Below are 115343 nucleotides of genomic sequence, written 5' to 3' on the forward strand. Positions count from 1 at the left end.
ATATGTATAGGAATCACTTTTCTCGCGAGTTCTTTTTCCTCCAATTCATTGATTCGCTCGTTCATGCCCGCAATGATGCGAATGAGTTGCCCGACTTGCAGTTCCATGCGGATGAGTTGGTGTTCGAGTTTTTCCATTCATTAGCCCCCTTTCGTATTGGATTATGCGGCGGGAGATGGTCCCCGCCGCATGTTGTCGGCCTCGATCATCGGCCTATCGCAGCAAATGCTTACCCCGTTGGATATGGGAGGGCCCCCACCCTTCCATACCCGGCTTGCTTTTTTCTCCTTTATTTCTCACATAGATATTTTTTCATTTCACTATTCAATTTTTGTGTAGCCGAGCTTTCAGCGGTCCCCCTTTCCCCCTCTATTTCCTGTCCTATGTATCGTCCTTAAAGGTCAATAGATAGGCAGTCCCTCTTTTTCGTCCTGCGGCAGATGGAAGTTCGTGCTGACTTTTTCCTTTTCTGTCTCACTTTCATTGCCGCCGTTTTGTTGCACATTGTCCTCAGGCTCTCCGTACAAATTGTCGTTCGATCTGCGTTTTGTCGATAAGAACCGGATTTCTTCGCCAATCACTTCGGTGACGAAGACGCGACTTTTGTCTTCGCGTTCGTATGTCCGTGATTGGATTCGCCCGCCGACACCGATCAAAGATCCTTTTCCACAATGCTTCGCCGTGTTTTCCGCAACTTTTCCCCACGCAGTGCAAAGGATGAAGTCGGCGTCCACTTCGCCTTGCTGGTTTTTGAATTTGCGGTTCACGGCTAGGATGAAGCTCGTTTGCAGCCTTCCTTCAGATAGCCTTCGTAAAATCGGATCTTTTGTCATGCGTCCTACGAGTGCAACTTGGTTCACTTTTCCCCCTCCTTTCTTCCTGTGATGCCTTCATCATATGACGAATTGAAAATTGGCGCAAATCTTGAAAATCAGGTTTTGCTAGGGTTTCCAAGCTTGTTTTCCGTGTTTTGGATGAAGGAAGTCGATGTTATCGGGGGCTAGCAATTTTTCTTTTATTCACGATAATTTGAGCTTGGCTGTTTCTGAAGTTTTTTTCCGGTGTATGGTATACTTGATGCAAAAGTGAGCGGGGTGGCGCATGGTGAAGACATTTAAGATGATTTCGGTCGGTATATTGATAGATGATAAAATCCAGGACTTTCCGCTGGTCGACGGCATTATTATCAATCAGGAGAATAGCCACCGGATGTGGATTCTCGAGCTTTTCATCGATCAGGAGCATCAGGGGCTGTTTGAAGGCTGGAAGGAATCGGGCGAGTTATTGGAGGCGCGGGTCGTCATTTCCTATCCGGAAAATGAGCCGGCTGGATTCCGCGTGGCGGTCGATGCCGTGCAGCAGATCGGGGATCATATTTCGGTCTTGTTGAAGGGACGGCTGAAGCGTGCCCGCACGCAGTATGCAGAGCATTTGTTGGAGGAATTAATTACCGAAGGGCTGAGCGGCGAGGAGCTGCTAAAGCGTTTCGAGTCGGATATGCGCGAGCGTCCTCGTTTGAAGAAGGATCGCGAGGAATCGTGAGAAAAGCTGCCAGTAATGGGCGGCTTTTTTTGTTTGCTGGTGGGAAGAATGGACCCTTGAGCGGAAAGAATGACCTTGAGCTCGAAAGAACGGCCCCTTAGACACACGCTCTATAAAACAAGAAAAACCGCCGGGGGAGGCGGTTTTCTTATGGCTTGCGGTTAGCGGTTGATGCTCCGGTTACGATTGGTAGTGGTGCCGTTTGGAGTTGTTACGTTTTCATCAATAATGATTTCTTTGTTCGGTGCCGTTGTGTTGTCACCGTTCATGTCGCCGTTGATACGGTTGTTGTTGAGTCCGTTACGGCCATTATTGAGAACTCCGTTGTTTACACCGTTAGTCCGATCGATTCCGTGGTCGACGCCATCCATGTTCGGTCCTGCGCCGTTATTGACACGTGGAGTCACGTCTCGTTCAAGGTTTTGCATCGGCGTTTCGTTGTTTCTCGGTACGCCGTTGTTGTGGGTGGTACACGCCGTTAATGCAAGTCCGGAAACGAGTACGAACGGTATCGCTTTTTTGAACATGAAAATTCCCTCCTTTCCACAAGCCTCTATCATACAAATCGTATGATACTTGTAGGTTGGCTAAAAAGGAGGGAACTATCCATACTTTTTATTGTTCTTTTTCGAGTCGATCCTTGAGCAGGGTTTCGACGTAAACGGCTTCTGCTTTGCAGTCGTAAGTCAAGTGTGTGTCGAGTTTTTCCTGCATGATCTGGATATTGGCGATCTGCTCTTCGGACGGCGGCTCGGTAAGGATGCGCTGGATGACTTCATTGATTCGCTGGGCGAGGTCTTCGTGGAATTTCGGCTCCCTTTTCAAGTCTTCCGGAATTCGTGTATACCAAAGCGCTTTTGTCGTGATGTATTCGCGCCATGTATCGATGAAGTCTTCGATATCGTAGAGCTCTTCGTCCCATCCAATGTCCGCCATGTATTGTTCGAACGTTTGAGTGATGGAGCGAGTGATGCTGCTTTTTATATTTGGAGAAAGATCATTGTACATAATTGGTTGGAACCTCCCACTGTAAACACGCATGTGCTAAAAGTATCAATAAACACACTGCATTTTCCATTGTAGCTGACATTTTGCACGTTCGCAAATTAATTTGAAGCTTCTGCTACTGGTCCAAGTGCGAATGTGATTTCCGTTTCGCATGCAATTTCGCCGTCGACGGTCGCAACCGCTTTCCCTTTTCCGATGGAGCCCCGCATCCGTGTAATTTCCACTTCAAGTCTGAGTTGATCGCCGGGGACGACTTGGCGTTTGAACCTGCAGTTGTCGATGCCTGCAAAGAAGGCAAGGCGGCCGCGGTTTTCCTCTTTTTGAAGGATGGCAACGGCGCCGACCTGGGCAAGTGCTTCAACGATCAATACGCCCGGCATGACCGGATAGCCCGGAAAATGGCCGTTGAAGAAGTCTTCGTTGATGGTGACATTTTTCAGGCCGACGACCCGTTTCCCTTCTTCGATTTCTAGGATCCTATCGACCAATAGGAATGGATAGCGATGGGGAATAATTTCTTGAATCTGTTCTGCGTTTAGCATTTCCTTAATCCTCCCGACAATTTATGTATTCGAAAATAAATGAAAAGAGCCGTTACGACTCTTTCCCGTTTATGATATCGAGTATGTGTGTCCATGTCTCTTTTTTAAGCACATCGGCGGGCTGGCCATCTCCCATGATGCCGTAGCCGACAATGGCTCCAAGAATCGCGGCGCCCGCGATCAACAGTAGGACAAGCACGACCCGCAACCAGATGGGGAACATTCTGATTTGAACCCATATACGCCGCTTGCCGCTCGTTCCCTCTTCTTCGGACTTCTGCTTCTTCTGTTGGTTGCGTTCGACGCGCGAGGCGACGATTTGCCGTTCGGTTGCGTCTTTTTGTTTCATATGGTCCCATTGAGGGTGTTTCTGTTTTTCATCTGTCATATCGGATTCTCCCTAGCGCGGCTTATCGAATGTTATTGATCAAGCCTAACATCTGATCGGCAAGCGTGACCGTCCGCGCGTTGAATTGGTAAGAACGCTGGACATTGATCAGGTCTGTCATCTCTTTTTCGTAATTGACGTTGGATGCTTCGAGTTTCTGGTTTTCCATGCTGATGCGGTTCCGGTTGGCGCCGTTCATTTCCGTCAGGATGTCTCCGGCAGCGACTCCAAGGTCCGCCATATTGTTAGGCAGCGCCAATAAAGTCGAGGAAAGCCGGCTCATCAAGTTGGGACGCTCCAAAGTCGTGACGCCCATTTCGATTCGCTGAATGTTTCCGTTGTTATGCGTCAATTCGAGGACTCCGCCTGGAAGCATATTGTAATTTTTAACCGTATCGGCAAATGTGATCGGCTGTCCTGCGCTGTTCGCGACCGGATAGCCTTCCCCATTGACGAGCATCAGATTGCCGCCGTCAACAGGTGACACGTAAAAATTCCCAGCACGTGTATAAACCGTTTGCTCTCCGTCTTCCCCGGGCATGATAAGGTTGAAATATTGCTTCGGTTCGGTCAGAGCGAAATCGAGTTCGCGGCCGGTCATCTGCAAAGAGCCGACCGTCCAGTTCATTTTCGCCGGACCGAGCGCCGCACCTACGCCATATCGGATGCCCGTTGGGGATTGCCGCTGCGCCGTATCGGCTTTATCGTTGTTGAATTGTTGGTAAAGCAGTTCATGAAAATTGGCTTCACTCGATTTATACCCGTTTGTCGCCGAATTTGCAAGGTTATTCCCGATGATATCGAATTGGCTTTGCAATTGGTTCATTGTGTTTACTGCTGTCGTCATGGATCGTATCATTCGTTTCTGCCCCTTTCAAAACGCATCATCCGTTGACACGTCCAATTTCGTTCACTGCTTTTTCCATGCTCCGGTCATAGGCTTGAAGGATTTTTTGATTTGCTTCGAATGCACGGTATGCGGCTAGCATGTCCGTCATCGACTTCGCCGCGTCGACGTTGGAGCTTTCCAAATAGCCTTGTTGGAATGAATAACCGACTCCTGCAATCGTTTGCGCTTCAGGCAAGTTGCCGTTGCTGGCAAACAGGCCGTTCCCTTGCTTTAGGAGGGCGCCAGGCTGTTCCGCGAATGAAACACCTAGCGTCGCAACCGTCGCTCCGTCCTGCATAATATCTCCAGCATCCGTAATGCTGAAATCGTCATTTTGCAGTTGGATGCGCCGTCCGTTCGTATCGAGGATGTAATACCCCATCGGATTCGTCAAGAAGCCGGCCGCGTCGATTGTGAAATTCCCGTTTTTCGTATAAAGCTCATTTCCGTTTTCATTTTCAAGACGGAAGAAGACGGCTCCTTGTTCACCGGTTTCCGGGTTGATCGGCAAGTTACCGTCAAGCAGCGCGATATCCGTCGTCATGCCGGTTTCACGAAGTGATCCTTGCGTGAAAAGCGGCATCGTCTCTTGCATGTAGACACCCGTCGACAGCTCCCCGACTGGTTTGAGACCGTTCAGCTGGATGCCTTTCTGCGTCGGGATGCGTTGAGCATGCACGCTCGACATGAACATTTCCGGGAATGAACGGATGCTCGACTGTTCGGCTTTGAAGCCCGGTGTATTGGCGTTCGCGATATTGTTTGCCAGCATTTCCGTCCTGCGCTGCTGCGCGATCATGCCGGAGCCGACTGTGTAAAACCCACGGAACATAAGGCGACCTGCCTCCTTTCGTTACTTCGTTCTTCTATTTATTTCGGTTGTATTTGTGATTTATTTATTAATATCGTGCCGCTTTGCTAATATTTTCGAGAAGGATCCCCGTCCCGATCGCCACACAGCTGAGCGGATTGTCTGAAATGAAAACAGGGACTCTCAATTCCTCGGCGAGCAGCTGGTCGATTCCGTGCAATAAAGCGCCGCCACCTGTGAGGAAAACTCCTCTATCGATAATGTCCGCTGATAGCTCGGGCGGCGTTTTCTCCAATACGTTCTTTGCGGATTGGATAATCATGCTGACTGATTCGCTGAGCGCTTCCCGAATTTCTTCGGAGCCGATCGTGATGGTGCGCGGAAGTCCACTGACCATGTCGCGGCCGCGGATGTCCATCTGTTCTTTTCGGCCGCCAGGAAAGACGGTCGCGATCTCTTTCTTGATCGTTTCCGCCGTCCGCTCCCCGATGAGCAATTTATATTTTTTCTTGATGAATTGAATAATGTCATTGTCTAACATGTCGCCAGCCGCTTTGATCGATTCGGATGTGACGATATCGCCCATTGATAATACTGCGACATCAGTTGTGCCGCCGCCGATATCGATGACCATATTGCCGCTCGGCTGGAAGATGTCCATGCCGGCGCCGATCGCCGCGACTTTCGGTTCTTCTTCAAGATACACTTTTTTGCCGCCGGATTTCTCCGCCGCGTCCTGGATCGCTTTCTGCTCGACGTTTGTAATATTCGTCGGGCAGCAGACGAGGATCCGCGGTTTCGACAGGAATCCTTTGACATTCAATTTATTGATAAAGTGACGCAGCATCATTTCCGTTACGTCGAAATCGGCAATGACGCCGTCTTTCATCGGACGGATGGCAATGATATTGCCCGGCGTCCTTCCTACCATTTTACTCGCTTCTTCCCCAACCGCCAACACTTTGTTTGAATGTTTGTCGATTGCGACGACTGCAGGCTCGTTTAGAACGATGCCTTTCCCTTTTACGTGAATCAACACATTCGCAGTCCCTAGGTCGATTCCGATATCCTTTGCAAACATCAATCCCGTTTCCCCTTCCAGCTTCAGTTCGGACATAATCTCCTAACTATAGATTGTACCATAATGGCTCTTTGATGAACACAAATATTGACAGGTATTTTGCATTTTTTCATACAGGAATCCGGCGCATGGTGAATGGTGTCGAATGGAGGTTTTTTACAGGGGGTTTTGGGGAGTCTTTATTTTGCCAACTGTTTTTGTGTAGTTCTTTTTCATCGCAATCTAAAAGACAGGGGTAGATTCATTAAACATTTCCACCTCGGTTATTCGGTTTTTTCCGGCTGTCCGACTGGATTTTTTTGCATGCGAAAAGACAGGGTGTCCGCCTTCCTGCAAGGATGGTCGATGGGCCCCGTCTATTCCCGTCACGTGTTGCGGGCTTTCTTATTTTCATTCATCCATTTCATCCGTGTTGCTTCACCGCCTCTTAAATGTCTGACAGACTTATGATAGGCAAGTACTTTGGCGACCTCTTCAGACAGCTCCATGTCTACATTCGGAAGCCGCTCCGTTAAATCTTTATGGACCGTGCTTTTCGAATAGCCCGTCGATTTCGCCAGCGCCCGTACGGTAAGTCCAGTGTCCAGCAACATTTTGCCGAGGCGCACGCATCGCCTCCGAATTTGCTCGTGCACGCCCTCTTCCTTTCCTGTCAGCTCCGTTTCTTCCTTTATCCTATGCGGCGGACGGGACGGTTATGTCAAAGGGGGATTGGCGTGGTGGGGTTATTCTTTTTTATCCCGTGATTTCTGCTATGTCAATGTTATGATCTCAGGAAAAATCCCCTTCTATTCATGAAGACAGACTCGCGCAAAATGCCTTTGATAATTAAAAAAACCACTCTCGCAACGGAGAGTGGCTTGGTTCATTAGAATCCTAGCATTGATCGCGGGTTGATTGGGTTGCCGTCTTTGTGCACTTCGAAATGCAGGTGGGTGCCGGCTTTGGCGTTCCATTCGTTGCTTGTAGCTGTGCCGATGGATTGGCCTTGGACGACTTCATCGCCTTGTTTGACGAGGAGGCCGGTCAAGGAGCCGTAGAGTGTTGTCAGTCCGTTGGCGTGTTCGATTTTGACTTCAGCGCCTTTGAATTGATCGACAATGACTTCTGTGACTGTTCCGCTCATGGCAGCAAGTACTTCGAATGGTTGGCCTTCCATCGAGATCGAGACGCCTTTGTTTGTAACATACGTTTGATTGAAGACGAGTAGTGCGTTTTCACGGTCTTCTTCGCTAGCCTCTACATCATAGTAGTCTTGTATAATGGCCATGCTGTCAAGTTGGTCTTCGTTGAATGGGAATTTGAGTACTTCATTTGAAGCGTTTGTTTCAACTAGCGGCGGGGCGTTCGGATCTGTTGAACCGTCGGCAGCTTCGTTCGGACCCTTTTGGATCACGGCATTGTAGCCCCAAATCATGCCGACGAAGACAATCGCGATTCCCGCGTAGATGGCCGGCCAGAACCATCTATTCTTCTGACTCTTATTCTTCTGAGAAGGGGATTTCGGTTTTTCTTCTCGCATTATCATCACCTCACTTGCTATTGTTTGCAAGTGTTGGCGTTTTTAAACATTCAGATTCATCTACTTCAAACTTTTTTATTGTTGTCCCGGAATAATAGTAGGTCAGTATGTTTTCAGCGGTCCATCCTTTCTGGGCAAAGGCTTCGGCGCCGTATTGGCTCATGCCGACTCCATGCCCGTATCCCTTCGTTGTGATGAGGACGATCCCGTTTGTAACGTCGTAGGCGATGTTGAAGTCCGTAGAAGCTAGTCCGAGCGCTTCACGCATGTCCCGGCCGCTCATTTCGAAGCCCGTGGAGATGGCTTTTTGCACGCGCCCTGTTTGATTGCGGACGAGCTGAAGGCTTTTGAATCGGTCGGCTTTCCAGGTGGAACCAAGGGCTTCATTCCACTTCCTGATCGGCATTTCGATGCGCCTTTCCACTTCTGCGGCGACGACCTCTTCCCCCGGGCTTTCTACGCTTTGCAAATACGGAACCGGGCTGCCGCTATAGTTTTGCGCGGTTTCCGTCTTCCCATTCGATGTCGAAAAAAACATCGCGGTGATCATTTCATCATTGTAAACGATTGTGTCCCCCGTAGTCGTCGCAACAATTTCACGAAGCTTCTTCTCATTTTCTTTGAATTTCTTTCCCCAGCGTTCTTTCCGCTCCGCTGCGGTTTTGTACACTTGGGCGGAGACAGTCGCCTCAATCGGCCTCTTGCCGCCATCCGTCGTCCGCAGTACATATGTCCGAGCCGCAATCGCTTGCGCCCTTAAGGCTTCGTCGTGGAAGTCGATCGGCATTTCGCCGGCGACGACTCCCAGGACATACTCCTCAAGCGGCAAAGGCTTGTCCACTCCTTCCACAGTGATTGTGATTGCGCAAGGTTCTTCAATTGCCACGTTCTTTTCGGGTTCGACTGTTTTTTTCATGAGGATGGGAATGAAAAATAGTAGTACGATGAATAAAACGGCTAGTAGTTTGTCCATATTCGATTGTATGATGAAGGACTGGTTTTCATTCAAAAAAACTGCCCCTCGCCGATGGGGCAAGGAGCAGTTATAGAAGCTTCGAATACAGTGTAGGATGAGTACGGATTATACGAGTTGCTTCTCTGTTTTCTTTTCTACTGTTGAAACACGTTCGATGTCTGCGCCGAGCGCTTTCAATTTCTTATGGAAATCGACATAGCCGCGGTCCAGATGATCCAGTTCCGTGACGCGTGTGACACCTTCCGCTACAAGGCCAGCCAAGATGAGGGCAGCTGCAGCGCGAAGATCCGTCGCCGCGACTTCTGCACCTTGCAGATTGGATGGTCCTGAGATGATGACCGAGCGCCCTTCGATTTTAACGCTCGCGTTCATGCGTCGGAATTCCTCGACGTGCATGAAGCGGTTTTCAAATACCGTTTCTGTGAGTACGCCAGTTCCGGATGCCGTCAACATGAGTGCCATCATTTGAGATTGCATATCTGTCGGGAATCCTGGGTGCGGCATCGTCTTCAGATCGACCGCCTTCAACGGATGTTTCGCCCGAATGCGCAGTCCTTCATCGAGTTCCGTTATGATGACACCCATTTCGCCAAGCTTGGAAATCAACGCTGCGTTATGCTCAGGCACGGCGTTTTCGATTGTCACGTCGCCGCCTGTGATGGCAGCAGCGACCATGAATGTGCCCGTTTCGATACGGTCAGGAATGATATGGTGGATGGTTCCGTGAAGTTTCTCAACACCTTCGATACGGATCGCATCCGTACCGGCGCCAATCACTCTTCCGCCCATTTCATTGATAAAGTTCGCTAAATCGACAATTTCCGGCTCTTTCGCCGCGTTTTCGATAATCGTCGTCCCTTTTGCAAGAGCCGCCGCAGTCATGATGTTTTCGGTAGCACCGACACTCGGGAAGTCCAAATAGATTTTTGCGCCTGTCAGGCCGTTTTCCGCTTTCGCTTCGACATGCCCATGTCCAAATGTAATTTCCGCGCCCATCGCTTCGAATCCTTTAAGATGCTGATCGATTGGCCTTGACCCGATTGCGCATCCGCCTGGTAAAGCTACACGTGCGAAACCGTTGCGAGCGAGCAATGGTCCCATTACCAAAATTGACGCGCGCATTTTACGTACATAATCGAAATGTGCTTCGCTTGCAAGCTGTTCGGTCGAATCGATGATCACTTGCCCTCTCGCTGGATCGTATTCCACTTTCGCATTCAGGCTCTTGACCACTTCGTTGATTGTGGAGACGTCCGAAAGATTCGGCACATCGCGTATGATATTGGGACTGTCCGACGCAAGTAACGCAGCTGCCAAAATAGGCAATACCGCATTTTTAGCGCCTTCCACACGCACGTGTCCATTTAGGACGCGTCCACCGTTAATAATTATTTTGTCCACAAAAAGCCCCTCCGACTCAAAAATTTATACTGTTTGCCAAAATATCTTTTGATTTTTTTCGTCATAAATTAAACATAAAAACACATACTATTCTACAATGCTCTACATTATTAAACAAGTAACTACAGAGCTATTTTCCCGTCTATCTACAAGATAGTCTATAATATGTACCAAATTGTCGATTTGTGTACTTCCTAGGTAGGCATTTGTCAAATGTCTTCTATGTAATTCCCAATAATTGTCGGAAATTAAACATTTATTTTTTTTCATGCCATCGCCCCGTACACATCCTGATGTAGACGCGGCGATGACATGGATCCAGTGGCGTATGAGCAATTATTACTGAGACGTTAGCCTACTGACTATCTACCCGATTTTCATGCGGCCAAACTATGTCAATTGAATAAAGTTGGAATCCTTCCTGACCAATAGGATATGTCCAAAAAGAAATTTGATACGGCTGAACCAATGGCAAAACTCAATAAAATAAAGAGCAATTGCGCTTGAAATACGTGGTTCTTTTTAATGATTTTTTCCGGCATGATCGATTGCAGTGCATAAAATGACAGACCGATGAAAAAAATATGCGAGACGATGGCAAGCATCGGATTGTGTGCAAATACGTCGTTCATGTCCTGCCTCCTTTGGAAAACTGAATTTATGAGCGTGTGCCGCGATTTATGAGCGCGAAAACAGGATTTATGAGCGCGTTCCCATGGTTTATGAGCGCAAAAACGGATTTATGAGCGCAAACCCATGGTTTATGAGTTCAAAAACGGATTTATGAGCGCAATCCCATGGTTTATGAGCACGTACTTCAATCATCCTGAAAACTGCCCCATTAACACAATTTTCCGCATAAGAAAAAATGCGGGCAGAAGAAAGACTCCCTCTGCCCGCCGACTTGTCACATCTATTATTTCTGTTCGTAAACGTTGATTCGGTTGATGGCCCGTCTGAGGTCGAGTTCCGCCAACTGCGCTTCAAGTTTGTCTGTTTTGGCTTGAAGTTTTTCTTCCGCACGTTTCGCTGCGCGTTTGGCGCGGGCGATGTCGATATCGGAAGCCAATTCAGCATTTTGTGCTAAAACGGTAACAACATCCGGACGAACTTCGATGAACCCGCCATGGACGGCGACATTAACAGTCGAGTTGTCTTTTTTCAGGCGAAGGGCACCGATCTGGAGTGGTGCAACCATTGCGATATGGCCGGGAAGGATCCCGATTTCACCAGTTTCCGTAGTCGCGATCACCATATCCGCTTCAGTTTCACTAACAGGTCCGTCGGGAGTGACGATATTGACTTTGATGGTCTTCATTTGTTTCCCTCCTGATCCTGTAGATTAGACTTCTACACCCATGCCTTTTGCTTTTTCGATGACTTCTTCGATGCGTCCGACGAGGCGGAATGCATCTTCCGGAAGGTGGTCGTAGCGGCCTTCCAAGATTTCTTTGAAGCCTTGAACAGTTTCAGCAACCGGTACGTAAGAACCTTTTTGGCCTGTGAACTGCTCAGCAACGTGGAAGTTTTGCGATAGGAAGAATTGGATGCGGCGGGCGCGTCCTACGACTAATTTGTCTTCTTCGCTAAGCTCATCCATACCGAGGATCGCGATAATATCTTGAAGCTCACGGTAACGTTGCAATGTTGTTTGTACTTGACGTGCCACTTCGTAATGCTCTTCGCCTACGATTTCAGGGCTTAGTGCGCGTGAAGTGGAAGCAAGTGGGTCAACCGCAGGGTAGATACCCATTTCGGATAATTTACGCTCAAGGTTCGTTGTCGCGTCCAAGTGAGCGAATGTCGTAGCCGGAGCCGGGTCCGTATAGTCATCGGCCGGTACGTAGATCGCTTGGATCGATGTAACAGAACCTGTGTTAGTTGAAGTGATACGCTCTTGAAGCTGCCCCATCTCAGTTGCAAGTGTCGGTTGGTAACCAACGGCAGATGGCATACGGCCAAGTAGTGCGGATACTTCAGAACCTGCTTGAGTGAAGCGGAAAATGTTGTCAATGAACAATAGAACGTCCGCGCCTTGTTCGTCACGGAAATATTCAGCCATCGTCAAACCAGTCAACGCAACACGCATACGTGCGCCAGGCGGCTCGTTCATTTGTCCGAATACCATCGCCGTTTTGTTGATAACGCCGGAATCGGTCATTTCGTAGAACAAGTCGTTCCCTTCACGCGTACGCTCACCAACACCAGCGAATACGGAGATACCGCCGTGTTCTTGAGCGATGTTGTTGATCAATTCCTGGATAAGAACTGTCTTCCCTACACCCGCACCACCGAAGAGGCCGATTTTACCACCTTTGATGTATGGTGCAAGCAAGTCGACAACTTTAATACCTGTTTCAAGGATTTCAACTTTCGTTGAAAGGTTTTCGAATTGTGGAGCGAGACGGTGGATCGGGTCGCGGCGTTCGGATGCCGGAACTTCCTCTCCAAGGTCGATGATTTCTCCAAGTACGTTGAATACACGTCCAAGTGTCACATCGCCGACTGGAACCGAGATCGCTGCGCCAGTGTCTGTAACTACAGCGCCACGTTGAAGGCCATCTGTGGATGACATTGCAATCGTGCGCACCGAGTCGTCCCCGAGGTGGAGTGCGACTTCAAGCGTCAACGTTTCAGGTTGTTCGTTCGGACGTTGGATTTGGACCTTCAAAGCGTTATAGATTTCTGGAAGCTGACCGTTTTCGAATTTAACGTCAACGACCGGACCCATAACTTGAAGTATTAGTCCGTTACTCATGCTTTTCCCTCCTGTCTTACTTTTCCCGTTCAAAATGCTTATTCGAGAGCGGCAACTCCGCCGACGATTTCAGTGATTTCTTGTGTAATTGCTGCTTGGCGTGCACGGTTGAATTGAAGGCTCAATGAATCGATCAATTCGCCTGCATTATCTGTAGCAGTCTTCATCGCTGTCATACTGGAAGCATGTTCGCTCGCTTTTCCATCAAGCACTGCCCCGTAGATAAGGCTTTCCGCGTATTGCGGAAGAAGCGTTTCAAGAATCGCTTCCGCGGAAGGCTCAAACTCGTACGAAGTCATTGCTGACGCTGATGAAAGTTCCGTGAGCGGAAGCAGTTTCTTTTCCGTCACTTCACTGGAGATGGCGGAGATGTAGTGACTGTAGTACAAGTACACTTCATCGTATTCGCCTTCTGTGAACATGCCAACAGCTCGGTTCGCGATTCCTTTTATTTCATCGAAAGAAGGGTGGTCCGATACGCCGACGAGGCTTTCAACGACGTTATAGCCAAGGCGCCTGAAGAACTCAAGCCCTTTGCGTCCGATGGCGACGATTTTCACGTCGTCCTTCGATGCGTGGCGTTGCTCGATTGCACGTCTTGCCGCACGGAAGATGTTGGCATTGTATCCCCCTACGAGACCGCGGTCGGAAGACACGATAATATAACCGGTTTTCTTCACTGGACGGTTCACTAGCATTGGGTGGCCTTCGCTCGTAGCGCTTGCGATGGCGCCGACGACTTCCTCAATTTTCTCCATATAAGGGACGAACGCTCTCGCATTCATCTCTGCACGGTTCAATTTGGAAGCCGACACCATTTGCATCGCTTTCGTAATCTGACTCGTCTTCTTTGTCGATTTAATACGGTTTTCAATATCGCGTAATGATACCACTGGCAATTCACCACCTTATTGTTTAGTTAGATCAAAATCCTAATATTCGTTTGAATTAAGATTCAGACGGCACGAAGTTCTTCTTGAATGCGTTGATCGCATCTTTCATCACTTCATCAGACGGAAGGTCTTTTGTCGTACGGATATGATCATACACTTCAGTGTGGTTGGACTCGAGCCAGCTCGTGATTTCGCTTTCGAAGCGAAGGACCTCTTGTACGGCAACGTCGTCGAGAAGTCCGCGTGTCAATGCATAAAGGATGACAACTTGGTATTCGACTTTAAGCGGCTTGTTCAAGTCTTGTTTCAATACTTCAACTGTGCGCGCTCCGCGGTCAAGTTTCGCTTTTGTCGCTGCGTCAAGGTCGGAACCGAATGCTGCGAACGCTTCAAGCTCACGGTATGCTGCAAGGTCAAGACGGAGTGTACCCGCAACCTTTTTCATCGCTTTGATTTGCGCGGAACCACCTACACGGGATACGGAAAGACCGGCGTTGATCGCTGGACGTACACCCGAGAAGAAGAGATCCGACTGCAAGAAGATCTGTCCATCCGTGATGGAGATAACGTTCGTTGGAATGTAAGCGGAGATGTCCCCAGCTTGTGTTTCAACGAATGGAAGTGCAGTGATTGAACCTGCGCCCAATGTATCGTTCAACTTCGCTGCACGCTCGAGTAGACGGCTGTGCAAGTAGAATACGTCACCAGGGTAAGCTTCACGGCCTGGAGGACGGCGAAGTAGCAAGGAAAGTTCACGGTAAGCAGCCGCTTGTTTAGAAAGGTCATCGTAAACAACGAGGACGTGCTTGCCTTGGAACATGAATTCTTCAGCCATCGTTACACCTGTGTATGGTGCTAGGAATAGCAATGGAGCCGGTTGTGAAGCGGATGCTGTAACGACGATCGTGTAGTCAAGCGCGCCGTTTTTACGGAGTGTTTCAACAACCCCACGAACTGTGGATTCCTTTTGTCCGATCGCGACATAGATACAAATCATATCTTGGTCAGCTTGGTTAAGAATCGTATCGATTGCAACAGTCGTTTTACCTGTTTGACGGTCACCGATAATCAATTCACGCTGTCCGCGGCCGATCGGTACAAGTGCATCGATCGCCTTGATGCCTGTTTGTAGTGGCTCATGAACGGATTTACGTGCCATGACGCCTTGTGCAGGGCTTTCGATTGGGCGTGTTTTCGTTGTTGCGATCGGGCCCAATCCATCTACCGGCAAGCCGATTGGATTTACTACGCGTCCAATCAATTCTTCACCGACAGGAACTTCCATAATACGGCCAGTACGACGTACTTCATCGCCTTCTTTGATATCTGTGTATGGTCCTAGGATAACGATACCTACGTTGTTCGCTTCCAAGTTTTGCGCCATACCCATGACACCTGTAGAGAACTCAAGAAGTTCTCCGGCCATGACGTTGTCGAGGCCATGAGCAAGAGCGATACCGTCACCGATTTTGATAACCGTACCGACTTCGCTTACTTCCATCTCAGACTGATAGTTTTCAATCTGCTGCTTTATCAGCGTGCTGATTTCTTCAGCTTTGATGCTCATGTATGTCACCCCTCAATTTCAAATTAGGATCCGATCAGTTTACGTTGCAGTTTGTCGAGCTTCGTGCTCAAGCTGCTGTCGTAAATCTGGTTGCCGATTTGAAGGCGGACGCCTCCGATCAGGCTTGGATCGATGATATTTTCAATGCGTAAAGAATGTTTGCCGATCTTTTTTGCGAAAGTGGCTGAAATGCCATTTGTCTCTTGCTCCGTCAATGGGCGCGTCGAGTACACTTTCGCTTCTGCGATTCCCGCAGCATCATCCGCAAGTGCAAGGAATTCTTCGAAAACATTTTGCGCTTCATCCATGCGCTTCGCATCAAGCAATACGTACAATGCATTCAATACGAGCGGATTGGCGCCTTTGAAAATGTTTGCGATCATTTCTTTCTTTTTTGCTGATGATAACTTCGGAGAACCGAATAGTTCACCAAGGTCTTTATTGTCACGGAACACCTTTTTCAATTCATTCATTTCTTCCTGAATCGAGCCGGTTTGTCCATGTTGTTGGGCTAGTTCGAACAATGCGGATGCATAGCGTTTTGCTACGACCGAATTACTCATCGGCTTTCGCCTGCCTTCACAATCGTTTCTTCAATCAAAGCACGGTTGTCTTCCTCGGAAATTTCCTTGCCAAGTACTTTGGACGCCGCCAAGATTGAAAGTGAAACGAATTCTTCGCGGACAGCTGCAACTGCCTTTTCCTTCTCTGTCGCGATTTCAAGTGTAGCGGATTCTTTCATCCGGTTCACTTCCGCACGCGCTGCTGTCATCAGCTCTTCGCGTTGTGTTTCACCTTGCTTACGAGCATTTTCAACAATCGATTGTGCGTTTTCACGCGCTTCCTTTAACAGGGCACGTTGTTCTTCCAAAAGCTTTTGAGATTCCAAGCGGCTTTTTTCAGCTGCTTCGATTTCATTTGCGATCAATTCTGCACGTTGATCCATCACGCCCATAAGCGGGCCCCATGCGAACTTCTTGAGTAGTACCATGAGGATCGTGAAGAATAATACTGTGACGATGATGTCGCCTAGATTCAAGCCATTCGGGTCATTCAATGATGACAGAAATCCTCCGCCGTTTGCGGACAATAGGATGAAGGTGTTTCCTAACACGATTGTTTCACTCCCTTCAAGAGCACATGTCAATTTTCAATATAATATAGAAAGAACGTCATTCTTAATTTTCAACTTCAAAGTACTATTTCAAACGTCAGTTGTTACATAAATGAATGGCGAAGGGCAGTTACGCCGCAGTCTTCGCCATTTTGTAAGATTGTCTTTCGATTATTGGTTCATTACGATGAACGCGATAACTGTCGCGATGATCGGAAGGGCCTCAACTAACGCTACCCCGATGAACATTGTTGTTTGAAGCATACCGCGCGCTTCTGGTTGACGAGCGATACCTTCTACTGTTTTAGAAACGATCAAACCGTTACCGATACCTGCTCCAAGTGCACCAAGACCAACTGCAAGTGCTGCTGCTAATAGACCAACTGAACCTACCATGTGTAATATCCTCCTAAAATTTCATGTTTTTTGTTGTTGTTTACTAACCCTGAAAAGGGGCAATATATGCTTAATGGTCTGTTGAGACTTTGTGTGCCATGTAGACCATCGTTAACATAACAAAGATGAATGCCTGGATCGCTCCGATGAAGACCGAGAATCCTAGCCAAGCAAGTGACGGGATCAATGCTCCGGCAAGACCGAATACACTGGATGCCCCAAGTGTCGCAAGAAGTCCGATCAGGATCTCCCCTGCGAAAATATTACCGTAAAGACGTAGACCGAGTGTCAACGTGTTTGCAAATTCTTCGATGATTTTAAGCGGTGCCAAGAATGGCATCGGTTGAAGGTACGTTTTGAAGTACCCTTTCGTCCCGAGTTGTTTAACGCCATAGTAATGGGATAAGATGACAACCATCGCAGCAAGCGACAATGTAACGACTGGATCGGCTGTCGGTGATTTCCACCAAAGCTCGCCTTTCCAGACAATCCCGAACGGCAATCCGAGCATATTTGCAACGAAAACGAACATGATCAAGGTGATGCCGAGTACGTGGAATCGTCCACCTGTTTTCCAGTCCATATTGTTCTTGATGATCCCTTTGACGAAATCCATGACCCATTCCATGAAGTTCTGCATGCCTGTCGGTTTGATTTGCAAGTTGCGCGTCGCGAGGACTGCAATGATGAAGACGACTAGACATGTGACAAAGAGCATGAGTATGTTTGCCGGGTTAAAGTTTAATCCGAGAATATTAATAAAATCCGGATTTTCATGGTTCACGTTTCGTTCACCTCCCTTTTGCGTGTCAGTTAGAAATGCTTGACGTGGACTACGATTCTGTCGACGAGCAATAGAACGTATGGAATCATCAGTCCGACCACTGTACCGATCAGATCGAATTTCTCCGGCATCGACAACGCAATGGCTGCGGCCGCCACACCGGATCCGAATCGCAATGCGGTTCCTCCGATTGACTTTGTTTCTTTCCCTTTCGAAACGTTCTGATCAAATCTTTCCATTCTACGGACAAGAATAAAGAAATTATACAGTCCGAATAAGGAGCCTAAGATCATCCCTGCGAAAAACGGTTTGAATGCACTAAAAGCCCATCCGATGACAAACAATGCGAGCAAAAAAAAGAGTGCCTTCTTCTGCCTATTAAAAATCTGTCGCAGTGTATGCATGATGGGTGATTCTCCTGATTCGTATTTTCCGGGACTGGCGATTTCGAAAAGCGGGGTGTCGTACAAACGGTTTTGGCCGTTTCCCTATTAGGGCTTGTACTGATAGAGACTCCGAAAAAGGTCGGAACCTATAAGTGTAAGTGAATCGCCGTAAGCAACTGACCACCAGGAGGCGTTGCCATTGGGCACGCTCATGGGGCATATGTGGAACGACGTCCAGTGAAGGATGATAGAATCGCCCTGAAGCTTGTCATCGTGGCGTTTATCATATGTATGAATCCCTATCATTCTTACCCTTTGTTAGCATACAATAGGGGCATTTTGATGTCAATTGATTCCCGTGAAATTCTTCACAAAGTCTTCACGTTGTCAAATAATAGACATATTTGCACAGTCAATTATTTCAACATGAAGAAATGAGGGATTTCCCTCAGTTTGACCCGATGAAAAAATCCCTCACTGGCTTGGTTATACGTGCATTTTCAATAAATGTGCATGCGTTGTTCAAGATGCACAAAAATGTCGACTCGTGTCAGTCTGCCTTGGAAAGATATTCCTTCAAAGCACTGACAATCCGTTCAGATGCATGGCCGTCTCCGTATGGATTGGACGCTTTGGCCATTGCGTTGTATTCCGCTTCGTCGGATAGAAGAGTGTCCGTCAAGTTGAAGATCGTTTCTTCGTCAGTTCCGGCAAGTTTCAGTGTGCCTGCTTCGATGCCTTCCGGACGCTCTGTCGTGTCGCGGAGGACGATGACCGGTTTGCCGAGCGACGGCGCTTCTTCCTGGATCCCGCCCGAGTCGGTCAGGATGATGTGCGAGCGCGCAGCGAAGTTGTGGAAATCGACGACTTCAAGCGGTTCGATCAGATGGACCCGCGTGTTGCCGCCAAGGATTTCGTCCGCCACTTCACGCACGGCCGGATTCATGTGTACCGGATAGATGACTTGGGTGTCCGGATGCTTTTCAAGGATCCGGTTGATGGCGCGGAACATGTTGCGCATCGGTTCGCCCAGGTTTTCGCGTCGGTGCGCGGTAAGAAGGATAAGACGGTCGTCCCCGATTTTGTCGAGAATCGGATGGTGATAGTCTTCCCGTACCGTCGTTTGCAGCGCGTCAATCGCCGTGTTTCCTGTAATATAGATCCGGTCTTCCTGCTTTCCTTCATTTAATAGGTTCTGCGCGGACTTTTCGGTCGGCGAGAAATGAAGGTCGGCAAGGATGCCTGTCAGCTGGCGATTCATTTCCTCCGGGTATGGAGAGAATTTATCCCATGTGCGCAAGCCCGCTTCTACGTGGCCGACTGCGATTTTATTATAAAATGCGGCTAGGCCGCCGATGAATGTCGTCGATGTGTCGCCATGGACGAGCACGATGTCCGGCTGCGCTTCCTTCATGATCGCGTCGAGCCCTTCCAATCCGCGGGTCGCGACGTCGATAAGCGTCTGCCGGTCTTTCATGATGTTCAAATCATATGTTGGTGTGATGTTGAATGCATGCAAAACTTGGTCGAGCATTTGACGATGCTGCGCAGTCACCGTTACGATCGATTCGATCTCCTCGGGGTGCTTTTGCAGTTCGAGTACGAGCGGCGCCATTTTAATCGCTTCCGGCCGCGTACCGAATATCGTCATCACTTTCCATTTCCGTTTCAATCCATTCACTCCTAGTCCATTATTTTGTTCCAAATAGGCGGTCCCCTGCGTCTCCGAGTCCTGGAACGATATATCCTTTTTCGTTCAATTTTTCGTCCAATGCAGCAATATACACATCGATATCAGGATGTGCTTCCGTAAACACTTTCACGCCTTCAGGAGCTGCAATCAAGCACATGAAGCGGATGTTTTTCGCACCGCGTTTTTTCAATGAATTCACTGCCTCCACAGCCGTGCCGCCTGTTGCAAGCATCGGGTCGACAAGAATGAATTCACGCTCCGATACGTCGGAAGGAAGTTTTACGAAATACTCATGCGGCTGGAGTGTGTCCGGATCACGGAACAAGCCGATATGTCCGACTTTCGCTGCCGGAATCAAGTTCAAGATGCCATCGACCATGCCGATGCCTGCACGCAGAATCGGTACGATCCCGATTTTCTTGCCTGCCAATACATTTGATTTTGCCGTCTGGACCGGCGTTTCCACTTCCACTTCCGTCAACGGAAGGTCTCGGGTGATTTCATACGCCATCAGCGTCGCCACTTCGTCAACGAGCTCGCGGAACTCCTTCGTTCCCGTGTTCACGTCGCGGATATGTGTCAATTTATGCTGGATGAGCGGATGATCGAATACATGTACTTTTGCCATTGCTAATCGCTCCTTTTCGGAATGTCCTGTACATTATAACAGAAACATGTCGATTTACACATTGGGAATGAAGATTGTGTCAGATATTGATGAATGTTGAATTGTTTGAGGATTATATTAGTTAACACCGTTGAAAATAGAAGAGAAATCCACATCCAAGTATCGCGGTGTCTTCTATTAACGGACTTTTCCGGATCGCGCCAAGTGCCTTTGACAAACCAAGAACTGAACATGAGTCAAAGGTCCCGAAATGAGCATAACTTGCTCAAATATGCGCATAACTCATCCGAAAATGCTCATATCTCATGGAAACTCGCGCATTACTGATTCGAAATTGCGCATAACCAGCCCAAAGTCGAGCAAAACGAAAAATCCCCGCTCTCGCGCAGAGAGCGGGGACACAATTCAACAATTAAGCATAGAGCGGGAAACGGTCTGTCAACGCTTTGACGCGCTCGGCCGCTTCTTTTTTCGTCGCTTCGTCTTCGTGGTTTTTCAAGAGAGTCGCGATGATGGAGCCGATTTCCTTCATCTCTTCCTCTTTGAAACCGCGTGTTGTGACGGCTGGTGTTCCGATACGGATGCCGGATGTGACGAATGGGCTTTCCGTGTCGAATGGAATCGTGTTTTTGTTTACAGTGATGCCGACTTCGTCGAGGACGTGTTCAGCGATTTTGCCTGTGATGCCGAGTGATTTCAAGTTGACGAGCAGCAAGTGGTTGTCCGTTCCGCCTGAAACGATGTCGACACCTTCAGCCATCAAGGATTCCGCAAGGGCAGCAGCGTTTTTCTTCACTTGCTGGATATGCGATTTAAACTCAGGCTTTTGGGCTTCGCCGAATGCAACCGCTTTTGCAGCGATGACGTGCATCAACGGACCGCCTTGGATGCCAGGGAAGATCGTTTTGTCGATTTTGCGGCCGAATTCTTCAGCGAATTCCTCGTTCACGAGGATCAAACCGCCACGTGGGCCGCGCAATGTTTTATGCGTCGTCGATGTGACGAAGTGTGCGTGCGGCACCGGGCTCGGATGCTCGCCTACTGCGACGAGGCCCGCGATATGCGCCATGTCGACCATCAAGTACGCACCGACTTCATCCGCGATTTCACGGAATTTCGCGAAGTCGATTTCACGCGGATACGCGCTTGCGCCCGCAACGATCAATTTCGGCTTGTGCTCAAGCGCTTTTTGGCGGACATCTTCGTAGTCGATACGCTCGTCGTCTTTGCTGACGCCGTATTCGACGAAATTGTACAGCTTGCCCGAGAAGTTCACCGGGCTGCCGTGCGTCAAGTGTCCGCCGTGGGAAAGGTTCATGCCGAGGACGGTGTCACCCGGCTCAAGAATTGTGAAATAGACAGCCATGTTCGCTTGCGCACCGGAGTGGGCTTGAACGTTTGCATAGCCTGCGCCGAAGATTTCTTTTAGACGGTCACGTGCGATGTTTTCAACGACGTCGACGTGTTCGCAGCCGCCGTAGTAGCGCTTGCCTGGATAGCCTTCAGCGTATTTGTTCGTCAAGTAGGAGCCTTGCGCTTCCATCACCGCTTCCGTCACGAAGTTTTCGGATGCGATCAATTCGATATTCGCGTTCTGGCGGTTCTTTTCCGCCATGATCGCTTCGTACACAGCTGTATCTTCACGTTTCACATTGCTTAAATCCATGATTCCATTTCCCCTTTTCTAATTTAATCTTGGAATGAACTTGAGTCTTCCACCGGGCGTGTGTAGATCGCCCGCTCGCCGCCGATCAATTTCGGACGAGTTGTCGCCGTGGTTACGACCGCATCGCCGATCTTGTCGATGGACGTGCGGAGCGGGACGGCGACCGGCTTCAGATGCATGCCGATCAGCGTCTGGCCGATATCGATCCCTGCATTTGCACGAATGGATTCGACGACAACCGCGTCTTCCAAATGCTCGAACGCATATGTGGACATCGATCCGCCCGCATGCACGGCCGGAATGACGGATACGGTGTCAAGATTCGCTTTGTCCGCGGCTTTGCGTTCGATCGTCAATGCGCGGTTGATATGCTCGCAGCCTTGGAATGCCAAATTCAAGTTGTGCTTCTTCGCGAATGCCTGCAGCGGACCGAATAAGGCTTCTGCAACTTCAAGCGCACCGCCTGTCCCGATCCGTTTGCCGGCGACTTCGGATGTCGAGCAGCCGACGACGAAAAATGTGCCTGGCGTGAAGGTTGTCTGTTCCGCCATTTCCGATAGCAGCTGTTCAAGCTGAAGCTTCCATAATTTCAATACATCATCCATTGTCTTGCCCACCTCGCTTAATTTTCGAGCTCTGACAATTTGGCGACGCGGCGCTCGTGGCGGCCCCCTTCAAATGAAGTGTCGAGCCAAGCTGTCGCTACTTCCCTTGCCAGGCCCGGTCCGATGACGCGCTCGCCCATGGCAAGGATATTCGAGTCGTTATGCCCTCTTGTCGCCTTCGCGCTGAAGACGTCGTGGACGAGTGCACAACGGATTCCTTTGACTTTATTCGCAGCGATCGACATGCCGATCCCTGTTCCGCAAATTAGGATGCCCCGGTCGAACTTCCCGCTTGCGACGCCGTCCGCTACAGGTTTGGCGTAATCCGGATAATCGACCGATTCATCGGAGTCCGGACCGAAGTCCTCATAGTCCAAACCAAGTTCCGATAATAAGTCCATGATTTCATGGCGCAGACGATTGCCGCCATGATCCGAAGAGATTGCGATTTTCATTGCTTCGCCTCTTTTCTTAATTTACTCACAAGTCATTTTACCATTGTTCTATAAAAAAACACAGCCCCGGTGTTAGTATTTCGGGCTGTGAATGATTTAATTGGTGAAAAGCATTTGGCGCGATTGAGTATGGCCAATTTATGGATTTTCGCCGCGTTTTAGCGCAGTTCCTTGGTAGGTCAAAGGTCTCGAAATGACGATAACTCTTGGGAAGTGACCGATAACTCGGCGCAAGTGACCGATAACTCATCCGAATTGACCGATAATCTGCCGCAAATGACCGATAACTGCCGGGAAATGACCGATATCCTTACGAACGATCAAACTGGCTGATGACTTTATACAGATCTTCGGATTGCTTCTTCAATCGGCTCGCCATCAGGTCGGTCTGCTCGATCGATTTCACTTGCTCGTCCGTGGCTGCGCGGACTTCTTCGGCGCCTGCGGACGTTTCTTCCGCGATGGCCGCGACTTCCTGCGATTGCATGGCGGTCGTTTCGATATTTGATAGCTGGTGTTCGACGAGCTCTGAAATTTTGACGACTGAATCGGCCATGCCGTTCACTTTTTCAGCCATCGCTTCGACATTGCCGCTCGTTGCATCGGCGCGGTTCGCTTCGTTCGCTGCCGTGCTCACTTGTTTTTCCATTTCCTTCACGACTTTCGAGACATCGGATTGGATCATTTTAACGAGTTCGTCGATGCTGTGGACCGCTTTCGCACTTTCATCCGCAAGCACACGGACTTCCTCTGCTACGACGGCGAAGCCTTTTCCATGCTCCCCGGCACGCGCCGCTTCGATGGAGGCATTCAGCGCAAGCAGATTCGTCTGGCCGGCGATGCTGCCGACGAGTTGGACGATTTCGCCGATCTTCTGTGCATTTTGGTCGAGTTCACGGATTGTCCCGAGCGACTGCTCGCTCTGATCCGACATGTCGCGAATCCCCTTGACGAGCGTCCGGAACATATCTGTCGTGCGTTCAAGTTCCGCAAGCATCTCTTTCGACTGAACGGAAGAATCCTCCGCGCGGCTGCTCACTTCCGCCGCAAGCGTCCGCACATCCTCGATTGCTTCCGCCGTTTCCTGGATTGCGACAGCCGAAGCTTCCGCACCCGAGGAGATTTCCATGATCGTCGAAGCGACAGCGTCAGCTTGAAGCGCCGCACTGCTTGTCTCACCTGATAATTGGTCGACCGTCTGCGCCGTCTTCTCGAAATTCGTCTCGATTTCCGCGACGATCGTCCGCAAATTGACGACAAGCTGCTGGAACGCTTCCGCGACGGAGCGGATTTCGTCGGATGACTTCGGCAGCTCGATATCCGTACCGATCTTGCCATCCGCCACTTCGATCGCAGCCTTCTCCAAGTTTTGCAGCGGCTTCGTCAAAATCGTACTGAACAAGGCCGCCAAGATGCCCGACCAGATAATCCCTAACGCATATGTAATGATTTCAAATACAAAAGGCTGGACGTCCGGCAAGAACTCCGGCCGTATGTAATTGATGAACAAGGCGCTCGTCGAATACGTGACAACCGCAAGCACCGTAACGAATAAAACCAATTTTTTCCGCAAACCGAACTTCTTCCTCTTCATGCCCCATCCTCCGTCAGCTTCATCTTCAACTGCTCAATCAACCTGTCCAATTCATCGAATGTCTTCCGGTACGTGGCCAGGCTGCCGCCGTACGGATCGTGCACATCCCCGAATCCGCCGGGTGCAGCGAACTCCTTCAATGTAAATGTCTTCGCTTTCATTTCCGGGAATGAATGCAGCAGCATCGCCTTATGCGACGACGTCATCGTCAACACAAGATCCGCCCACTCCAGCCCCTCTTCCGTGACCGTGTTCGAAACCGGCGTGTACGGCATGTCCGCCCCTTCGATGAGCGTCTTCGCGTTCGAAGAAATCGGCAACCCATCGACCGCACTCACCCCAGCCGACCGGACCGTAACGCCTTCAATCGCCTTTGAACGGAGAATCGCCTCCGCCATCGGGCTCCTGCATGTATTCCCTGTGCAAATAAAATAAATATTCATTCATGATCACCTACCTTTAGAATACCTGATAGCCGTGAATAAAGGAATACATAATTTCATCTAAAACATGACAATATCCCCATGGCGAGCAACGCCAACCCGGCAAGCACGCTGAGGACCTTGCCATTCTTTATGCTCAAAAACCGTCCGAAATAAAGGGCGAGACAAGAAAATATGAATGAAAGGAATCCCGAAGCGAAGATGAACAGTATTTTATTCAAGTGAAGCATGCCGAAAGAAACACTGATCGAAAAGGTGTCCAAGCTGACGGCAAGGGCTATGACAGTCGGATGAAGGCGCCGTTTCAGAAGATCGTTACTATCGTCTTGCAGAAGCATGTGGATGCCGATCAATGCCAGCAGGACACCTGACAGCAAATGGCTCCATACCGAAAACAGGTGAGCGGACCAATCCCCCATGACAAATCCCGCGAAGGGCAGCACCATATTCAGGAATGTTATCCACAGTGCGAGAACAAGCCTTCCTTTCCGCAATTGCAGCAACGATAACACAACGATGACATCAATTGTCGTGACACTTGCAGCGAATATTTCCAACAATGAATTGACCTCCCAACTTCCGCATCCATCCATCTTATGCGCACGTTTAGGAGGTCATTCATATCCTATTAACTGTTGGTCATATACGAAAAATCCTATTATCCGTTGAACCGTTTTCCGTCGGCTGCCTTCAGGAGCCGATTCATCACAGCGGCACCGACGCCTTTGTGATCCGTCGCTGCGGCGAGGATGAGGTCAGCATCCGTCAAATCGCATTTCCGGATCGCCCCGTATAAATTCCCCGCCATTGCCACATTGTCATGGAGCGGACCGACCGGGAAATACCAATCCGCCTCTGCTATCTCGAATTCGTCGGGGCCGATGACGGCGACCCGCTTCCCTTCGGAATGAAGTTGCCTGACCGCTTCCCGGATTTCCGCTTCGTCCGGCTGAATGACGAAAAGCGGCGATTCCGGCGCGTAATGCATGTATTTCATGCCGGGTGCACGCGGCGCCTCTTCATCGGAGGCACTTGGCGACTTGCTTTCTGCGTGAACAGGTCCGATCACTTCCTCGATCATCTCGCGCGTCACGCCGCCTGGACGGAGGATTTCTGGCGGATTCGCCGTCATGTCGAGAACGGTTGATTCGACGCCGACGCCTGTCTTGCCGCCGTCGACGATGAGCGGAATTCTACCCTTGAGATCCGTCAACACATGCGCTGCTTCCGTCGGGCTCGGCTTTCCGCTTCGATTCGCACTCGGTGCGGCAAGTGGTCCGTCAAGTGTGCGCAGAAGCGTCAGCGCCACGGGATGGTCAGGCATACGAAGGCCGACCGTGTCGAAGCCCGGCGAGACATTTTCCGCAATGACGCCGGGTCTTTTATGGAAAACGAGCGTCAATGGACCCGGCCAAAATGCATCCATCAGCTTGCGTGCATTTTCCGGGACATCTACCGCAAATTTATCCACAGCTTCTTTATTGCCAATATGTACGATGAGCGGATTGTCGGACGGGCGCCCCTTCGCTTCAAAAATCCGCTGCACGGCATCTGCATCCGTCGCAAGTGCGCCGAGCCCGTACACCGTTTCGGTCGGAAACGCGACTACGCCACCATTTTTCAATATATCCACAGCCCGTTGATAACTTAGCAAGTTATCCATATCGTTATCCACTGAAACAATTTCAGTTTCCACGTCGTAAACCCCCATTTATACACAGTTTCATCCACTTATCCACAATTCATCGTGGATAACTTCAATCAAACAACGACTTTATCCACTCCCAAATGAAGAAAGTGACCTTTTCATCTTCCTTTTTATCCACATCTTTGTCCGGAAAACAGACTCTCGGGAATAAAGAGCACCACCAATTGTCGCCCCGTCCGCTGCCGATCGTCAAAATATACGCGTCATATGGCGCTTGCGGCGTGATGACCAAGCCGGACCGTTTCGGCGGGAACAATGCCGCCGTCCGTTCGAAGCTTACATCCTGTCCATCCGCCATCGATTTCGCAGTCGCCAAAACAGTCGCTTCAATCGCCTTCAAATTATCCACAATCTCGGCTTTTGATTCGGCCCGCGAAATCGCCTGATTAATCATCGGCTCGATGGCATGCCGGATTTCCTCCTTCAACTTCTGGTCCGCAGGCGCATTCGAATGCGACAGGATCCGGAATCTGATCTCGTCTTCCTGGCCTGCTTGTCCTGTAAATAACATCAACGCGGACTGGATGAGGAACAGCACGAGAATGAACTCGATTACCACCATCAAACGATCCATCCACTTATTTGGTTTAAGGTTTGTTAGATTCGTAATTTCATAGTCTTGCAACATATTGATCCCCTCCTGACCACATTGTCACCAGGATCAGAGGGTTTTATTCATCAATCTCGCAAAATATCATTCGATCTTTGCCGTTCACATCTTTCTCGACGGAAACCCGTGCATGCGGGAATGCCCTTTGGAACAGTTCACTCACTCGCGGTCCCTGAAGATAGCCGATTTCGACGCCGATGAGCGATTGTTTATTCATGAGCTTCGGCAATTTCTTCGCAAGCTGCTTATAGAAGAATAGACCGTCATCATCCGCGAAAAGCGCATTATGCGGTTCGAAATCGAGCACTGTCCGCGACATCTGCTCCGATTCTTCCATCGCGATATACGGCGGGTTCGACAGGACGACATCCCACTTCTCCCCTTCGATCGGCTCCGTCATATTGCCGAGCCTGAAGTCGATATCTGTTCCGTTATGCATTGCATTCCGCTTCGCGACTTTGAGCGCCGCTTCACTGATATCGGTCGCTGTGACAAGTGCGTCAGTTCTCTCTTTTTTGAAGGCAATCGCGATCGCGCCGCTCCCTGTACCGATATCCGCCACGCGGCATTCCTTAGGGAATTTGCGGCTCCGTTCGAGTGCGCCGTAGACAAGCTCCTCCGTTTCAGGGCGCGGGATGAGCACATGTTCATTCACTTCGAACGACAGTCCGTAAAACTGTTCCGTGCCGATAATATGCTGGACGGGCTTGCCTGTCAGCAGCTCATCGGTTTTATTCCAGAAAGCGGTGTGCTGTTCGGGTGTGAGCGGTTCTCGTAAATCCGCAAGCAATGCGGCGTTCGATTTTTGTGTGACGTGCTCCATAAGCAGCTGTGCTGCGTGTTCGTCCAAGTTTTTTGATTCGAGAAGGGATTTCGCTTTATTGAGCGCCTCATGGATTTTTTCAGTCATTTTGATCCAAGCTTTCCAACCGTCTCGCCTGGTCCTCAACGATGAGGGCGTCGATCACTTCGTCCAGCTTCCCTTCGATGATCTGGTCGAGTTTTTGGATGGTGAGCCCGATCCGGTGGTCCGTCACGCGATTTTGCGGGAAGTTGTACGTGCGGATCCGTTCGGAGCGGTCGCCCGTCCCGACGGCGGATTTCCGTTTTTCGTCGTATTCCGCCTGCGCTTCCTGCATGAATTTATCGTAGATGCGGGCACGGAGGACTTTCATCGCCTTTTCTTTGTTTTTGATCTGCGATTTTTCATCCTGGCACGATACGGTGATGCCCGTCGGCAAGTGCGTCAGGCGAACCGCGGACATCGTCGTGTTGACGGATTGCCCGCCCGGTCCGGAAGACGCGAACGTATCTGTGCGGATATCCTTTTCGTGGATGTCGATTTCGACTTCCTCCGCTTCCGGCAGCACGGCGACAGTTGCGGTCGATGTATGGATCCGTCCGCCCGATTCCGTTTCCGGCACACGCTGTACGCGATGCGCGCCGTTTTCATATTTCAGTTTGGAATACGCGCCGTTCCCGTTGATCATGAAAATGATTTCCTTGAAGCCGCCAAGCTCAGTCGGCGAGGAGTCCATCACTTCGACTTTCCAATGGTTTGTCTCCGCGAACCGGCTGTACATCCTATATAGATTGCCAGCGAACAGCGCCGCCTCGTCACCGCCCGCCGCCCCGCGGATTTCCATGATGACGTTCTTGTCATCATTCGGATCTTTCGGGACAAGCAATAATTTCAGCCTTTGTTCAAGCGACTCGATCTGATCATCGAGCTCAGCGATTTCCATTTTGACGAGCTCTTTCATTTCATCGTCAAGCGGCTCCTCCAGCATTCCCTTCGCATTATCGTACTGCGTCGTCGCACTCTTATATTCACGGTACGCATCGACCGTATCCTGCAAGTCGGACTGCTCCTTCGAATACGTCCGCAGCTTGGTCATATCACTCACAATATCCGGATCGCTCAGCAATTCATTCAATCGCTCATACCGATCCTCAACGGCTTGAAGCCTTTCAAACATAGTCATTGCACCTCTTCGTCCTCAGTCTGTTTTGTATGTTTATTGTACGGGAATAAGGCGCTGAAATACAGTGATTTCTTTGGGTGGGAGTGTTGGATGGGCTTTGGACGGACGGAAGCTGGCTTTGGACGTGCGGAGACTCACTTTGGACGCATGGAAGCTGGCTTTGGACGCGCGGAGACTCACTTTGGACGCATGGAAGCTGGCTTTGGACGCGTGGAGACTCGCTTTGGACACGTGGAAGCTGGCTTTGGACGCGCGGAGACTCACTTTGGACGTGCGGAAGCGCGGAGACTCGCTTTGGACGCGTGGAAGCTGGCTTTGGACGCGGAACAGCTTGATTTGGTCGCGCAACGAGGGATCAAGTATAACGCGATTAAAAAACACCTTTTGACAAGCGTTTGAAGAATCATCTTATATAAAATGCACTCCTGCGATTTCCTTTCAAGACGAGGCCTGAATTTTTCAATAGTCTTTTAGCAATAGGCTGATAATCAATGCCCGAAAATGAACGGAATTGGCGATTGGTTATACTGCTGTCCATTAAATAGAACCAATCGTTGAGAAGAGGCAGATGACAATCTACATCACTATGGAAACAGCCTGAACAATGCCATTTCTTCAAGTGCCACTTCATTCCTTTGCGATTGCACTTTGGACAGATAACTCCTGGTATTATATCTTCCTTCGCTATGTTCAGCGTCTTTGTCAAAGGGAATGGATTGTATTCTTGGTGTGAATCCACCATAATATTGGCCATTTCACGGATTCTATTTCTACTTAAGATTTCTTGGTCGATGATCAGGTTATACAATCGGATTGGAATTTCATGTGTGAATAGAATTTCAGCATTCGCCTCTGCTTCGATGAATAATTCGTTGGTGTAGGCAAGTCCGATCATCCCCTTAACTTGAATATCGATTCCTCTCCCTCTTAACCATCTCTCCATGAATATTATTTTTCGCTCCAGCTCCGTTATTGGACTTTGAATGATTTTTCTCTCTCCCTTGATTTCTTGAATGAATTGCGTTGGATTTGCTTTGACGGTGAGTTTTCCACCAAGGTTTTTTATCTCAAAAATGATAACTTTGTCTGGTAGGATTAGCACGGAATCCATTTGAAAGTAAACTCCATTGTATTGTAAACAAATATCATGGAGTAATCCGAATGGATAGGATGGCCGGAATTCGTTAATATGCTTGTCGAAATTTAATTCGCCTCCGAATCCGGCCTTTCTTCTTCTGAGGTCTTCCTCGATTATCGTATACTTCTGGTGGTTGTCAGGCAGCCGGTTAATTAATGACTGCAATCCTAGCAAAGATAATGGTTCGCTTCGTTTTTTGATTAGTATTTTTATCACCTCAGAAGCATTGTATCAGTCCGTAAATAATCTCCAATTAGGGGAAATTTAAATCTGCCTCAATATCCGGAGTTGTATTTGATTTTTGGTGCCTAAAGCGGGTTTAAAATATTTTTTTCAAGTTGGCTTTAGACGCAGAGCCACATTCTTTGACCGTCGAAAGGTCCGCCATGGATAAGAAACGAATTGCTTTGGACGTGCGACGGCATAATTTGGACGCGTGGCAGCCCGCTTTGGACGCGCGACCACCTGCTTTGGACGTGTAGCGTTCCACTTTGGACGCTTAGCAGCCCGCTTTGGCGTGTAGCGGCTTGGCGCAGCATGCCGATTCACTTGAAAATCTCCACATATTTCTCCGCCGTCCTGATTTCAATCGTCAGATAGCCATCCCCATAGATGGTTTTGATCAAGAACGGGGCGTCTGCGGTGTTCTGAAATCTGAAATCGAGCCCGCCGTAGGAGACGGTTGCGTCCCTTCCTTTCGGGACGTAGCCGATGTCAATTGAATGATGATGCCATTCGATGTATTTCACTGGAAGCTGATCGACAGCGTTGAATACAGTGGAGGATGTTTGGCAAACCCCTCCGCCTATTCCCATGACAAGTTTTTTGTTGATGATTTCCGGTGCCGGCTGGTAGCCGCTCGCTTCATCACGTGGTCCGACGACGGTGTTGAAGGAGAATTGGTCTCCGCTGCCGACGATCGTATTGTTGATCGCTTTCGCGGAAAGTTCGATGTTTTTATTCCGGTTCGTGTCTGATGGCTTGAAGTAAGTCGTATACGTTGCGATTGTAACTTCTCCCAGATGAGGGGCATCTTCAGGATTGTAGCCGCTTTCGAATACTTCAATTGGGAGTTCGATCGTGCCTCCTTCAGCGGATGCTTCCAAAATCCGCTCGACTAATATACTTTCGCGCAACAGAATCAAAGGGCTTCCTTTGATGACTTGGCCATGTTCATCCAATTTGTCGAGTATCATACGTTGATCATAACCGGGTTTTCCGGCGGTCCCGCGTGCCAACTCTTTCGCAAACTGTTCTATTTTCGCAACGTATGCCACGATGTCCGTGTCATAACCGAAATCATTCGGGGATAATGTATGGATGATTTTGTCGGACGTCGGGTCGATGATGGTAATCACTGCAGGCTCAGGTTCGGGTTCGGGCTCCTTTTCCGGTTCCGGTTCAGTCTCAACTTGAGCTTCAGCATTGGCGGCCGGTTGTTCCAGCGGCTCCGTTAGTTGCGTCGTGTCGATGTCGATGGACGACTGTTTTCCGCAGCCAAGCAGTCCGATTGAACAGAAAAGAATGAGGGCAAAAATCCATTTTTTCAACACTTTCCACCTCCCGTCTTATTTTAGGGTTTACCATAGCCATAGTATTCAACGCATTTGAATTTTGTGTTGGTGTTTCTCGAGCCAAAAAAAGACAGCACGGGAACTTGTCCATGCTGTCATATCGATTTTATTTAACCGCCAAGTGAGCGGTTACGCCGTTTGGGACTTCGTGGTGCATGCGGCATCTGGCTTCGTATGCTTCGGATGCGCCGACGAGGATGATTGGATCGTCGTAGCCGGCGGGCTTTCCGTTGATGAGCCGTTGCGTGCGGCTCGCAGGTGATCCGCAGACGGTGCAGACGGCTTGTAGCTTCGTGACGTTTTCAGCGACAGCCATGAGCTGTGGCATCGGCCCGAATGGTTCGCCGCGGAAATCCTGGTCGAGTCCTGCGACGATGACACGGAATCCGCGATCAGCCAATTCCATGACGACGTCGACGATGCCTTCATCAAAAAATTGGGCTTCGTCGATGGCGATGACATCGTAATCATCTTTGATGAATTGTTCGATTTGCGTCGATTCGGCAACAGGCGTCGCGATGACGGTCGTTCCGTTATGGCTGACGACCGCTTCCTCGCTGTAGCGATCATCGATTTCGGGTTTGAACACCGCGATTTTCTGTTTGGCAAATTGCGCACGGCGCACTCGTCGGATCAATTCCTCGGATTTTCCTGAAAACATGCTGCCGCAGATCACTTCTACCCAGCCGCCTTGCATTGTTACGTACATGTTGGTTCCCCTTTCAATCGTTGCTCTATGTAAAGTTGTTTTGTTAATTGTCGGAATGTCTATCATACATCAAAAACCTGTGGAAAGGACGTCTTTTATTTCATGTTAGAATATGTTATAGAGGGGCCGCGAGAGGCGTCATTGAAGGAAAAATTCTTCTTGCGCCAAATGGGTTTTGACAAATCAAGAGGGTAATTCAAAAGGAAGTCTATTCGTGTTATTCCCAAATTGAAAACCCGCCAAACAAGTTGGCGGGTTGGAAGGTTCTTATTCTTGTCCTTCTTCTTTGAAGCCGTATTTCTTGTTGAAGCGGTCGATACGTCCGTCCGCTGCAGCAAATTTTTGGCGTCCAGTGTAGAATGGGTGGCATTCTGAACAAACTTCAATACGAATGTCCTCTTTTACAGAACCTGTTTCGAATGTGTTTCCACATGAACAAGTAACAGTCGCAACTTTGTAGTTTGGATGAATTCCTGCTCTCATCGGTCTCTCTCCTCTCGCCCTGAACCATCTGGAACAGAGTATTATTGTAGGTATTACATAAGACTGATGCCTTACACGGTCCGAATATGTCAACCGCATATGCAGCAGATGGTCATAAACCATACTCAAGAATTATAACAAATCGGACGGGCATTGACAAGTATTTTATTCCGTATCAAAGCAGCCCTTTGCCATTGCGATGAGCTTTCATTTCCTCATTGAGCTTGTCGAAGAATTCCTCGTTCGATTTCGACTGACGCAGTTTTTTCAGGAAGCGTTCTGCGAAATCGGGTGCGTCGGAGAATGTCTTCCGGATCGCCCAAAGTTTTTCGAGCTGTTCGGACGGGATGAGCAATTCCTCTTTCCGCGTGCCGGAGCGGCGGATGTCGAGTGCCGGGAAAATGCGGCGTTCTGCGAGGCTGCGGTCGAGATGCAGCTCCATATTGCCTGTCCCTTTGAATTCCTCGTAAATGACTTCATCCATACGCGAGCCCGTGTCGATCAAAGCAGTTGCGAGAATCGTCAAGCTGCCGCCTTCCTCGAGGTTACGCGCCGCACCGAAGAAGCGCTTCGGACGGTGGAATGCAGCCGGGTCGATACCGCCTGAAAGCGTACGGCCGCTTGGCGGAATGACAAGGTTATATGCACGCGCGAGCCTCGTGATGGAGTCCATAAGAATGACGACGTCGCGTTTATGTTCGACGAGACGCATGGCACGCTCAAGGACAAGTTCAGCGACTTTCACATGGTTTTCAGGCACTTCGTCGAATGTCGAGCTGACGACGTCGGCATTGACGGAACGTTCGATGTCCGTCACTTCCTCAGGACGTTCGTCGATGAGGAGGACGATCAGTTCCGCTTGGGGATGATTCGTCGTAATGGCGTTGGCGATTTCCTTCAACAGCATCGTCTTCCCTGCTTTCGGAGGGGCGACGATAAGTCCACGCTGACCGAATCCGACCGGCGACACGAGGTCCATGATGCGGGTCGACAGTTTTTGTGGCGTCGTTTCGAGTTTGATATGACGGTCCGGATACAGCGGCGTCAGTGCCGGGAAGTGGACGCGTTCCCTTGCGACTTCCGGGTCTTCCCCGTTGACAGCCTCCACTTGCAGCAAGCCGTAATAGCGTTCGTTCTCTTTCGGCGGACGCACTTTTCCTGTCACCTTGTCCCCGTTCCGCAGATCGAATCGTCTGATTTGGGAAGCGGAAATGTAGATGTCTTCAGAGCTTGGCGAGTAGTTGATCGGACGGAGGAACCCGTATCCTTCTGATTGGATGATTTCGAGCACGCCTTCCATGAAGAAGAACCCTTCCTGTTCGGCTCTCGTTTTCAGGATGGCGAAGATCAGTTCTTTTTTCGTTAGTTTGCTGTAATAGGAGATTTTGTATTCCCTTGCAAGCTCATATAACTCTTTCAGGGTCATATTTTCCAAGCTGGCGATTGTTAGAATTGACATAGTATCGTTTGCTCCACTCTTTATTTGTTTTTCGTATGTTAGGGTTTGTTGTCATTCGGGTAGGTGAATCGGACAATAGAAGGATGCCCGGCGGTTTGCCGGGCGTTGAGGCTTGCTATGTTTCAATTCATTTACATGTTAGTCTTGCATGACTAAATTAGGTTTTTTCTTCATGCTGTGGCGTCCTTCTACGAAACGGATTGTTCCGGATTTGGAGCGCATGACGAGTGAGTGGGTTTCGCTGTAGCCGCCTTTAAATTGGACGCCGCGCAGCAATTCGCCGTCTGTCACTCCGGTTGCAGCGAAGATGGCGTCGTCGCCTTTGACAAGGTCATCCATGTAGAGGACTTTGTTGACGTCAATGCCCATTTTCTCGCAGCGAAGGCGCTCTTCTTCATTTGAAGGGACGAGTCTGCCTTGGATTTCCCCGCCGAGGCATTTAAGTCCGACTGCGGCGATGACGCCTTCAGGAGCTCCGCCGAGGCCGAACAGGATGTCTACGCCCGTGTCGTCGAATGCCGTATTGATGGCTGCCGCCACGTCTCCGTCATTGATGAGCTTGATGCGCGCGCCGGCTGCTCTGATTTCTTCGACGATTTTCGAATGGCGTTCACGGTTGAGGACAATTGCCACAACTTCATCGATCGATTTGTTTTTCGCTTTGGCGACGGCATGTAGATTATCCGTGACGGAAGCGTCGATGTCGATTTTGCCGACCGCTTCTGGTCCGACTGCGATTTTGTTCATGTACATGTCAGGCGCGTTGAGGAGGTTCCCTTTATCCGCGATCGCGATGACCGCAAGCGCGTTCCAGCCTCCTGATGCGACGATGTTCGTTCCTTCGAGCGGGTCTACTGCGACGTCCACTTCCGGACCTTGGCCTGTTCCGAGCTCTTCGCCGATATAGAGCATCGGTGCTTCGTCCATTTCGCCTTCGCCGATGACGACGACGCCTTGCATCGGAATCGTGTCGAACACAGTACGCATCGCTTCCGTCGCGGCGTCATCCGCTTCGTTTTTCAAACCGCGCCCCATCCAGCGGGAAGCCGCCACGGCCGCCGCCTCTGTTACACGTACTAATTCCATCGATAAACTGCGTTCCATTATGATTGTTCCTCCCGTTTAGCGCATTTCATTTTTCATTGACAAATAAATAAACGCTTTTCATTAGGTGTAAGATTCGTTTCTAGTATATCACAAGATTTTTATTCACTGATGATCGCTTTTTCAGGTACGGTCACTTTCCGGATGTCTGCCCCGATACCGCGAAGCTTCTCGATGATCGAGCTGTAGCCCCGTTCGATATGTTGGATTTCCTGGATTTCCGTTTCACCATCTGCGAGCAGTCCCGCAATGATGAGCGCCGCCCCTGCACGAAGGTCTGTGGCGCGGACGGCAGCTGCCTGAAGCGGAGTCGGTCCCGATAGAATGACCGATTGCCCTTCCACTTTTCCGTCGGCATTCATCCGCCGTAATTCGTCGATTTGCTTAAACCGAGCGGAATAGATCGTATCTGTAATGACGGAGGAGCCGTTCGCCTGCGTCAGCAGCACGGAGAATGGCTGTTGCAGATCGGTCGGGAATCCCGGATAGACGAGCGTTTTCACGTCAACCGCCATCAAATTATTCGATTTCGGAATGAAAATATGCTCTTCCCTTTCTTCCACTTTCACGCCCATCTCACGCAATTTCGCAGTCAGCGCTTCGACGTGGAAAGGGATGACGTTGTCGATCGTAATGCCGTCTCCGACCGCAGCCGCCATGATCATGAATGTGCCCGCTTCGATCCGGTCCGGAATGATCGTATGCTTTGTTCCGTGCAGCCGTTCGACGCCTTCGATACGGATGACGTTCGTTCCCGCGCCTTTAATGTTGGCGCCCATATTCGAAAGCAATGTGGCGACATCGATGATTTCCGGTTCTTTCGCAGCGTTTTCGATGATTGTCCGCCCTTTGGCACGGACCGCCGCAAGCATGATGTTGATTGTCGCGCCGACCGAGACGACGTCCAAATAGATTTTGGCGCCCTGTAATTCGTCTGCGCGCAAATAGATGGCGCCGTGTTCGTTCGTCACTTTTGCGCCCAAAGCTTCGAAGCCTTTAATATGCTGGTCGATCGGACGGGGGCCAAGATGGCAGCCGCCCGGAAGCCCGATTGCCGCATGCTTGAAGCGGCCGAGCATCGCGCCCATCATATAATACGACGCCCTCAGCTTTTTCACGTTGCCGTTCGGAAGCGGCATCGCGATCATCTCCGAAGGGTCGATCGTCATTTTGCCCGCATCGAATTCCACTTTCCCGCCGATGTCTTCCAGAAGCGCTTGAAGGGTGAGGACGTCCGAAATTTCCGGAAGCCCTTCGATCGTAACGGGTGAATCTGCCAGGATGGAAGCCGGGATCAACGCAACGGCGCTGTTTTTCGCTCCGCTCACTTTTATCGTTCCGCGTAGAGGGTTGCCGCCTCTGATTTTATAAACGTCCATTTGAGTCTCCTTTAGGCGTTTCACTTGTTCTTTCTTGCTTCCCAATCTTCGAGGAATTGCTGGATGCCTTTGTCGGTCAACGGATGGTTGAATAATTGCTTAAGCACGTTGAATGGCGTCGTCGCGATGTGCGCTCCTGCAAGTGCCGCGTCTGTAATATGCTGCGGGCTGCGGATCGATGCTGCGATGATTTGCGTATCCATGTCGTGGATTGTGAAGATGTCCGCGATCGTGCTGATCAGATGGATTCCTTCTTGACCGATATCATCGAGTCTGCCGAGGAATGGGGATACATAAGTGGCTCCAGCGCGCGCTGCAAGCAATGCTTGGTTGGCACTGAAAATGAGGGTCACGTTTGTTTTGATGCCTTCTTGTGCGAAAACGGAGCACGCTTTCAGGCCTTCGGGTGTCATTGGAAGTTTGACGGTGATGTTCGGCGCGATTTTCGCGAGTTCGCGTCCTTCTTCGATCATGCCTTCCGCGTCGAGTGCGATGACTTCAGCGCTTACAGATCCAGGGACGAGAGCTGTGATTTCGCGCAGTCTGTCGTGGAAAGAAATGTTTTCTTTTGCGACGAGTGATGGGTTTGTTGTAACGCCGGATAGAATTCCCCAGCTATGTGCTTCTTTTATTTCCTCAAAGTTTGCCGTATCGATGAAAAATTTCATGTGAATAGTTCCTCCTTCAATGAATGGAAAAGAAGGAGAATGCATCCGGTTTTGATGCTTCTCCTATTTATATGTCCAATTTTATTACAAGTTAAGCTTTTCCTGAGCTTCCGAACTCGCGCATTTTTCCGATGACTGTTTTCTTGATGGCTTCGCGCATTGGAGCTAGGTATTTACGTGGATCATAGACGTTTGCATCTGCGTTCAATGTTTCACGGACCGCTTTTGTGCCTTCGATCTGGTTTTCAGTGTTGACGTTGATTTTCGCTGTTCCGAGTGAGATGGCGCGTTGGATGTCTTTCGTCGGAATTCCTGTTCCGCCATGAAGGACGAGTGGAAGGTCTGATTGGCTTGAGATCTCTTCCATTTCTTTGAATCCTAGGTTCGGTTCGCCTTTGTATGGTCCGTGGACCGATCCAAGAGCAGGCGCCAAGCAGTCGATGTCCGTGCTGTCGACGAGCTCTTTACATTCTGCAGGGTCTGCGTAGATGACTCCGTCAGCGATGACGTCGTCTTCCTGTCCGCCGACAACGCCGAGCTCAGCTTCAACAGATACGCCTTTTGCGTGGGCATATTCTACAACTTTTTTCGTGATTTCAATGTTTTCTGCAAGAGGTTTGGAAGATGCGTCGATCATGACGGAAGTGAAGCCTGCGTCGATTGCCTCTTTGCATTTTTCGAAACTGGATCCGTGGTCCAGATGGATAGCGACAGGTACAGTGATGTTGTAATCGTGCATTAATCCTTTCACCATGTTGACGACTGTCGTGAATCCGCCCATATAGCGGCCTGCCCCTTCAGAAACACCGAGAATGACCGGGGAATTCTCTTCTTGCGCCGCTTGCAGGATCGCCTGCGTGTATTCAAGGTTGTTCAAATTGAACTGGCCGATAGCATATCCTTCATTCTTACCTTTGATCATCATTTCTTTCATTGACACAAGAGCCATTGCAAAATCCTCCTCTGGATCGTTGAGATGAATGTATTGTTTGAATCGATATTTACCTCTTTTATCATAACAAAAACAGACAGTATTTACTACTGTCTGGGTTGTGGGCGCAGTGCGTCATCGTTTTCTAATTTTATTCCCGATGAAGCAAAATCTCTTTGACCGCGTCGCGCACTTCGTAAATATTGAATGGTTTCGTAAAATATCTCTCTGCCCCGTTTTCAATTGCCTCTTCTGTCAATTCAACTTCCCCGTAAGCCGTCATCATGATGACAGGTATATGGGGCCAATCTTTTTTCAGCCTTTTCAGTACTTCCACTCCATCGATTCCCGGCATTTTCATGTCGAGTAATACGCAATCGGGTTCTTTCTCTGTAACCGATTGGAGAGCTTCTGCGCCATTTGCGGCCAACCTCGCTTCAAACCCCTCTTTTGTGAATACCTCATTCAATAACAGTCGTATTCCGGCTTGATCGTCGACGATTAGCAAACTCTTCAAAAGGCTCACCCCTTTTTTATTTAGTGCCCCAATAACATATACAATTTGACAAATAGTCTAAAAATCCTTCTTTTTTCATTTATTAAATCAACTTTTTTTATTCGCGGAGCGTTGCTGGAATGCTTGGTTTTATTCCAACTGGAAAATATAATGGGATAAGAGGTGGTAAAGATGAAAATATTGACGACGCAAATCGGCGGGCTCTTGCAGCGTGCCGGCTCGAATAATGAGGAGGCTGTCGAGGAGACGGCGAGATTGTTGGCGCAGGCGACGATTGGGGAAGGACGTGTCCTTTTCGCAGGTTTCGATGAGATGGAAGCTGTCGGAATGAACGCGATGTATGGTGCGGAGCCGTTCCGTGGAGCTGTCCGGTATGAAGAAGGGATGGACATCCATTCCGCGGACCGGGTTTGGCTATTCGCCCGTTCGGCAACGGATGCGCGGGCGCTTCAGTTGGCACGGATGCTTGCGGAACAGTTCATCCCGTTTGCGGTTGTTGCGGGCGAGAAGGCGACGGATGAGAATGAGCTTGCGGATTTGGCGTATACGTATATGGCGACCGGCGTCACGAAAGGGATTTTGCCGGGCGAGGACATCGGCAGCCGAATCGTTCAGCCACATTTGATGGTCGCTCTCTTTTTGTATGAGGCGGTCAAGATGGCGTATGACGAAATGGTGAGTGAAGAGGATTGAGTGAGGGGCGTGTTTATGAGCGTGAAATTGAATTTATGAGCGCTTGGCGGGATTTATGAGCGCGATTTCGATTTTATGAGCGCTTGGCAGGATTTATGAGCGCGAAACCTATTTTATGAGCGCGCGAACGTGAGTTATGAGCGCCAATCACGATTTATGAGCGCTCCCCTTTCATCAATCCAAATAAAAACAGAAACCATCCAATGATCGATGGTTTCTGTTTTTTATTTGGCTATCAACCTTGATGCGCCAGCGCTGCGCGAATGAATTCGCGGATGAGCGGTGTCGGGCGGGTTGGACGTGATGCGAATTCCGGATGGAATTGAGTTCCGATGAAGAACGGATGGTCCTCCAACTCAATGATTTCCACGAGATGGCCGTCCGGGCTTTCGCCTGCCACGATCATGCCGGCGTTTTCAAATTGCTCACGATAGATGTTGTTGAACTCGAAGCGATGGCGATGGCGTTCGTACACCAATTCGTCGTTATACGCTTCTTGCGCTTTCGTGCCTTCCTTCAGTTTGCACGGGTGAGCGCCGAGTCTCATATCCCCGCTCGCCTGCTCGATGTCGGAGCGGTCTTCGAAATCGCGGTTGTTTTCGATGATGGCATTTTCCGTTTCGCCGTCGAATTCAGCTGAATGCGCGTCTTTTATTCCAAGAACGTCACGTGCGAATTCCACTGCGGCCAGCTGCATGCCGAGTCCGACGCCGAAGAATGGAACGCCGTTTTCACGTGCATAGCTGATCGCTTCCATTTTGCCGTCGATGCCCCGGTCGCCGAAGCCGCCCGGAACGAAAATGCCGTCCGCGTCCTGCAGGATCTCCGCAACATTTTCAGAAGTCACTTCTTCGGAATTGATCCAGTCGATTTCGATATCCGTATCGAATTCGTATCCGGCATGACGGAATGCTTCCACAGCTGAAATATAAGCATCTTGCAACTCGACGTATTTTCCGACGAGGGCGATTTTCACTTTACGTGAAAGATTTCTGACGCGGTTGACAAGCTCTTCGATTTCCGTCAAATCCGGCTCTTTCGTTTCGAGGCCAAGGAAGTCGACGACGATCTTGTCCATGTTTTGTGCATGAAGACGGATCGGCACTTCGTATAGCGTCTCCGCGTCAAGCGCTTCGATCACTTCTTCAGGTTTGATGTTGCAGAAGAGGGCGATTTTGTCCTTCATTTCCTGAGGGACCGGATATTCGCTTCGTACAACGATCATATTCGGCTGGATGCCGAGTCCGCGCAATTCCTTGACGCTATGCTGCGTCGGCTTCGTTTTCATTTCACCGGCAGCGTGCAAATACGGGATGAGCGTGTTGTGGATGTACATGACGTCATCTTTGCCGAGATCCGTTTTCATTTGGCGGATCGCTTCAAGGTATGGAAGCGACTCGATATCGCCGACGCTTCCGCCGATTTCAGTGATGACGACGTCTGCGTTCGTTTCCTGGCCCGCGCGTTTAACGAGGCTTTTGATTTCATTCGTAATATGGGGGATGACTTGGACGGTCGCCCCTTTGTAGTCTCCGCGGCGCTCTTTGCGCAGGACGGAGGAGTATACTTTCCCCATTGTGACATTGGAGTATTTGTTCAATTTGATGTCGATGAACCGCTCGTAATGTCCGATGTCGAGATCGGTTTCAGCACCATCTTCCGTGACGAAAACTTCCCCGTGCTGGTATGGGCTCATCATTCGAGGGTCCAAGTTGATGTAAGGGTCGAATTTTTGGTTGGTTACTTGCAAGCCTCGTGCTTTCAACAGTCTTCCGAGGGATGCGGCATTGATACCCTTTCCTAAAGACGAGACAACTCCACCGGTTACAAAGATATATTTTGTCATCTATAGCTCCTCCTTTGTGATAGGGGTTCGGTCGTATAAAACATCAAAAAGCGCTCCACTGTAGTCTATCTACAAGAGGAGCGCTTATACACGGATTCATGTGTCCTTTTTCAAGGAGCCCAAATAAAAGATTAAAGCCTTACACGCCCGAAGTCAAGTGGAAAGTATTACAGAAGGTCTTCTTCCTCTTCTTCCTCATCTTCTTCGTCTTCGTCGTCAATATCCAATTCATCGTCTGGAACGATTTCGAGGCCTTCCTCATCTTCGATCAAATCTTCCTCGATCTCGATGATTTCTTCTTCCTCGTCCTCTTCATCATCCAAGTCGTCTTCGTCATCCAGCTCGTCGAATTCTTCATCAAACAACTCGTCCTCGTCGACGTCTTCCTCTTCTTCGTCCTCTTCTTCGTCATCGTCATACGCTTTTTTCTTTTTCTTCTTGCGGACTTTGACGACAGGAGCCGTTTCTTCCTCGATCTGATCAACCGGATACCACTCGCGCAAGCCCCATTCGTTGTTATTGATGGCAAGGAATCTTCCATCGATATTCATATCTGTGTAGAATTGGAGGAGCCTGTCCTTCATTTGACTCTCCGACATTCCTGTCAACTCACGGATTTCATTCATTAATTGTTCAAGTGTCAATGCTTCCCGGCGCTCGGTCAATATCGCGTATGCAATATCGATCATCGATTCTTCCAGGAGTTCTTCTTTCGTCAATTCATGTAAATTCAACGTACGCACGTCCTTTCTCTGAGCAAAAGCATACTTATCATTATATACAATGAAGTGCCTGTTATGCTACCATCTTCTACTCTTCTTTAAGCGTTGGAATTCTTTGACGCTTAGGCAGCCGAGGTAAAGGGCGGCAAGCAGGAAGGGAACCGCGCCGTAACCTACACCGTATAAGGAAAAGATGAGGACAATGATTACAATGATAATCAAAACATGATGATACAGTTTCATGCCCTCACCTCTTTCCCTTTATTGTCTTTATTATACGTGGAAAGAACAGGCAAAATCCACTGTAGAAGACAATTTTTCAAAATGTTTTTAATGGAGAGCAAACATTCAAAAAAGAACGCTCTATAAGAGCGTTCCCCCTATTTACATATTGCGGCGGTATTGGCCTCCCACTTCGTATAACGCGTTCGTAATTTGGCCGAGGCTCGCGACTTTGACGGTTTCCATCAATTCCGCAAAGATGTTGCCGCCGGTCACTGCAACTTCCTGGAGCTTGCGTAATGCGTCAGCCGATTCGTCGCCATGCTGCGATTGGAAGGCGCGCAAGTTGGCGATTTGCGTCTCCTTCTCTTCCTTCGTCGCACGAGCGATTTCCATATTGTCGATGTCCTCTTCGGAAGGCGGATTCGGGTTCAAGTACGTATTGACGCCGATGATCGGCAGTTCGCCCGAGTGCTTCTTCATTTCGTAGAGCATCGATTCCTCCTGGATTTTGCCGCGTTGATATTGCGTCTCCATCGAGCCAAGTACACCGCCGCGGTCGTTCAGGCGGTCGAATTCCTGGAGGACGGATTCTTCGACGAGGTCCGTCAGTTCTTCGATAATGAAAGATCCTTGGAGCGGGTTTTCGTTTTTTGAGAGTCCGTGCTCCTTCGTGATGATCATCTGGATCGCCATCGCACGGCGGACCGATTCCTCCGTCGGCGTCGTGATCGCTTCATCGTAAGCGTTCGTATGGAGCGAGTTGCAGTTGTCCTGCAATGCCATGAGCGCCTGGAGCGTCGTCCGGATGTCGTTGAAATCGATTTCCTGCGCATGCAAGCTTCGTCCGGATGTCTGGACGTGATACTTCAGCTTCTGGCTCCGTTCGTTTGCGCCGTATTTCTCGCGCATCGCGACCGCCCAGATGCGTCTTGCCACCCGCCCGATGACCGTATATTCCGGATCCAAGCCGTTCGAGAAGAAGAACGACAAATTCGGAGCGAAATCATCGATGTTCATGCCGCGGCTCAAATAGTACTCGACGTATGTGAAGCCGTTCGCGAGCGTGAACGCGAGCTGTGAAATCGGGTTTGCGCCTGCTTCCGCGATATGGTAGCCGGAAATCGAGACGGAGTAGTAGTTCCGCACTTTCTTGTCAATGAAATACTGCTGGATGTCGCCCATCATGCGGAGCGCGAATTCCGTCGAGAAGATGCATGTATTCTGCCCTTGGTCCTCTTTAAGGATATCCGCCTGCACCGTTCCGCGGACGACTTGCAGCGTGGCGTTTCGGACTTCCGTGAATTCTTCGACCGTCAGCACGCGGCCGAGTTCTTCTTCCTTCAGCTTCACTTGCTGGTCAACCGCCGTATTCATGAACATCGCAAGGATGATCGGCGCAGGACCGTTGATCGTCATCGACACGGACGTCGACGGCGCGCAAAGGTCAAAGCCGTCATACAGCTTCTTCATGTCATCGAGCGTACAGATGCTGACGCCCGACTCCCCGACTTTTCCGTAAATATCCGGACGCTCGTCGGGATCTTCGCCGTATAACGTCACCGAGTCGAATGCTGTGGACAACCGTTTTGCATCGTCATCTTTGGACAGGTAATGGAAGCGGCGATTTGTCCGTTCCGGCGTGCCTTCCCCTGCGAATTGGCGTTTCGGGTCTTCCCCTTCCCGCTTGAATGGGAAAACGCCAGCCGTGTACGGGAATGAACCCGGGACGTTCTCTTTGTACACCCAGCGAAGGATTTCGCCGTAGTCCTTGAATTTCGGCAACGACACCTTCGGAATCTTCAACCCTGACAAACTTGTCGTCGTAAGTAGGGTACGAAGCTCCTTATCGCGGATTTTCGTAATGAATTCGTCACCCGCATACGATTCTTTCAAAGTTTCCCAGTTGTTGAGAATCCGCTTTGATTCCGCGGAAAGCTCTTCACGGACACCGTTTGCCAGAGACTCGAGCGATGCGGTAAGCGCATTGTCCGGTGATTTTTCATTCACAGCCTCGATTGCGCCCTCGAGTTGGAATAAACGGCGGGCAAGATCGACTTGCTGCTCGGATTTCTTATGGTAATCGCGGATCGTGCTTGCGATTTCACGTAAATAATGTGTGCGGTCTGGCGGGATGATGACGTTCTGCTTTTGCGTCTTCACGAACTCCGTGTAGGACGTCTCCCAGTCTGTGCCGCATTTTTCATTCAACTTCGAAACGAGCGCTGCGAACAGCGAGTTCGTCCCTTTGTCGTTGAACTGGCTCGCGATCGTGCCGTAGACAGGCATCGTATCTAGATCTTTGTCGAACAGGAGATGGCTCCGTTGGTATTGCTTCTGCACTTGGCTGAGCGCATCCTCGGACCCTTTCCGCTCGAATTTATTAATGACGATCAGGTCGGCGAAGTCGATCATGTCGATTTTCTCAAGCTGCGTCGGTGCACCGAACTCGCTCGTCATGACGTACATCGATACATCGGACACTTCCGTGATTTCCGCGTCCCCTTGCCCGATTCCGCTCGTTTCAACGATGATCAGATCGAAGCCCGCCGTTTTCACGACGTCGAGCACATCTTTGATGGCGCCCGATAGTTCGGAGCGTGATCCGCGTGTAGCGAGGCTGCGCATGAAGACGCGCTTGTTGAAGATCGCGTTCATGCGGATCCGGTCGCCGAGCAGAGCACCGCCCGTCTTCTGCTTCGTCGGGTCGATCGATAGGATGGCGACTTTCTTATCCGGCAATTCACGCAGGAACCGGCGGATCAGTTCATCGGTGAGCGAGGATTTCCCCGCTCCCCCCGTACCTGTAATTCCGAGGACCGGCGTGTTTTTCGATAGTTCCCTAGCTTTTCCGATCAGGTTAATCGCGGCCGGGTTTTCCTTGTTATACATTTCCTCCGCGTACGTGATGAGGTTGGCAAGCACTTCAGGATTGTCCGTACTCACTTTTTCGAGATTCGCCAACTCATCTTCCACTTCGGTAAGGAAATCGCATTCCTCCACCATCCGGTTGATCATCCCTTGCAGCCCCATCTTGCGGCCGTCCTCCGGCGAGAAGATCCAAGCGATGCCGTAGTCATGCAACTCCTTGATCTCCTTCGGCAAGATAACGCCGCCACCGCCGCCATAAATGCGGATATGCGGAGCGCCTTTCTCCTGCAACAGGTCGTACATATATTTGAAGTATTCAACATGCCCGCCCTGGTACGACGAAATCGCGATCCCTTGCACATCCTCCTGGATCGCCGCATTTACGACCTCCTCAACGGAACGGTTATGCCCCAAATGAATCACTTCCGCCCCCGTCGATTGGAGGATACGGCGCATAATATTGATCGACGCGTCATGCCCATCAAACAAACTCGACGCCGTCACAAAACGAACATGATGCCTCGGCTTATAAATCTCAGTTGTAACCACTTCTCGCACACCCCTTCATTCTTTTTGCGGTTTTTCTGCGGTGCCTGCGCAGCACACTATTCAGTTTATTAACTACAATTGTATAAAACTGAAACAGGCAGGTGACTATGACAACTATTCATGCTTTTCCATACGTATTTTTATGCCGGTAACTGAATTGTCATAAATGTATCGTGCACAGGCACCGACACTATTCAGTCTATTAACTACGATTGTATAAAACGGAAACTGGAAGATGATTATGACAATCAAACGCATATTAAACGTTGCATTTTTATGCATGCCGTTAAATTGTCATAAATGCACCACGCACAGGCACCCACACAATTTATGGATTACCGACGATTCCTTTGAATAATTGGTCGGTCTGATAGCTGATGAACTCCTCGATAGTGTAGGTTCCGCGCAATGCCCATCTGCGGAATGCCCACATTTGGCCTTGGACGACGACGTGGTGTGCGGCCATGTCGACCGCTTCCTCGCCGATGCGCAATTCACCGGACCTGACGCATGCTTGCAGCAGGTTCTTGAATAACGCGACCATTTCCATCTCTTTTTTCAGGACGTATTGGAGCGCGTCCTTCGGCAATGACTTCGATTCCTGGTACATGACGACGAATTCATCTGACATGTCGTCGATCAGGTGGAAATACGAATCGATTGCCATCCGTAGTCCCTCCACATTCCCTTCCTGGTCCATCAACGTCGATAGGCGGCTCTGCACTTCATTGTAAATACTGTCGCAGACGAGATAGAGCACATCTTCCTTCGTCCGGATATATTCATAGAGCGTGCCGATGCTGAAGCCCGCCGCTTTGGCGATCTCCCTCGTCGTCGCCCTGTGGAACCCTTTTTCCTTGAACAGCTGGACGGCTCCATCAATGATCTGCTCACGCCTCTTTTCAATCAAGCTTTCATCTTTGACAGACGATTTTACTTCACGTTTCAATTGCATCATGCACCCCCGATTATTTTGTCAACATGCGGGAGATGACGAGTCGTTGGATTTCCTGCGTTCCTTCGTAGATTTGCGTAATCTTCGCGTCGCGCATGAAGCGCTCGACCGGATAATCCTTCGTATAGCCGTAGCCGCCATACACTTGAACTGCCTCCGTCGTCACTTTCATCGCCGTATCTCCTGCCATCAGTTTCGCCATCGCGGATGCTTTTCCATACGGCAAATCGTTCGATTCAAGCCATGCTGCCTGGTATGTGAGCAATCGTGAAGCTTCCGTCGCCGTCGCCATATCCGCCAGCTTGAAGCCGACGCCTTGGTTCGCTGCAATCGGCTTGCCGAACTGTACGCGCTCCTTCGAATAATCGACTGCTGCGTCTAGCGCTCCTTGCGCAATGCCGACCGCTTGTGCAGCAATTCCGTTCCGGCCGCCGTCCAACGTCTTCATCGCGACAATGAACCCTTCGCCTTCCGCACCCAACATGTTCTCCTTCGGCACACGGCAGTTGTCGAACATGATTTCCGTTGTAGGAGATGAACGGATGCCAAGTTTCTTCTCTTTCTTGCCTACTGAGAAGCCTGGGAAATCCTTTTCAACGATGAATGCGCTTGTGCCTTTATGCTTCGATTCCGGATCGGTCACTGCGAACACAATGTAAATGTCTGCAATTCCGCCGTTTGTAATGAAGATCTTCGAGCCGTTCAGAACGTAATCGTCACCGTCAAGCTTCGCAGTCGTACGCATGCCGCCAGCATCGGAACCGGAGCCCGGTTCAGTCAAGCCGTACGCGCCAATTTTCGTTCCTTCAGCCATTGGACGTAGGTATTTCTGCTTCTGCTCTTCCGTACCGAATTTGTATACCGGCCACCCTGCAAGTGACGTGTGCGCGGACAATGTAACCCCTGTCGATGCACAGACGCGTGACAACTCTTCCACCGCGATGCAATACGCGAGATAATCGCTGCCAATGCCGCCGTACTCTTCTGGCCAAGGAATCCCCGTCAACCCGAGTTCAGCCATCTTGTTCCAAATGTCCATATCAAAGCGCTCTTCCTCATCGCGCTCCGCAGCTGTCGGCGCAACGTCCTTCTCCGCGAAATCGCGCACCATTTTCCGAATCATTTCATGCTCTTCCGATAATCTAAAATCCATGTCAACTTCCTCCTCGGGGTTTTGTACGGTGCCTGTGCACCATACAATTCAGTCTATTAACTACAATTGTATATTTCGAAAACGATAGTGCTGTTATTGCAGTAATCACTTAGTCAGTTGAAGTATTTTTATACATTTAATCGAATTGTCATAAATGCGTCTTGCACAGGCACCGACACAATTCAGTTTATTAACTACAATTGCATATTCGCAATGTCATAATGCTTTCGTGTCGGACTTTCGATTGCCTAAAGATGTATATTTATACTACTCATCAAATTGTCATAAATGCACCATGCACAGGCACCACCAAAAGGTCACCTCGTTAAATGCTTGCTGATGACGATGCGTTGGATTTCGCTGGTGCCTTCGTAGATTTGGGTAACTTTGGCGTCGCGGAAGTAGCGCTCGACCGGGTAGTCTTCGGTGTAGCCGTAGCCGCCGAAAACTTGGACGGCTTCGATAGCGTTGTCCATCGCGGTTTGTGATGCAAACAGTTTTGCCATGGAGGCCTCTTTACCGCATGGCTTCCCTTCCGCGCGCAGCTGGGCGGCGCGGTAGACGAGGAGCCTTGCTGCTTCGGATGCTGTCGCCATATCCGCCAGCTTGAATCCGACGCCTTGGTTCGCTGCGATCGGTTTCCCGAATTGCACACGTTCCTTTGCATACGCGGCAGCCGCTTCAAGTGCCGCTTCGCCGATGCCGAGCGCCTGTGCCGCGATGCCGATCCGGCCAACGTCGAGGTTCGCCATCGCGATTTTGAAGCCCTCTCCCTCTTCACCGAGACGGTTCTCCGCGGGCACTTTCATATCTTCGAATGTGAGCTGCACGGTTCGCGATCCGTGCAGGCCCATCTTTTCCTCGTCTTTTCCGATGATGAGGCCCGGCGTATCCATATCGACGATGAAGCCCGTAATGCCGTACGTCCCTTGCGAAGGATCCGTCGACGCGAAAACGATGTAGACGTCCGCCTCGCCGCCGTTCGTAATGAACACTTTCGAGCCGTTCAGTACATAATGATCGTCCTTTTTCACGGCTTTCGTCTTCAGCGATCCTGCGTCGGATCCAGCACTCGGCTCCGTCAGGCAGAAGGCGCCCAAGTATTCGCCCGATGCCATTTTCGGCAAGTAACGGTTTTTCTGCTCTTCATTCCCGAAATACATGATCGGGTTCGTGCCGACGGACGTATGGACGGACAGGATGACGCCCATGACCGCGCTCACTTTCGAAAGCTCGTGGATGGCGATGATATAGGAAACGAAGTCCATATCGGAACCGCCGTATTTTTCGGGGACGGTGATGCCCATCAGGCCGAGCTCGCCCATTTTCTTTAGGATTTCACGTGGAAACTCCCCCGCCTCCATCCGTGGAATGAACGGCTCGATTTCCGCTTTCGCAAAGTCCCTTACCACCGTGCGCATCATCTGCTGTTCTTCGGTGAATTGTAAATCCATTGGAATTAACTCCTTTATTTAACGTGTTAGTCGCTCGTTATCGGTCAAGTTCATAACTTTATCGGTCAAATCCGGCGGGTTATCGGTCAAGTTCACAATTTTATCGGTCAACTTCCGCAAGTTATCGTCATTCAATGACCTTCGACCTATCAAGTTGAGCTCCTTCTGACCTCCGGTGTACCCTTCACCTTATGAATATTCATAGAAGCCGCGGCCCGATTTCTTGCCAAGCCAGCCCGCGTTGACGTACTTCCGAAGCAATGGGCAAGGGCGGTATTTCGAGTCGCCGAAGCCTTCGTGGAGCGTCTCCATAATGTAAAGGCATGTGTCGAGTCCGATGAAATCAGCCAGTTGAAGCGGCCCCATCGGGTGGTTCATGCCGAGTTTCATCACTTCGTCAATCGCTTCCTTCGATGCGACGCCTTCGTACAGCGTGTAAATCGCTTCGTTGATCATCGGCATAAGCACGCGGTTTGCGACGAATCCCGGGAAATCATTCACTTCGACCGGCGTCTTCGATAGTTTGCGCGTCATGTCCTCGACCGCTTCATACACTTCGTCGGATGTCGCGAGCCCGCGAATGATTTCGACGAGTTTCATGACAGGCACCGGGTTCATATAGTGCATGCCGATGACGTTTTGCGGACGGTTTGTCACTGCCGCGATTTCTGTAATTGGAAGGGATGATGTATTTGTCGCCAAAATCGCATGCTTCGGCGCAATCCCGTCAAGTTTCGCGAAGATCGATTTTTTGATCTCCATGTTTTCGATCGCCGCCTCAATGACGATGTCCACGTCATGTGCGTCCTGCAAATCGAGCGATTTCGTGATGCGCCCGAGGACTTCCGATTTTTCATCTTCCGTCATGCGGCCTTTCTCGACGTTGCGAGAAAGGTTTTTCGCGATGACCGCAAGCCCCTTCTCGTACGACTCCTCTTTAATATCATTCAATTTCACGTCGAAGCCCGCTTGCGCACACACTTGAGCGATTCCGCCGCCCATTTGTCCAGCTCCGATGACCATCACTTTTTTGATTTCCATAATGAAGTACCTCCGTCTCCGTCTACCAAAATCTCCGCTTGCACATACGCATAAATCAGAATCTAGCCACCTATTGGGCTATCACTCTTTCCCAACTTCAATCATGATCGCGTCGCCCTGCCCGCCGCCCGAACAGATCGCAGCAATACCGATACCGCCACCACGACGTTTCAATTCATAAGCAAGCGTCAAGATGATCCGCGCCCCGCTTGCGCCGATCGGATGTCCGAGTGCGACTGCTCCGCCGTTGACGTTCACTTTTTCAGGGTCGAGCCCTGCAATTTGTGAGCTTGCAAGAGCGACAGCTGCGAACGCTTCGTTTATTTCGAATAAATCAATGTCCTTCAATTCTTTGCCCGTCTTTTTCAACAACTCGTTGATGACTAATCCCGGCGTCTGCGGGAAGTTTTCCGGCTCGATCGCAACTTCGGCGTGTCCGATAATCGTTGCAAGAGGCTTCTTCCCTTCCTTCAACGCACGCTCCTCATTCATCAAGACAAGCGCGCACGCTCCGTCATTGACGCCCGGCGCATTGCCTGCTGTAATCGTGCCATCTTTCCCGAATGCAGGACGCAATTTCGCAAGTGATTCGAGGGAAGTGTCGCGACGCGGCGCTTCGTCCGTGTCGACGACGACCGGATCCCCTTTCCGTTGCGGAATCTGCACTCCAACAATCTCCTCTGCAAATTTCCCTTCGTCAATCGCCGCATTCGCACGCTCATGGCTGCGCAGCGACCATTCGTCCTGCATTTCACGTGTCAAAGAAAACTCGCTCGCTGTCCCATTCCCGTACGTTCCCATATGGACGCGGTCTGGGGAGAATGAACAGGACAAGCCATCATAAATCATTCCGTCCACCAATGGCGCATCGCCCATCTTCAAGCCGAATCGCCCTTTCGGCAAATAATACGGTGCGTTCGACATCGATTCCATTCCGCCCGCCACGATGACGTCTTCGTCACCGAGCCGGATGAGCTGGTCGCCGAGCGTGACGCTTCGCATGCCGGATGCACATACTTTATTCACCGTCTCGGTTTTCACGGACCACGGAAGCCCCGCCTTCACTGCCGCCTGCCTCGATGGGATTTGCCCCTGCCCCGCCTGCAGCACCGTCCCGATGATCACTTCATCGACTTCCTCTTCTGTAACACCCGACCGCTTCAACGCTTCCTTAATCGCGATTCCGCCTAGATCACTTGCTGTTTTCGTGGATAAAGCACCGCCAAACCTACCAAACGGAGTCCGTGCCCCGTCCAAGATGACTGTTCTGCCCATTTCCTACTCCTCCATTTCAGCATGATAACGTTTTCATTTTACAGAAAGAGCGACGACTGAACGCTCGCTCGGTAACTCTTCGAAAAAAAAGGGAGTACACAGACTCCCTTTTTTTCACGGAAGCAGATCCGCTCCCAATTTTCTTAATTATATCGTTCTTTCTAAACTCTCGCAATATATCTTATTGTAAAATCGGTTCCTCTTCTTCTACGACTGCAGGTTGGAAGTCTTCCCCGAAGATGGAGCGCTCAAGCAATTCCGCGATGTCGTATGTGCCGACTTTGTCTTCCACTTCGATCGCCTTCGTTCCATCCGATAGCATCGTCAAGCAGTATGGACATCCGGATGAAATGATGCCCGGGCTTACTTCCATCGCCTGTTCCGTACGCGCAACGTTGACGCGGTGGCCCGCATCCTCTTCCATCCACATGAGTCCGCCGCCCGCTCCACAGCACATGCCGTCCTGGCGGTTACGTTTCATCTCAACCAGGTTGACGCCCGGAATCGCTTTAAGGATTTCCCGTGGTGGATCGTACACGTCGTTGTATCTGCCGAGGTAGCACGAATCATGGAACGTGATCGTTTCATTGATTTCATGGACCGGCTTCAGCTTGCCTTTCATGACAAGGTCGTACAGCATTTCGGTATGGTGGACGACTTCCGCCTTGAAACCGAAATCCGGATATTCATTCTTGAAGATATTATATGCATGCGGGTCGATCGTGACGATCTTCTTTACGCCCGCTTTTTCAAATTCATCGATATTCGAAGTCGCGAGTTCTTGGAATAAAAACTCGTTCCCCAAACGTCGCGGCGTGTCGCCGGAGTTCTTCTCTTTATTCCCAAGGATTGCGAATTTGACGCCCGCTTCGTTCATGAGATGCGCGAAAGCAAGCGCGATCTTTTGCGAACGGTTATCGAATGCACCCATCGAACCGACCCAGTAGAGGTATTCAAACTCTTCGTCCGCTTTCTTCATTTCTTTCACTGTTGGAATATGAAGGTCCGGACGCGCATCACGCCAGTTCTCCTTCTCTTTCCGGTTAATGCCCCACGGATTCCCTTGGCGCTCGATGTTCGTCATCGCACGCTGCGCATCCGCGTCCATCTTCCCTTCCGTCATGACGAGATAACGGCGGAGATCGATGATTTTGTCGACGTGCTCGTTCATGACCGGACATTGGTCCTCACAGTTCCGGCACGTCGTGCACGCCCAGATTTCCTCTTCGGTGATGACATCGCCGATGAGGGATGGGCTGTAAATATCGTCGATTGATGCGCCTTCCAATGCAGCGGCGAGCGCAATCTGGTTGCCTTTTGTGTTTTTGAACATTGGCGCAGGCACCCATGGCTGTTTCTTCGTGACGAGCGCGCCCGTGTTCGTCAGGTTGTCACGCAGTTTTGTAATCAAGTCCATCGGGGACAGCATTTTGCCCGTCCCGGTCGCCGGACACATATTCGTACAGCGTCCACATTCAACGCACGCGTAGAAGTCGATCATCTGCTTCTGCGTGAAATCGGTGATCTTCCCTACACCTAGCGCAGGCATATCATCTTCGTCTTCCGCTTCTTCAAGCGCTTCGAAGTCGATCGGCGCAAGCTTGCCCCTCCGATCAAAACGCATCATGTACGTGTTGACCGGTCCTGCGATCAAGTGCGCGTGCTTCGATTGCGGCACATACACGAGGAATGTGAGCAATGTGAGCAAGTGGACCCACCATGCGACGAAGAAGACGACCGCTGCGGCTGTCGGGCTCATGAAGCTGAAAGCGGTTGCAATCGCAGATGCCATCGGCTCCGTCCACACCGTTTCATGCCCTTGCCAAATCATGTTCGCGCCATTCGCGACAAGCGTCGACAACATGAGAAGGCCGATGAAAATGAGGACAAGCCCTGATTTCCAGCCGCGCTTCAGGCGCACGAGCTTCTCAACATACCGGCGGTGGAACGCCCAAACCACTGCAATCAAAATCATGAAAACAACGATTTCCTGGAAGAACGTAAATCCTCCGTAAATCGGTCCGAACGGCAAATGCGACCCCGGCTTCAAGCCTTTCCAAATGAGGTCGATCGCCCCGAATTGGACGAGCAGGAATCCGTAGAAGAACATGACGTGGATGATTCCACTTTTCTTATCCTTCAATAGTTTCTTCTGCCCGAATACATTCACCCAAACTTCTTTCAGACGGCGGGAAACATTATTGTCGAACTCTTCCTTCCGCCCAAGCTTTATGAATTGGACCCGCGTCCTGATCAAATGCGTGAACAGCGCAAGCGCATATGCCACCACCGCCAGGAAAAGGATCCAGTTGACGATCAACAAAGCATCCATTTTATATTCTCTCCTTCCCTTATCGGAACGTTATGAATAGTGTAGTAGAAAATTAGTATTGTGTCGATGTTCTATTTCATAGTTTAAGTTATGAATGAGCATTCAGTCAATGGATATTTTTATTTTAGGGATAATTTTTAGAGGATTTAGAATGAGGTATAGGCGGTACTGGGGCTGTTATGAGCGCGGATGGCTGAGTTATGAGCGCGGGACGGTGATTTATGAGCGCAGAGCGGAGGTTTATGAGCGCGAAAACGAGTTTATGAGCGCTGGATGGGAGTTTATGAGCGTGAAAACGAGTTTATGAGCGCAGAAACAGATTTATGAGCGCAGAGCGGAGGTTTATAGGCGCGGGACCATGTGCTTTGGTAATAAATACTTTTATCCGGAATATTATTTGCAATATTCATGGTATTATTAATCAACGGACTATAAAGGAGGGCGGAAATGAATACAGACAGTCTTGTCAAAAACACTTTGTCGATTATCTGCTTTCCTTTCACATTGGCAAATATGCTTATCAATCAAAAAAGGAAGGTTAAAGAAATAGGAGAATTGATTGAGGTAAACAGCAGGAAAATACATACGATCGTATCCGGAAACAACGACTCAAAACCTACTGTCATACTTGATGCTGGATTAAGTTGTTGCTCGATCGACTGGTACTACGTTCAACCTGAAATATCCAAGTTCGCAAGAGTACTTTCTTTTGATCGTGCAGGTTACGGCTGGAGCTCGCGTTCAAAAGGCACACACACGAGCGAGGAAGCCGTCAATGATTTAATACGCATTTTAGATAAACTGGCAATCAATCCGCCCTATATCCTCGTCGGACATTCATTCGGCGGATTAAACATGAGGCTATTTGCAAGCAAGCACCCCGAAAAAGTGGCGGCGATACTATTAATTGACGCAGTCCATGAGAATAGATACTTAAGCAAGGAATGGGATGATGTCCGTAAAAAAAGCCATCAGAAAAACTTGAATTTATTCAGATTAGGGTACATCACTTCCGGGGTCGGACTACCGAGACTAATAAAGCAGCCAGTCGGCAGAAAGTATTTACCGGGGCCTTTTCAAAAGCCAGCCGCCTATATCGGGTATCATCCAAATGCATTCGAAGCGGTTTATAAAGAGTTCCTGCACAGTGAACAATCTGCATTGCAAGTTGCCAATTCCAAACCTTTATATCCGGACTTACCTATAAGGATACTAAGTTCCAATAACAGTGATCCGACTTGGATTGAACACCAAGAACTCCTGTGCAATTTGTCAAATAACACGAGGCAAATCAAAACAGATAATGGTCATTCCATCCACTTGGAAAATCCAGAGCTTGTAATCAACACCATTCAAGCACTATGTGAAGAAGTGGAACTCACGATATAAAAACAGCCCCCGGTCATATTTCATTTCGGAGGCTGTTGGTTTCGTTTATCTTATAAAGTTGCCCGCCCAACAATTGGCGGGCTTTTTCGATGTTATCGACGTTAATTCCAAGGAGTGCAGACGTTGAAGGTCCCGCTGATGAATGAATATCGACGTCAGCTTCTATCATAACCAACGGATCCCCCATCAGCTTTCTATATTCCGCAAGAATCCCTTTCGACCCTACCGGCCAGACTTTTTGAATCAATCCGTTGTCCATCGCTTCTTTGATCAACCGCAATGACGCAATCTCGCCGCGTCTTTCAAGCACTTCATTCCCGACGAGCGGCGTGCCGTAGGCGTACCATTCCAACTCAGCAACTTCCTCAACAACCCGCTGTTTGCCGATTATCGTAACCGCGACAGCCGATTGCAAAAGTTGCATATTCGTCTCCGTGCTGCCCGAGATTTTCGGCGAATCCAGATTTGATTCCCGGAAGACATCTTCCACGCCTGCTACGTACATCGCCCAACTTTCTTCGCCGCTGAAATTATGTATGAGCACAGCGATCGGATCCGCGTGCGCCGCCCACTGCTCGAGCAGTGCGACACGGGCGGCGAAATACGCCGTCACCCGATCCGGAACCGCCACGACATCATGCAGCTTCTCCCCGATACCACCCGAGTTATCCGTCGTTACGACATGCCCATCGCCGAGCGCTATCGCATTTCTCATCGGACGAACCCGAATCTGCCGCCAGCCGCTTTCGCAAGCACCGGCATGACGACAGCCGCCACTACGGCATTCAAGACCGTCGCTAATAAAATCGCCGGGACCGCGCCAATAAAGAATGCAGGCGATACGAGGAAATAAAACGGCAACGGCGCAAGCAACCCATTCGCGACGATGAAGAACACCCACTTTGATAAGTGGTGGCCCGCCTTATGTAGACGTGCGAAACCATAAAGGATGATCATCATTTCAATCGCAATCAGGATATGGAAAGGCCCGAGCGGAAAGCCCGCGTACATTGCGGACGCGAGATGGCCTGTCATCGACGCGACTCCGACGAAGACGGGCGGCAAGAAGGATGCTGCCAGCAATGCAGGTACGGTATCAAGCGCCAACGAGCCGACGCCGGACGGGATCTTGATGAACCCTCCCACCGCACAAAGCGCCGCGAACAATGCGGTCAGCGTCATTATTCTGAGTTTCATCATTTTCCCTCTTTTTTACCGGTCCGGAACACTTTCGCACTGCGGACATATTCATTATCAGGAACGCCAAGACGCGCATTGACGATGCGTGCCGCGACGAAAAGATAGTCCGATAGGCGGTTCAAGTATTTCTGGACCTTCGCCGGCACATCTTCCTCCGCCTTCATCAGCGTCACCGTCAATCGTTCCGCACGGCGCGCAACCGTACGCGCAATATGCAACGTCGCAGCTGCAGGCGATCCGCCCGGCAAAATGAATTTCTCAAGCGGCGGCGCTTCATCCATCAATGCATCAATCCGCTGTTCTAGCACTTCGATCGGCTCTTCCGACAATTTATAATGGCGCTCTTTCATGACATTCGCCAAGTCCCCGCCGCCATCGAATAATTCATTCTGGATCGCTTCCAAATCCGCAAGCAGATCCGCAAACTTTTCACCTTCAAGCTCCGTCATCGCCTTGCCGATGAACGAGTTCAATTCATCCATCGTCCCGTAGGCTTCAACGCGAAGGCTGTCCTTGTCGACTCTGCCGCCAATCAAGCTCGTTTGCCCTTTATCTCCTGTTTTCGTATAGATTTTCATATGATTTCTCCCCTTTTCTTCAATGTTTGTGCCAGTCCGTACCAAATCCTCGTCACTTCATCCGCCTGCCCAATCAATCGCTGGTACAGCCGGCCGCATGCATCGCGCAGCTTCCGCTGGTCCGCGTCCATCGGCACGATTCCCCGTCCGATGTCGGTCAGAATGAAAATGATGTCTTTTCCTTCAATCGATTTCAAAATGTGCTCAACGGCTTCCGCTTCAGCCAGTTCACTCTGTTCGAGCCATTGCTCGATACGGTCAATGACAACCTTGGTTCCGGGCGGAATCTCGATCTCACCAACGGAACAATCGACCCAATGATGCGGAACATCCACGAGCATATTTTTCACATACTCTCTTTTCCCGTTGTGGGAACCTCCGATAACGACACGCATCGCAAGCCCTCCTTCATTCCGTCGTGACTGCGCCATTCGAGCTTCCAAATCGATCCGTGAGAAATTTGCCATGACCAGAAATCCCGCAGTTCCGGTGAAAATCGGGTGAGCGCGATGCGGATCGGTCCGCCGTGGGTGACAACGATTCCGCCATTCGGCAATGAAACCAGTGCCTCCAGCACGCGTTTCTCCACTTCCGCCAAACTTTCCCCGCCACGTGGTGCGAATGAATACGGATCCTCAATCCAACTTCGGTAGTCCTTATCCAATTCAAGGTCCGCATACGTTTTCCCTTCAAAATCACCGAAATGGCATTCACGCAATCTTGTATCCGCGTGATAGTCCGAACCGGGAAACAGAAGTTCCGCGCTCTCTTTAGCACGTCTCAAATCGCTCCCATATACGATTTCGCTTACGGGCATCGTCCGAACCAAGTTTCTGACCGGCTCAATCGGCTCATCCGTCCATCCGATATATTTCTTCTCGCGATTCCCGGCAGTCGGCAAATGCCGGATCAAATACAAATGATGATTGCCAGCCATAACAACGCCTCCGTCCCTTCGATGAACGCCCCGCATAAGTCACCCGAAACGCCGCCGAAATGCTTAAGCGACCAGCTTCTGAAAATAAATACAGCCGCCACAGCGACGAACACCAACACAACCGGCACAACGATCGAATGAAGTACGAAGCCAAGTACCACGGCAACAGCGATTGTTGCAGAGACCGACCACGCCATCAACTTGGCCGTTGCCAGCTTCCCTTTGAAGAAATGGGCGATCCCTTTCTCTTTCGCAAGGCGCGTCGTTGAAAAGTAGACGTTCATGCCTGCCCTAGCCAGAAACGGGACAGCAATGAAGTACGCAAGTAAGCCCTCGTTGCGATGAATCAATTCCTCGAGCAAAGCGATTTTCACAATGAGCAACAGGACGAGCACCATCGCCCCGAACGCGCCGATACGCGGATCGTCCAATATTTCAAGCCGCTTTTCCTTGTCGCGATACGAAAAAAACGCATCTCCCATGTCCGCGAAGCCATCCAGATGCAAACCTCCCGTCAATGCGACGCCCACCACAACGACGAAAACCGATGCGAGCAGCGAGCCCGTTCCGATGACGTCCGTAAATAATATCGAGACGCCGTACATTGCAAGGCCGATAAGCCCACCGACGAACGGCAGCGCGACATACATCCCCGTCACATCTTTCCGTTCCATCTGCAGCTCTTTGCGGATCGGGATGGACGTGAAAAATTGAAGTGCAAGCAACAATCCGTTCACGCCCGTTCACCTGTGATGACCGACAGGATGAACGGCCAGTCGAGGTGCGTTTTCACGTGTGCCGCCCAAGCGTCGTAAATATCCGTCCCGGCTGGCGCCTCGCTCAGCGGCCGGTCCACGTCCTCTTCTTCAATCCCGTGATTCATCTTATGCGGAATGACCCCGGCGATGCGAATGCCCGTATACGATTCGATAAAGTCGACACCTTCCTGGAATAAGGCTGCGTCCCCATGGAATTTATTGATGATGATCCCTTTCACGCGCGCCCGGTGTTCCGGCGACAGCAATTGAAGCGTACCGACAATCGATGCGATCGCGCCGCCGCGGTCGATGTCTGCGACGAGCAGCACGGGCACATCCGCCATGTCCGCCACCCGCATATTGACGATTTCGCGGTCGTTCAAATTCACTTCCGCAGGACTTCCGGCACCTTCGATGACGACAACGTCGAACGATTCCGCGAGCCGGTCGAGCGACGTCCGGATTGCTTTCAGGGCACGGTCGAAAAACTGCTTCCGGTATTCCATCCCGTCCACAGCTTCAAATGTCTCTCCGAAAAACCGGACATCCGCTTTTCGATTGTCCAATGGCTTCAACAGAATCGGGTTCATCTCGATGACCGGCTTCGTCCGCGCCGCTTCCGCCTGCAAAAACTGCGCCCGGCTCATCTCTTTCCCATCTTCCGTCATTGCGGAAAATCGCGACATGTTCTGCGATTTGAATGGGGCGACCCGCATCCCTTCGTCCGAAAGCAGCCTGCAAAGCGCCGTGCAGATCATCGTCTTGCCGACATCCGACGCCGTTCCCATCACCATGATCCCTTTCATCGCACTGCCACCTGCCCTTCCTTTTTCCAATACAGCGGCAGTCCGCAATCCATTTCGATCGCGTCGTCCGCCAGTTTGACGAGATGTTGATGCAACTCGCCGATCCACTTGCAATATGTTTGCGTCTCTTCGTATGTCGATGCCGGTTCGTCCAGCACTTCATTCGAGACGATGACGAAATGGGTGGCTTTCTCCTGGATTGCGGCGACCGTTTCCACGAGCTGCGCCGCTTTCTTTTCCATGCATCCCTTTATGTGGATGCAGTATGTACCTTCATGTTCCGTATATAGTTCATTCGCAAGCCAAGTCGTAAGACAATCCCATAGGACAAAATCGTTTGGCTGAATGAACGGCAGTGCCTCTTCCAAATCGATCGGCTGCTCGAACGTCAGCCAATCTACGTCCGCGCGGTCAAGCTTATGTTTTTCAATCCGTTGCCTCATTTCTTCATCGACCGCGCGACCGGATGCGATGTAGACGAGCCTGCCATGAGCGGCGGCAGCCCCCTCGACGAGCAACTTTTCTGCATAAGCGCTCTTCCCGCTTCGCACGCCGCCGCTGATGAATGTCAGTTTTCGATCCATATTTGGAACACCTCCCCCTTACCTTCGTCGGTTATGAGCGTGAAAACGATTTTATGAGCGCATTCCCACCGTTTATGAGCGGCAAAACGGATTTATGAGCGCGTTCCTACCGGTTATGAGCGCCAAAATGGATTTATGAGCGCATTCTCACTGGTTATGAGCGCCAAAACGGATTTATGAGCGCATTCCCACCGTTTATGAGCGGCAAAACGGATTTATGAGCGCATTCCCACCGTTTATGAGCGTGAAAACGATTTTATGAGCGCATTCCCACCGTTTATGAGCGGCAAAACGGATTTATGAGCGCATTCCCACCGTTTATGAGCGCCAAAATGGATTTATGAGCGCATTCCCACCGTTTATGAGCGGCAAAACGGATTTATGAGCGCGTTCCTACCGGTTATGAGCGCCAAAATGGATTTATGAGCGCGGCTGCAAGCTCTCTCCGCAATTCTTCCATTTCCTCGCCGCTTTTCATGCCGATGCGGAGCCAGCGGCCGTCCATTCCTCTGAAATTCTCCGAATGGCGGAGGACGATGCCTTTCGCGAGCATATCTGTGTACAGTTTTCCGGCGTCTTGCGGTTTGAATGATAGGAAATTCGCTTCCGATTCGGTCACGATGCAGCCGTAGCCTTTCAAAAACGCCGCCATCTTCACCCGTTGTTCGGTGGCGTGGCGGATCGCGGTCTCGCGGTACGCTTCCTCGCCGAGGCAGACTGCCCCGATTGCGGCCGCAATTCCGTTGACATTCCAATGCGGTGCCGTCGATTTCAATTCCGCAATGACATCATGATGCGCGACGACATACCCGAGGCGGATGCCCGGAATGGCGTACATCTTCGTCATTGAGCGGACGACCATGACATGCGGAAATTCGTTCAATTCGGGAATGAACGAATTGCTTTCGTCAATGAAATCGATGAACGCCTCATCGAGTACGACTTCACAGCCGTCCTCCCCCGCCTTCCGGATAATCGACAACAGTTCATCACGCTTCGGCAAGACGCCTGTCGGATTGTTCGGTGTGCATATGTAGACGACGGCTGCTTCTGCAAGCCTGTCCAAAACCGCATCGACCGGCAGTTTGAATCCATCCGCTTCAGAAGCGATGACACGTTCAATCTCCACGCCCTTCGCCCGCAACGTCGCTTCGTATTCCGAAAACGTTGGGTGGACGACGATCGCCCGTTTTCCACGATACCGTTCCGCGATGAGCGACAACAGTTCAGCAGCACCGTTGCCTACAATCACCGATTCTTTCATTACGCCATGATATTCCGCCGCCTTCGAATGGAATGGCTCGCCGGACGGGTCCGGGTAGGTGTTTAATCGCGTCAAAAGTTCCGGCCACAATTCGACGACAGACCGCGGAGGCCCCGCCGGATTGCAGTTTTCGCTGAAGTCGAGGATCCGCGCAGGCGGGACTATTCCAAGTTTCTCGTAGACATGCCGGGGGTTCGCCCCGTGTTCAGGCAATTGCATAGAAAATCACTCCAATGATCGTCATAAGTATCCAGAAAGCGAAGGACGCCGCTTGCATTTGCCGGATCGCCGATTTGATATGCGACACTGTTAACGGCTGAAGTCCGGGGCCGATTTCCGGCCGTTCGGATTCGATTCCTCGGTATGTACTTTTCCCGCCTAATTTGAAGCCGAGCTGCCAAGCGGTCGCCGCTTCAAGGAAGCCGCTGTTCGGGCTCGGGTGGTTCCGCGCGTCCTTGCTCCAGCCGATAAACCGCTTCCGGAAAGGGATGCCCCCTTCATTTCGAGTGAAAACGAGGATGAGGAAGCCCGTGATCCTTGCGGGAATAAAGTTCAACACATCATCGGCGCGCGCGGAAAACTTGCCGAATTTCCGGTAGCGGTCGTCTTTGTAGCCGATCATCGAGTCGAGCGTGTTGACAGCTTTATACATCCATAATCCAGGCGCGCCGAATAGGAATGCCCAAAATAACGGAGACGTGACGCCGTCCGCGGTATTTTCCGATACCGTTTCGATTGCACCTCGGGCAATTCCGCCTTCCAGCAGCTTGTCAGTGTCGCGGCCGACAATCCATGAAAGCTTCGTTCGCGCTTCCTCTAAGTCACCCTTTACTAGCGGATTATGAACGTCGAGCGCCGCGTCCCTTAAACTTTTCTGGGCGAGTCCAATCGCGATGAAAACGGCTTCGACGACAATCCCGGCAACGATATGTAGTTGGTAGGCGGACCAGACGATCGCAAGCACAATCACGGTTACAAGGAACACCGTCATGAACAGCATTCCAGCGCCTTTCAGTACGCGGGCGCGACCTTTATTCAAGACCGCGGTGAGTTTCGAGATGAATGTGCCGATCCAGCGGACGGGATGCGGCCAGTTCGGGGGATCCCCGATGACGCGGTCGAGGACGAACCCAATCGCGATTGCAAGAAAATGGGCTTGCATAGTTAGGCCAATCCTTTCGCTTTACTAAAATAGGCTTGCATTACGACGTCCAGCCTTTCGCCTTTTTGTAAGCACGAATCGCGCTGACGGTGCAGTCGTAGACGCCATGGCCGATCAGTTTGCCGAGGGGGGTGATCGGTCCTGCGTACGGCAAGTGCTCCCCTTCCTGCGTCGCCGCGACGAGGAGGCTGTCGGTCGATGTGCCGGTCGCGATCGTGCCGGTGAGCGGGTCTTTGATGTTTTCAGTATGCAGCGCTTTTGTTTTTGCCTCGGTTGCGGTGATCATCGCCTGGATGAACGCTTCTTCGGGCAGATGGGCGTTGACGATGACCCATGTGTTGATCGTTCCGACGCGTTGTTCACGGTCGAGCGCCTGTGAGACATCGACGGCATTGCCGACGCCCGCTGTCACCATGACGAGGATCGTGCCAAATTCGCCTTTGTATTCGCCGATTTCCGCGTGTTCGGTCGTGACGGCAGTCATCATGCCGACGGTGTCCGAAAGCGGGAAGCCATGCTGTTCGAGGTAGGCGGACATTTCCGCTTTAACGTCGTCGCAGTTGTAGTTTTCGTCGACGTGGCGGTTGACGAATGCGCGGTACCAGCCGAGTCCGGCATTCACGACGGCGGACGAGACGGTTTTCAATGGCTGGTCGACCTGTAATGAAACGCGCTCCGCCGTAACGGTGAAATGCCCTTTATTTACCGTGAACGGGTTGCTCTCCTCGACTTTGTGAGGGAGCAGAGTCATTTGCGGCTTCGGCAGTTCCGGGTGCGGCTGCGTTTTGACGCGTGCGTTGTACACTTTGCCGATCGTCGCCTCGCGGATGACGTCCTGCGGCTCGCCTAGACGAGCGATCTCCCCTTGTTCCATGAGGAGCAGCCGGTCGCAGTAAAGCGACGCGAGGTTGACGTCATGGAAGACGGAAATGACGGTGACGCCTTTTTCGACGGCGTGGTTGCGGATCGTGTCGAGCAGTTGCTGCTGGTGGGCGATGTCGAGATGGTTCGTCGGCTCGTCGAGGAGGAGGATCGGCGCGGCTTGCGCAAGCGCCTGCGCGACGAAGACCCTCTGTTGTTCGCCTCCCGACAGCAGTTCGATCGCCGTGTCTTTGTAGCGGGTGATGCCTGTGTAGTTCATCGCTTCGTTCACCGCCCGCTCGTCTTCATCGGACCAGGACGAAAAAAGCCCGGTCTGATGCGGGTACCTCCCGAGCGCGACGGTGTCTTTCACGGTGTGCGAGAAGGCGTGCGCATGGAGCTGCGGAAGGACGGCGACCTTTTTCGCGAATTGCTTTTGGGAATAAAGTTTGGCGTCCTCCCCGTCGATTTGGACAGTGCCGTTTTGAGCCGGCAAAATGCCTGATATGATTTTCAGCAACGTTGATTTCCCGCTGCCGTTCGGGCCGAGGATGCCGAGGATTTCGCCTTTATTCACATGGAATGAGATGTTTTTGACGATCGGTTCTTTGCCGTATCCACCCGTGAGGTTGTCGACTTGCAGCATATTACATGGCCCCTTTCCTTCTCTGTCTGTAGAAAATGTACGCGAACACCGGCGCGCCGATGAATGCAGTGATGACGCCGACCGGGAGTTCCGACGGCGAGATGATCGTCCGAGCGATAAGGTCGCAGATGATGAGCAATGACGCGCCGTTCATGAATGAAAGCGTGAGCAGATGCCGGTGGTCCGACCCCCACATGAGGCGCGTCATATGCGGGACGACGAGGCCGACGAAGCCGATTGTGCCGGATACTGCGACAGCGGAACCGGTCAAGATGGAACCCCCGATGAGGATCATGAATTTCCGCCGCTTGACGTTGACGCCAAGATGATGGGCGCGTTCCTCGCCGAACAGCATCGCGTTTAATTCCCTCCGGTTCATCCATAGAATGAAGGAACCGATGACGACGAACGGCAGCACCATGACGATATAGTTCCAGCCGCGCATCGAGACGCTGCCGAGGAGCCAACCGATGATCTGCCGCAGTTCTTCGCCGGTGAGTGCGATCATGAGCGACAGGACGGAGCCGAGGAATGAACCGAAAATGATTCCGGTTAAGATGATCGTCTCCATTTTCATTGAACGGTCGACGAGCCTTGCGAAGCCGATGACGAGAAACATCGTCAAGGCGGCGCCCGTCATGCTGAAGACGGGCAATGTGTATGTGCCTAGGATTGGAATCGATAAACCGAAAAAGAGTGTCACGACAGCACCGACCGAGGCGCCGGATGACACTCCGAGTGTGTATGGATCCGCGAGCGGATTTTTCAGCAATCCTTGGAAAGCTGCTCCTGAAATGGCGAGCGATGCGCCGACGAGCCCGGCTAAGATGACGCGGGGCATCCGGATTTTCCATAGGATGTTTGACGCTGTCGTATCCGATGAATCCCAAAACGTGCTGATCGGAATGTTGACCGTTCCAATCGACACACCGAGCCAGACCGCCACTAGAAGCGTGGCGGCGGACACGATGTAGGCGAGTGCCGGTTTATTCACCGAACGCCTCTGGATAGATGGCTTTCGCCACTTCTTCCAGGCCTTGTGCTAGACGCGGGCCTGTACGGCTCGTCAAGTTTTCGTCGACTTGGATGACTGCATCCTCTTTGACGGCGATGATGTCGCTGAAGCCATCGCGGTTTTTCACGCTTTCAACGATGTCCGGCACGTAGCTGTACATGACGAGGATGACGTCAGGGTTCTGCTTGACGATCTCCTCCGGACTGATCAGCGCCCAGCCATCTTCCGTCACGACGTTTTCCGCACCGATCATGTCGAGGATTTCCTGCATGAACGTGTTTTTCCCTGGCGCATAAATTTCCGGCGCGTCAGATGTTTCAATGAAGACACGTTTTTCTTTCTCAACTTTTGCCGTTTTCGCGAGGACTTCTTCGACTTTCGCTTTCATGTCCTCAACGATTGTAGCTGCTTCTTCCGTTTTGCCAGTAGCTTTGCCGATTGTTTGGATTGTTTCATATGTCTGATCGAAATCCGCCGCATTTTTCACGACAAAAACGTTAATGCCCGCGTCGCGGAGCTGCTCGAGCCCTGCATCGCCCGTACCGAGCATGGATTCATGCGCGAAGACGATATCCGGAGTCATCGAGATGATCTTTTCGACGTTGAACTCCATTCCGCCGATCTTCTCTTTTTCAAGCGCTTCTTCCGGATAGTCATCCCAGTCGTTGACGCCTACAATTTCGTCATTCAGGCCGAGCGCGAACAGGATTTCCGTGTTGCTGGGAATCATGGAGACGATTGTTTCAGGTGCTTTTTCGATCGTGATGTCATTGCCGACCGCGTCTGTCAGCGTGATCGGGAATGCCGCTTCCGCTGTTTGATTTTCCTTCTGTGTATTTTCCGTTCCAGTTTTGTTGTCTTTCTCCGCGTTGTCCGTGCCGCATGCCGCGAGCAGAAACGCCGCTAGAATTGCTGTTAGCCAAAGTTGCCACATCTTCTTCATTCCGATTTCCTCCTGTTTGTTCCAAATAAAAATCCCCCGTTTTGTGGACGGAGGAATGTGTTCAGTAAAAATACAGCAGCGAATGTTGATATGGATGCGCTGATTTCCACCAAACCTATCCTCGTAGGGTACGGGTGACTCACGAAGGCAGGTCTCCTGGCTTGTGCTCATCGCGTACCGCGCCTTCCCGGAAGTTTTTCCAGTGGCATGTTGCGGCTTGCGAGCACTTACAGTGGCGGGACCGCGCCGGAATCGAACCGGCTTCCCTTTTAACCCCGGCGTTGACGGCGGGGCACCTTCATGTTTGGTTATGTAATTGATGTTCGGATTTATTATACTACAGTTTTGGTAGATGTCGAGAGTCTGCGGGCTATGAATTAGGTTGATTGTGTTGCGGGAGCCGTTGGTTGCTTGGCGGATCATATTGATTATGTTGCGAACTTCATTGATTGTTTTTCAGCTCGCTTTGATTTTGTTGCGCTCATTTGATTGCGTTGCGAGTCCTGTTGATTTCGTTGCGATGCTCATTGATTTTGTTGCGCACGCAGTTTATTGCGTTGCGCCCACTCGCCATATCAAAAAAACCGCCCCTTAAGCGAAGGGGCGATTCATAATTACATTCTCTCAGGCGCAGCAACGCCGATCAGTTTCAATGCATTCGCTATTGTCGCGCGTGTTGCTGTGATCAATGCGAGACGTGCTTCGGACAGGTCTTTGTTGTCCGGGTCGAGCACTTTTTCAGAATTGTAGAAGCTGTGGAATTCCGCGGCCAGCTCCTGGATGTAGTTTGTGATCCGGTGCGGCGAGCGAAGTCTTGCCGCATCGCTGACGGCGCGCGGGAAGTCGCCAATTTTCTTCAGCAATGACAATTCTTTTTCTGCCTGCAATAAATCGACATGATCCGTTGACGCCGCTAGATTCGTTTCTTCCGCTTGGCGAAGGATCGATGAAATGCGGGCATGCGCGTATTGCGCGTAGTACACCGGGTTTTCATTCGACTGCGAGATCGCCAAATCGAGATCGAAGTCCATTTGCGAATCGGCAGAGCGCATCGCGAAGAAATAACGTACAGCGTCCAAGCCGACCTCTTCAACGAGTTCGCGCAGCGTGACCGCTTTTCCGGTACGCTTGCTCATCTTGAACTTCTCGCCGTCTTTATACAACTGCACCATTTGCGCAACTTCCACTTCGAGCGTGTCACGATCGTAGCCGAGCGCCTCGATCGCCGCTTTCATCCGCGGAATATAGCCGTGGTGGTCGGCTCCCCAAATGTTGATGAGCTTGTCGAAGCCGCGGCGCAATTTGTCCTCATGATACGCGATGTCCGGCGTCAAATACGTGTATGTGCCATCATTCTTAATAAGGACGCGGTCTTTATCATCACCGAACGTCGTCGAACGGAACCATGTCGCGCCATCTTCTTCGAATACATGGCCGTTTGCACGCAATTTATCGAGCGCGATGCCGATCTTCCCGTCCGTATACAGCGACGTTTCCGAGAACCAGTTGTCGAACGGCACGCGGAAATCTTCCAAGTCCTTCTTCAGCTTCGCCAATTCGAACTCGAGGCCATACTTCCGGAAGAAGTCCTGACGCTCCTTTTCCCCGACGTTCACATACTTGTCGCCGAACTCCTCCGCAAGCTTCTCACCGATATCGATGATGTCCTGCCCATGGTAGCCGTCCTCCGGCATTTCCTTTTCAAGACCTAATGCTTGGAAGTATCGCGCCTCGACTGAAAGGGCCAAATTATTCACTTGATTGCCCGCGTCATTGATGTAATATTCCCGCGATACGTCGAAGCCGGCAAAATCGAGGATATTGCACAATGCATCCCCGATCGAAGCTCCACGCGCGTGACCTAGATGCAAGTCGCCTGTCGGGTTCGCCGAAACGAATTCGACTTGGACTTTTTCATTGCCGCCATACGTCGAACGCCCGTAATCCGCTCCTTGGGCAAGCACTGTTTTGATGACTTCGCCTAAGTAATCGGTTTTCAATCTGATATTGATGAAGCCCGGTCCCGCGATTTCCAATGATTCGATGGAAGTTGACGACGTGTCCAATTTCTCGAGAATGGCTTCCGCGATTGCGCGCGGCGGCTTTTTCGCGATTTTCGTCAATTGCATTGCGATGTTCGTCGCATAGTCGCCGTTCTCTTTGTTTTTCGGTGTTTCGAGAATGATGTCCGGCATTGCCGATTCATCCGCAAGTCCTGAAGCGAGCACCGCTTCGCGGAATGCGTCTTTGATTTCCTGTTGGATCTTTTCAACTGCGTTCATTTTTGTCCCTCCGTATATGTAATCGTAAGTTCGTGTTTGCCTAGCAATCCGCCTTCACCATGCAGTTCGTAATGCGCCGTGAATTTGTCCGCCCCGACTTCGAGCTTCGTCGTCTTTACGAGCAGATCAAAAGTGGCGGGTCCGTTGCCGTACGTGCCTGGCCGCATTTCGCCGAGCGAAAATGGAAGGCGCATCTGGACCGCCCCGTTCCGCATGATCAAGGCATCCCCTTCTTCCAATTTCACCGTCGTCCGCACTTGCTGACCGTTCAAGTCTTCCGTGAATTGCAAGTACGTCTTTCCGGCTTTTTCGATCAACGTCCCCGCAGCTGTCAGCTCATGCTTGTCCGCAGCTTGGCCCTCGTGCCGGATCGTCGATCGGAGCCGGACGTCGACGTTTCGGCCATCCTTAGTTGATTCCACTGTTGCACCGCCCTTGACGTTCAAAATATCTATTCATTATATCGTTTTTCCCCGCACTATTCCAATACATCGCGAATTGTCGAAATCAAATCTATGTTTTTACTGATTTGCCGTTTAACTTTTGCGCGCCGGTTCCATACTGACTGCAAAGAACGGTGGGAGAAGGGATTGTATGAGACGGGTCGATTATAAAAAGAAAAAGAAAAGACATAATCTAGTTCGACGGATTGCCCTGCTTTGTGTGACGGCGGTGACGGCGTTTTTCACGATGTTCCTGTGCCTTCGTCTCTATGCGCAAATTACGGGAGCCCCTTCGTTGAGCGTGCCGAAAGCGAGTGTATTCCTCGACAAGAATGGACGCCAGATCGGCGATAAGTTTTCAGCGGAACGCCGGTATTGGGTCGGCCTTGATGAAATTTCACCATTCCTGCTCGACGCAGTGATCGCAACGGAAGACCGCAATTTTTACGAGCATAACGGGTTTGATTACAAACGAATCGCCGGTGCCGTCTTGAAAGACGTAAAGACGATGCGGAAAGCGGAAGGCGCGAGCTCCATCACTCAGCAGTATGCCCGGAATTTGTTTTTGACACATGAAAAATCTTGGAATCGGAAAATAAAAGAGGCGCTCTACGCGTATCGGTTAGAAACTTTTTACGATAAGGATGTCATTTTGGAAGGCTATTTGAATACGGTCTACTTCGGGCATGGGATGTATGGTGCCGAAGCGGCAAGCAGGTTTTATTTTTCGAAGTCGGCAGAGGAATTGACGCTGGAAGAGGCTGCGCTCATTACAGCGATTGCGAAAGGGCCGTCGGTTTTCGACCCATTGGACAATCCCGAGCGCTCCCGCGAGCGTCAATTATTGATCCTCTCGCTCATGGAGGACCAAGGATTCATTACCGAAGTACAGCGGCAGCGTGCGGCGGATGTGGCCGTGACGCTGAAGACCGAAGATTGGAAGGATATGAAGCGGGTTGCCCCTTACTTTTTGGATGAAGTATGGCGGGAAGCGGAGCGTATTTTAAGCAAAAAAGGACGCTATCCGGCAGAAGGCGGCTGGACGATCCGGACAACGCTCGATCCGCAGCACCAGCAGTCTGCGGAAGAATACATCAAAAAATGGATGCCGGATAGCGGGCTTCAGGTCGGCTTCATATCGATGGAGACGGAAACCGGAAATGTCACTTCGCTCGTCGGTGGGGTTGATTACAAGGAAAGCCCATTCAACCGGGTGACACAGGCGAAGCGGCAGCCGGGGTCCGCGATGAAGCCGATTCTATATGCGGCGGCGCTTGAAGAAGGCTATAGTCCGCTCACATTCCTATCGACGGAACGGACGATTTTCACATATGACGAAGGGCGCTCGACATACGAGCCGAAGAACGTCAACGGCAAGTTTGCGGGCCATCCAATCTCCCTCGCGCAGGCGATCGCCATTTCGGATAATATTTATGCCGTGAAGACGTTGGAGGATATCGGGTATAAGAAGTTCAATAAGATGGCGAACCGGCTCGGTCTCAACGTCGAGTTCCAAGAATCGCCCGCTGTCGCACTCGGCACGTCGACCGTTTCCTTGATGGAAATGACGACCGCGTATGACCGGATCGCGTCAGGCGGGCTCGAAGTTGAGCCGACGACGATCCTTTCCATTACCGACGCGGAAGGGAAAACGGTGTACGAGCAGCCGAAGAAGAGCACAAAACGGGTCATCACCGAGCAGGACGCATTCGTGCTCACCCATATGTTGACAGGCATGTTCGACCCGGCTTTCAATGATTATTCTGTCGCTACCGGACTGTCGATGCGCTCGAAGCAAAAACGGCCGTATGCGGCAAAATCCGGAACGACCATTTCCGACCAATACTTGATCGGCTACACCCCTTCATTGACGGCAGGGATCTGGACGGGCTATGACGTCGGCCAGCAATTGACGAGCTTGGAAGACAAGGCCGCCACGAAGAAAATATGGATCGACTTCATGGAAACGGTTCACGCCGGCAAAACGCCGGAGCCGTTCATTCCCCCGAAAGGCGTCAGCAGCGCCATCGTCGACGTCGAAACGGGCGGCATCGCGGTCAACGAATGTCCGAAGCAGCGCCTTATGTATTTAAAGGAGAAAGACTTGCCGCAAAAGCTGTGCACCGACAAAAACTTGCGTGAACAGCGGAACGGGATTGACCATGACTCCGGGACGTTTGAACTTTTTCCGTTTTCGTTTTTTGAATAGCCAAAAGCGAAAGCCGTAACGGAGAACGGCTTTTGCGAGCACAAGCGCAGCGTTGCGAGCAAGATTTGACTTATGACCCGAGCAGCTAGCGCCCGGAGTCTAGACGATAACAGGAAATCAAAAAAGCTTTGCCCTGCTGAATGGAATCAGTCGGGCAAAGCTTTTTTACCGTCAAATGCGGCCTATCGCATGCTGGATCAATGCTTGGGTTGTGTTGACCCCCCACAATTGACAGGCGGCGCATTATTCCGGTTGTCCTAGCTTACAATCGCAAGCTGTAAGTTCAGTGTACTTCCTTTCTCGCAGACATTCAACCTCCGAAGTCGAGGAAGTCATCACATTTCACAGTTTGTTCATAATTCAGGTGAATCGACTCCTAGATCGATGCGCAATTTCGGTTCGCTGCGCTCCCACATTTCATTGTTGTGGGTCGACAGGAAATCTGCAAGGATCTGCTTCGATTTGTCATCCATATGATCGACCATTATATGCCGCTTCATCGATTTGTCCATTTTATTCACATGATCCGCAAGAACCTTATAACCCCTGCGCTTTTCGCGGTTCACGACCATTTCGCACGCGGTGACGCCTGCATAATACGGGCCGTCCTCCTTGAAATCGATCGTCACCCAGACAAGCCAGTACGGTTTTCCGCCTTCCGAATCTTCGCGGTTCGTCGTGAATTTCACGCCGCGCTCCGTATCGCTGCGGGCATGCATCGCCCCGATTTCGATGCGCGCCTCCCCTTCTTCGATGTCAACGATGACCGGCGAGACGTTTTCGAGTGACAATGACCCGATTCCGAATCCTCCATGCCCATCGGTTGGATCGTCTTTTATGATGGTGAATCCCATTTTACGTTTCGGTTTCTGTTCATTCGTCATTCCTATAACCCCTCCCATTCTGCTATTATATACACTATACATAAATTTAGCCGAAAGGGGGAATTCGTATGCCATATGTAACCGTGAAAATGCTGGAAGGCCGCACGGAGGAGCAGAAGCGCAACCTCGTTGAAAAAGTGACGGATGTCGTTGCTGAAACGACGGGCGCTCCTGTTGAGAACGTCGTCGTTTTCATTGAGGAAATGCCGAAAAACCATTACGCAGTCGCGGGCAAGCGATTGAGTGATAAGGAATAATTGGTGCGATGCGAGAATCTCGCATCGTTTTTTGTTTGGATTGAATCGTTTTGGCATGAGAATGGACCCTTGTTCAAAAGAATGGACCCTGAACGCGAAAGAATGGACCCTTGTTCGAAAGAATGGACCTTGAACGCGAAAGAATGGGCCCTTGTTCAAAAGAATGGACCCTGTATGCGGGTTGCCTTGTTTTGAACGCGAAGCCTGCACCCCCGACGCGATTCAACAAAAAAATCCCCTCATACAAAAGGGGATCCGTAACTTATGCAACACCCGAACACGCCTGCAGCTCCGCAATGAAGTCAAACGCGTCCTGCATTTCGTCTTCGGTAAAATTCAGTTTGTTCTTCACGATATGAACCTTCGCGATTTGCTCGTCCTTCGGCAAATAATCGAAATAAAGCAACGTCGAGACCAGCTCCAAAAACCGGGAACTCCGGCCATTCAGCCGTTCAATGCAGTCGGCCAGCTTTTCATGCGGCGCGTTGGCGGTTTCCAAAAACCGGCCGCCCTCTTCCGTCACATTATAGCTATATTGTACGTACGAGCCCTTGTCCGTGCAGCTTTCCTTCAAAAAGCCCATTTCGCAAAGCTCCTCGACACGGAGCGTCAATTCCTCCGAATACGGGCCGTACATATGCAGCTCGTATTTTTCAGAGAAAGGGAAATCCATCTTCTTCGCGATATAGATCATCTTCTGCAATTTCTTCCGCCCGCGCGCTTCTCCCGCCATGGCAATGAACTGCACAATTCTAGCATGCTCCTGCAGCAACCTACTCACCTCTCAACAGTTGTAAAATCTTCTTATATAACGGATTTCCGTCGGACTCCAAAACGTCTTCGGGAAAATACATTTTATGGTCGGTGCGTCGCTTGCCCGAAATGGCATCGACGATTTCCGATGAACGGGACAGCTCGCTCAGCTCGCCGTTCGGCATTTGCAAATAGATCGGCACGCGCTCATTCTCCTCGCCCGGCCGGTAGAAATCATACGGCAGATCAGAAGAGGAATCCGTGACGAGATAGTATTCCGGGTCGAGGCCCGCTTCCTTATACAGCTTTTCGAGCTCGCCGATTTTCCGGTATTCCGTCGCCGGGTTGAACTCGGCATATTGGAACAGTCTTCGGTTGAGGAATCGGTCGCATAAGTCCGACAAAATGGCGTCCTTTTCCTTGCGCCACCATTGGAAATACGTCATGAGCACGCCCTCATCCAACGAAATGTAATCCTCAAGGTCGAATGTCCGCTCGAAAAACGACTTGAAATGGACAGGCTCAACCTTGAACGGATAGCCCTCGTTATATAGATGGGTTGCGCGGTGCAGGATTTTCATCAAAATGACTTCCGCGCTCCGCGAAACGGGGTGGAAGTAGACTTGCCAATACATTTGGTAGCGGCTCATTATGTAATCTTCCACTGCGTGCATGCCGCTAAACTTGATCACTACTTGCTCTTCCGCCGGCCGCATGACGCGCAAAATCCGTTCCATATCGAAATGGCCGTACGAAACGCCGGTGTAATAAGCGTCCCGCTGCAAATAATCCATCCTGTCGGCATCGATCTGGCTCGAAATGAGGCTGACGACAAGCTTGTCCGGATGCGTCTTCCCGATGACATCCGCCACCTGCTGGGGGAAATCAGGCGAGACGCGGCGCAGCACTTTATTCACTTCCGTCTCCCCTGTCAAGATCGCCTGGGTGAACTTTTCATGATCGAGCGTGAACACCTTTTCGAACGCATGCGAAAACGGGCCGTGCCCGAGGTCGTGCAGCAAAGCCGCGCACAGCGTCAACAGCCGCTCTTCATCATTCCATTCCGCCCGACCGCTGAAGCCGTCGTCAATGATCCGCCTCACAATTTCATAGACGCCGAGCGAGTGTTGAAAGCGGCTATGTTCCGCTCCATGGAAAACGAGATACGTCGTCCCAAGCTGGCGGATCCTGCGAAGCCGCTGGAATTCCCGCGTCCCGATGACGTCCCATATGACTTTGTCGCGCACATGGATATACCGGTGGACCGGATCCTTGAAGACTTTCTCTTCGAAAAGCTTTTCATTTTTATAGTCCATCCCGCACCTCCGTCGACGCTTTTTCTTAAGTATATCAAAATCCGGGCAAGAGAAAAGGAAGGTTTTCATCAAAATGAATGCAATTATTTTGCAATGCGTCCAAGTTTGGATGAATAAAAGGCTTAAACACTGTGCACACTGACCGTAAGAAAGAGACTATGAACATGGCAGGAGGCAAGGAGATGGTGAAAGTTAGACAGGATGCTTGGCTTGAGGAAAATGATATTTTATTAGCCGAGACGGTGCTGAGGCACGTCCGGGAAGGCAGTACACAGCTAAGCGCGTTCGAAGAGGTCGGAGATGCGCTCAATAGGACCGCGGCCGCGTGCGGTTTCAGATGGAATGCAGTCGTCCGACGCGATTACGAAAAAGAACTTGCAGAAGCGAAAAAAGAACGAAAGCAGGCAATGCGCGTATTGGGCGCGGACTTCAAACGGCGCAGCCAGCAATTATATAGCCCTATGCAAGGGGCCGATCAGGATGAAAAGACGGCTGTCCCTTTATCCGCCTTATCGCTTGACACAGTAATTGCATACTTAATTCGTTTGCATCATACGGGCGGAGGCGACTCGGAATCACTCAGATGGAAACAGACTGCTAAAATGGCAAACGAAAAAGTCGAGACTCTCCAAAAAGAAATCGACAAACTGCAGCAGGAGAATAAAACCCTCCGGAACGACTATGAAGCGTTCGTACAAATCATGAACCGGGCACGCCGCCTCGTCACATTGGAAGACGATTCCGAGCGCACGGCCCCCGTCTTCACAATGGAGCGCAACGGAAATCTCGTATCCAAAGAACCGCCGATCAATCACTGATCCGGCGGTTTTTTCATTTTACCCGCGTGCAAGCATCTTCTGATTCCGCTCGACGACCCGGTTCAAATAAAACAAATACAGCTCCATTTCCTCAGGCGTGAAGCCGCCCATCTGGACTTCCTCTTCCGAGAGCGCACGCAGCAGCAGTTGGACGCGGATGCCGACGTCCTCCACCGTGAGCGGCTCGCCGATGAGCTCCGACAGCGATGCCATCACTTCCGGTCGTATATCCGGATAGACGAATTTCGTCTGCGTTCCTTGCAGACCGGTTTCGTATAAATCGCGGATGAGGCGGGCGCGCTCGGCACCGCTGCCTTCCACGCACAAATACACTTGAATCGCGACGCCTTGGCGCAGCCGCCGCTGCGAAATCCCGGCGAACTTCCTGCCGCCAATGCTCAGGTCATACGAGCCCGGGCAATAGGAGCCGACGATTTCATACGCCTCAATCTGCTCCGAGACTTCCGGGAATAGCATGCGGACGAATTCCACCATCGATTCGTACCCTGCCGGAATATCGATGGACCCTTCCTGCTCGGAAAGGACGATCGAGATATTGAGCACACCTTCATCCAATACGACCGCGAGACCGCCCGAATTCCGGACAATTGTCTTGTAGCCGGCTTGTTCGAAAAGCGGAAGCGCCTCTTCGATATGCGGCAAGCGATGGTCTTGGATGCCGAGGACGACCGTTTCATCATGCACCCATGTGCGGACGGTCGGCACGGACATTTTCTGGCCGACGAGATGGCAGAGCGTATCGTCCATCGCGAACGATTCCAATGCTGATCTATTTTTTGCGGTCATCGATTCATCGATGAAACGCCATTTAGGGAGTTGTAAGTTGGACATTTTGGTTTCTCCTGGTGATCTTTTTGCTTTCGATTTTTTCCGCTATAAGCATACACCAGTTCCGCCGGATGGAACAGTCCTACATTATTGAAGATTGTATGACTTCTATGCGCAAGAACCGTGTTTCCGGTTCGTTTATGCTACACTAGGGATAGAATTACATCACGTTTAAAGGAGTTTGAATTCATATGAACGAAGCAGCAATTACACTCGATGGCTGGTATGTGTTACATGATTTGCGCTCGATGGATTGGGCGTCCTGGAAGTTGATTTCGAAAGAGGAGCGCCAGGCCGCTATTGAGGAATTCATGGCGTATTTGGATAAACTTCAGCAAGCGGATGACGCAAAAACGGGAAGCCACGCGTTTTACACAGTCGTCGGGCAGAAGGCGGATTTCATGCTCATGACATTGCGTCCGACAATCGACGAACTGCAGGAGCTCGAAGCGGAATTCAATAAATTGACGATTGCGGATTATACAATTCCGGCATATTCATACGTATCGGTCGTTGAGCTGTCCAATTATCTTGCGGGCGAGTCGGATGAAGATCCGTATCAGAACCCATATGTACGCGGACGTCTGTATCCGGAGCTGCCGCGCAACCAGTACATCTGCTTCTACCCGATGGACAAGAAGCGCGATGGCGAAGACAACTGGTATATGCTCAGCATGGACAAGCGCAAGGAATTGATGCGCAGCCACGGCATGATCGGCCGCGGATATGCAGGCAAAGTGAAGCAGATCATCTCAGGCTCCGTCGGCTTCGACGATTTCGAATGGGGCGTTACGCTATTCTCGGATGATGTGCTCCAGTTCAAGAAGCTGGTTTACGAGATGCGCTTCGACGAAGTGAGCGCGCGTTATGGCGTGTTCGGCTCGTTCTTCATCGGCACATTGCTTGATGGAGAGAAGAAGAAGTCGTTTTTCACAGTTTAATTGAGAAGAGCCTCTATGAAGGGGCTCTTTTTTTGTGTGTTACCGCCTGATCGGATGGCGAGACCGCTTGCAAAACGCCTGATTGGATTGCTGGACCGCCTGATAATGCTCGCCAACCGCCTGAAAGAGCGACAAGACCGCCTAATGTCACTGACTATCATTCCAAAAAGTTCGTGACGACTTCCATGAACAAGCTCGGCTGTTCGACATTCGGCGCGTGGCCCGATAATTTGAACTCGAGGAAAACGGCAGCCGGAATGAGCTGAGCCGTCTCTTCACCATAATCGGACGGATTCAATCCATCGTGCATGCCGCTGATGACGAGTGTCTCAGCATTGATCCGATGCAGCTCCTTCCGGAAATCGAACCCTTCCAACGCCTTCGACGCGATCGCCTGCTCATGCAACGTCAATTGCTCACTATGTTCCGCCGTTTCATGCAGCCACTTGTTCACCGCCTTCCGGTTATGGAACATGTACTTCGAAGCGGCGACCATTTTATCGATTGCAGTCATGCCTTCCATCTCATCGGCATGCCGTTCGTAAAGCTCTTCCATCGACGCCTGCTCGCCATGCGATTTCGTCGCGACAAGCACCAGCTTTTTCACGCGGCCGCCCAATTCGATGGCAACTCCCTGCGCTATGTAACTTCCCATCGACACGCCGATCAGGTGAAATGACTCCAGCCCGAGATGGTCAACGAGCGCGACGATATCCCCAATATGATCCTTCAATTCATAATGTGCCGGCTTCTCCGAATTTCCATGCCCGCGGGCGTCCGGCGCGATGACCCGATAATTTTTCTTGAACTCATTAATTTCATGGCGGAACATTTCACTATTGCTCGTCAAACCATGCAGTAGCACGAGCGGAAATCCCTCCCCTTCCTCCTGATAATAAATCTCTATCCCATTCACGTTGAATGTCGGCATCGTACCACTCCTCCGTAAAAGCACTTTGCCTTATCCATACCCTAAATTCTCTATTTCAATAAACCCTAATTGGTCAAAAGCATTCGGCGCGATCCGCGGCACTTCATTCACGCAAAAATCCCGCGAAGCCCGCATAACGCCAATTATTCACGCATAAATCGCCGCAAATACGCATAAACGCCTGCAAACGCTCATAAAACGTAAAATCCACGCATAGTCGCTCGTTTTCGCGCATAAACAAAAAAAGAGCCATCCAAGACGGCCCTTCACCCTTCATTTCCGCAACCACTCCAAAATATCCGCCTTCACATCATTCCCATTCCAAAATGTCAGCGCGGCTTCCTCGCCGATCCGCCTAACGAGTTGCTCGACGTAGTCCGTGCCGAGTACATAGCCAAGGCGGTTGTAGCCGAAATACGCGCCGCCCGATAGACGGAACCATTCCCTCTCCTTTTCCATGTCCCAATCCCCTAAAGCATCTTGCAAAAACCGGCGCTTTAACTCGGCTTTATTCTTCTCATAGCACTTCACCCAAGGACCGCCTTCATCATCGTATGTAAAATAGACCGGCTCCTGTAGCCCCGGCACGATCCGCTTCGATAAATACGTCGCAGCGCCTTCCGTGAAAAGCGTTGTCAGGCCGTGTCCCCAATCGACTGTCGACCAGTCCATCCCGTCGCGCGCGGCAAGCGCAAAATGCGTGACGTGGCCGATTTCATGCGCAGTGATCACTCTCAAATGGTCGCGCTCCGCAGAAAGCTTTTCAACGGCAAAATAGATTTCACGCCGGTTGTCCCTCGTCACGAATGCATTCGATCCGAACGTGCCGACCATCAGTTTGAATGAAAGCTCCAAACCCAAACCGAATGTCCGCTCATACTCCTTATCCGATTCCTCAATAATGCCTGGCAAACTTGCGGATATGGAGCGGATGTCATCCATCTTGCCTTCGTACTTCTGGAGTGCTGCCGACAGGCGCTCTTCCGTCCTCGGACAATGCATCGGAAAGTACTTTTCGTAAATCGTCTCATTATCATTCAAAAACGACTCCAAGTCGGCAAGCGTCGGCTGTTTGGTTGATTCCCAGAACTCCAAGAAAACCGGAATATTATTTTCGATATGCATTTGATCTCCCCCTTCCCACCAGTATACATATTTTTCAGTCATCAATAAAAGCCCAAAAGCATATGGTGGAACCGAGGGGGTTAGGCCGTGGCAGTTATTAAGGCCACTGACAAGGAAGTTGATTTGTTGGCGAGGCTGATGCGGGCTGAGGCGGAAGGCGAAGGGCAACTGGGAATGCTCATGGTCGGAAATGTCGGCGTGAATCGGGTGCGCGGCGATTGTCTCGATTTTAAAAACATCCGGACTCTTCAGCAGATGGTGTTCCAACGACCAGGCGGCTTTGAAGCGACAGTGAAAGGCTATTTTTACCAACGGGCGCGCGAACTGGATCGGAAGCTCGCAAGGCGCACGATCGCGGGCGAACGATTCCATCCGGCGACGAGGTCACTCTGGTTTTTCCAACCTTCCGGGAACTGTCCGGCCCAATGGTATAACCAATGGAACACCGGCAGGTACAAAGCGCATTGCTTCTATTCCCCTACCGAACAGGATTGCCCGCAAGTATAATTCCCAAGTTCAAAATTGAAAGGATGGAAAAATGGTTCAATATTATTATCCCGGATATCCCCAACAACAATTTATGCAACCGCAATTCCAACCGCAGTTTCAGCCACAGTCAGGCACACAACCGCCACAGGTAACGATACCTAGCGGAAGGCCGCCTTTTGTCGAACAGTCGTATATCGAAAACATCCTCCGGCTGAATCGGGGCAAGCCGGGTGTCTTCTACTTCTCCTTTGAGCATGCCACAGGCCCAACAGCCAGGAATAGCCTTGCCATTCGGGGCGTTGTCGAAGCGGCTGGCCGCGACCATGTCATCATTAGCGAAGAGAGCACGAACCACCGCTACTTGGTGCCGATGATCTACTTCGACTTTGCGGAATTCGACGAAGAGCTGAATTACTTTAACCAAACCGTATGAAACATTGAAAAGTCTTCCCTTGCCCATTGGGCAGCGGAAGACTTTTCATTATCCGTGATTGTGTTACGCGAGTGATTGATTGCGTTGCGCACGCGGTTGAATGCGTTACGCGAGTTTGATTGTGTTACGCACGCGGTTGATTGCGTTGCGCACGAGGTTGATTGTGTTGCACGAGTTTGATTGTGTTGCGCGTGTGATTGATTGTGTTGCGCGAGTTTGATTGTGTTACGCGCGTGATTGATTGCGTTGCGCACGCGGTTGATTGTGTTGCGCGAGTTTGATTGTGTTGCGCGCGTGATTGATTGTGTTGCGCACGCGGTTGATTGCGTTGCGCGAGTTTGATTGTGTTGCGCGCGTGATTGATTGTGTTGCGCTGGCGCGGATGCCTGCTTTGGATGCGGGACGTCCCCGCCCCTCCCTCCCCCTCCCCATGACGCGATTCAAAAAAACGGTCTGAAGAACTGATGCTCTTCAAACCGTTTCCCTGTTATTTTCCGAACTTTACCGCCGCGATGATGAGCATGATCCAGCCCACGATGAAGGCGACGCCGCCGATCGGGGTGATGGCGCCGAGAATGCCGATGCCGGAGAGGCTCAGGATATACAAGCTGCCGGAGAAGATGATGATGCCGGCGAGCAGCAGATAGCCTGCCCATGACAAGGCGGTCGACGGGCCGAAGAGCGACGAGCTCATGAGGATGCCGACCGCGATAAGTCCGATTGCATGGAACATTTGGTATTGGACGGCTGTCTCCCAGATGGCGAGGTACCGTTCGGATAGACGCTCTTTCAATGCATGCGCGCCGAATGCGCCGAGCGCAACAGCAAGCGCCGCGTTCACGGCGCCTGCGATGATGAAGAATGGCATATGATTTCCTACTTTCTGCTTGTGAAATTGCTTCCCTTCTTATGATAACGACTATCCCTGTCAGAAATCAAAAATCGAGCCGCCGTTCGCGTCCTCTTCCTCGAGCGGCCTGCTTTCCAATGACGAAATCCGCGGCTTATGGGTGATTTGCATTGTTCGCGGCGTAATGATCGGTTCCTCTTTCTTATCGCTGACCAACACGACTTGGCAGAGCGCCCGAATCGCCGTCAGCGTCTCGCGGACGGCTTGGTCATCGTCCGCTGTTTTCGCGTAATTGAGCTGGCGTTGCATTTCCTCAATGATCCGTTCGGTTGAAATCATCTTCTTGCATCCCCTTTCTTCGGTTCGTATTTCATGCATTCCATGCCGGACGACCGCCTTACAACGACCGACGGCAATTCCCGTGTTTTGAAACCATATGCCTTGCAGCCACGCGGGCTTTTCGGATCCCATGTTATGAAAAAGTATTGACAACGAAAACAATTTACAGCCATGCGGCACCCTCTTCCCTTACAGCCCGTCGTCCGTCCTGCACCAGTCGATCGGCGATTCATTCCACCCTGCCAAAATTCCATTCGCCTTGGAATAGGGCTGACTGCCAAAAAAGCCGCGGCTTGCGCTGAGCGGGCTCGGATGAACCGCTTCGATGACGGCATTTTTATTCAGATCGATCAGCTTCTTCTTCTCCTGCGCCGGACGCCCCCAAAGGATAAAGACGACTGGCTCATCGCGTTCGGACAATCGGCGGATCACTTCATCGGTGAATTGCTCCCACCCTTGCTTCCGGTGGGAGTGCGCCGCCCCTTCCCTCACAGTGAGGACGGTGTTCAGCATGAGCACTCCCTGCTTCGCCCAGCCCGTCAGCGTCCCCGTTTCCGGAACGGCGCACCCGATATCGGACTGCAGTTCCTTGAACATATTCCGCAAACTTGGCGGGATCCTGACGCCGGGCTTCACCGAAAAGCTGAGGCCATGCGCTTGTCCGGGTCCATGGTACGGATCCTGTCCGAGAATCACGACTTTCACTTCCTCGAACGGCGTCAGCTTGAAAGCTGTCCACATATCCTCCATGAGCGGGTACACGTTATGGCTTTCGTATTCTTTTTTTAGGAAATCGCGAAGCTGCAAGTAATATGGTTTCTGGAATTGCTCCGCAAGCACTTCATCCCAATCGTTGCCGAACCTCTTTTTCTCCAAGCATCTCACTCCTTGAATTCAATCGTCACGTCATATCCCGCGAATGAAAACATTTCCTTCAACGTTTTTTCTGCATTGAATTGCGCTGTCTTCAGCACGCCTTGGCCGGTCGCCTCCTCGACGATGAGATTCTTCGCTTCTGCGGCGAGTTCGTACGCCTCTTCGATGTCCGCCTTCTGACGGAAAACGCCTTCGTACGAATAGACTTCGACTTGATCAAAATAGATTTCCGCGCCGCCGAGGAAGGTCGCGGCAGGCAATGTGAGCTTCGCCGTCTTTTTCTTTTCATCGATAACAACATCTTTTTCGGTAAGCTTGGACAAATCGACGCCCGCCTTCACCGATCCAGGAATGACGACGAGGAGCTGCCGCTTCGTCCCCGGCACATTCAATCCGATGCTTTGCCCGAACAGCTGGTTGTCCTGGCGTTCGATGAGGACTTTCGTATACGCCTCCGCGGTCGCCATTTCATTCAGCTCTTGTATTTGTTCAAGGAATACACCTTTCTGTTCTGTGAAGGTGCTTCCTAATGTTAAAAATCGAAATGCGACGAATGGAAGGGAAATGACGGCGATCAGGAGGAGCACTGCCAATAAGAGAGTCCATCGTTTCCACATTGATAGGAATCTGAACGGCATGCGCGGTCGCCAAGATCTCTTTTTCCTGCCGATCAATTCTTCCACCGTGACGGCACTTTCCGAATTCGATTCCTTCAATTCTTTCAGCAGTTTTTCAATTTCTTGCAATTTCTTTTTATCTTCCATACCCTATTTCACCTTCCTTCGACACTCGTAATCTCATATTTTCTCATATAGTTGTACGTTTAGCCTAGCTAAAAGTTTCGAAGTGGACAACAGATAAGCATACTGCAAGCGGCCTTTCATTTCAAAACTCGCAAAAACGCATAAATTCGCTGATTCGCGCATAAAAACGTCTATTCACTCATAAATCATCACAGACGCGCATAAATCTCTATAATCGCTCATAAATCCCCGCAAATACGCATAAATGGCGAATTTCACGCATTAACCGCCCCGCGATTGCAATAATTGTATTTTTTCATCAATTTGATTTACTATTAAATATGAATGCAATCCAACACGAAGGAGAAATCCAACTATGACTATGAAAAAGACATTGACGATCGCAGGATCAGATACATCAGGCGGTGCGGGAATCCAGGCCGACCTGAAAACGTTCCAGGAACATGGGACATACGGGATGACCGCTTTGACAGTCGTTGTGACGATGGATCCCGACAATAATTGGAGCCATAATGTCTATTCGCTTCCGATCGATGTGTTGAAAGCACAGCTGAAAACAGCTCTTTCGACAGGCATCGACGCAATTAAGACAGGCATGCTCAGCACGGAGGAAGTCATTCAGACTGCGGGCGAGGCGATTGCGGAGTCAGGACTTGACCACGTCGTCATCGATCCCGTCATGGTATGTAAAGGCGAAGACGAAGTCCTCAATCCGGGGACTGTCGACGCGATGGTAGAATACTTGCTTCCGAAGGCGGAAATCGTGACGCCGAACTTGTTTGAGGCTGGACAACTCGCAAGCATGAAAACCCCTTCGACGATTGAGCAGATGAAATCGGTCGCCGAAAAGATCCATTCCCTCGGCGTACGCAACGTCGTCATCAAAGGCGGCAAGCAGCTTCAGCACGACAAAGCTGCGGATCTGTTCTACGACGGCAAGGCGTTCACTTTGCTCGAAGCGGAAAAAACGGCGACGCATTATAACCACGGCGCGGGCTGCACATTCGCCGCTGCCATTACAGCGAACCTTGCAAACGGCCTTGACGTGAAAGAAGCGGTCATCGAAGCGAAGAAATTCGTTTCTGCAGCCATCGCAAACGGCTGGAAGTTGAATGAATACGTCGGTCCCGTCATGCACGGCGCGAAAAACCGTGTAGGCGCACCGGAAATTACAGCGACAGAGATTTAATTCCATTCAAATTGCCGGAAGAGGCCTCCCTTCTTCCGGCTTTTTTATGTTATCGGTCATTTCCATGGAGTTATCGGTCATTTCTTGAAAGTTATCGATCAATTCAGCGAAGTTATCGGTCACTACCCACAACTTATCGGTCAATTTCACATAGTTATCGTCATTTCGTGACCTTCGACCCTTCCAATTGCGGCTGGCCGAGTTCCCTGTGCTTTTATTCCGTCTAGACTCCGGCGACCAGATGCTCGGGTCATAAGTCAACCATGCTGCACGGCAAAAAGCGCCGCTTCGCATGTCTGCCTTATGCCTGTCGCATCGAGGCAGGCCGCCTCCGCTTTTGTTCAAGCCTCGTCAATCGCATTCATTTCCACTTTTCTATATACTTGTTATATGTGATTTTGTAAGAAGGAGGATTTTTCATGGAACTCGTGAAACCGGATCATCTGCAGGAATTGCTGAATTCCTATGCAAATAAAGACGTTTACATCCATCTTGAAACGACGAATGGCGCGTATGCCGCCCACTTCAAGGAAGGATTTTTCAACGCCGGGGCATTCATCCGGAATGTCGTCGTCAAATATGAGCTTGGCAAGGTGGCAGGGGAATCGCCGCATCGGGTTGGCCTGAAGCTGCCGTCGGGCTGGATTTACGCGCAAGGGATCACCCACTACACAGTCGACGAACATGACCGGCTGCTCATGGCGGGGCTCGATCCGGACGGTAAACTTGCCGTCGCGCTTGAAATAAGCGAAACACCGTTTACATATTAAGCTGTTTGATTGTGAAGGAGGCTTTTCGATGATTAAAGAAGAACGCCACGTACTCGTCATTTTTCCGCACCCTGACGACGAAGCATTCGGCGTATCGGGTACAATTTCCACCTATATCGAAATGGGGGTTCCCGTCACTTACGCCTGTCTGACACTCGGAGAAATGGGTCGGAATCTAGGGAATCCCCCGTTTGCGAACCGTGAAACGCTGCCGCAAATCCGTAAGCGGGAATTGAAAAACGCCGCAGCCGCCATGGGACTGACGGATCTTCGGATGATGGGCTTGCGCGACAAGACGATCGAATTCGAGGATGACGAAAAAATGATCAAGCTTGTCGCCGATTTGATTGAAGATACAAATCCGTCCCTCATCATCACGTTCTACCCTGGACTCGCCGTCCATCCGGACCACGACGCAACAGGACGCGCTGTCGTCAACGCCGTCGGAAGGATGAAGGAATCCGAGCGCCCGACGCTGTACACCATTGCTTTTGCAAATAATACCGCGGAAGTGCTCGGCGCGCCCGACATCCTCCATAACGTCGAAGGCGCAGCGCAAAAAAAGCTCAATACATTGAACGCACACGCTTCCCAAACCGTCTGGATGATGCGCGACATGGAAAAAAGACTGGCGGAGAAAGACCCCGAAGCATTGAAATGGCTGCACGAGGAGAAATTTTTCACATATCGGTTTGAATAATCACAAGCAGCCGCGCCCCGTTGGCAAACGCAAACGGGGCTTTTTCATAGCCCGAACTGATGACTGAAAAGATCGATTTCTTTCCATTGTATTTACAATCGGTTTAAAACCCGATAGTATGTATGATTATACAAGATTACTGATACTTTATTCATAAAGGAGCAAGAAAGAGTTGAAAAAACATCATTTATCCACATGGCTCTACTTTCTAATTCCATCCATACTCGGCATTATCCTCTTCATGATTCCTCTGAAATTCGGGGAAGAATGGAAGGTTCCAATCGCAAAATTTGCGGATATTCTATCCGGCTGGCTCGAACCTGCTATGCCGATGACAGCAATGATCATTATTGTAATCGCGGCGATCGGGTCATTGGTGTATGCATTCATCCCGCGTTCAAGTTCTAAACCTTCCCTACTGGAAGGCTTGTTCAAAGTGACACCGTTTTGGACTGTCACCCGTATAGTCGGAGCTATTTTCGCCATCATGGTCACATTCAAAATCGGACCGGAGGCAATCTGGAACGAAAACACAGGCGGCTTGCTTCTGGCGCCGGATGGCCTTGTTTCATTCTTATTCACGATCTTCCTATTCGCAGGTCTTTTATTGCCATTATTATTGAACTTCGGTCTGTTGGAGTTTTTCGGTACGATGATGGTGAAAGTGATGCGTCCTTTATTCAAACTGCCCGGACGTTCTTCCATCGATGCGCTCGCTTCATGGATCGGCGACGGTACGATCGGCGTCCTGTTGACGAGCAAGCAATATGAGGACGGGCATTACACAGAACGGGAAGCAGCAATCATCGCAACGACATTTTCAGTTGTATCGATTACGTTCTCCCTTGTCATCATCGATACGGTCGGCATGTCGAACTATTTCCTTCCGTTTTACGGGACAGTGCTGTTGACAGGCGTCGTTTTGGCGCTCATCATGCCGCGCATCTATCCGCTCAGAGGCAAGAAAACGCAGTATATCGACGGCCGGGAGTTCACGGGCGAAGAAGAGGAACTGCCTGAAGGGTATAACGTGTTCAGCCACGGACTGGAAAATGCGTTGGATACCGCTCAGAAGAACCGTTCCATCGGCAGAATCTTCACGGACGGCATGCGAAATGTGCTGGATATGTGGATCGGCGTTGCGCCGGTCGTCATGGCATTCGGTACGGTGGCGCTGATGCTGGCTGAATATACAGGCGTCTTCACGTTTTTAGGGAAACCGTTCGAACCGATTTTATCCATGTTGGGCATCCCGGAAGCTGCGGCAGCCGCACAGACGATGGTCGTCGGATTCGCGGACATGTTCCTGCCAGTCATCTTGGCTGACGGCGCAATCACTTCCCCTATTACATTGTTTACGATTGCGACGATTTCGGTCGTTCAGCTCATTTACATGTCCGAGGTCGGCGGTTTGATTCTCGGAACGAAAATCCCTATTAACTTCTTGGATTTGATGATCATTTTCCTATTGCGTACACTCATTGCCCTGCCAATCGTTGCGGGCGTTGCACATTTGTTGTTTTAATGAATAACGAAAAGCCGCTGATCCCTATTCCGGATCAGCGGCCTTTTTCATTTTACGCATTCAATTTCTTTTTCAATTTCTCCAGCATATCCGCTGTCATCGCATCCAAGTCATACGACGCTTTGAATCCCCACTCTGTCACTGCCGCGGATGGATCGATGTGATCCGGCCAGCTGTCTGCAATCGCCTGGCGGACTGGATCGACGTTATACGTCATTTCAAAATTCGGGATATGCTTACGGATCGAAGCCGCGATTTCACCCGGCTCGAAGCACATCGCCGTTACGTTGAACGCATTGCGATGGCTCAGTTTCGCAGGGTCCGCCTCCATGAGGTCGACAATCGCCTGCAAAGCATCCGGCATATACATCATATCCATGCACGTGCCTTCCGCGATGAAGGACTCGTACTTCCCATCCGTGATCGCCTTGTAGTAAATATCCACTGCATAATCGGTCGTTCCGCCGCCCGGTTGCGCTACGTAGGAGATCAACCCCGGGAAGCGTACACCGCGCGTATCGACGCCGAATCGGTGGAAGTAATAATCGCATAACAGCTCGCCCGCGACTTTATTGACACCATACATCGTTGTCGGACGTTGCAATGTATCTTGAGGTGTGTTCATTTTCGGAGTCGAAGGGCCGAATGCACCGATTGAGCTCGGCGTGAAGAAGTGCATGTTGAGCTCGCGAGCAGTTTCAAGCGCATTCATGAGGCCGCCCATGTTAAGATTCCAAGCGAAAAGCGGGTCAGCTTCTGCCCTCGCGGAAAGTAGCGCCGCCATATGCATGATCGTGTCCGCGCCGAAATCCTTCGCCACTTCGTACATCTTCTTGCCATCCGTTACATCGAGGACTTCAAACGGCCCCGCAATTGATTCCGCCGGCTGACGGATGTCTGTTGACAACACATTATCTTCGCCATATTCTTTTTGCAGTTTGCCAATCAATTCAGAACCGATCTGGCCAAGTGCGCCAGTCACCATGATTTTTTTCAATCCTGATTCCTCCTAAAGATCAAATGTATTTATGGAAAGGACATTGTTTTTAAATGATCAAATAAACCCTTTACTAGCAATATAAAAAGATTATATTATGTGTGTCTGTAAAACACAACTGCTATTCCTACCTTCTCATCTTTTCCATTAATTTTTCTGGTATACTATAGAAAAAACATTGAGGTGCAAAATGTTCAGTAAATACGCCAATTTAATCTTAGTTATCATTATCGGCGCCTTGTTGGCAGTCGCCTTATTTTTGTCCGGGCTGCAAATGTGGCTCGTCTTCACGATCGTCATGGTGGTTACGTTCGCTTTGACGATGGGCTATCCTTTCTATATCATTTACAAATCAAGAAGCTTGAAACTGATTGACCGTTATTTAGCCAATCACCGCAGCAAGCCGATTTTCAGCTATGCGTATGCGTTGGCCCATGGAACGGATAAGGAGATTCTCAATTCGCTGGATCGGATCGTAAGGTCATACCCTCATGCAGAAGTGCAAGATGTGTATAATGCCAATCTGCTAGTGTTCAAGAAGGATTGGAAAAGGTTAATCGAAACGTCGAAATCGATGACAACGACGTTCTATCGTGATTATTACGCGGGAATCGGGTATACAATGAGTAATAACAAGGAGAAGTCGTCCGAGGCTTTGTCGAAGGTTCGGACGCCGTGGATGGTCCATTCCCTGAAAGCGATCATCGCTTTGAAGCAGGGACAGAAGGATTCATTCCAAAACGAAGCAGCGCTCGCGACAAGACAAGCAGTCGGCATGCAGCGCTATGTCGTACATCATATGTTGAACCGAATGGCGGAGGGAGTTTTTTCGACCAAGGAGGTGTGAACATTGGACTTCATGGAAGAGGCTTACGTGGAATTAAAGGATGGGAGACGCGGCCTGATCGTTGAAATCCGGCCGAATGAACCGATGCAATACGACGTCGAGCTTCCGAACGGAGAACTGACAACCGTCTTCCACGATGAAGTTGCTAAACAAGTCCACTTGCCGACGAGGTAGTTGAAAACTGGAGCACGCAAAGAAAACCCATCTATTTACGGATGGGTTTTCTTATTGATTGAATTTATCTTAACCTGCGTATTTCACGAATAATTGACCGTTGAGCAATGGGCATTCCAACTGGCCCCTCGCTTCGAGATCCGTCACAATCGCTTCCATATACCACATATTGTTGCCATCAAACGGCGTCAATCTTCTTAACGTCCTGTTCGATAGTTCTTCGAATGAAATGATGCCCGCTTCGCGGATGATCATGAGCATTATTTTTTTGATTTTTTCATATCTGTACTTTACAATCGACGCACCGGCTTTGCCGTTCGATTGCAAAAGTTGGACGCTGTCGTTGTATCGCATATTGCCCCACCTTTTCAACGTGTTCTGCTCTCTATCTATTACCCTTTCCGACTAGAAATAAACCTTATTTTAATAAAAAAGGAGAAGTTCTCGTTCCGCCATGAAAAAACTGCCGCACCGGCATTACGCCGATACGACAGTCCTCTTTCATCCACTTATGAAATAACGCCGAGTTCTTTTCCGACTTTCTCGTAAATCGCGAGTGCTTCGTCGAGCATTTCCTTCGTATGGGAAGCGATCGGCATATTCCGCACGCGGCCTTTGCCCTTCGGAACTGTCGGGAAGACGATCGATTTCGCGTATACGCCTTCTTCGATCAAACGCTTCGAGAACTGCTGTGTCAATTTCTCTTCGCCGATGATGCATGGCGTGATCGGCGTTTCGGAAACACCGATATCGAAGCCCAAACGCTTCAAGCCTTCCTTCAAGTAATTCCCGTTCTCCCATAGCTTATCATACAGCTCGGTCGACTCCGTGATTTTATCCAGCGCGCCCATGATTGCAGCTACATCGCCTGCAGGCAAAGCAGTGGAGAATAAAAACGGACGGGAGCGCACTTTCAACCAGTCGATCAATGCTTGCGTCCCGGCAACATAGCCGCCGACAACGCCGATCGCTTTCGACAATGTGCCGATTTGGAAGTCGATCTCTTTTTCAAGACCGAAATGCTTCACAGTCCCTTTCCCTTTTCCTGTCACGCCAGATCCGTGTGCATCGTCAACATACGTGATCAGGTCGAATTCCTTCGCGATCTCCACGATTTCAGGAAGCTTAGCGATATTTCCGTCCATCGAAAACACGCCGTCTGTAATATACATCAGCTTGCCGTATTGGCCAGACTCCTTCGCCTCTTTCGCTTTTGCGCGCAGATCGTCCATGTCCTGGTGCTTGACGCGGATGATTTTCGCACCCGAAAGTCGGCAGCCATCGATGATTGACGCGTGGTTCAATTCATCTGAAAGAATCGCGTCCTGTTTATTCATGACTGCAGAAATCGCCGCCATATTGCAGTTGAAGCCCGATTGGTAGGAAATCGCCGCTTCTGTCCCTTTGAATTCCGCAAGCTTCTTCTCAAGCTCAATATGAATATCGAGCGTTCCGTTGATCGTCCGGACAGCTCCCGCGCCGACTCCGTATTTTTCCGTAGCTGCGATTGCGAGTTTCTTCAAATCTTCGTCCGTCGCAAGCCCCAGATAGTTGTTCGAGGAAAGATTGATCAATTCTTTTCCGTTAATTTTAATAACCGGACCATTCGGACCTTCCACCGGGTCGATTACGTTATAGAGGCCCTGGTCTCGCAGTTCCTGTAAATTTTCCTGTAAAAATGCATCGAGAACTTTTGACAAAATGATCTTCCTTTCAAACGGTTGATGCCCCCATTTTAGCATAAGCGGGCAAAACACGCAGAAGGAACCGTCTTATACGTCGATCCATTTTGAAAGTTGCTGTACCTTTTCCTCAAAGTTCTTCCGGATGATCGCCTGATCGACGATTTCGCGAAGCCTGTTCTCACTGTGCGCATATGCGTGCATATAGCCTGTAGCGTCCATGATTTTTTCCTTGTACCTGCCACTGATTTCAAGGATTTTCTCTTCCGCTTCCGTATCTTCCGTACACATCGAGACAAGGTCGAGTATTTCATCCAATGGACTCTCGGGTTCGTATTCATGAGGCAAGGTCGCATCGAACAGGCAGACCGATAACTCCGGCAGCAGCAAGATATCAACGCTCGTCGGATCGAGCCCGCACCAGCCGTAGAGCACGTCAATCCCCCGGCGCTCCGCCTCTTTGCCGAGCGTTTTCAGCATGGTCGATTTCCCCGTTCCGGACAATCCTTTCATAAGAATCCGCCTCTTTGTCCAACTCGTGATCGATGGAATGAAATCCCGCGCCCCGCCCGGCGATAATGAACCGGCGATCCGATGCGATACTGTCGATTTCTTATGCAGCTTCATCGTTCCGAATAGCTCCTCTTTCAGCGATTCGGTCATCTGTTCATGTTCATGCCACATCATCCTGACGATATTCACTTTTTCCCAATCGTCGTGGATCCGCAATGCTTCGGACATCGATTGCATCATTTTTGTAAAGACAAGGTTTGATTCCTCTGCTATAGTGGCCATTTCGGTTGCACGGCTTTGCAGTTTTTCCTCGTCGTACGCATCGTAGAAGCTGATGACGTGGTGGCGGCCGCCAATTTCGGTCGGCTCCAGCGCCACAGGATGGGATGCTTGGAGGATGAATAAATTCAGGTCTTTTACAAATATGGCATCCGTATTGTCAGGCTCGACGGGATTGTTGAAGCGATCCACGTCATAGCCCCTTTTGATGAAGTGAGCTGCCGCGTCGTTCAATACTCTGGATATTGCATTTGTCGGCGGAGCTTTTAGAAAAATCGTTTTGTCAGCGGTGGCGATCAATGTGTCGAATTTGTGCGCGACCCCGTTCCCAGTATAGGCTGTCCCCATGTATTCCGTTATTGTCCCGTATATGATGACCATCCTTTCCCAATTGACTACTTGCATTTCTACCATATGCCCAGACAATAAAAAAAAGCACGGCTTGTCTGCCTGTGCTTTCAATCTTTATTAATTTTGAATAAAACTGTTGATTTCCGCTACATGCGGACGCTTTCCGGGGGGGCGGGCGGTGAGCCGCTTCCTTCGCTGCGCTCCGTCCAGGGTCTCACCTGTCCCGCTAATCCCCCAGGAGTCGCCGCCTTGCGCTTCAATCAACGGTACTGCCTGAAATCAATAACATATTTTAATAAAGCTTATTTAATAAACAATACTTCCTCGTCTTCCTCACCCGCAATTTTCAATAGCAGTTTGCGGCATTGTGGCAAGGAGTAGTGGACGATTTGGCCGATGAGGAGGGCGATGATGACTGTGCCGATGCCGACGGGGCCTCCTAATAGCCAACCCGCGACTGCAACGATCACTTCGATCATCGTCCGCACTTTTTTCACGCTAATGCCGAGCTTATCAACGAGGATGAGCATTAGGCTGTCACGCGGACCTGCACCGACATTTGGTGCTACGTAAATGCCGACGCCGTAGGACATGACGACGACACCGAGCGTGAAGATGATCACTTGCCCCGTCATCGTATCGAATTCCGGCAGCAGCCAGTTGAATAAGTCGATGAATAAACCGAGCAATGTCATGTTCAGCCACGTTCCGATTTTCGGCCATTGCTTCAGCACCGCGGAGGTTACCCCAATGATGACCAGGCCCGTGATGATGCTCCACATCCCGATTGTGAGCCCGAAGTTTTTCGTCAGTCCGATATGCAGGACGTCCCACGGGCCGACGCCAAGACGCTGCCCTTTTATCGTCATTGTAATTCCCAGCGACAGGATCATCACGCCGACAAGGAAGAAAATCCATCTCCAGACAAAAATTTTTCTCATTTACATTCTTCTTTCCATGCTACACCTTCAAGGAGAGCCAGTTCTCTGTTTCTCCCATTGTAGCATGTGACAAGAAGGCATGATAGTTGCGATTAGCCTTTGATGATGTCGCCGAAGGATGCTTCTGCGACACGGGCGAGGTCCATCGGGGACAGGATCATCTGCAGTCCCGGCTTCCCTGCGCTGACGACGAACTGCTCCAGCTGTTCAGCGGAAGCGTCAATCACGGTCGGATATTTTTTCTTCATGCCGATCGCCGAACAGCCGCCGCGGACGTACCCCGTCTCTTTCGTCAGGTCTTTCAACGGGAGCATGTCGAGCTTCTTCACACCCGCCGCCTTTGCCGCCTTCTTCAAATCGAGCTCTTCGGCTACCGGAATGATGAAGACGAACAACTCCCTCGGACCAGCGATCGTCACAAGCGTCTTGTACACCGATTCTTCCGCCTGCCCCGTCTTTGCAGCGACCGACACGCCATCCAACTGTCCGTCATCAATATCATATTCCTTCAACTCATACGGCACCTGTTCGTTTTCCAATAGCCGCACCGCATTCGTCTTGGCCGATTTCTTCTGCTTCGCCATAAGCTCACTCCTTTCTCAAATCAAAGAAAGGCCGCCATCTAGCGGCAGCCTTCTTTATCAAGCACTTTTATTAAAGTTCGGCCATTCGGCAATAAACCCGTTGCGCTTCGCCTCCACTTGGACCGAGTAGGCAGAAATCGCCTTCGCAAAGCGTTTTTGTTCCAACAGCACTTCCCGTTCTACATCTGTCGGAAGGTCCATGGATGCCACTTTGAACGCTTCCGCCTTCGCACGGTTCGTTTCCGCCTCCATTTGTGATTGCTCACGCTTTTGGAGGGCGAGCCTCGCTTCCGTTTCCATGATTTTCGCGGAAGCGGTTGCTGCAAGATGCTGGTCCGCGGTCGTCGGTTCCTGAACCGACATCGCTTCCCTGCGGACATCCCGCCATGCATCGATCGTTTCCTCCAATGTTTTTCCGAGAGGAAGGGCGATCTGCTTCACTTGCCCGGCATCCAGCTTCTTGAACTCCCGGCTTTCTTGCGCAACTTCCGGCTCTTTCTTCCCTGTCAGCAATGCTTCCAAGTCATCGAGCATCTTTTGGTTCCGCCCATTGTAATCCGCCTGGCGATGATAGGCTTGTTCCGCATTCCTGCGTCGCACTGCGTCATACCGCTGCATTTGGTCGGCAGCGGATGCGAACGTCATGATGGCATTCATGTCACTCACCTCCCGTTACGTGTCCACTTTCAGTTAGGTGTATTATAGCCATTTATTGCACACCGAAACATCCAGCGAAAGATTCAAAGACTGACTATTCGAAAGGCATTTCCGACCGGTTGTTTATGCCTACTTTTTCGACAGTTTTTCTCTTTTATCGACCATTACAAAGAGAGCAGATTTACAGTTTGCATCACTTATCGAACATTTTTTTCAATGCATCTGCGAGTGCCGTGTTCACAGGCTCTTCCTCCTGCTTTTTCAAATACTTCTGCACGTCACGTTTATCCGCCTTCTTGCCTCCGGATTGAGCACGGCGTTTTTCAAAGGAAGATAGCTTTTCGCGGTGGCCGCATTTGCAGACGAAAATCCTTCCGTCCCCTTCTCCGCGCAGTTCAAGCTTCTTCTTGCAGACCGGGCATCGAGCATTCGTCAACTGGGAAACGTTGCGACGGTGACCGCATTCCCTGTCCTGGCAGACAAGCATCTTGCCGCGTTTGCCGTTCACTTCAAGCAACGGCTTTCCGCAATCCGGGCACATTTTCCCTGTCACATTATCGTGCTTGAATTTCTTATCGTCCGTTTTGATTTCCTTGACGGTCTTCTTCGAGAAGTCCACCATCTCTTTCATGAATGCCTCTTTTTTCATTTTGCCGTTGGCGATCTTTGTCAAGCTTTGCTCCCATTCAGCTGTCAAAGCAGGCGACTTCAAATCTTCCGGAACGAGTTCAAGCAGCTGTCTGCCTTTCGACGTCGTGAAGATGTCATTCCCTCTCTTCTCGATGACGAACGAGCTGAATAGTTTTTCGATGATGTCCGCGCGGGTCGCAACCGTTCCGAGGCCGCCTGTATCGCCAAGTGTCTTGATCAGATCCTTTGATTCGCCCGCCATGAATTGCGCAGGGTTTTCCATTGCCGCGAGCAATGTCCCTTCATTGAAACGTGCGGGCGGTTTTGTCTGCCCTTCCGTCATGACGACGGCGCGGATTTTCACTTCTTCGCCTTTCGTGAAGGCAGGCAAACGATCTGTATCTTCCTCTTCTACATCTGTGGAATAAACCGCCTTCCACCCTTCGTCCGTGACGGTCCTCCCTTTCGCCTTGAAGATTTCTCCTTCAACAGCGAGCTCCGCAGTCACTTGCTCATAACGGAACGGGCCGAAGAAGACGGCAAGGAACCGTTTGACGATCAAATCATAAAGACGCTGCTCCTTGTCGGACAAGTTCTGATAGATCGGCGTCTCCTCCGTCGGGATGATCGCATGGTGATCGGATACGCGCTTGTCGTCAATGACGCCTTTCTGCGGCTTGATTGAATTCGAACGCAATAATACGTTGACCGACTTCCTATACGGTCCGATGTCGACCGCTTTGATACGTTCCTTCAACGTCCCCGCCATGTCCGACGTCAAATGCTTCGAATCGGTCCGCGGATACGTTACCGCTTTATGCCGCTCGTATAGGTTTTGCAACGTTGACAACGTCTCTTTCGCTGACCATGACCAGCGTCGATGCGCTTCCTTCTGCAATTCCGTCAAATCGAATAAAGGAGGGGCCGGCTGCTGCTTCGGCGTCGTCTTCACATCGATCACCTTTCCGGAATGGATCCCGTCAAGCTTTGCTAGCAGCTTTTCGATCGCTTCTTTATTGAACGACTGCGTCTGTCCCGCTTTATCGGACCACGTGAATCTTGCCGTTTCTGTCAACGCCTGCAATCCATAATACGACTTCGGCTTGAATTCGCGGATTTGCCTTTCCCGCTCCGCAATCATGGCGAGTGTCGGCGTCTGGACACGCCCCGTCGATAATTGCGCATTATATTTCACAGTCAGCGCACGCGTCGCATTGATGCCGACGACCCAGTCCGCTTCCGCACGCGCGACCGCCGCTTCATATAGATTTTCGTACTGGCGGCCGTCTTTCAAATTGTTGAAGCCGTCTTTGATCGCTTTATCGGTGACGGATGAAATCCAGAGACGTTTCACCGGCTTACGGTTCTTCGCCATCTCCAAAATCCAGCGGGCGACGAGCTCTCCTTCCCGCCCGGCGTCCGTCGCGATGATGACGTCCTTCACATCATTCCGGCGAAGCTGCGCCTTGACCGCATTGAACTGCTTCGTCGTCTGACGGATCGGCGTCAACTTGAACGGATCCGGAATGATCGGCAAGTATTCCAGCTTCCACTCTTTGTACTCATTGCCGTAGCCTTCCGGATCGGCGTGCGTCACAAGATGCCCGAGCGCCCATGTGACGATATATTTTTGGCCTTCCAAGAAGCCATTACCTTTTTTATTACAGCCGAGCACCCGCGCGATATCTCTTGCAACGGATGGCTTTTCGGCCAACACTACTGATTTGGACATGAATAAATCCCCTTTCTACATACTTTTATTATAAGGGAGAACGCGTTCCGTTGCATTCCTTGTGAAATTGGCTTGCTTTGGGCGCGGGATGATTCGCTTTGGGCGTAGGAACGGCGACTTTGGGCGCCAATCGGTTTGCTTTGGGCGCAGAGTCAGCGACTTTGGACGCGAGACATCTCTCACAAAAAAAGCTGTCGCAGAAAGTCGATATCCGACTTTCCGTGACAGCCCTTCAATATGTTCAGTTCGCGTCCAATACATCTTTCGACAGATCTTGGCTCATCTCTGTATACTTTGCAAACACTCTTGCCAACTCGCGCAGACGGTTATGCACATCTTCGTCGATGATGCGGTTGTCTTGATCGAAATGGCCTGAATGGGTATAGACAAAATTCGGTGTGACGAGACAGCGGAAGTAATCCAAAATCGGCTTCAGCTGAAATTCAGGAACAAGATGATGCTGGTATGTACCGCCGTTCGCAACAATCGAAACCGGTTTGTAGCGCATTGCATGCGGATGAAGCAGATCGAATGCATTTTTCAGCACGCCCGGAATGGAGCCTTGAAAGATCGGCGTCGCGATGATATACGCATCCGCCTCTTCAAACTTCCGGACCATTTTCTGCATGTCCTCGTTATATTGTTCCGACGGACGCCCATCGACGAATTGATGATCATAATCCGCCAGATTCATCCGTTCAATTTGGAAATCTCCACTAGCTTCTTTTACATATTCTTCGACCGTATCAAGCATGGCGCCCGTTTTGCTGCCGATAATGGTCCCGTCCACAAACAAAACTTTCACTGGTCATCCTCCTCAAAGCTGTTTCTACAAAGACAATCGTACCATAACGTTTGGTACGATTGCCTTAAATCGGTCTTATTTAGAGTTTCCGTTCGACTTCGGCGCCTCTCCCGGGATGTCCCGCTTGCCTTCAGATGAATCCTCGGTGAACAACTCTTCCAGTTTTTCATATGGAATATCCGAGTCGCCATTTTCCCCTTCCAGCCGCTCCTTCACACGCTCAATCGTCTTCGCAGGGGAAGAAAGTGCGAGTACTGCATCTCCCGCATTCGCCTGAAGTTCAACGTTCGGCGTAAAGAATTCAATGGAGCCATCGGCACGCAATAGATAAAGCAAGATCGATTTATCATCGCGCTCGCGCAAATATTGCGTATAGCTATATTGCTTTGTGATGAGCGTCTTCCTGATGACGTGCCCGGCATGCATCCGTTCCTCCAGACTGTAGATCGAGATGGACGGGGAAAACAACGTCTGCCCGCCGACGACCGTGAATGCTTCGACATCTTTTCCGACGTGGAAAGCTGTTTGGAATAAATGATCACGCCCGAGATCCGGCTCAAAGTCTGCACAAATATGCGCATTGTACAGATCCGTTTTCGTCATCGCCAGCATATACCTGTAAGGCGTCAAATCGATATGGTATTCGATTTGCTCAGACAAAATATCACCTATATAACTATCCACCCCACGCCTTCTTGCATCCGCAAGCGCAGCCCATGACTGATCGATCAGCAGAACCTCGTTCCCTGTATCTTTGATCGACTGCGCCAATTCAGCGGCAAAACGCGTGCCGCCAATAATGGCGACGCCAGATTCGTCCGTCGTCGTCAAATTCAGCTTTTTGGCAATGAACCCGATTGAAAATCCATGCAGCACGACCGTCGAAAGGACGAGCGCAAACGTCAAAGCGGTAAGCAACTCTGCATCTTTATATCCATTTTCCAGCAATATGCCTGCAAAATAACCCGATACAGTAAGCGCTACGATTCCCCGCGGCGCAATCCAGCCGATCAGCAGTTTTTCACGGACATTCAGATCCGTCCCGATTGTGGAAATCCAGATCGACAACGGTCGGACGACAAAGAGCATTGCCGCCACATATAACATGATTGCTGGATTGAAAATCTCGATCAGGATTTTTGGATCAAGTGAAGCGGTGAGCATGACGAAAATGCCCGAGATAAGCAGTACAGAAATATTTTCTTTGAAATGACGCACATCGGCCAAGGTCGTCAAGCGCATATTCGCCATTTTCATCCCCATCGCTGTGACAGCCAATAAGCCCGTCTCATGCATGATTTCATCCGCAAAAACGAATGTGAACAGCACGACGACGAAAAGGATCGGCGCCTTCAAAAACTCGGGGATGCTTCCCCGCTCAAAAGAATTCCCGATGAACAATGCCGCAAACCATCCGAGAAGGACAGCAAACGCGGAAGCCGCGAAGAACAGCAACAGCGACTTCAATGTCACTTCGGCATTGATGAATTTAATGAACTCGAATGCAAATACCGCGAGCAATGCCCCGAACGGATCTACGACAATCCCTTCCCACTTCAAGATTGCCGCCGGCCGCGGTTTCAACCTCGCCTGTCGTAATAAAGGCAAAATCACTGTTGGCCCTGTTACAATGAACAGCCCTCCAATGATAAAGGCGACTTCCCATGAAAGACCCGCCAAATAATGCGCCGCGAGTGACCCTGCAATCCAGGCGATGAACGCCCCGATTGTGACGATCCTCCCGACAGGCTTGCTGAACCCTTTTATTTCTCTTACGTCCAAATTCAAGCTTCCTTCAAAAAGGATGATCGCGACCGCAAATGTAATGATCGGGCCGAATAGATCTCCCATGCTTTCCTGCGGGTTGATCAATCCGAATACCGGTCCGACGAGCAATCCTGCAAGCGCCATGACGACGATTGCAGGCATCCGGTATTTCCATGCAATCCATTGGGAAAGCATCCCGATCAGAATGACGAGCATCAGGTCAAATAATAAAGAATCGAACAACGGAAACACCCCGTTCCCCTTCAGAATAAATGCTAGTTTACCACATTTCCTTTTTCATTCAACGTATTTGTACATAACTCGTTTTTTCCAAACATAGGGTGAAAAGGAGAGTAGTTTATACACAGGAATAGAAAGGGTGATTCCAATCGAAAACTCAAAGAAGAAAACTGTTGCATTTTACATTTCGCGGTCGGACGGAAAAGGTTCGTACCCCGCAAGGAGAGCATCCGTGCTCGCTCGGGACATCGTAAAAGAAGTGAACGTCCTATTCATCGTCGGTGAAAACTCCCCTTCACCTCCGGATGGCTTCAAATCGATCACAATCGGTAAAAAAGCCAATCTCATACAGACATTGACTCTCATCCGTCCAGACCTCCTCATCCGCGATACAGGCCCTACGGTTTCTGAGGAAGTGGAGAAGATCCGCAGCATCGTCCCTTCCCTATTGCATTTCGACGACTTCGGTGACGGAGGCAGACACGCGGATTTCGTTTTACAGACCCTCATCGAAGAGTCCATCGAGGATCATGCGGAACATATCGTAGTCGACCGCCAGCTCTTCATGGCCGATCCTTCGATGCGGTCGTTTGAAGGATCCGGTTTGAAGAAAAATCCTCCTGGCCCCCTCCCCCATCTTGTCATTTCATTCGGGGAAGAGGATGAAGGGAATTTGACATACCGTGCACTCCGGCATGTTTCCCAGCTGCAGATTCCGTTAAAAGTGACCGTCCTCGTCGGGGAGCGCTATCCGCATGACGTTAGCACACTCCGGATGATGGCGCTCGGAAGGCGCAACACGATCGTCCAGCAGCCGCCATATAATGTGCCGGAAGTTTACGCGACAGCGGATGTCATTTTATGCGCATCCGGCTATATGCCTTATGAAGTCGCCGTCATGGGCATCCCGTGCGTTGTGCTTTCCCAGAATGATTTCGAGCTCGGCCTTGCATTCCCGAAGGAACAGCACGGTTTCGTCCATCTCGGGCTTGGAAGGAAAGTGAAGCAGTCAAATCTGCTGAACGCAATTATGGAACCGTTGCTGCATGAACCGTTGAGAAAACGTTCAATTGAACGCCAACTATCGCTCGGGCTCGGGGACGGAAAGGACAAAGTCGTCGAGACAATCCATTATTTATTGGAAAATCCAAAACGCGGAGCGGGCGGAAAAGCGATGTCCGATATGCTACACTAAGGGAAAACGATTGGGGTTTTCCACATGAATAAACGACAGATCGAATCGGCAATCGCAGAATTGAAAATGGATTACATCAGCTTGCAGGGCGACGTCGAGAAATTGGAGTCGACAGGACACGCGGACTCGGTCCATAAGGCGGAGCAACGCCTAGCCGCGATGGAAGAAAGATTGGCCGAACTGAATCAACAGCTTGCTGAGCTGACAGAATGATAAAAGGCTGCCGACGAACGGGATTCCTGTTCGTGGACAGCCTTTTGCGTTTTAGTAGGTCGTCAGTTTCAATAATTCCTGAAGGCGGTAGATGCCGCGCTGGAAAAATGTGAAGCTGTCCTGGAACTCCTCGAAATCGAGTGTGTAAAGGGCGTCTTCATTAGTCCAAAGCCGATTGAAATAGTCATCGATCTCCTTGGACAGCTCGCTGTCATTCGGCGCGATGACCCTTAGATTCGCTTCGAGATTGTAATTGTTCAACGTCCGGTCGGTCAAGTTCGCGGAGCCGTTTGTAATATACGTTTCCTGCTTCGTCTGGACGACGACAAGCTTCGTATGGTATTGGCCGACAACCGTGTTGTACCAGCGGACATCGAGCTTACCGTCCGTCTCCTCCATCATCTTCTGTAGGACGGGACGATTCGGAAGGCCCGACTTCTCATTGCCGAACGAGTTTTCATTCGGATCCAAAATCATTTGGATGTGGACGCCTCGATTTGACGCATCGACAATCGCTTGCACAATATCGGGCATCGCAATGAAAAACATGCCCATCCGGATCGAATCCCCTTCCTGGGCCGCCGCAATATCGCCGAGCAGCGCATCGTGGATCTTCTTTTCCGTCAAATATTGGACTGCGTAATCGCCGTCGTGGACCTCTTCAACTTTTGCACGCGGCAACGAACCGCCATTCGTATAGCGGACGACCGCTTCTTCCGCCTCCAAAATATCATTCAATACGCTCCCCTTCACCTTCAACGCGACATTGCCATGAAGACCGCTCGCGTCATGCGGATTGCCTGATGTCACGATTGCCGATTTGTCCGTCACGACCGTCTTCCGATGGTTCGCCTTCACATTGAGAAGGATCAAATACGACCGCAACGTCATTTTCGGCGCTTTGCTCGACATCGCATTCGCAATCCAGCCGTCCTTTTCAAAATTGACCCAGCGGAAAATGGTCCGGTATAGGCCCGAATAGATCGGCGTCGAGTCCCGCAGTTGATCGAGATCGGTATAAACAACTTCGATGCCGGCGTCCTCAAGCCGGCTGAACCATTTCGATTCATAGGAGCCATACCCCGTGTTGAGGGGATCGGTAATGTAGATGATAGCCATTTCCGGATTCTCTTTTTTCTTTTGAATCAATTTCTCCGTCAATGTCTCCGCGATCTTCGGAAAGTCGAAATCTTCATCCGTGTAGTGATCCATGAGGAAGAAATCGAGGACGATGAACTCTTCCGCCTCGTCGATCATGTTGTAGATTTCATCGAAAATGTTGAGCTCATGCTCCATGCCGTCCCCTTTTTTATTTTGGGCGTACGTCAGATCAGTGAGCATTTCAACGTCGTCGGTCCAACGGATGTCACCTGCGAAGTTGACACCTTCCGGAAGCGGTTTATATGTATGCCAGGTAATGACCCCGACGTATAGGAATAAAAATAGCAGGATGGCCATAAGGACAATCCATTTCGGCCGCACCCATTTTCTCGTTTTCTTCATTCAATCAACCCCGTATTCTACTTGCCTATTCAAATTCCCCTAATTTGCTGGATACAAACTATGTTGTGAAAAATAAAAATGCCCCTATTAATAGAGGCATTCATACAGATATTTAATTAAGCAGTGACATATTCTCTCACTGTTGTGTCGTCCATCATTAATTCCTTCAAGTATTTTTTCGCGCGGAACAGACGGGATTTCACTGTTCCGATCGATACTTTCATCAAATCCGCGATTTCGATCAATGAATACTGATAGACGTAGAAGTATTCGATCGTTGTCCGGTAAATACCGTCCAATTGGCCGATCTTCTGCTGCACCATGAGCTGGATGTCGTTTTGCTCGATCATTTCGCCAGGTGTCGGATTGTCGCTGGGAACCAAATCTAAGATCGGAACGTCCAATGTTTCAGGTTGGTGCATAACGTGCTTGCTTCTTCTGACATCTTTCCGGTAACGATCGCGGAATGTGTTCATGCAGATTGTCGTCAGCCAAGCTTTCATGCGGTCCACACTGTCCATTTTCCCGCTGTAGCGGACAACTTTGACCCATACGTCTTGCATCAGGTCTTCGGCTTCCTCTTTATTGCGTGTTAGTTTTAAACATAAATGATATATGTATCGGCCATATTCTTCATATAGCTCATTCAAGTCGATTTTCATGCGATAACTCCTCCGTTTTGTAACTGTTGTCCTCATTATCAATGAATCCTCCATTACAAACTATCGACTTGTCTTTCACTAAACTTACAAAGTTGTAAGTTTCACGCATAAAAACACCCCGCATTCATTCTGCGGGGCGATCATTTTCCTGATCATGCCTTTTCGTGATCTTCATCTTGATGATCCGGCTGCGATCCATTTCCTCGATTTCGAAGTACAGGTTTTCGTATGTAAAACGTTCCCCTTCCTCGGGTACATGACCGAGCTCTTGCATGACGAATCCGCCGATTGTTTCATGCTCGGTCTCCAATTCGACGTCAAGCAGATCGATGGCATCGACAATTTCAAGGCGTCCATGACAGATGAGCAGTTCCTCGTTCTTTTCATAGACGAGCACTTCTTCATCAAAGTCGGTTTCATCCTCGATATCCTGCCCGATCATCTCCTCGATGATATCCTCATGTGTCACGATACCGAGCGTTCCGCCATATTCATCGAGCACGATGGCCATATGTTTTTTATGCGCAAGCATCAGTTTGAACACTTTTTCGACGCTTGCTGTCTGGACGACGAATAAAGGCTCTTCGTCCATCAAGTCCGCAAGCTTCTTTTCAGGATTCATGGACCACTCGATCAGCGTCTTCGAATAGAAAATCCCGACGATCCGGTCGATGCTTTCCTCGTATACTGGATAACGTGTATAGAAGTATTCCAAAATCGTATCGCGCACTTCTTCGTATGTCGATTCGATCGGCAGTCCGATAACGTCGGTGCGGTGTGTTTCCATTACATCGGAGACGTCTTTTTCAGGGAAATCGAGTACGCCTTTCAACCGGAGCGACTCCTCCTGCTCGAATGTCCCTTCCGTCGAGGCGATATCCACCATGGAACGGAGCTCTTCCTTCGTCAACGTCGCTTCCGTCACAGCACCTTTCGAGATGATGCGGATGAAGATGTTCGTGAATAAAGATAGGAGAATCGTCAGCGGCGTCAGCAATTTGACGAATATCGAAATTGTCGGCGCAACGACATAAGCGATCCGATCGGCAAATGTCGCTGCAATCGTCTTCGGCAACACTTCCCCGAACACAATGAGCACGACCGTCAAAATCGCTGTCATGACTCCCACTTTCAAGCCCCGATCGATTGCAATCATCGTGACGATTGTCGGCATCATTATATTTGCTACGTTGTTTCCAATCAGAATGGCCGTGATCATTTTGTCCGGCTTAGAAATCAAGTCTCTGAGCTTGATCGATTTTGGATCGCCTTGTTCGGCACGAAGCTGGACTTTCATGCGGTTGACCGCGGTCAGTGCCGTCTCACTCCCCGAAAGGAAGAACGACATAAGTAAAAAGAACCCAAGTGCTATAAACAAAAGCTATTCCTCCCGGAGTTTCTGTACTTCCACAGTTCGTTCATTTAGCAACTTTTACATATCATATCATACTGGTAGCAAATTCGTCCTTTTGAATAACTTGATTCCGTAATGACATGCTATACTATTTTTATTCACGAAATAATTTTGAAATGAGGGGTTCGTTTTGAGTAATTTGGAAAAGCTTGACGCTTATTTCACATCCAAACGGGAAGAGCATTTGGAGCAATTAAAAGATTTTCTTCGTATTCCGAGCATCAGCGCGTTGTCTGAGCATAAGCCGGATATGCAGAAAGCGGCTGAATGGTTAAAGGATTCATTCCAACAAGCGGGCTTGGAAAACCTGTCAATCGATGAGACAGCTGGCCATCCGGTCGTCTATGGGGACTGGCTGCACGCAGAAGGAAAACCCACGATTCTTTTCTACGGCCATTACGACGTCCAGCCTGTCGATCCGTTGAACTTGTGGGAAAGCGGTCCGTTCGATCCCGAAGTCCGGGACAATAAATTATATGCGCGCGGGTCAAGCGATGACAAAGGACAAGTGTTCATGCATATCAAAGCGGTAGAGGCGCTTATGAATGAAAACGGCAGTCTGCCGGTGAACGTCAAATTCATCATTGAAGGCGAAGAGGAAGTCGGCAGTCCGAACCTTGAGAAGTATATCGAGGAAAATAAAGAGAAATTGGCCGCCGATATTATCGTCATTTCCGACACAGGCATGTACGGACCAGGAAAGCCTGCGATCTGCTACGGATTACGGGGGCTTGCGGGCATCCAAATCGACGTCAAAGGCGCGAAAGGCGACTTGCATTCAGGCATTTACGGCGGCGGCGTGCAAAACCCGATCCATGCGATTTCCGAAATCCTTGCATCGTTCCATGATCAAGAAGGAACAATTGCGGTCGACGGATTTTATGAAGATGTGCGCCCGTTAGCCGACGAAGAGCGCGCGGCTTATGAAGCACTCAACTTCGATGAAGAGGCATTGAAAGAGGAAATCGGTGTCGGCGAGCTGTTCGGGGAAAAAGGCTATTCGTATTTGGAGCGGACATGGACACGTCCTACGCTAGAAGTGAATGGCGTCTTCGGCGGCTTTTCAGGGGAAGGAATCAAAACCGTATTGCCGTCGGAAGCTGGCGCGAAAATTACTTGCCGTCTCGTTCCGGATCAAGATCCTGAAGATATCGTGAGAAAATTAAAAGCCCATATCGAAAAGCATAAACCTGCCGGCGTCACTGTGACGGTGAGCGAGTTCGATAAAGGAAAGCCTTTCATTACACCTTTCGACCACCCAGCTATCCAGGCTGCAGGAAAGTCGTATGAGAAAGTATATGATGTGCCGACCGCATTCACGCGCATGGGCGGCTCGATCCCGATCGTAGCAGCGTTCGATGAAATTTTGAACTTGCCGGTCGTCCTCATGGGCTTCGGACTTTCCAGCGAGAATTTCCACGCGCCTAACGAGCATTTCCATTTGGAGAACTTCGACAAAGGCTTGCGTGTCATCGGAGATTATTATTCCGAGCTTGCGGAGTTTTCGAAGGATGATTTGAAGAAGTGAGAATACAAAAAAGAACTGTCTCAGAAAGTCATTTGCCGACTTTCTGGACAGTTCTTTTTCTTATTCCTCTTTCTGTTCGTCTTCCATGCCATAAAACGTGACAAGATCTTCAAGCGGCGTGCGCACACGATTTTTTGGAATGTCATCGTAATAGCCGAACTGCAGCATGCTCATGATCCGCTCGCCCGGCTTCACGCCAAGCTCTTCGCGGAATTTCGGATTGTCGATGAATGGCGGCGTTTTCCAGCATGTACCGATTCCTTGGTCCCATGCGAGGAGCATCGCATTTTGGATCAACGCGCTAGCCGCAGCATAGTCCTCCAGCCGTTCCTTCTGTCGTACATCCTCTTTGACGACGACGAAAACGACGGCGCCAGGAGCGCGGAATTTCTTCATTTGCTTTTCCAAATCCTCTTCGGACAGCTCTTTCCACTTCGGCACGCCATATTCCTTTAAGACATCCTGAAACTTTACATATTCCTGGTTGGCTGCGACGATGAAACGCCAAGGATTACGCAATCCATGGTTCGGTGCCCATCTGGCATCTTCCAAAACGGACAATATATTTTCAAGATCGACCGGCTGCCCATTGAAATTCTTTACCGAGCGACGTCCGATGATCGCTTCTCTTACCGAAAGTGCCTGTTCATTCATAACTATGAGCTCTCCTTTGTATCGTACTGTCGACCATTATACACGAAAAGAAGGCGACTGTGGAAATCCCCATCATTTTCAACGTCATTCCAATAATTTCAACCAATTAGTATTCCGCAAGATTACTTTCTATAGTATAGTAATGAAAGAAGCGAATGTTTAGAAAAGGATGACTGAAAAATGACGAAGAAGCCGATAGCATGGATAACTGACAGCACTGCTTATATTCCAGATGAATTGAAAAACCACCCTGATTTCTTTTCGATTCCGTTAAATATACATTTCGGGGAAAAGCAATTTGTTGACGGTGTCGACCTGACACCAGCCCAATTATATGAAAATATTAAGAACGCTACAGAATTCCCGAAGACGTCCCAACCTTCTGCCGGTGAGTTCGCCGAGCAATTCAAGAAAATAGCGGAAGACTATGAGGAAGCGATTGCTATCCATGTTTCTGCCGAGTTGAGCGGAACCCTCGCTTCATCCATGGCAGGAGCGGAAATCGCGGGCTTCCCTATTACGTTCATCGATTCGCTGTCCGTTTCCTACGGCATTACCGGGTTGATTGAAAAAGGGATGGAACTGCAAAATGCGGGAGCATCCGTACCGGAAATCAAAGAACAGCTTGAAAAAATGGCGGGAACATTGAAGAACTATATTTACATCGGCCAATTGGAGCAGTTGTACAAAGGCGGCCGGATGAGCGGCGTCCAGTTCTTCCTCGGCAGCCTATTGAAAGTGAAGCCGATCATCCAAATTACGACAGACGGGAAATTGGAAGCGATCGAGAAAGTACGTTCCGAAAAGAAAGCACTTCAATATTTGGTCGATAAAGTGGCGGAAGGCCATCCGAGAGGCAAAGGGAAAGTCTATCTGATGGAAGGCAATGTGCCAGAGCAGGCAGCGGAATTAAAAGCGATGATCCTCAATCAAGTGCCGGGCCTCACCGTCGAAATCGGCGACATCAGCTCCACACTCGCTGTTCATGCAGGCGAAGGGACGATTGCGGTGTTGTGGTATTGAATTAATTCGGAAGAATGGACCTTAAGGGCGAAAGAATGGGCCTTGGACGCGAAAGAACGGACCTCTATGGTGAAAGAATGGACCCTGAACGCGATAGAACGGACCCTGAGGACGGAAGAATGGACCTTAGACGCGAAAGAATGGTCCCTTGCTAAAAAACTAAACTTTTGAAAGAAGACGGCTACCTTGTTAAAGGCGCCGTCTTTTGTTCATGAAAACTGATCATTGATTTTAAAGAAGACATACTTTGCGTTTTCCCGCCATGCATAGGAATCTTTGTAGTCCCACGTCCTATGGTAGGCGTCGTACGTATGGGCATTGACGAGCGGCGTCGTGCCGTCCTTCGCCGTAACGATCGTCGTATGGTCAAACCGTCCGTCCCCTTGGAAGTCATAGCAAATGACATCGCCGAGATCGAGCTCTTCTGGCGAGCCGACTTGCCGTGCCGTCAAACCTTTCGTAGACCCCGATAAATACCAACGGATCGAATGCGCTACCGACCAACTAAAGCTCCATGTCCCCCCTTGCACCCACCAGCCCCGCGCCCGGTTCGGATACCCGTGCATCGGCGCCCCGCCCGCGCGCAGACACTGCGAAATGAAACTCGTACAGTCGACATCGAACGATGGATATGCAGGATTCCTCTTATCCCACCATTCATCCGCATACCGCACCGCCGCTTCCCGGTTATACACTTTTCATGAACACCCCCGTATTCCCATCTTATGAAAACAGGTGGGGTGCCATGCATTCTTGCCCCTCCCCTTCCCCCGTTTAGCGAAGTGTCTACGGGGTAGTAGAGTAATACAGTTAGTGAACGGGAGGGAGACAGATGAAAAGATCAACTACACTTACAATCGGATTCTTATTTCTCATATCCTTAGGGGTCATTGTCCTGTTGGCGAACCAGCTGAAGATCGATAAATCCCTCATGCAGGAAGGATCAGGATCATCTGCGCCGGAAGAGAAGAGCGGGGAGATTGCGTATAACCCCCCTTCCTTGGACGATGTACCTGAAGGCCCCATGGGTGATGCAATTTTAAGAGGACGCGAGTTAATAAATGATACGTCCAACGCAATACGCGCGAAGGCATCTTCAGTGGAGGACGGGGAAAATCTTGTTAATGAATTAGCGTGTATAAGCTGCCATGCGGGTGACGGTCTTGACCGAGACACCTCTTCCCTCGTCGGTGTTGCAGCCGTTTATCCTCAATATAATGAGAGGGCTGACAAAGTCCTTACTCTCGAAGATCGTATTAACGGATGCATGGTGCGCAGCATGAACGGTCAGCCATTTGAAGAAGACGATGAGGATCTCAATGCGATGGTCGCTTATTTGTCGTACATTTCTGAAGGGATTCCGATAGGTGCAGAGCTTGAATGGCTCGGCAAAAACGATATGAAGGACGTCCCTGTTCCAGACGTGGAGAATGGCGAGAGAGTGTTCCAACAATCATGTGTCGCCTGCCATGCATCAGACGGATCGGGCACCGGACCGAATACTGGACCAGCGCTTTGGGGAGAAGGTTCCTATAACGACGGTGCTGGGATGGCGCGCATGTCCAAAAATGCCGGGTTCATTAAAAACAATATGCCGCTCGGACAACCGAATTCATTGACGGACCAAGAAGCCGCTGACCTTGCCGCTTTCATCCTCTCCCAAGACCGCCCCGAGTGGAAAGGCCACGATGACGACTGGCCGAACGGAAATCGCCCGACGGACGTCATGACGAAGGAACTTCGCGATCAAGTGAAAGAAGGAACGATTGATTGGGAGAAAGTGCTCGGGAAGGATAATTGATTGAAATGATCATTGCCCTCACGAATTTGTGGAGGGCAATTTTTTGTTGGTACATTGGTGATAGGGGCGGCTTGCTTTGGACGTGCGACGGCTAGTTTTGCCGACGGTGTTAGTTCCTTTCCACGCCTTATTGTCAATTAATGAATTGCGTCAATAACCGATTAAACTTATCGCGTTCTTCCCAAAAAGCACCATGGCCACTATATTTAAACGGGACTAGCTGCGAATTGGGGATTAATTGATTCAGTTCCTTTGCTTGTGAAAATGGAATGACTTTGTCATGAATACCGTGAATAATTAATGTCGGGTCAACTATTTTTGGAAGGTCTTCGTACAAATTCACTTCTCTTAATAGTTTTATTATCGCAGCGGTTGACCATCCTGCAGCCTGCATTCCCATTTGAAAAAACCAATCCGAGAAGTGGCGAGTTATATACTGAAAGAAAAAACCATCTATTACTTCTTGCATCATTTTAGGGCGGTCATTTAACGTTTGCGCAAGGTATCGATCAGCTGTTTCTGCTGTAAAGCCGGTGGGAGCTGCCGCATCAACAAGGACTAGCTGAGATACTCCGTAACCTCCATATCTAGTCATGTATCGAATCGCAATAGATCCACCTGTCGAATGACCCACAAGCGCAAAATTTTTCAGTTGAAGCGCTCCAACAACAGAACGGATATCATCAGCCAGTCTATCTAACGTATAGCCACCGAATGGTTTATCCGAATTTCCGAAGCCTCTCCAGTCTATGCCGATACAGCGATACCCCATTGATGGAAGGACATTAAACTGATATTCGAACTGTTTATGACTCAATGGCCAGCCATGTATAAAAACAATGGTCTTTTTGCCTTCTGGATTAAGATCTTCAACATACAGATTTACACCAGACTCTACATTAATAAAATATCCGATAACGATTCCTCCGTTGTTATAATGGCTTCGCCTATAAGATATTCAATTTTGAAGACATACGTGATTACCTGCCGTTTCAAAAAAAAAAGAAACCCCGTCAAATATTATTTTGACAAAGGTTCCTAATGACAATTAATTACAAGGTTTCTTAAACTAACCTCCCATTTAGTTGAACAAGAAAACAGAGCCGTCTAAGCAGCTCCGATCTTTAAGTAAAGCAGGATATTCGCTAACCGAAATAGTTGAGCAACACATTATTCAAATAGATGTTACACCATCCGAGTTTGTTTTAAAGTTTGCGCTATCAGGCAGAAGCAAGAGATATCTTATTTTTAAGTAACTCCCATTTCTTAGAATTTCATTTTTTAGCAGGAGGTAGTTGAAGTATACCCTCTTCTAGGTAGCCTTCAGAAAAAACATCATATTTTTCATACGTGAATGTACCGTCGTCATTGGCTTTAATAGACGTGATTTCTTCATTGACTGCTAGATCTTCGAATACTGGCATAACGGTATTATCCTCTAGGTTCATTTCATAAAGTTGACCGCCTTTGGTCACGGTACCATGAGCGAAACCAACAATCACAAAGAGGCGGTTTTCATCAATCCATTCTACATATTTAGGGGTATTTTGAGCAACACTGTTATCTTTGAGTTTATATATGGTTGATTTGTTTGTTTTCAGGTTTTCTATAACAAGTAACGCTTCCCCTTCTTCAATTGCATTTTCACCTTTTCCATAAATTGTTGCTCGTTGTAAACCATCGGGAGATGTTTTCCAGCCCGAATGGTAACTAGCATCTGCTATCTCATAGTTCGCCCCTACCTCTATTTCAAAAAGTTCGTTGTATACAATATCATTTTCTCTGTCCCATAATTTCAGATAATAAATTGGAAATCGTTTCATATTGTTGAGTAGAGATTTCATTAAAGTTTTCTCCAATTATCAACTTATCACTTGTAATTGAAATTGCTCCGGTCGGATAATAACCCTTATTTTGTATATAAATATTATATAAAGCTGGTGGATCATTCTCAAGCTTCTGCTGAGGCTTAGAAGATACTTCGTTTAACCAATCGGCTATTAATCCTATTGTTACTCTATCTTCAATCGTAATCGATTTACTTGCAATATCAATAACCATCTTTTCAACTTCAGATTCATTAACCATCTTTTCAACTTCAGATTGTTTAACAAACATGCTTGAATTGTTGTTGACATGAGGATTCTCAATGGAATCCCATAATAAAACTGCACCAAATATACAAAAAACAATAACAGCCATAGATGTTGAAAAATACGTCCAATTAATTGCTTTTTTCTTTGGCTCAGCTATTTTTTGACGAGTATTCAACATTATTCGTTTTTTATTTTCTACTGTATTTTGTAGCCGTTTCATTCGGTAATTAGTCATGTAACAATACCTCCCACTCGATATGCTCTAAACTCGTTCTTAACGTCTCTTTACCGCTTCTCAACCGTGATTTAACGGTATTTTCAGAAATAGATAATAACGAAGCGATTTCTTTTATCGACATATTTTCAAGATAATAATAAATAATCGCCTCCCGTTTTTTGATAGGCAGTGATAGGATTGCTTCATCAAGCAAATCTGTTTCATCAGACTGAATTAGAACATCTTTATGAGAGTAGTGTTTTTGTGTTAACTTTTTTTGAACGATTATTTTACGATAAGACCAACTTCTTAAATAATCTTTACAACAATTAATGGTCATTTTTGATAAATAAGCCTTTAAGTTTCCCTGTTCTTCATAATGAGATGAATGGTAAAATTTCACGAATGTATCTTGTATGATATCTTCAGACACTTGTATATCTTTCGTATAGTAATAAGCAATTCGAAATAATAGATCTGTGTATTGGTCCATTATTTCTTCTAACAATTGTTCTTTATTCACGAGTCATTCCCCCTTTCATAAGTATAAACGAGGCTCAAAGATCAAAGGTTCATTTTTCGAAATAAAACTTCAATTTCATTATTCAACAAAAATCGGCCGCCATATAAAAAGCAGCCGATTCATTACTGACAGACAATTCAACATCTTATTAGTATATTTCCTATCTGCGGTCATTTTTGAAGCATTTCGAAGGGATATTGTCAGGGTGACTAGGAAAAAATTGCTCACCTGCCAAAGCCAGTTAGTCCGCAGCATGCCAACGAATAATCTACGTGGAAATTCCACTTACCAAGTTATCAATATAGTAACACAGGGATGTCTGTGCATCGATCACGCTAATGCAAGAGTGAAAAGATGAGATTTCTGTAAAGTGATACGTGATAAAATTTTTAAGCACACAACCAGGTATAACCCTGATCTGTTTAGAACGAGGTTGAGATTGGTGGATTAATTTCCCAATACCTTCAGCAACCAAAATAATAGAGTACTTAAAAATCACTTTTCCATTTCCTCATTAGAATAAGCATCCTTTAAAACTTTTCCTTGTATATCTTCAGGTAATTAAGTTCTGGTATGAGTCTCCTGCTCTGTTTTCATTTTAATGATTGTCCCTAAATTCGTTGCTTCTACATTAACCTTTTGATACCTACTAATAAACGTGACCATACATTTATTTCCTTCAACACATTCAAAAGAAACCATCTCTAGATATTGTCGAGCCTGATCTATTAGATGTGCAACATTCTCTTTAAGCCAAAGTAGATAAAAAGATTGAGAAGTACGGTATCAAACGAGTAAGTGGAGATGAAGCCGATTCCTTAATTACTCCAATGGCAGGAATCCCCACGACTGAGGTGAGCGTGAATAAACCTACTGTTTATTCATCTTCACAAGGATATTTTATTTCAGCCAGTATCGCCTGGAAACGAGATTCTTGGAATGAACCTTACTGGTTGAAACATAAAAGTAGTCTTGGATCTGCTGTTGGTGGAGAAGATGGTCTAGGTATATACTTCGGAGATCCTACTAATATCGAAATATCAACATCTTCCTTTTACACAGCTGATAACTTCAACAAAGTATATAACCAAAATATAACTCCTTCAAAAAGTGAGCCGCGCGGGGTTTATTACAGAGCTCAAGATCACATTTATACTAGTTTAGCTTATGAATATACATGGGATAAAGCTTATATAACTGTCTGGCCAAATTTCAAAGGAAGAGTTAACACTACTGCTCGTACTCACTTTACACATACATGGTCAAGTGCTAGTATCAGTGGCGTTACTGTTTCTAGTTCAGGATTTAGTGTTTCAATCACGAATTCCAATTATGCATATGATGGAGTATCAACAACTGGAACAGCTATAACATACTAAACAATCACGTCGTGACAACTCTAAAATAAAATCCTATTCCAAAATGGAGTAGGATTTTTCTATTCTACAAAGAATACCAAGAAACTTGTTACTTTTCACAAAAATAATAGAAACTGACGAACCATCTGAACGATTTCAAATATATTCTCCAAGTCGCCGAGTCCCAGGAATGGATGGCATGCGGTTCTTTCTCAAACAATTTCTCTAAATAGATCCTTGTCGTTTCAAGCTTAAGCTGTGAAGCTTAATACTGTAACCAATTGCAAGTAAGTAGAAAGTTATATTGCTTCTATAAGGATAAGGTTATTTCCTCCAACTCCACTCGTTCTTTATGTCATTTATCATATTATGACTTCATTTATCGTAAAAGATTTACATCATTTTTACAAATACTTGCTTTTCACGTCGTTTTACATCAACAACTTAAAAGATAAAATTAAAAAACCCTTATACATCAAGGGTTCAAGAGGATTTCCTTATGATGGAGCATACCGGGTTCGAACCGGTGACCTTCACACTGCCAGCGTGACACTCTCCCAGCTGAGCTAATGCCCCGTATATCTGATACAATATAGATTATAACATGTCATATAAAAAAGACAATAGATGATTGGGGGAGATCTCCTTGCAGCATGCTGAGAAAGAACTGAAGGATACGGTGTTTCTGTGCGATTCGAAAGGGATGCTGAATCCTGAAGCGATTGGATTCGCCCGCCGTCCGTTCATTATAAGCAATTTAAAAGGCCATTTCATGCGGAAGAAGAAATGGAATTATTGGTGTGTGTTCGGCGAGGACCTTCTATTTTCCGCGACAATCAGCCATTTGGATTATGCGGCTGTTTGCTTCGTCTATTTGCTCGATTATGAGACGCAGCGCTTCTATGAGAAGCAGGTTGTGCTGCCTGTCGGGCGGAAAGTGAAGATGCCGGAAGACGTGCTCGGCAGCGTGAAATTCGTCAATGAGCGGATGTCCGTCCAGCTTGTCCATATGCAAGGAGAAACCCATCTATCTGTGACAATACCCGATTTTGATAATGAAGTGCTGCATGCCGATCTGCATATTACGCATCCGGACGGGGACGATTCGTTGAACGTTGTCATCCCGCGCAACCGGGACCGATTCCAGTTCACCGCGAAGCATCATACATTGCCGACTGCAGGATTCGTGAAGATCGGGAATAGACGTTATAATTTCAATCCAGATTACAGCTTTGCCGTTTTGGATTTTGGACGCGGAGTTTGGCCTCGAGAGGCGGAGTGGAACTGGGCGATGGCGTCTCAGCGTTTAGGCGGACGCCGTATCGGATTAAATTTCGGTGGGAAATGGACGGACGGCACGGGCATGACGGAAAACGCTGTGTTCGTTGACGGCGTCATGACGAAGCTGCATGAAGATGTCATTTTCACGTATGACAAGGACAATTACATGGATCCTTGGCATATCGGGACAAAGTTTTCCGATCATGTAAACCTGACATTTTCCCCTTTCTTTGAACGGGTTGCGAAGACGAATGCGCAGCTCGTCCAAAC

General features: G+C 49.8%; 124 protein-coding genes, 1 tRNA gene and 1 riboswitch (2 of these 126 only partly in view). Of the genes, 23 read left to right on the top strand and 102 right to left on the bottom strand.

What is annotated here, in order from left to right:
• A protein-coding gene (locus ACFPTP_RS16580; protein WP_381447103.1) for a hypothetical protein crosses the window boundary here: on the bottom strand, window positions 1–137 show its 5' portion. Its footprint begins 25 nt before the window's first position; only the first 137 of its 162 coding nucleotides appear in the window; the start codon lies at window positions 135–137; its stop codon lies off the left edge, out of view.
• Window positions 138–401: 264 nt separating this feature from the next.
• Window positions 402–860 carry a single-stranded DNA-binding protein gene (locus ACFPTP_RS16585; RefSeq protein ID WP_381447105.1) on the bottom strand — a complete coding sequence of 153 codons (459 nt, stop codon included), beginning with the start codon at window positions 858–860 and terminating at the stop codon, window positions 402–404.
• A 244-nt stretch (window positions 861–1104) separates the two neighbouring features.
• On the opposite strand from ACFPTP_RS16585, the gene ACFPTP_RS16590 reads away from it, so the two are divergent.
• Window positions 1105–1542, top strand: a complete 438-nt coding sequence (locus tag ACFPTP_RS16590; protein WP_381447746.1) for a YwpF family protein — start codon at window positions 1105–1107, stop codon at window positions 1540–1542.
• A gap of 161 nt (window positions 1543–1703) precedes the next feature.
• On the opposite strand, the gene ACFPTP_RS16595 is transcribed toward ACFPTP_RS16590, so the two are convergent.
• From ACFPTP_RS16595 to prfA, 33 genes are all read right to left on the bottom strand, one after another.
• The gene (locus ACFPTP_RS16595) at window positions 1704–2069 is read right to left on the bottom strand and encodes a hypothetical protein (RefSeq protein WP_381447107.1); all 366 of its coding nucleotides are present in this window, start codon (window positions 2067–2069) and stop codon (window positions 1704–1706) included.
• A gap of 88 nt (window positions 2070–2157) precedes the next feature.
• Window positions 2158–2550, bottom strand: coding sequence for a hypothetical protein (locus tag ACFPTP_RS16600; protein WP_381447109.1), 393 nt, complete (start codon window positions 2548–2550; stop codon window positions 2158–2160).
• Between the two features lie 98 nt (window positions 2551–2648).
• A complete protein-coding gene (fabZ, locus tag ACFPTP_RS16605) occupies window positions 2649–3092 on the bottom strand; it encodes a 3-hydroxyacyl-ACP dehydratase FabZ (RefSeq protein ID WP_381447111.1) in 444 nt (147 codons plus the stop codon).
• Window positions 3093–3144: 52 nt separating this feature from the next.
• A complete protein-coding gene (locus ACFPTP_RS16610; RefSeq protein ID WP_381447113.1) occupies window positions 3145–3480 on the bottom strand; it encodes a DNA-directed RNA polymerase subunit beta in 336 nt (111 codons plus the stop codon).
• 22 nt (window positions 3481–3502) lie between these two features.
• Window positions 3503–4339, bottom strand: a complete 837-nt coding sequence (locus ACFPTP_RS16615) for a flagellar hook-basal body protein (RefSeq protein WP_381447115.1) — start codon at window positions 4337–4339, stop codon at window positions 3503–3505.
• 25 nt (window positions 4340–4364) lie between these two features.
• Window positions 4365–5201, bottom strand: a complete 837-nt coding sequence (locus ACFPTP_RS16620) for a flagellar hook-basal body protein (RefSeq protein WP_381447117.1) — start codon at window positions 5199–5201, stop codon at window positions 4365–4367.
• 67 nt (window positions 5202–5268) lie between these two features.
• A complete protein-coding gene (gene mreB, locus ACFPTP_RS16625; RefSeq protein WP_381447748.1) occupies window positions 5269–6261 on the bottom strand; it encodes a rod shape-determining protein in 993 nt (330 codons plus the stop codon).
• A 365-nt stretch (window positions 6262–6626) separates the two neighbouring features.
• On the bottom strand, window positions 6627–6896 hold the full coding sequence (locus tag ACFPTP_RS16630; RefSeq protein ID WP_381447119.1) for a sporulation transcriptional regulator SpoIIID: 270 nt from the start codon (window positions 6894–6896) through the stop codon (window positions 6627–6629).
• A gap of 233 nt (window positions 6897–7129) precedes the next feature.
• Window positions 7130–7783 (bottom strand): peptidoglycan DD-metalloendopeptidase family protein, encoded by a 654-nt coding sequence (locus ACFPTP_RS16635; RefSeq protein ID WP_381447121.1) that lies wholly within the window; start codon window positions 7781–7783, stop codon window positions 7130–7132.
• Between the two features lie 10 nt (window positions 7784–7793).
• Window positions 7794–8792, bottom strand: a complete 999-nt coding sequence (gene spoIID, locus ACFPTP_RS16640; RefSeq protein WP_381447123.1) for a stage II sporulation protein D — start codon at window positions 8790–8792, stop codon at window positions 7794–7796.
• 72 nt (window positions 8793–8864) lie between these two features.
• Entirely contained in the window at window positions 8865–10160 is a 1296-nt protein-coding gene (gene murA, locus ACFPTP_RS16645; protein ID WP_381447126.1) for a UDP-N-acetylglucosamine 1-carboxyvinyltransferase, read from the bottom strand.
• Between the two features lie 395 nt (window positions 10161–10555).
• Complete coding sequence (locus ACFPTP_RS16650) at window positions 10556–10792, bottom strand: DUF1146 family protein (protein ID WP_381447128.1); 237 nt, start codon at window positions 10790–10792, stop codon at window positions 10556–10558.
• Window positions 10793–11076: 284 nt separating this feature from the next.
• Complete coding sequence (locus ACFPTP_RS16655; RefSeq protein WP_381447130.1) at window positions 11077–11478, bottom strand: F0F1 ATP synthase subunit epsilon; 402 nt, start codon at window positions 11476–11478, stop codon at window positions 11077–11079.
• A gap of 24 nt (window positions 11479–11502) precedes the next feature.
• Entirely contained in the window at window positions 11503–12918 is a 1416-nt protein-coding gene (gene atpD / locus ACFPTP_RS16660) for a F0F1 ATP synthase subunit beta (protein WP_381447132.1), read from the bottom strand.
• 38 nt (window positions 12919–12956) lie between these two features.
• Window positions 12957–13811, bottom strand: a complete 855-nt coding sequence (gene atpG, locus ACFPTP_RS16665; RefSeq protein WP_381447134.1) for an ATP synthase F1 subunit gamma — start codon at window positions 13809–13811, stop codon at window positions 12957–12959.
• 55 nt (window positions 13812–13866) lie between these two features.
• Window positions 13867–15378: a F0F1 ATP synthase subunit alpha gene (gene atpA, locus ACFPTP_RS16670; RefSeq protein ID WP_381447136.1), complete on the bottom strand. Its 1512-nt coding sequence runs from the start codon at window positions 15376–15378 to the stop codon at window positions 13867–13869.
• 23 nt (window positions 15379–15401) lie between these two features.
• The gene (locus ACFPTP_RS16675) at window positions 15402–15941 is read right to left on the bottom strand and encodes a F0F1 ATP synthase subunit delta (RefSeq protein ID WP_381447138.1); all 540 of its coding nucleotides are present in this window, start codon (window positions 15939–15941) and stop codon (window positions 15402–15404) included.
• Window positions 15938–16468 (bottom strand): F0F1 ATP synthase subunit B, encoded by a 531-nt coding sequence (atpF, locus tag ACFPTP_RS16680; RefSeq protein WP_381447751.1) that lies wholly within the window; start codon window positions 16466–16468, stop codon window positions 15938–15940. Before atpF ends, ACFPTP_RS16675 begins: the two co-directional genes overlap by 4 nt.
• A gap of 195 nt (window positions 16469–16663) precedes the next feature.
• The gene (gene atpE / locus ACFPTP_RS16685; protein ID WP_252501943.1) at window positions 16664–16888 is read right to left on the bottom strand and encodes a F0F1 ATP synthase subunit C; all 225 of its coding nucleotides are present in this window, start codon (window positions 16886–16888) and stop codon (window positions 16664–16666) included.
• Between the two features lie 70 nt (window positions 16889–16958).
• Complete coding sequence (atpB, locus tag ACFPTP_RS16690; RefSeq protein WP_381447140.1) at window positions 16959–17672, bottom strand: F0F1 ATP synthase subunit A; 714 nt, start codon at window positions 17670–17672, stop codon at window positions 16959–16961.
• A gap of 29 nt (window positions 17673–17701) precedes the next feature.
• A complete protein-coding gene (locus tag ACFPTP_RS16695; RefSeq protein ID WP_381447142.1) occupies window positions 17702–18076 on the bottom strand; it encodes an ATP synthase subunit I in 375 nt (124 codons plus the stop codon).
• 532 nt (window positions 18077–18608) lie between these two features.
• On the bottom strand, window positions 18609–19709 hold the full coding sequence (gene wecB, locus ACFPTP_RS16700) for a non-hydrolyzing UDP-N-acetylglucosamine 2-epimerase (protein WP_381447754.1): 1101 nt from the start codon (window positions 19707–19709) through the stop codon (window positions 18609–18611).
• Window positions 19710–19749: 40 nt separating this feature from the next.
• Complete coding sequence (gene upp / locus ACFPTP_RS16705) at window positions 19750–20379, bottom strand: uracil phosphoribosyltransferase (RefSeq protein ID WP_381447144.1); 630 nt, start codon at window positions 20377–20379, stop codon at window positions 19750–19752.
• A 412-nt stretch (window positions 20380–20791) separates the two neighbouring features.
• A complete protein-coding gene (glyA, locus tag ACFPTP_RS16710) occupies window positions 20792–22045 on the bottom strand; it encodes a serine hydroxymethyltransferase (protein ID WP_381447146.1) in 1254 nt (417 codons plus the stop codon).
• Between the two features lie 23 nt (window positions 22046–22068).
• Window positions 22069–22650, bottom strand: a complete 582-nt coding sequence (locus tag ACFPTP_RS16715) for a TIGR01440 family protein (protein ID WP_381447148.1) — start codon at window positions 22648–22650, stop codon at window positions 22069–22071.
• 17 nt (window positions 22651–22667) lie between these two features.
• Complete coding sequence (gene rpiB / locus ACFPTP_RS16720; protein ID WP_252501936.1) at window positions 22668–23105, bottom strand: ribose 5-phosphate isomerase B; 438 nt, start codon at window positions 23103–23105, stop codon at window positions 22668–22670.
• A gap of 310 nt (window positions 23106–23415) precedes the next feature.
• On the bottom strand, window positions 23416–24699 hold the full coding sequence (locus ACFPTP_RS16725) for a methyl-accepting chemotaxis protein (protein WP_381447151.1): 1284 nt from the start codon (window positions 24697–24699) through the stop codon (window positions 23416–23418).
• Window positions 24696–25142, bottom strand: coding sequence for a low molecular weight protein arginine phosphatase (locus tag ACFPTP_RS16730; protein ID WP_381447154.1), 447 nt, complete (start codon window positions 25140–25142; stop codon window positions 24696–24698). The genes ACFPTP_RS16725 and ACFPTP_RS16730 overlap by 4 nt, the downstream gene beginning before the upstream one ends.
• 56 nt (window positions 25143–25198) lie before the next feature.
• Entirely contained in the window at window positions 25199–25702 is a 504-nt protein-coding gene (locus tag ACFPTP_RS16735; protein ID WP_381447156.1) for a manganese efflux pump MntP, read from the bottom strand.
• A 98-nt stretch (window positions 25703–25800) separates the two neighbouring features.
• On the bottom strand, window positions 25801–26838 hold the full coding sequence (locus ACFPTP_RS16740) for an L-threonylcarbamoyladenylate synthase (RefSeq protein WP_381447158.1): 1038 nt from the start codon (window positions 26836–26838) through the stop codon (window positions 25801–25803).
• Between the two features lie 61 nt (window positions 26839–26899).
• Window positions 26900–27478: a stage II sporulation protein R gene (locus tag ACFPTP_RS16745; protein WP_381447160.1), complete on the bottom strand. Its 579-nt coding sequence runs from the start codon at window positions 27476–27478 to the stop codon at window positions 26900–26902.
• A 43-nt stretch (window positions 27479–27521) separates the two neighbouring features.
• On the bottom strand, window positions 27522–28370 hold the full coding sequence (gene prmC, locus ACFPTP_RS16750) for a peptide chain release factor N(5)-glutamine methyltransferase (protein WP_381447162.1): 849 nt from the start codon (window positions 28368–28370) through the stop codon (window positions 27522–27524).
• Entirely contained in the window at window positions 28363–29439 is a 1077-nt protein-coding gene (gene prfA / locus ACFPTP_RS16755) for a peptide chain release factor 1 (RefSeq protein ID WP_381447164.1), read from the bottom strand. The genes prmC and prfA overlap by 8 nt, the downstream gene beginning before the upstream one ends.
• Window positions 29440–29535: 96 nt before the next feature.
• Here prfA and ACFPTP_RS16760 point away from each other — a divergent pair, with 96 nt between their 5' ends.
• Window positions 29536–29844, top strand: a complete 309-nt coding sequence (locus ACFPTP_RS16760) for a hypothetical protein (RefSeq protein WP_381447166.1) — start codon at window positions 29536–29538, stop codon at window positions 29842–29844.
• A 4-nt stretch (window positions 29845–29848) separates the two neighbouring features.
• On the opposite strand, the gene ACFPTP_RS16765 is transcribed toward ACFPTP_RS16760, so the two are convergent.
• The 10 genes from ACFPTP_RS16765 to ACFPTP_RS16810 form a co-directional block, all read right to left on the bottom strand.
• Entirely contained in the window at window positions 29849–30799 is a 951-nt protein-coding gene (locus ACFPTP_RS16765) for a nuclease-related domain-containing protein (RefSeq protein ID WP_381447168.1), read from the bottom strand.
• Between the two features lie 329 nt (window positions 30800–31128).
• A complete protein-coding gene (locus ACFPTP_RS16770; protein WP_381447170.1) occupies window positions 31129–32136 on the bottom strand; it encodes a VanW family protein in 1008 nt (335 codons plus the stop codon).
• A 127-nt stretch (window positions 32137–32263) separates the two neighbouring features.
• On the bottom strand, window positions 32264–32866 hold the full coding sequence (locus ACFPTP_RS16775; RefSeq protein WP_381447172.1) for a thymidine kinase: 603 nt from the start codon (window positions 32864–32866) through the stop codon (window positions 32264–32266).
• Between the two features lie 267 nt (window positions 32867–33133).
• The gene (gene rpmE, locus ACFPTP_RS16780; RefSeq protein ID WP_381447174.1) at window positions 33134–33349 is read right to left on the bottom strand and encodes a 50S ribosomal protein L31; all 216 of its coding nucleotides are present in this window, start codon (window positions 33347–33349) and stop codon (window positions 33134–33136) included.
• Between the two features lie 175 nt (window positions 33350–33524).
• The gene (gene rho, locus ACFPTP_RS16785) at window positions 33525–34808 is read right to left on the bottom strand and encodes a transcription termination factor Rho (RefSeq protein WP_381447177.1); all 1284 of its coding nucleotides are present in this window, start codon (window positions 34806–34808) and stop codon (window positions 33525–33527) included.
• Between the two features lie 138 nt (window positions 34809–34946).
• The gene (gene glpX / locus ACFPTP_RS16790; protein WP_381447179.1) at window positions 34947–35912 is read right to left on the bottom strand and encodes a class II fructose-bisphosphatase; all 966 of its coding nucleotides are present in this window, start codon (window positions 35910–35912) and stop codon (window positions 34947–34949) included.
• Between the two features lie 101 nt (window positions 35913–36013).
• Complete coding sequence (locus tag ACFPTP_RS16795) at window positions 36014–37291, bottom strand: UDP-N-acetylglucosamine 1-carboxyvinyltransferase (protein ID WP_381447181.1); 1278 nt, start codon at window positions 37289–37291, stop codon at window positions 36014–36016.
• Between the two features lie 20 nt (window positions 37292–37311).
• Complete coding sequence (gene fsa / locus ACFPTP_RS16800) at window positions 37312–37959, bottom strand: fructose-6-phosphate aldolase (protein WP_381447183.1); 648 nt, start codon at window positions 37957–37959, stop codon at window positions 37312–37314.
• Window positions 37960–38050: 91 nt separating this feature from the next.
• Window positions 38051–38908, bottom strand: a complete 858-nt coding sequence (locus tag ACFPTP_RS16805; protein ID WP_381447185.1) for a class II fructose-bisphosphate aldolase — start codon at window positions 38906–38908, stop codon at window positions 38051–38053.
• A gap of 133 nt (window positions 38909–39041) precedes the next feature.
• Window positions 39042–39407 (bottom strand): response regulator, encoded by a 366-nt coding sequence (locus ACFPTP_RS16810; protein ID WP_381447187.1) that lies wholly within the window; start codon window positions 39405–39407, stop codon window positions 39042–39044.
• A 171-nt stretch (window positions 39408–39578) separates the two neighbouring features.
• Between ACFPTP_RS16810 and ACFPTP_RS16815 the strand changes: the two genes are divergently transcribed.
• A complete protein-coding gene (locus ACFPTP_RS16815; RefSeq protein WP_381447189.1) occupies window positions 39579–40100 on the top strand; it encodes a DUF2529 family protein in 522 nt (173 codons plus the stop codon).
• 235 nt (window positions 40101–40335) lie between these two features.
• On the opposite strand, the gene ACFPTP_RS16820 is transcribed toward ACFPTP_RS16815, so the two are convergent.
• The 11 genes from ACFPTP_RS16820 to ACFPTP_RS16870 form a co-directional block, all read right to left on the bottom strand.
• A complete protein-coding gene (locus ACFPTP_RS16820; RefSeq protein ID WP_381447191.1) occupies window positions 40336–41946 on the bottom strand; it encodes a CTP synthase in 1611 nt (536 codons plus the stop codon).
• Between the two features lie 167 nt (window positions 41947–42113).
• Window positions 42114–42689, bottom strand: coding sequence for a DNA-directed RNA polymerase subunit delta (gene rpoE, locus ACFPTP_RS16825; RefSeq protein ID WP_381447193.1), 576 nt, complete (start codon window positions 42687–42689; stop codon window positions 42114–42116).
• A 57-nt stretch (window positions 42690–42746) separates the two neighbouring features.
• Window positions 42747–42911 (bottom strand): hypothetical protein, encoded by a 165-nt coding sequence (locus ACFPTP_RS16830; protein ID WP_381447195.1) that lies wholly within the window; start codon window positions 42909–42911, stop codon window positions 42747–42749.
• A gap of 141 nt (window positions 42912–43052) precedes the next feature.
• Entirely contained in the window at window positions 43053–46310 is a 3258-nt protein-coding gene (gene icmF / locus ACFPTP_RS16835; protein WP_381447197.1) for a fused isobutyryl-CoA mutase/GTPase IcmF, read from the bottom strand.
• A 328-nt stretch (window positions 46311–46638) separates the two neighbouring features.
• Entirely contained in the window at window positions 46639–47265 is a 627-nt protein-coding gene (locus ACFPTP_RS16840) for a TetR/AcrR family transcriptional regulator (RefSeq protein WP_381447199.1), read from the bottom strand.
• A gap of 13 nt (window positions 47266–47278) precedes the next feature.
• Window positions 47279–48418, bottom strand: coding sequence for an acyl-CoA dehydrogenase (locus tag ACFPTP_RS16845; protein WP_381447201.1), 1140 nt, complete (start codon window positions 48416–48418; stop codon window positions 47279–47281).
• Between the two features lie 317 nt (window positions 48419–48735).
• Entirely contained in the window at window positions 48736–49872 is a 1137-nt protein-coding gene (locus ACFPTP_RS16850; protein WP_381447204.1) for an acyl-CoA dehydrogenase, read from the bottom strand.
• Window positions 49873–49890: 18 nt separating this feature from the next.
• Window positions 49891–50025, bottom strand: a complete 135-nt coding sequence (locus ACFPTP_RS16855) for a hypothetical protein (RefSeq protein WP_381447207.1) — start codon at window positions 50023–50025, stop codon at window positions 49891–49893.
• 36 nt (window positions 50026–50061) lie between these two features.
• Complete coding sequence (locus ACFPTP_RS16860) at window positions 50062–50913, bottom strand: 3-hydroxybutyryl-CoA dehydrogenase (RefSeq protein ID WP_381447209.1); 852 nt, start codon at window positions 50911–50913, stop codon at window positions 50062–50064.
• 81 nt (window positions 50914–50994) lie between these two features.
• Window positions 50995–52188 carry an acetyl-CoA C-acetyltransferase gene (locus ACFPTP_RS16865; RefSeq protein ID WP_381447211.1) on the bottom strand — a complete coding sequence of 398 codons (1194 nt, stop codon included), beginning with the start codon at window positions 52186–52188 and terminating at the stop codon, window positions 50995–50997.
• A gap of 181 nt (window positions 52189–52369) precedes the next feature.
• The gene (locus tag ACFPTP_RS16870; RefSeq protein WP_381447213.1) at window positions 52370–54520 is read right to left on the bottom strand and encodes a heterodisulfide reductase-related iron-sulfur binding cluster; all 2151 of its coding nucleotides are present in this window, start codon (window positions 54518–54520) and stop codon (window positions 52370–52372) included.
• 447 nt (window positions 54521–54967) lie between these two features.
• Here ACFPTP_RS16870 and ACFPTP_RS16875 point away from each other — a divergent pair, with 447 nt between their 5' ends.
• Window positions 54968–55909 carry an alpha/beta fold hydrolase gene (locus ACFPTP_RS16875; protein ID WP_381447215.1) on the top strand — a complete coding sequence of 314 codons (942 nt, stop codon included), beginning with the start codon at window positions 54968–54970 and terminating at the stop codon, window positions 55907–55909.
• A 13-nt stretch (window positions 55910–55922) separates the two neighbouring features.
• Here ACFPTP_RS16875 and ACFPTP_RS16880 read toward each other — a convergent pair whose 3' ends face one another.
• The 15 genes from ACFPTP_RS16880 to ACFPTP_RS16950 form a co-directional block, all read right to left on the bottom strand.
• Entirely contained in the window at window positions 55923–56624 is a 702-nt protein-coding gene (locus tag ACFPTP_RS16880; RefSeq protein WP_381447217.1) for a hypothetical protein, read from the bottom strand.
• Window positions 56621–57106: an ECF transporter S component gene (locus ACFPTP_RS16885; RefSeq protein WP_381447219.1), complete on the bottom strand. Its 486-nt coding sequence runs from the start codon at window positions 57104–57106 to the stop codon at window positions 56621–56623. Before ACFPTP_RS16885 ends, ACFPTP_RS16880 begins: the two co-directional genes overlap by 4 nt.
• Window positions 57106–57687, bottom strand: coding sequence for a cob(I)yrinic acid a,c-diamide adenosyltransferase (locus ACFPTP_RS16890; RefSeq protein WP_381447221.1), 582 nt, complete (start codon window positions 57685–57687; stop codon window positions 57106–57108). Before ACFPTP_RS16890 ends, ACFPTP_RS16885 begins: the two co-directional genes overlap by 1 nt.
• Window positions 57684–58082, bottom strand: coding sequence for a bifunctional adenosylcobinamide kinase/adenosylcobinamide-phosphate guanylyltransferase (locus ACFPTP_RS16895; RefSeq protein ID WP_381447223.1), 399 nt, complete (start codon window positions 58080–58082; stop codon window positions 57684–57686). Before ACFPTP_RS16895 ends, ACFPTP_RS16890 begins: the two co-directional genes overlap by 4 nt.
• The gene (locus tag ACFPTP_RS16900) at window positions 58034–58624 is read right to left on the bottom strand and encodes a histidine phosphatase family protein (RefSeq protein ID WP_381447225.1); all 591 of its coding nucleotides are present in this window, start codon (window positions 58622–58624) and stop codon (window positions 58034–58036) included. Before ACFPTP_RS16900 ends, ACFPTP_RS16895 begins: the two co-directional genes overlap by 49 nt.
• Window positions 58597–59361, bottom strand: a complete 765-nt coding sequence (gene cobS, locus ACFPTP_RS16905; RefSeq protein ID WP_381447227.1) for an adenosylcobinamide-GDP ribazoletransferase — start codon at window positions 59359–59361, stop codon at window positions 58597–58599. The genes ACFPTP_RS16900 and cobS overlap by 28 nt, the downstream gene beginning before the upstream one ends.
• Window positions 59358–60188: a cobyric acid synthase gene (locus ACFPTP_RS16910; RefSeq protein WP_381447230.1), complete on the bottom strand. Its 831-nt coding sequence runs from the start codon at window positions 60186–60188 to the stop codon at window positions 59358–59360. The genes cobS and ACFPTP_RS16910 overlap by 4 nt, the downstream gene beginning before the upstream one ends.
• Window positions 60185–60772: a bifunctional adenosylcobinamide kinase/adenosylcobinamide-phosphate guanylyltransferase gene (locus ACFPTP_RS16915; RefSeq protein WP_381447232.1), complete on the bottom strand. Its 588-nt coding sequence runs from the start codon at window positions 60770–60772 to the stop codon at window positions 60185–60187. The genes ACFPTP_RS16910 and ACFPTP_RS16915 overlap by 4 nt, the downstream gene beginning before the upstream one ends.
• A gap of 400 nt (window positions 60773–61172) precedes the next feature.
• On the bottom strand, window positions 61173–62255 hold the full coding sequence (gene cobD, locus ACFPTP_RS16920) for a threonine-phosphate decarboxylase CobD (RefSeq protein ID WP_381447234.1): 1083 nt from the start codon (window positions 62253–62255) through the stop codon (window positions 61173–61175).
• A complete protein-coding gene (gene cbiB, locus ACFPTP_RS16925; RefSeq protein ID WP_381447237.1) occupies window positions 62242–63198 on the bottom strand; it encodes an adenosylcobinamide-phosphate synthase CbiB in 957 nt (318 codons plus the stop codon). The genes cobD and cbiB overlap by 14 nt, the downstream gene beginning before the upstream one ends.
• A gap of 40 nt (window positions 63199–63238) precedes the next feature.
• The gene (locus ACFPTP_RS16930; protein ID WP_381447239.1) at window positions 63239–64705 is read right to left on the bottom strand and encodes an adenosylcobinamide amidohydrolase; all 1467 of its coding nucleotides are present in this window, start codon (window positions 64703–64705) and stop codon (window positions 63239–63241) included.
• 1 nt (window position 64706) lies between these two features.
• Window positions 64707–65699 carry a FecCD family ABC transporter permease gene (locus tag ACFPTP_RS16935; protein ID WP_381447241.1) on the bottom strand — a complete coding sequence of 331 codons (993 nt, stop codon included), beginning with the start codon at window positions 65697–65699 and terminating at the stop codon, window positions 64707–64709.
• Window positions 65692–66663 carry an ABC transporter substrate-binding protein gene (locus tag ACFPTP_RS16940; RefSeq protein WP_381447243.1) on the bottom strand — a complete coding sequence of 324 codons (972 nt, stop codon included), beginning with the start codon at window positions 66661–66663 and terminating at the stop codon, window positions 65692–65694. Before ACFPTP_RS16940 ends, ACFPTP_RS16935 begins: the two co-directional genes overlap by 8 nt.
• Before the next feature lie 129 nt (window positions 66664–66792).
• A riboswitch (cobalamin riboswitch) is annotated at window positions 66793–66978 on the bottom strand.
• Between the two features lie 299 nt (window positions 66979–67277).
• On the bottom strand, window positions 67278–68945 hold the full coding sequence (gene argS, locus ACFPTP_RS16945) for an arginine--tRNA ligase (RefSeq protein WP_381447245.1): 1668 nt from the start codon (window positions 68943–68945) through the stop codon (window positions 67278–67280).
• The gene (locus ACFPTP_RS16950) at window positions 68942–69367 is read right to left on the bottom strand and encodes a YwiB family protein (protein ID WP_381447247.1); all 426 of its coding nucleotides are present in this window, start codon (window positions 69365–69367) and stop codon (window positions 68942–68944) included. Before ACFPTP_RS16950 ends, argS begins: the two co-directional genes overlap by 4 nt.
• Before the next feature lie 172 nt (window positions 69368–69539).
• On the opposite strand from ACFPTP_RS16950, the gene ACFPTP_RS16955 reads away from it, so the two are divergent.
• Window positions 69540–71597 (top strand): transglycosylase domain-containing protein, encoded by a 2058-nt coding sequence (locus tag ACFPTP_RS16955; protein ID WP_381447249.1) that lies wholly within the window; start codon window positions 69540–69542, stop codon window positions 71595–71597.
• Between the two features lie 353 nt (window positions 71598–71950).
• Here ACFPTP_RS16955 and ACFPTP_RS16960 read toward each other — a convergent pair whose 3' ends face one another.
• Window positions 71951–72481 carry a YwhD family protein gene (locus ACFPTP_RS16960; RefSeq protein WP_381447251.1) on the bottom strand — a complete coding sequence of 177 codons (531 nt, stop codon included), beginning with the start codon at window positions 72479–72481 and terminating at the stop codon, window positions 71951–71953.
• A gap of 68 nt (window positions 72482–72549) precedes the next feature.
• Here ACFPTP_RS16960 and ACFPTP_RS16965 point away from each other — a divergent pair, with 68 nt between their 5' ends.
• Window positions 72550–72738 (top strand): 2-hydroxymuconate tautomerase, encoded by a 189-nt coding sequence (locus ACFPTP_RS16965; RefSeq protein WP_381447254.1) that lies wholly within the window; start codon window positions 72550–72552, stop codon window positions 72736–72738.
• Between the two features lie 262 nt (window positions 72739–73000).
• On the opposite strand, the gene ACFPTP_RS16970 is transcribed toward ACFPTP_RS16965, so the two are convergent.
• Together ACFPTP_RS16970 and ACFPTP_RS16975 are read right to left on the bottom strand one after the other, a co-directional pair.
• Complete coding sequence (locus ACFPTP_RS16970; RefSeq protein WP_381447257.1) at window positions 73001–73510, bottom strand: YwgA family protein; 510 nt, start codon at window positions 73508–73510, stop codon at window positions 73001–73003.
• Between the two features lies 1 nt (window position 73511).
• Window positions 73512–74807, bottom strand: coding sequence for an HD domain-containing protein (locus ACFPTP_RS16975; protein WP_381447259.1), 1296 nt, complete (start codon window positions 74805–74807; stop codon window positions 73512–73514).
• Between the two features lie 182 nt (window positions 74808–74989).
• On the opposite strand from ACFPTP_RS16975, the gene ACFPTP_RS16980 reads away from it, so the two are divergent.
• A complete protein-coding gene (locus ACFPTP_RS16980; RefSeq protein WP_381447261.1) occupies window positions 74990–75625 on the top strand; it encodes an RsfA family transcriptional regulator in 636 nt (211 codons plus the stop codon).
• 18 nt (window positions 75626–75643) lie between these two features.
• On the opposite strand, the gene lipL is transcribed toward ACFPTP_RS16980, so the two are convergent.
• Window positions 75644–76477, bottom strand: a complete 834-nt coding sequence (lipL, locus tag ACFPTP_RS16985) for an octanoyl-[GcvH]:protein N-octanoyltransferase (protein WP_381447263.1) — start codon at window positions 76475–76477, stop codon at window positions 75644–75646.
• Between the two features lie 188 nt (window positions 76478–76665).
• Between lipL and hemQ the strand changes: the two genes are divergently transcribed.
• A complete protein-coding gene (gene hemQ, locus ACFPTP_RS16990; RefSeq protein WP_381447265.1) occupies window positions 76666–77415 on the top strand; it encodes a hydrogen peroxide-dependent heme synthase in 750 nt (249 codons plus the stop codon).
• Between the two features lie 157 nt (window positions 77416–77572).
• On the opposite strand, the gene ACFPTP_RS16995 is transcribed toward hemQ, so the two are convergent.
• The 3 genes from ACFPTP_RS16995 to ACFPTP_RS17005 all read right to left on the bottom strand — a co-directional run bounded on the left by ACFPTP_RS16995 (window position 77573) and on the right by ACFPTP_RS17005 (window position 79471).
• Window positions 77573–78346 (bottom strand): alpha/beta fold hydrolase, encoded by a 774-nt coding sequence (locus ACFPTP_RS16995; RefSeq protein ID WP_381447268.1) that lies wholly within the window; start codon window positions 78344–78346, stop codon window positions 77573–77575.
• A 103-nt stretch (window positions 78347–78449) separates the two neighbouring features.
• Entirely contained in the window at window positions 78450–78623 is a 174-nt protein-coding gene (locus ACFPTP_RS17000) for a hypothetical protein (RefSeq protein ID WP_381447270.1), read from the bottom strand.
• Entirely contained in the window at window positions 78620–79471 is an 852-nt protein-coding gene (locus tag ACFPTP_RS17005; RefSeq protein WP_381447272.1) for an aminopeptidase, read from the bottom strand. The genes ACFPTP_RS17000 and ACFPTP_RS17005 overlap by 4 nt, the downstream gene beginning before the upstream one ends.
• Before the next feature lie 138 nt (window positions 79472–79609).
• Between ACFPTP_RS17005 and ACFPTP_RS17010 the strand changes: the two genes are divergently transcribed.
• Both ACFPTP_RS17010 and gerQ read left to right on the top strand, forming a co-directional pair.
• A complete protein-coding gene (locus ACFPTP_RS17010; RefSeq protein ID WP_381447756.1) occupies window positions 79610–79978 on the top strand; it encodes a cell wall hydrolase in 369 nt (122 codons plus the stop codon).
• A gap of 31 nt (window positions 79979–80009) precedes the next feature.
• The gene (gerQ, locus tag ACFPTP_RS17015; protein ID WP_381447274.1) at window positions 80010–80393 is read left to right on the top strand and encodes a spore coat protein GerQ; all 384 of its coding nucleotides are present in this window, start codon (window positions 80010–80012) and stop codon (window positions 80391–80393) included.
• A gap of 487 nt (window positions 80394–80880) precedes the next feature.
• Here the strand turns inward: gerQ and ACFPTP_RS17020 are convergent, their stop codons facing one another.
• The 4 genes from ACFPTP_RS17020 to ACFPTP_RS17035 form a co-directional block, all read right to left on the bottom strand.
• Complete coding sequence (locus ACFPTP_RS17020; protein ID WP_381447276.1) at window positions 80881–81261, bottom strand: DUF423 domain-containing protein; 381 nt, start codon at window positions 81259–81261, stop codon at window positions 80881–80883.
• Window positions 81262–81321: 60 nt separating this feature from the next.
• Entirely contained in the window at window positions 81322–81582 is a 261-nt protein-coding gene (locus ACFPTP_RS17025) for a YwdI family protein (protein WP_381447278.1), read from the bottom strand.
• A gap of 189 nt (window positions 81583–81771) precedes the next feature.
• A complete protein-coding gene (locus ACFPTP_RS17030; RefSeq protein ID WP_381447280.1) occupies window positions 81772–82458 on the bottom strand; it encodes a uracil-DNA glycosylase in 687 nt (228 codons plus the stop codon).
• A 5-nt stretch (window positions 82459–82463) separates the two neighbouring features.
• A complete protein-coding gene (locus tag ACFPTP_RS17035; protein ID WP_381447283.1) occupies window positions 82464–83222 on the bottom strand; it encodes a DUF4230 domain-containing protein in 759 nt (252 codons plus the stop codon).
• Between the two features lie 355 nt (window positions 83223–83577).
• Between ACFPTP_RS17035 and thiD the strand changes: the two genes are divergently transcribed.
• The 4 genes from thiD to ACFPTP_RS17055 all read left to right on the top strand — a co-directional run bounded on the left by thiD (window position 83578) and on the right by ACFPTP_RS17055 (window position 87406).
• Window positions 83578–84411, top strand: coding sequence for a bifunctional hydroxymethylpyrimidine kinase/phosphomethylpyrimidine kinase (gene thiD, locus ACFPTP_RS17040; RefSeq protein ID WP_381447285.1), 834 nt, complete (start codon window positions 83578–83580; stop codon window positions 84409–84411).
• A 419-nt stretch (window positions 84412–84830) separates the two neighbouring features.
• Entirely contained in the window at window positions 84831–85181 is a 351-nt protein-coding gene (locus ACFPTP_RS17045) for a YojF family protein (RefSeq protein ID WP_381447288.1), read from the top strand.
• A 28-nt stretch (window positions 85182–85209) separates the two neighbouring features.
• A complete protein-coding gene (gene bshB2, locus ACFPTP_RS17050) occupies window positions 85210–85881 on the top strand; it encodes a bacillithiol biosynthesis deacetylase BshB2 (RefSeq protein ID WP_381447290.1) in 672 nt (223 codons plus the stop codon).
• A 172-nt stretch (window positions 85882–86053) separates the two neighbouring features.
• Window positions 86054–87406, top strand: a complete 1353-nt coding sequence (locus ACFPTP_RS17055; protein ID WP_381447292.1) for a YjiH family protein — start codon at window positions 86054–86056, stop codon at window positions 87404–87406.
• A gap of 52 nt (window positions 87407–87458) precedes the next feature.
• Here the strand turns inward: ACFPTP_RS17055 and ACFPTP_RS17060 are convergent, their stop codons facing one another.
• Window positions 87459–88403, bottom strand: a complete 945-nt coding sequence (locus tag ACFPTP_RS17060) for an L-threonine 3-dehydrogenase (protein WP_381447294.1) — start codon at window positions 88401–88403, stop codon at window positions 87459–87461.
• Window positions 88404–88593: 190 nt separating this feature from the next.
• Between ACFPTP_RS17060 and ACFPTP_RS17065 the strand changes: the two genes are divergently transcribed.
• Together ACFPTP_RS17065 and ACFPTP_RS17070 are read left to right on the top strand one after the other, a co-directional pair.
• Window positions 88594–89250 carry a hypothetical protein gene (locus ACFPTP_RS17065; protein WP_381447297.1) on the top strand — a complete coding sequence of 219 codons (657 nt, stop codon included), beginning with the start codon at window positions 88594–88596 and terminating at the stop codon, window positions 89248–89250.
• A 3-nt stretch (window positions 89251–89253) separates the two neighbouring features.
• Window positions 89254–89424: a hypothetical protein gene (locus ACFPTP_RS17070; protein WP_381447299.1), complete on the top strand. Its 171-nt coding sequence runs from the start codon at window positions 89254–89256 to the stop codon at window positions 89422–89424.
• 69 nt (window positions 89425–89493) lie between these two features.
• Here ACFPTP_RS17070 and ACFPTP_RS17075 read toward each other — a convergent pair whose 3' ends face one another.
• The 9 genes from ACFPTP_RS17075 to ACFPTP_RS17115 form a co-directional block, all read right to left on the bottom strand.
• Window positions 89494–89778, bottom strand: coding sequence for a DUF6958 family protein (locus ACFPTP_RS17075; protein WP_381447301.1), 285 nt, complete (start codon window positions 89776–89778; stop codon window positions 89494–89496).
• A gap of 155 nt (window positions 89779–89933) precedes the next feature.
• Window positions 89934–91124: a glycine C-acetyltransferase gene (locus tag ACFPTP_RS17080; protein ID WP_381447303.1), complete on the bottom strand. Its 1191-nt coding sequence runs from the start codon at window positions 91122–91124 to the stop codon at window positions 89934–89936.
• Window positions 91125–91196: 72 nt separating this feature from the next.
• Window positions 91197–92303, bottom strand: coding sequence for a hypothetical protein (locus ACFPTP_RS17085; protein WP_381447305.1), 1107 nt, complete (start codon window positions 92301–92303; stop codon window positions 91197–91199).
• A gap of 248 nt (window positions 92304–92551) precedes the next feature.
• The gene (locus ACFPTP_RS17090; RefSeq protein WP_381447307.1) at window positions 92552–93190 is read right to left on the bottom strand and encodes a YczE/YyaS/YitT family protein; all 639 of its coding nucleotides are present in this window, start codon (window positions 93188–93190) and stop codon (window positions 92552–92554) included.
• Between the two features lie 92 nt (window positions 93191–93282).
• The gene (gene ybaK, locus ACFPTP_RS17095) at window positions 93283–93774 is read right to left on the bottom strand and encodes a Cys-tRNA(Pro) deacylase (RefSeq protein WP_381447310.1); all 492 of its coding nucleotides are present in this window, start codon (window positions 93772–93774) and stop codon (window positions 93283–93285) included.
• A 57-nt stretch (window positions 93775–93831) separates the two neighbouring features.
• Entirely contained in the window at window positions 93832–94431 is a 600-nt protein-coding gene (locus ACFPTP_RS17100) for a hypothetical protein (protein ID WP_381447313.1), read from the bottom strand.
• A 193-nt stretch (window positions 94432–94624) separates the two neighbouring features.
• On the bottom strand, window positions 94625–96793 hold the full coding sequence (locus ACFPTP_RS17105) for a DNA topoisomerase III (RefSeq protein WP_381447315.1): 2169 nt from the start codon (window positions 96791–96793) through the stop codon (window positions 94625–94627).
• A gap of 241 nt (window positions 96794–97034) precedes the next feature.
• On the bottom strand, window positions 97035–97598 hold the full coding sequence (locus ACFPTP_RS17110; protein WP_381447317.1) for an NADPH-dependent FMN reductase: 564 nt from the start codon (window positions 97596–97598) through the stop codon (window positions 97035–97037).
• A gap of 75 nt (window positions 97599–97673) precedes the next feature.
• Window positions 97674–99608 carry a cation:proton antiporter gene (locus ACFPTP_RS17115; RefSeq protein WP_381447319.1) on the bottom strand — a complete coding sequence of 645 codons (1935 nt, stop codon included), beginning with the start codon at window positions 99606–99608 and terminating at the stop codon, window positions 97674–97676.
• 136 nt (window positions 99609–99744) lie between these two features.
• Between ACFPTP_RS17115 and ACFPTP_RS17120 the strand changes: the two genes are divergently transcribed.
• Entirely contained in the window at window positions 99745–100800 is a 1056-nt protein-coding gene (locus ACFPTP_RS17120) for a PseG/SpsG family protein (RefSeq protein WP_381447321.1), read from the top strand.
• A gap of 24 nt (window positions 100801–100824) precedes the next feature.
• Window positions 100825–101013, top strand: a complete 189-nt coding sequence (locus tag ACFPTP_RS17125) for an SE1832 family protein (RefSeq protein ID WP_381447323.1) — start codon at window positions 100825–100827, stop codon at window positions 101011–101013.
• Window positions 101014–101064: 51 nt separating this feature from the next.
• Here the strand turns inward: ACFPTP_RS17125 and ACFPTP_RS17130 are convergent, their stop codons facing one another.
• The 3 genes from ACFPTP_RS17130 to ACFPTP_RS17140 form a co-directional block, all read right to left on the bottom strand.
• Entirely contained in the window at window positions 101065–102516 is a 1452-nt protein-coding gene (locus ACFPTP_RS17130; protein WP_381447325.1) for a phospholipase D family protein, read from the bottom strand.
• A 116-nt stretch (window positions 102517–102632) separates the two neighbouring features.
• A complete protein-coding gene (locus tag ACFPTP_RS17135; RefSeq protein ID WP_381447327.1) occupies window positions 102633–103214 on the bottom strand; it encodes an RNA polymerase sigma factor in 582 nt (193 codons plus the stop codon).
• An 88-nt stretch (window positions 103215–103302) separates the two neighbouring features.
• On the bottom strand, window positions 103303–104556 hold the full coding sequence (locus tag ACFPTP_RS17140; RefSeq protein WP_381447328.1) for a hemolysin family protein: 1254 nt from the start codon (window positions 104554–104556) through the stop codon (window positions 103303–103305).
• A gap of 166 nt (window positions 104557–104722) precedes the next feature.
• On the opposite strand from ACFPTP_RS17140, the gene ACFPTP_RS17145 reads away from it, so the two are divergent.
• The gene (locus tag ACFPTP_RS17145) at window positions 104723–106120 is read left to right on the top strand and encodes a dipeptidase (RefSeq protein WP_381447329.1); all 1398 of its coding nucleotides are present in this window, start codon (window positions 104723–104725) and stop codon (window positions 106118–106120) included.
• A 60-nt stretch (window positions 106121–106180) separates the two neighbouring features.
• Here the strand turns inward: ACFPTP_RS17145 and ACFPTP_RS17150 are convergent, their stop codons facing one another.
• The gene (locus tag ACFPTP_RS17150) at window positions 106181–106774 is read right to left on the bottom strand and encodes a nitroreductase family protein (RefSeq protein WP_381447331.1); all 594 of its coding nucleotides are present in this window, start codon (window positions 106772–106774) and stop codon (window positions 106181–106183) included.
• Between the two features lie 180 nt (window positions 106775–106954).
• Here ACFPTP_RS17150 and ACFPTP_RS17155 point away from each other — a divergent pair, with 180 nt between their 5' ends.
• A complete protein-coding gene (locus ACFPTP_RS17155) occupies window positions 106955–107797 on the top strand; it encodes a DegV family protein (protein ID WP_381447333.1) in 843 nt (280 codons plus the stop codon).
• 209 nt (window positions 107798–108006) lie between these two features.
• Here ACFPTP_RS17155 and ACFPTP_RS17160 read toward each other — a convergent pair whose 3' ends face one another.
• A complete protein-coding gene (locus ACFPTP_RS17160) occupies window positions 108007–108492 on the bottom strand; it encodes an amidase domain-containing protein (RefSeq protein ID WP_381447335.1) in 486 nt (161 codons plus the stop codon).
• A 137-nt stretch (window positions 108493–108629) separates the two neighbouring features.
• Here ACFPTP_RS17160 and ACFPTP_RS17165 point away from each other — a divergent pair, with 137 nt between their 5' ends.
• Window positions 108630–109598, top strand: coding sequence for a c-type cytochrome (locus ACFPTP_RS17165; protein WP_381447338.1), 969 nt, complete (start codon window positions 108630–108632; stop codon window positions 109596–109598).
• Between the two features lie 133 nt (window positions 109599–109731).
• Here ACFPTP_RS17165 and ACFPTP_RS17170 read toward each other — a convergent pair whose 3' ends face one another.
• From ACFPTP_RS17170 to ACFPTP_RS17185, 4 genes are all read right to left on the bottom strand, one after another.
• The gene (locus ACFPTP_RS17170) at window positions 109732–110514 is read right to left on the bottom strand and encodes an alpha/beta fold hydrolase (RefSeq protein WP_381447758.1); all 783 of its coding nucleotides are present in this window, start codon (window positions 110512–110514) and stop codon (window positions 109732–109734) included.
• 358 nt (window positions 110515–110872) lie between these two features.
• On the bottom strand, window positions 110873–111442 hold the full coding sequence (locus tag ACFPTP_RS17175; RefSeq protein WP_381447340.1) for a DUF4652 domain-containing protein: 570 nt from the start codon (window positions 111440–111442) through the stop codon (window positions 110873–110875).
• Entirely contained in the window at window positions 111372–111929 is a 558-nt protein-coding gene (locus ACFPTP_RS17180) for a hypothetical protein (RefSeq protein WP_381447343.1), read from the bottom strand. Before ACFPTP_RS17180 ends, ACFPTP_RS17175 begins: the two co-directional genes overlap by 71 nt.
• The gene (locus ACFPTP_RS17185; protein WP_381447345.1) at window positions 111922–112434 is read right to left on the bottom strand and encodes a sigma-70 family RNA polymerase sigma factor; all 513 of its coding nucleotides are present in this window, start codon (window positions 112432–112434) and stop codon (window positions 111922–111924) included. Before ACFPTP_RS17185 ends, ACFPTP_RS17180 begins: the two co-directional genes overlap by 8 nt.
• An 860-nt stretch (window positions 112435–113294) precedes the next feature.
• Between ACFPTP_RS17185 and ACFPTP_RS17190 the strand changes: the two genes are divergently transcribed.
• Complete coding sequence (locus ACFPTP_RS17190; RefSeq protein WP_381447347.1) at window positions 113295–113813, top strand: hypothetical protein; 519 nt, start codon at window positions 113295–113297, stop codon at window positions 113811–113813.
• A gap of 482 nt (window positions 113814–114295) precedes the next feature.
• Here the strand turns inward: ACFPTP_RS17190 and ACFPTP_RS17195 are convergent.
• Window positions 114296–114368: transfer RNA gene (locus ACFPTP_RS17195), tRNA-Ala, on the bottom strand.
• A gap of 70 nt (window positions 114369–114438) precedes the next feature.
• On the opposite strand from ACFPTP_RS17195, the gene ACFPTP_RS17200 reads away from it, so the two are divergent.
• On the top strand, window positions 114439–115343 hold the 5' portion of the coding sequence (locus tag ACFPTP_RS17200) for a DUF2804 domain-containing protein (RefSeq protein ID WP_465269811.1). 115 nt of this gene lie beyond the right edge of the window; 905 of the gene's 1020 nt are visible here — the first part of the coding sequence; the start codon lies at window positions 114439–114441; its stop codon lies beyond the right edge, outside the window.

Source organism: Sporosarcina koreensis (genome assembly GCF_042655825.1).
GTDB lineage: Bacteria > Bacillota > Bacilli > Bacillales_A > Planococcaceae > Sporosarcina > Sporosarcina koreensis.

Bases quoted from the DNA above. Each gene is read 5' to 3' on its own strand.
- ACFPTP_RS16595 (WP_381447107.1), bottom strand. From the start codon at position 2,069: ATGTTCAAAAAAGCGATACCGTTCGTACTCGTTTCCGGACTTGCATTA.
- ACFPTP_RS16600 (WP_381447109.1), bottom strand. From the start codon at position 2,550: ATGTACAATGATCTTTCTCCAAATATAAAAAGCAGCATCACTCGCTCC.
- fabZ (WP_381447111.1), bottom strand. From the start codon at position 3,092: ATGCTAAACGCAGAACAGATTCAAGAAATTATTCCCCATCGCTATCCA.
- ACFPTP_RS16610 (WP_381447113.1), bottom strand. From the start codon at position 3,480: ATGACAGATGAAAAACAGAAACACCCTCAATGGGACCATATGAAACAA.
- ACFPTP_RS16615 (WP_381447115.1), bottom strand. From the start codon at position 4,339: ATGATACGATCCATGACGACAGCAGTAAACACAATGAACCAATTGCAA.
- ACFPTP_RS16620 (WP_381447117.1), bottom strand. From the start codon at position 5,201: ATGTTCCGTGGGTTTTACACAGTCGGCTCCGGCATGATCGCGCAGCAG.
- mreB (WP_381447748.1), bottom strand. From the start codon at position 6,261: ATGTTTGCAAAGGATATCGGAATCGACCTAGGGACTGCGAATGTGTTG.
- ACFPTP_RS16635 (WP_381447121.1), bottom strand. From the start codon at position 7,783: ATGCGAGAAGAAAAACCGAAATCCCCTTCTCAGAAGAATAAGAGTCAG.
- ACFPTP_RS16650 (WP_381447128.1), bottom strand. From the start codon at position 10,792: ATGAACGACGTATTTGCACACAATCCGATGCTTGCCATCGTCTCGCAT.
- ACFPTP_RS16655 (WP_381447130.1), bottom strand. From the start codon at position 11,478: ATGAAGACCATCAAAGTCAATATCGTCACTCCCGACGGACCTGTTAGT.
- atpD (WP_381447132.1), bottom strand. From the start codon at position 12,918: ATGAGTAACGGACTAATACTTCAAGTTATGGGTCCGGTCGTTGACGTT.
- atpA (WP_381447136.1), bottom strand. From the start codon at position 15,378: ATGAGCATCAAAGCTGAAGAAATCAGCACGCTGATAAAGCAGCAGATT.
- ACFPTP_RS16675 (WP_381447138.1), bottom strand. From the start codon at position 15,941: ATGAGTAATTCGGTCGTAGCAAAACGCTATGCATCCGCATTGTTCGAA.
- atpE (WP_252501943.1), bottom strand. From the start codon at position 16,888: ATGGTAGGTTCAGTTGGTCTATTAGCAGCAGCACTTGCAGTTGGTCTT.
- ACFPTP_RS16695 (WP_381447142.1), bottom strand. From the start codon at position 18,076: ATGCATACACTGCGACAGATTTTTAATAGGCAGAAGAAGGCACTCTTT.
- wecB (WP_381447754.1), bottom strand. From the start codon at position 19,709: ATGACGATATTCGGTACGCGGCCGGAAGCGATTAAAATGGCGCCGCTC.
- upp (WP_381447144.1), bottom strand. From the start codon at position 20,379: ATGGCAAAAGTACATGTATTCGATCATCCGCTCATCCAGCATAAATTG.
- glyA (WP_381447146.1), bottom strand. From the start codon at position 22,045: ATGGATTTAAGCAATGTGAAACGTGAAGATACAGCTGTGTACGAAGCG.
- ACFPTP_RS16715 (WP_381447148.1), bottom strand. From the start codon at position 22,650: ATGGATGATGTATTGAAATTATGGAAGCTTCAGCTTGAACAGCTGCTA.
- rpiB (WP_252501936.1), bottom strand. From the start codon at position 23,105: ATGAAAATCGCAATCTCTTCGGATCATGGCGGCAATCGTCTGCGCCAT.
- ACFPTP_RS16725 (WP_381447151.1), bottom strand. From the start codon at position 24,699: ATGAAGAGGAAGAAGTTCGGTTTGCGGAAAAAATTGGTTTTATTCGTT.
- ACFPTP_RS16730 (WP_381447154.1), bottom strand. From the start codon at position 25,142: ATGAATATTTATTTTATTTGCACAGGGAATACATGCAGGAGCCCGATG.
- ACFPTP_RS16745 (WP_381447160.1), bottom strand. From the start codon at position 27,478: ATGTTGCAAGACTATGAAATTACGAATCTAACAAACCTTAAACCAAAT.
- prmC (WP_381447162.1), bottom strand. From the start codon at position 28,370: ATGACTGAAAAAATCCATGAGGCGCTCAATAAAGCGAAATCCCTTCTC.
- prfA (WP_381447164.1), bottom strand. From the start codon at position 29,439: ATGTTTGAAAGGCTTCAAGCCGTTGAGGATCGGTATGAGCGATTGAAT.
- ACFPTP_RS16760 (WP_381447166.1), top strand. From the start codon at position 29,536: ATGGGCTTTGGACGGACGGAAGCTGGCTTTGGACGTGCGGAGACTCAC.
- ACFPTP_RS16775 (WP_381447172.1), bottom strand. From the start codon at position 32,866: ATGTACGTAACAATGCAAGGCGGCTGGGTAGAAGTGATCTGCGGCAGC.
- rpmE (WP_381447174.1), bottom strand. From the start codon at position 33,349: ATGAGAGCAGGAATTCATCCAAACTACAAAGTTGCGACTGTTACTTGT.
- rho (WP_381447177.1), bottom strand. From the start codon at position 34,808: ATGTCAATTCTAACAATCGCCAGCTTGGAAAATATGACCCTGAAAGAG.
- glpX (WP_381447179.1), bottom strand. From the start codon at position 35,912: ATGGAACGCAGTTTATCGATGGAATTAGTACGTGTAACAGAGGCGGCG.
- ACFPTP_RS16795 (WP_381447181.1), bottom strand. From the start codon at position 37,291: ATGGACGTTTATAAAATCAGAGGCGGCAACCCTCTACGCGGAACGATA.
- fsa (WP_381447183.1), bottom strand. From the start codon at position 37,959: ATGAAATTTTTCATCGATACGGCAAACTTTGAGGAAATAAAAGAAGCA.
- ACFPTP_RS16805 (WP_381447185.1), bottom strand. From the start codon at position 38,908: ATGGCTCTTGTGTCAATGAAAGAAATGATGATCAAAGGTAAGAATGAA.
- ACFPTP_RS16815 (WP_381447189.1), top strand. From the start codon at position 39,579: ATGAAAATATTGACGACGCAAATCGGCGGGCTCTTGCAGCGTGCCGGC.
- ACFPTP_RS16820 (WP_381447191.1), bottom strand. From the start codon at position 41,946: ATGACAAAATATATCTTTGTAACCGGTGGAGTTGTCTCGTCTTTAGGA.
- ACFPTP_RS16830 (WP_381447195.1), bottom strand. From the start codon at position 42,911: ATGAAACTGTATCATCATGTTTTGATTATCATTGTAATCATTGTCCTC.
- ACFPTP_RS16840 (WP_381447199.1), bottom strand. From the start codon at position 47,265: ATGCAATTGAAACGTGAAGTAAAATCGTCTGTCAAAGATGAAAGCTTG.
- ACFPTP_RS16845 (WP_381447201.1), bottom strand. From the start codon at position 48,418: ATGGATTTTAGATTATCGGAAGAGCATGAAATGATTCGGAAAATGGTG.
- ACFPTP_RS16850 (WP_381447204.1), bottom strand. From the start codon at position 49,872: ATGGATTTACAATTCACCGAAGAACAGCAGATGATGCGCACGGTGGTA.
- ACFPTP_RS16860 (WP_381447209.1), bottom strand. From the start codon at position 50,913: ATGGAAATCAAAAAAGTGATGGTCATCGGAGCTGGACAAATGGGCGGC.
- ACFPTP_RS16865 (WP_381447211.1), bottom strand. From the start codon at position 52,188: ATGGGCAGAACAGTCATCTTGGACGGGGCACGGACTCCGTTTGGTAGG.
- ACFPTP_RS16870 (WP_381447213.1), bottom strand. From the start codon at position 54,520: ATGGATGCTTTGTTGATCGTCAACTGGATCCTTTTCCTGGCGGTGGTG.
- ACFPTP_RS16875 (WP_381447215.1), top strand. From the start codon at position 54,968: ATGAATACAGACAGTCTTGTCAAAAACACTTTGTCGATTATCTGCTTT.
- ACFPTP_RS16880 (WP_381447217.1), bottom strand. From the start codon at position 56,624: ATGAGAAATGCGATAGCGCTCGGCGATGGGCATGTCGTAACGACGGAT.
- ACFPTP_RS16885 (WP_381447219.1), bottom strand. From the start codon at position 57,106: ATGAAACTCAGAATAATGACGCTGACCGCATTGTTCGCGGCGCTTTGT.
- ACFPTP_RS16890 (WP_381447221.1), bottom strand. From the start codon at position 57,687: ATGAAAATCTATACGAAAACAGGAGATAAAGGGCAAACGAGCTTGATT.
- ACFPTP_RS16895 (WP_381447223.1), bottom strand. From the start codon at position 58,082: ATGCGTGTCGTTATCGGAGGTTCCCACAACGGGAAAAGAGAGTATGTG.
- ACFPTP_RS16900 (WP_381447225.1), bottom strand. From the start codon at position 58,624: ATGGCTGGCAATCATCATTTGTATTTGATCCGGCATTTGCCGACTGCC.
- ACFPTP_RS16910 (WP_381447230.1), bottom strand. From the start codon at position 60,188: ATGAAAGGGATCATGGTGATGGGAACGGCGTCGGATGTCGGCAAGACG.
- ACFPTP_RS16915 (WP_381447232.1), bottom strand. From the start codon at position 60,772: ATGGATCGAAAACTGACATTCATCAGCGGCGGCGTGCGAAGCGGGAAG.
- cobD (WP_381447234.1), bottom strand. From the start codon at position 62,255: ATGCAATTGCCTGAACACGGGGCGAACCCCCGGCATGTCTACGAGAAA.
- cbiB (WP_381447237.1), bottom strand. From the start codon at position 63,198: ATGCAAGCCCATTTTCTTGCAATCGCGATTGGGTTCGTCCTCGACCGC.
- ACFPTP_RS16930 (WP_381447239.1), bottom strand. From the start codon at position 64,705: ATGCTGCAAGTCGACAACCTCACGGGTGGATACGGCAAAGAACCGATC.
- ACFPTP_RS16940 (WP_381447243.1), bottom strand. From the start codon at position 66,663: ATGAAGAAGATGTGGCAACTTTGGCTAACAGCAATTCTAGCGGCGTTT.
- argS (WP_381447245.1), bottom strand. From the start codon at position 68,945: ATGAACGCAGTTGAAAAGATCCAACAGGAAATCAAAGACGCATTCCGC.
- ACFPTP_RS16955 (WP_381447249.1), top strand. From the start codon at position 69,540: ATGAGACGGGTCGATTATAAAAAGAAAAAGAAAAGACATAATCTAGTT.
- ACFPTP_RS16960 (WP_381447251.1), bottom strand. From the start codon at position 72,481: ATGACGAATGAACAGAAACCGAAACGTAAAATGGGATTCACCATCATA.
- ACFPTP_RS16965 (WP_381447254.1), top strand. From the start codon at position 72,550: ATGCCATATGTAACCGTGAAAATGCTGGAAGGCCGCACGGAGGAGCAG.
- ACFPTP_RS16975 (WP_381447259.1), bottom strand. From the start codon at position 74,807: ATGGACTATAAAAATGAAAAGCTTTTCGAAGAGAAAGTCTTCAAGGAT.
- ACFPTP_RS16980 (WP_381447261.1), top strand. From the start codon at position 74,990: ATGGTGAAAGTTAGACAGGATGCTTGGCTTGAGGAAAATGATATTTTA.
- lipL (WP_381447263.1), bottom strand. From the start codon at position 76,477: ATGTCCAACTTACAACTCCCTAAATGGCGTTTCATCGATGAATCGATG.
- hemQ (WP_381447265.1), top strand. From the start codon at position 76,666: ATGAACGAAGCAGCAATTACACTCGATGGCTGGTATGTGTTACATGAT.
- ACFPTP_RS16995 (WP_381447268.1), bottom strand. From the start codon at position 78,346: ATGCCGACATTCAACGTGAATGGGATAGAGATTTATTATCAGGAGGAA.
- ACFPTP_RS17000 (WP_381447270.1), bottom strand. From the start codon at position 78,623: ATGAAGGGTGAAGGGCCGTCTTGGATGGCTCTTTTTTTGTTTATGCGC.
- ACFPTP_RS17005 (WP_381447272.1), bottom strand. From the start codon at position 79,471: ATGCATATCGAAAATAATATTCCGGTTTTCTTGGAGTTCTGGGAATCA.
- ACFPTP_RS17010 (WP_381447756.1), top strand. From the start codon at position 79,610: ATGCGGGCTGAGGCGGAAGGCGAAGGGCAACTGGGAATGCTCATGGTC.
- gerQ (WP_381447274.1), top strand. From the start codon at position 80,010: ATGGTTCAATATTATTATCCCGGATATCCCCAACAACAATTTATGCAA.
- ACFPTP_RS17020 (WP_381447276.1), bottom strand. From the start codon at position 81,261: ATGCCATTCTTCATCATCGCAGGCGCCGTGAACGCGGCGCTTGCTGTT.
- ACFPTP_RS17025 (WP_381447278.1), bottom strand. From the start codon at position 81,582: ATGATTTCAACCGAACGGATCATTGAGGAAATGCAACGCCAGCTCAAT.
- ACFPTP_RS17035 (WP_381447283.1), bottom strand. From the start codon at position 83,222: ATGGAAGATAAAAAGAAATTGCAAGAAATTGAAAAACTGCTGAAAGAA.
- thiD (WP_381447285.1), top strand. From the start codon at position 83,578: ATGACTATGAAAAAGACATTGACGATCGCAGGATCAGATACATCAGGC.
- ACFPTP_RS17045 (WP_381447288.1), top strand. From the start codon at position 84,831: ATGGAACTCGTGAAACCGGATCATCTGCAGGAATTGCTGAATTCCTAT.
- bshB2 (WP_381447290.1), top strand. From the start codon at position 85,210: ATGATTAAAGAAGAACGCCACGTACTCGTCATTTTTCCGCACCCTGAC.
- ACFPTP_RS17065 (WP_381447297.1), top strand. From the start codon at position 88,594: ATGTTCAGTAAATACGCCAATTTAATCTTAGTTATCATTATCGGCGCC.
- ACFPTP_RS17075 (WP_381447301.1), bottom strand. From the start codon at position 89,778: ATGCGATACAACGACAGCGTCCAACTTTTGCAATCGAACGGCAAAGCC.
- ACFPTP_RS17085 (WP_381447305.1), bottom strand. From the start codon at position 92,303: ATGCAAGTAGTCAATTGGGAAAGGATGGTCATCATATACGGGACAATA.
- ACFPTP_RS17090 (WP_381447307.1), bottom strand. From the start codon at position 93,190: ATGAGAAAAATTTTTGTCTGGAGATGGATTTTCTTCCTTGTCGGCGTG.
- ybaK (WP_381447310.1), bottom strand. From the start codon at position 93,774: ATGGCGAAGCAGAAGAAATCGGCCAAGACGAATGCGGTGCGGCTATTG.
- ACFPTP_RS17100 (WP_381447313.1), bottom strand. From the start codon at position 94,431: ATGAATGCCATCATGACGTTCGCATCCGCTGCCGACCAAATGCAGCGG.
- ACFPTP_RS17105 (WP_381447315.1), bottom strand. From the start codon at position 96,793: ATGTCCAAATCAGTAGTGTTGGCCGAAAAGCCATCCGTTGCAAGAGAT.
- ACFPTP_RS17125 (WP_381447323.1), top strand. From the start codon at position 100,825: ATGAATAAACGACAGATCGAATCGGCAATCGCAGAATTGAAAATGGAT.
- ACFPTP_RS17130 (WP_381447325.1), bottom strand. From the start codon at position 102,516: ATGAAGAAAACGAGAAAATGGGTGCGGCCGAAATGGATTGTCCTTATG.
- ACFPTP_RS17135 (WP_381447327.1), bottom strand. From the start codon at position 103,214: ATGAGGACAACAGTTACAAAACGGAGGAGTTATCGCATGAAAATCGAC.
- ACFPTP_RS17150 (WP_381447331.1), bottom strand. From the start codon at position 106,774: ATGAATGAACAGGCACTTTCGGTAAGAGAAGCGATCATCGGACGTCGC.
- ACFPTP_RS17155 (WP_381447333.1), top strand. From the start codon at position 106,955: ATGACGAAGAAGCCGATAGCATGGATAACTGACAGCACTGCTTATATT.
- ACFPTP_RS17165 (WP_381447338.1), top strand. From the start codon at position 108,630: ATGAAAAGATCAACTACACTTACAATCGGATTCTTATTTCTCATATCC.
- ACFPTP_RS17175 (WP_381447340.1), bottom strand. From the start codon at position 111,442: ATGAAATCTCTACTCAACAATATGAAACGATTTCCAATTTATTATCTG.
- ACFPTP_RS17180 (WP_381447343.1), bottom strand. From the start codon at position 111,929: ATGACTAATTACCGAATGAAACGGCTACAAAATACAGTAGAAAATAAA.